The organism is Aliisedimentitalea sp. MJ-SS2, from assembly GCF_032586155.1.
Lineage (GTDB): Bacteria > Pseudomonadota > Alphaproteobacteria > Rhodobacterales > Rhodobacteraceae > JAWHTC01.
Genome location: NZ_JAWHTC010000003.1, coordinates 1 through 114,860 on the forward strand (window position 1 = coordinate 1; position 114,860 = coordinate 114,860).

The 114,860-nt window shown below is 56.3% G+C and carries 107 protein-coding genes, 2 tRNA genes and 1 pseudogene (1 of these 110 running past the window's edge); 45 read left to right on the forward strand and 65 right to left on the reverse strand.

Annotation, left to right across the window (positions count from 1 at the left end; genetic code table 11):
• Positions 1-186 precede the first annotated feature (186 nt).
• Entirely contained in the window at positions 187-384 is a 198-nt protein-coding gene (locus tag RXV86_RS12545) for a hypothetical protein (protein WP_316300303.1), read from the reverse strand.
• 2 nt (positions 385-386) lie between these two features.
• Entirely contained in the window at positions 387-617 is a 231-nt protein-coding gene (locus tag RXV86_RS12550) for a hypothetical protein (protein ID WP_316300305.1), read from the reverse strand.
• 712 nt (positions 618-1,329) lie between these two features.
• On the opposite strand from RXV86_RS12550, the gene RXV86_RS12555 reads away from it, so the two are divergent.
• The 6 genes from RXV86_RS12555 to RXV86_RS12580 all read left to right on the forward strand — a co-directional run bounded on the left by RXV86_RS12555 (position 1,330) and on the right by RXV86_RS12580 (position 7,147).
• Entirely contained in the window at positions 1,330-1,944 is a 615-nt protein-coding gene (locus RXV86_RS12555; protein ID WP_316300307.1) for a hypothetical protein, read from the forward strand.
• Positions 1,945-2,216: 272 nt separating this feature from the next.
• The gene (locus RXV86_RS12560) at positions 2,217-2,693 is read left to right on the forward strand and encodes a hypothetical protein (protein WP_316300310.1); all 477 of its coding nucleotides are present in this window, start codon (positions 2,217-2,219) and stop codon (positions 2,691-2,693) included.
• A 668-nt stretch (positions 2,694-3,361) separates the two neighbouring features.
• On the forward strand, positions 3,362-3,568 hold the full coding sequence (locus tag RXV86_RS12565) for a hypothetical protein (protein ID WP_316300312.1): 207 nt from the start codon (positions 3,362-3,364) through the stop codon (positions 3,566-3,568).
• Positions 3,569-4,010: 442 nt separating this feature from the next.
• Positions 4,011-4,340 (forward strand): helix-turn-helix transcriptional regulator, encoded by a 330-nt coding sequence (locus RXV86_RS12570; RefSeq protein ID WP_316300314.1) that lies wholly within the window; start codon positions 4,011-4,013, stop codon positions 4,338-4,340.
• The gene (locus RXV86_RS12575) at positions 4,315-5,388 is read left to right on the forward strand and encodes a reverse transcriptase family protein (RefSeq protein WP_316300316.1); all 1,074 of its coding nucleotides are present in this window, start codon (positions 4,315-4,317) and stop codon (positions 5,386-5,388) included. The genes RXV86_RS12570 and RXV86_RS12575 overlap by 26 nt, the downstream gene beginning before the upstream one ends.
• A 115-nt stretch (positions 5,389-5,503) precedes the next feature.
• Positions 5,504-7,147, forward strand: a complete 1,644-nt coding sequence (locus RXV86_RS12580) for an RNA-directed DNA polymerase (protein WP_316300318.1) — start codon at positions 5,504-5,506, stop codon at positions 7,145-7,147.
• A gap of 148 nt (positions 7,148-7,295) precedes the next feature.
• On the opposite strand, the gene RXV86_RS12585 is transcribed toward RXV86_RS12580, so the two are convergent.
• From RXV86_RS12585 to RXV86_RS12600, 4 genes are all read right to left on the reverse strand, one after another.
• Positions 7,296-8,693, reverse strand: coding sequence for a hypothetical protein (locus tag RXV86_RS12585; protein WP_316300320.1), 1,398 nt, complete (start codon positions 8,691-8,693; stop codon positions 7,296-7,298).
• 340 nt (positions 8,694-9,033) lie between these two features.
• A tRNA-Gln gene (locus RXV86_RS12590) sits at positions 9,034-9,109 on the reverse strand.
• 59 nt (positions 9,110-9,168) lie between these two features.
• Positions 9,169-10,527, reverse strand: coding sequence for a mechanosensitive ion channel family protein (locus RXV86_RS12595; RefSeq protein ID WP_316300322.1), 1,359 nt, complete (start codon positions 10,525-10,527; stop codon positions 9,169-9,171).
• Between the two features lie 266 nt (positions 10,528-10,793).
• Positions 10,794-11,282 carry an SH3 domain-containing protein gene (locus RXV86_RS12600; RefSeq protein ID WP_316300324.1) on the reverse strand — a complete coding sequence of 163 codons (489 nt, stop codon included), beginning with the start codon at positions 11,280-11,282 and terminating at the stop codon, positions 10,794-10,796.
• A gap of 112 nt (positions 11,283-11,394) precedes the next feature.
• Here RXV86_RS12600 and RXV86_RS12605 point away from each other — a divergent pair, with 112 nt between their 5' ends.
• From RXV86_RS12605 to RXV86_RS12615, 3 genes are all read left to right on the forward strand, one after another.
• Positions 11,395-12,381, forward strand: a complete 987-nt coding sequence (locus tag RXV86_RS12605; protein ID WP_316300327.1) for a D-glycerate dehydrogenase — start codon at positions 11,395-11,397, stop codon at positions 12,379-12,381.
• 129 nt (positions 12,382-12,510) lie between these two features.
• Complete coding sequence (gene ggt / locus RXV86_RS12610; RefSeq protein WP_316300330.1) at positions 12,511-14,292, forward strand: gamma-glutamyltransferase; 1,782 nt, start codon at positions 12,511-12,513, stop codon at positions 14,290-14,292.
• A gap of 139 nt (positions 14,293-14,431) precedes the next feature.
• On the forward strand, positions 14,432-16,936 hold the full coding sequence (locus tag RXV86_RS12615) for an FAD-dependent oxidoreductase (protein WP_316301084.1): 2,505 nt from the start codon (positions 14,432-14,434) through the stop codon (positions 16,934-16,936).
• A 56-nt stretch (positions 16,937-16,992) separates the two neighbouring features.
• Here RXV86_RS12615 and RXV86_RS12620 read toward each other — a convergent pair whose 3' ends face one another.
• Complete coding sequence (locus tag RXV86_RS12620) at positions 16,993-17,883, reverse strand: SH3 domain-containing protein (protein WP_316300332.1); 891 nt, start codon at positions 17,881-17,883, stop codon at positions 16,993-16,995.
• Between the two features lie 275 nt (positions 17,884-18,158).
• On the opposite strand from RXV86_RS12620, the gene RXV86_RS12625 reads away from it, so the two are divergent.
• Positions 18,159-18,461: a hypothetical protein gene (locus tag RXV86_RS12625; RefSeq protein WP_316300334.1), complete on the forward strand. Its 303-nt coding sequence runs from the start codon at positions 18,159-18,161 to the stop codon at positions 18,459-18,461.
• Positions 18,462-18,491: 30 nt separating this feature from the next.
• Here the strand turns inward: RXV86_RS12625 and RXV86_RS12630 are convergent, their stop codons facing one another.
• The 11 genes from RXV86_RS12630 to RXV86_RS12680 all read right to left on the reverse strand — a co-directional run bounded on the left by RXV86_RS12630 (position 18,492) and on the right by RXV86_RS12680 (position 28,330).
• On the reverse strand, positions 18,492-19,352 hold the full coding sequence (locus tag RXV86_RS12630) for a GH25 family lysozyme (protein ID WP_316300337.1): 861 nt from the start codon (positions 19,350-19,352) through the stop codon (positions 18,492-18,494).
• Between the two features lie 84 nt (positions 19,353-19,436).
• On the reverse strand, positions 19,437-19,892 hold the full coding sequence (locus RXV86_RS12635; RefSeq protein WP_316300340.1) for an EF-hand domain-containing protein: 456 nt from the start codon (positions 19,890-19,892) through the stop codon (positions 19,437-19,439).
• A gap of 91 nt (positions 19,893-19,983) precedes the next feature.
• A complete protein-coding gene (locus tag RXV86_RS12640) occupies positions 19,984-20,322 on the reverse strand; it encodes a carboxymuconolactone decarboxylase family protein (protein WP_316300342.1) in 339 nt (112 codons plus the stop codon).
• 87 nt (positions 20,323-20,409) lie between these two features.
• Complete coding sequence (locus RXV86_RS12645) at positions 20,410-21,069, reverse strand: DUF938 domain-containing protein (protein WP_316300344.1); 660 nt, start codon at positions 21,067-21,069, stop codon at positions 20,410-20,412.
• Positions 21,070-21,123: 54 nt separating this feature from the next.
• A complete protein-coding gene (locus tag RXV86_RS12650) occupies positions 21,124-22,197 on the reverse strand; it encodes an FAD-binding oxidoreductase (RefSeq protein ID WP_316300346.1) in 1,074 nt (357 codons plus the stop codon).
• Positions 22,194-23,126, reverse strand: coding sequence for an aldo/keto reductase (locus RXV86_RS12655; protein ID WP_316300348.1), 933 nt, complete (start codon positions 23,124-23,126; stop codon positions 22,194-22,196). Before RXV86_RS12655 ends, RXV86_RS12650 begins: the two co-directional genes overlap by 4 nt.
• A 166-nt stretch (positions 23,127-23,292) precedes the next feature.
• Positions 23,293-24,366 (reverse strand): BMP family ABC transporter substrate-binding protein, encoded by a 1,074-nt coding sequence (locus RXV86_RS12660; RefSeq protein ID WP_316300350.1) that lies wholly within the window; start codon positions 24,364-24,366, stop codon positions 23,293-23,295.
• Positions 24,367-24,459: 93 nt separating this feature from the next.
• The gene (locus RXV86_RS12665) at positions 24,460-25,380 is read right to left on the reverse strand and encodes an ABC transporter permease (protein ID WP_316300352.1); all 921 of its coding nucleotides are present in this window, start codon (positions 25,378-25,380) and stop codon (positions 24,460-24,462) included.
• Positions 25,380-25,679 (reverse strand): hypothetical protein, encoded by a 300-nt coding sequence (locus RXV86_RS12670; protein ID WP_316300355.1) that lies wholly within the window; start codon positions 25,677-25,679, stop codon positions 25,380-25,382. Before RXV86_RS12670 ends, RXV86_RS12665 begins: the two co-directional genes overlap by 1 nt.
• On the reverse strand, positions 25,679-26,761 hold the full coding sequence (locus tag RXV86_RS12675; protein WP_316300357.1) for an ABC transporter permease: 1,083 nt from the start codon (positions 26,759-26,761) through the stop codon (positions 25,679-25,681). Before RXV86_RS12675 ends, RXV86_RS12670 begins: the two co-directional genes overlap by 1 nt.
• A 51-nt stretch (positions 26,762-26,812) precedes the next feature.
• Entirely contained in the window at positions 26,813-28,330 is a 1,518-nt protein-coding gene (locus RXV86_RS12680) for an ABC transporter ATP-binding protein (RefSeq protein WP_316300359.1), read from the reverse strand.
• Positions 28,331-28,526: 196 nt separating this feature from the next.
• On the opposite strand from RXV86_RS12680, the gene RXV86_RS12685 reads away from it, so the two are divergent.
• Together RXV86_RS12685 and dnaE are read left to right on the forward strand one after the other, a co-directional pair.
• Positions 28,527-29,342: a DUF6544 family protein gene (locus tag RXV86_RS12685; RefSeq protein ID WP_316300361.1), complete on the forward strand. Its 816-nt coding sequence runs from the start codon at positions 28,527-28,529 to the stop codon at positions 29,340-29,342.
• 59 nt (positions 29,343-29,401) lie between these two features.
• The gene (gene dnaE, locus RXV86_RS12690) at positions 29,402-32,917 is read left to right on the forward strand and encodes a DNA polymerase III subunit alpha (RefSeq protein ID WP_316300363.1); all 3,516 of its coding nucleotides are present in this window, start codon (positions 29,402-29,404) and stop codon (positions 32,915-32,917) included.
• A gap of 248 nt (positions 32,918-33,165) precedes the next feature.
• Here dnaE and RXV86_RS12695 read toward each other — a convergent pair whose 3' ends face one another.
• Complete coding sequence (locus RXV86_RS12695) at positions 33,166-33,972, reverse strand: protein-disulfide reductase DsbD domain-containing protein (RefSeq protein WP_316300365.1); 807 nt, start codon at positions 33,970-33,972, stop codon at positions 33,166-33,168.
• A gap of 116 nt (positions 33,973-34,088) precedes the next feature.
• On the opposite strand from RXV86_RS12695, the gene RXV86_RS12700 reads away from it, so the two are divergent.
• Positions 34,089-34,670, forward strand: coding sequence for a YqgE/AlgH family protein (locus tag RXV86_RS12700; RefSeq protein WP_316300367.1), 582 nt, complete (start codon positions 34,089-34,091; stop codon positions 34,668-34,670).
• Positions 34,671-34,816: 146 nt separating this feature from the next.
• Here the strand turns inward: RXV86_RS12700 and RXV86_RS12705 are convergent, their stop codons facing one another.
• A complete protein-coding gene (locus tag RXV86_RS12705; protein ID WP_316300369.1) occupies positions 34,817-35,767 on the reverse strand; it encodes an L-threonylcarbamoyladenylate synthase in 951 nt (316 codons plus the stop codon).
• Positions 35,768-35,897: 130 nt separating this feature from the next.
• Here RXV86_RS12705 and RXV86_RS12710 point away from each other — a divergent pair, with 130 nt between their 5' ends.
• Genes RXV86_RS12710 through RXV86_RS12720 form a run of 3 tightly spaced genes read left to right on the forward strand, consistent with a single transcriptional unit; the run spans position 35,898 to position 39,182 of the window.
• Complete coding sequence (locus tag RXV86_RS12710; RefSeq protein ID WP_316300371.1) at positions 35,898-37,616, forward strand: acyl-CoA dehydrogenase; 1,719 nt, start codon at positions 35,898-35,900, stop codon at positions 37,614-37,616.
• Entirely contained in the window at positions 37,616-38,653 is a 1,038-nt protein-coding gene (locus RXV86_RS12715) for an MBL fold metallo-hydrolase (protein ID WP_316300373.1), read from the forward strand. The genes RXV86_RS12710 and RXV86_RS12715 overlap by 1 nt, the downstream gene beginning before the upstream one ends.
• A gap of 55 nt (positions 38,654-38,708) precedes the next feature.
• The gene (locus tag RXV86_RS12720; protein ID WP_316300375.1) at positions 38,709-39,182 is read left to right on the forward strand and encodes a DUF6173 family protein; all 474 of its coding nucleotides are present in this window, start codon (positions 38,709-38,711) and stop codon (positions 39,180-39,182) included.
• Between the two features lie 84 nt (positions 39,183-39,266).
• Here RXV86_RS12720 and RXV86_RS12725 read toward each other — a convergent pair whose 3' ends face one another.
• The 6 genes from RXV86_RS12725 to rpmH form a co-directional block, all read right to left on the reverse strand.
• Complete coding sequence (locus RXV86_RS12725; RefSeq protein WP_316300379.1) at positions 39,267-39,605, reverse strand: TusE/DsrC/DsvC family sulfur relay protein; 339 nt, start codon at positions 39,603-39,605, stop codon at positions 39,267-39,269.
• A gap of 104 nt (positions 39,606-39,709) precedes the next feature.
• Positions 39,710-39,919: a hypothetical protein gene (locus RXV86_RS12730; protein WP_316300381.1), complete on the reverse strand. Its 210-nt coding sequence runs from the start codon at positions 39,917-39,919 to the stop codon at positions 39,710-39,712.
• Positions 39,916-41,064, reverse strand: coding sequence for an aromatic ring-hydroxylating dioxygenase subunit alpha (locus tag RXV86_RS12735; protein ID WP_316300383.1), 1,149 nt, complete (start codon positions 41,062-41,064; stop codon positions 39,916-39,918). The genes RXV86_RS12730 and RXV86_RS12735 overlap by 4 nt, the downstream gene beginning before the upstream one ends.
• 419 nt (positions 41,065-41,483) lie before the next feature.
• Entirely contained in the window at positions 41,484-41,735 is a 252-nt protein-coding gene (gene yidD / locus RXV86_RS12740) for a membrane protein insertion efficiency factor YidD (RefSeq protein WP_316300385.1), read from the reverse strand.
• Positions 41,732-42,076: a ribonuclease P protein component gene (gene rnpA, locus RXV86_RS12745; RefSeq protein WP_316300386.1), complete on the reverse strand. Its 345-nt coding sequence runs from the start codon at positions 42,074-42,076 to the stop codon at positions 41,732-41,734. Before rnpA ends, yidD begins: the two co-directional genes overlap by 4 nt.
• 111 nt (positions 42,077-42,187) lie before the next feature.
• The gene (gene rpmH, locus RXV86_RS12750) at positions 42,188-42,322 is read right to left on the reverse strand and encodes a 50S ribosomal protein L34 (RefSeq protein WP_043752316.1); all 135 of its coding nucleotides are present in this window, start codon (positions 42,320-42,322) and stop codon (positions 42,188-42,190) included.
• A gap of 293 nt (positions 42,323-42,615) precedes the next feature.
• On the opposite strand from rpmH, the gene RXV86_RS12755 reads away from it, so the two are divergent.
• From RXV86_RS12755 to xerC, 9 genes are all read left to right on the forward strand, one after another.
• Positions 42,616-43,359, forward strand: a complete 744-nt coding sequence (locus RXV86_RS12755; protein WP_316300392.1) for a VTT domain-containing protein — start codon at positions 42,616-42,618, stop codon at positions 43,357-43,359.
• Positions 43,359-44,726 carry an FAD-dependent oxidoreductase gene (locus tag RXV86_RS12760; protein ID WP_316300395.1) on the forward strand — a complete coding sequence of 456 codons (1,368 nt, stop codon included), beginning with the start codon at positions 43,359-43,361 and terminating at the stop codon, positions 44,724-44,726. Before RXV86_RS12755 ends, RXV86_RS12760 begins: the two co-directional genes overlap by 1 nt.
• Before the next feature lie 66 nt (positions 44,727-44,792).
• Positions 44,793-46,208 (forward strand): HAMP domain-containing sensor histidine kinase, encoded by a 1,416-nt coding sequence (locus RXV86_RS12765; RefSeq protein WP_316300398.1) that lies wholly within the window; start codon positions 44,793-44,795, stop codon positions 46,206-46,208.
• A 66-nt stretch (positions 46,209-46,274) separates the two neighbouring features.
• Positions 46,275-46,550 (forward strand): hypothetical protein, encoded by a 276-nt coding sequence (locus RXV86_RS12770; protein WP_316300401.1) that lies wholly within the window; start codon positions 46,275-46,277, stop codon positions 46,548-46,550.
• A gap of 88 nt (positions 46,551-46,638) precedes the next feature.
• Positions 46,639-46,715: transfer RNA gene (locus RXV86_RS12775), tRNA-Arg, on the forward strand.
• Between the two features lie 162 nt (positions 46,716-46,877).
• Positions 46,878-48,080 carry a tyrosine-type recombinase/integrase gene (locus tag RXV86_RS12780; RefSeq protein WP_316300404.1) on the forward strand — a complete coding sequence of 401 codons (1,203 nt, stop codon included), beginning with the start codon at positions 46,878-46,880 and terminating at the stop codon, positions 48,078-48,080.
• Complete coding sequence (locus RXV86_RS12785) at positions 48,067-48,720, forward strand: hypothetical protein (protein WP_316300406.1); 654 nt, start codon at positions 48,067-48,069, stop codon at positions 48,718-48,720. The genes RXV86_RS12780 and RXV86_RS12785 overlap by 14 nt, the downstream gene beginning before the upstream one ends.
• Before the next feature lie 88 nt (positions 48,721-48,808).
• Positions 48,809-49,021 (forward strand): MerR family transcriptional regulator, encoded by a 213-nt coding sequence (locus RXV86_RS12790; protein ID WP_316300410.1) that lies wholly within the window; start codon positions 48,809-48,811, stop codon positions 49,019-49,021.
• A 492-nt stretch (positions 49,022-49,513) separates the two neighbouring features.
• Positions 49,514-50,539, forward strand: coding sequence for a site-specific integrase (gene xerC, locus RXV86_RS12795; RefSeq protein WP_316300412.1), 1,026 nt, complete (start codon positions 49,514-49,516; stop codon positions 50,537-50,539).
• Positions 50,540-50,895: 356 nt separating this feature from the next.
• On the opposite strand, the gene RXV86_RS12800 is transcribed toward xerC, so the two are convergent.
• The 22 genes from RXV86_RS12800 to RXV86_RS12905 all read right to left on the reverse strand — a co-directional run bounded on the left by RXV86_RS12800 (position 50,896) and on the right by RXV86_RS12905 (position 75,685).
• Positions 50,896-51,963 (reverse strand): hypothetical protein, encoded by a 1,068-nt coding sequence (locus RXV86_RS12800; RefSeq protein ID WP_316300414.1) that lies wholly within the window; start codon positions 51,961-51,963, stop codon positions 50,896-50,898.
• A 201-nt stretch (positions 51,964-52,164) separates the two neighbouring features.
• Positions 52,165-53,388, reverse strand: a complete 1,224-nt coding sequence (locus RXV86_RS12805; RefSeq protein ID WP_316300416.1) for a glycosyltransferase family 87 protein — start codon at positions 53,386-53,388, stop codon at positions 52,165-52,167.
• Positions 53,389-54,021: 633 nt separating this feature from the next.
• Positions 54,022-54,942, reverse strand: a complete 921-nt coding sequence (locus tag RXV86_RS12810; RefSeq protein WP_316300417.1) for a type II secretion system F family protein — start codon at positions 54,940-54,942, stop codon at positions 54,022-54,024.
• A 35-nt stretch (positions 54,943-54,977) separates the two neighbouring features.
• Positions 54,978-55,940, reverse strand: coding sequence for a type II secretion system F family protein (locus tag RXV86_RS12815; protein WP_316300419.1), 963 nt, complete (start codon positions 55,938-55,940; stop codon positions 54,978-54,980).
• A 3-nt stretch (positions 55,941-55,943) separates the two neighbouring features.
• Positions 55,944-57,356, reverse strand: a complete 1,413-nt coding sequence (locus RXV86_RS12820; RefSeq protein WP_316300421.1) for a CpaF family protein — start codon at positions 57,354-57,356, stop codon at positions 55,944-55,946.
• A gap of 16 nt (positions 57,357-57,372) precedes the next feature.
• The gene (locus tag RXV86_RS12825; protein WP_316300423.1) at positions 57,373-57,936 is read right to left on the reverse strand and encodes a L,D-transpeptidase; all 564 of its coding nucleotides are present in this window, start codon (positions 57,934-57,936) and stop codon (positions 57,373-57,375) included.
• Complete coding sequence (locus RXV86_RS12830) at positions 57,933-59,093, reverse strand: hypothetical protein (RefSeq protein WP_316300424.1); 1,161 nt, start codon at positions 59,091-59,093, stop codon at positions 57,933-57,935. The genes RXV86_RS12825 and RXV86_RS12830 overlap by 4 nt, the downstream gene beginning before the upstream one ends.
• Positions 59,093-59,737 carry a TadE/TadG family type IV pilus assembly protein gene (locus tag RXV86_RS12835; protein WP_316300425.1) on the reverse strand — a complete coding sequence of 215 codons (645 nt, stop codon included), beginning with the start codon at positions 59,735-59,737 and terminating at the stop codon, positions 59,093-59,095. The genes RXV86_RS12830 and RXV86_RS12835 overlap by 1 nt, the downstream gene beginning before the upstream one ends.
• Positions 59,731-60,183, reverse strand: coding sequence for a pilus assembly protein (locus tag RXV86_RS12840; protein WP_316300427.1), 453 nt, complete (start codon positions 60,181-60,183; stop codon positions 59,731-59,733). The genes RXV86_RS12835 and RXV86_RS12840 overlap by 7 nt, the downstream gene beginning before the upstream one ends.
• Positions 60,184-60,303: 120 nt before the next feature.
• Entirely contained in the window at positions 60,304-60,510 is a 207-nt protein-coding gene (locus RXV86_RS12845) for a hypothetical protein (protein WP_316300429.1), read from the reverse strand.
• A complete protein-coding gene (locus RXV86_RS12850) occupies positions 60,488-61,927 on the reverse strand; it encodes a type II and III secretion system protein family protein (RefSeq protein ID WP_316300431.1) in 1,440 nt (479 codons plus the stop codon). Before RXV86_RS12850 ends, RXV86_RS12845 begins: the two co-directional genes overlap by 23 nt.
• A 109-nt stretch (positions 61,928-62,036) precedes the next feature.
• Positions 62,037-63,155, reverse strand: a complete 1,119-nt coding sequence (cpaB, locus tag RXV86_RS12855; protein ID WP_316300433.1) for a Flp pilus assembly protein CpaB — start codon at positions 63,153-63,155, stop codon at positions 62,037-62,039.
• Positions 63,156-63,496: 341 nt separating this feature from the next.
• Positions 63,497-63,709: a hypothetical protein gene (locus RXV86_RS12860; protein WP_316300435.1), complete on the reverse strand. Its 213-nt coding sequence runs from the start codon at positions 63,707-63,709 to the stop codon at positions 63,497-63,499.
• A 341-nt stretch (positions 63,710-64,050) separates the two neighbouring features.
• The gene (locus RXV86_RS12865; protein WP_316300437.1) at positions 64,051-65,724 is read right to left on the reverse strand and encodes a TadE/TadG family type IV pilus assembly protein; all 1,674 of its coding nucleotides are present in this window, start codon (positions 65,722-65,724) and stop codon (positions 64,051-64,053) included.
• A 102-nt stretch (positions 65,725-65,826) separates the two neighbouring features.
• Positions 65,827-66,327, reverse strand: a complete 501-nt coding sequence (locus RXV86_RS12870) for a prepilin peptidase (RefSeq protein ID WP_316300439.1) — start codon at positions 66,325-66,327, stop codon at positions 65,827-65,829.
• A 10-nt stretch (positions 66,328-66,337) separates the two neighbouring features.
• Positions 66,338-66,859 (reverse strand): hypothetical protein, encoded by a 522-nt coding sequence (locus RXV86_RS12875; protein WP_316300442.1) that lies wholly within the window; start codon positions 66,857-66,859, stop codon positions 66,338-66,340.
• A gap of 163 nt (positions 66,860-67,022) precedes the next feature.
• Complete coding sequence (locus tag RXV86_RS12880; RefSeq protein WP_316300444.1) at positions 67,023-68,969, reverse strand: hypothetical protein; 1,947 nt, start codon at positions 68,967-68,969, stop codon at positions 67,023-67,025.
• Positions 68,950-70,539, reverse strand: a complete 1,590-nt coding sequence (locus RXV86_RS12885; protein WP_316300445.1) for an NAD(P)/FAD-dependent oxidoreductase — start codon at positions 70,537-70,539, stop codon at positions 68,950-68,952. The genes RXV86_RS12880 and RXV86_RS12885 overlap by 20 nt, the downstream gene beginning before the upstream one ends.
• The gene (locus tag RXV86_RS12890; RefSeq protein ID WP_316300448.1) at positions 70,536-70,985 is read right to left on the reverse strand and encodes a GtrA family protein; all 450 of its coding nucleotides are present in this window, start codon (positions 70,983-70,985) and stop codon (positions 70,536-70,538) included. The genes RXV86_RS12885 and RXV86_RS12890 overlap by 4 nt, the downstream gene beginning before the upstream one ends.
• A 146-nt stretch (positions 70,986-71,131) precedes the next feature.
• Positions 71,132-72,682 (reverse strand): ATPase, encoded by a 1,551-nt coding sequence (locus tag RXV86_RS12895; protein WP_316300450.1) that lies wholly within the window; start codon positions 72,680-72,682, stop codon positions 71,132-71,134.
• A gap of 270 nt (positions 72,683-72,952) precedes the next feature.
• On the reverse strand, positions 72,953-74,626 hold the full coding sequence (locus RXV86_RS12900) for a hypothetical protein (protein WP_316300452.1): 1,674 nt from the start codon (positions 74,624-74,626) through the stop codon (positions 72,953-72,955).
• A 45-nt stretch (positions 74,627-74,671) separates the two neighbouring features.
• Positions 74,672-75,685, reverse strand: coding sequence for a glycosyltransferase family 2 protein (locus RXV86_RS12905; protein ID WP_316300454.1), 1,014 nt, complete (start codon positions 75,683-75,685; stop codon positions 74,672-74,674).
• Between the two features lie 238 nt (positions 75,686-75,923).
• Here RXV86_RS12905 and RXV86_RS12910 point away from each other — a divergent pair, with 238 nt between their 5' ends.
• Both RXV86_RS12910 and RXV86_RS12915 read left to right on the forward strand, forming a co-directional pair.
• Positions 75,924-77,078, forward strand: coding sequence for a glycosyltransferase (locus tag RXV86_RS12910; RefSeq protein ID WP_316300456.1), 1,155 nt, complete (start codon positions 75,924-75,926; stop codon positions 77,076-77,078).
• Positions 77,075-77,917: a rhamnan synthesis F family protein gene (locus tag RXV86_RS12915; protein ID WP_316300458.1), complete on the forward strand. Its 843-nt coding sequence runs from the start codon at positions 77,075-77,077 to the stop codon at positions 77,915-77,917. Before RXV86_RS12910 ends, RXV86_RS12915 begins: the two co-directional genes overlap by 4 nt.
• On the opposite strand, the gene RXV86_RS12920 is transcribed toward RXV86_RS12915, so the two are convergent.
• Together RXV86_RS12920 and RXV86_RS12925 are read right to left on the reverse strand one after the other, a co-directional pair.
• The gene (locus RXV86_RS12920; RefSeq protein WP_316300460.1) at positions 77,914-78,933 is read right to left on the reverse strand and encodes a glycosyltransferase family 2 protein; all 1,020 of its coding nucleotides are present in this window, start codon (positions 78,931-78,933) and stop codon (positions 77,914-77,916) included. The genes RXV86_RS12915 and RXV86_RS12920 overlap by 4 nt on opposite strands.
• Before the next feature lie 21 nt (positions 78,934-78,954).
• Positions 78,955-79,776: a sulfotransferase family 2 domain-containing protein gene (locus RXV86_RS12925; RefSeq protein WP_316300462.1), complete on the reverse strand. Its 822-nt coding sequence runs from the start codon at positions 79,774-79,776 to the stop codon at positions 78,955-78,957.
• A gap of 154 nt (positions 79,777-79,930) precedes the next feature.
• On the opposite strand from RXV86_RS12925, the gene RXV86_RS12930 reads away from it, so the two are divergent.
• Complete coding sequence (locus RXV86_RS12930; protein WP_316300464.1) at positions 79,931-81,187, forward strand: hypothetical protein; 1,257 nt, start codon at positions 79,931-79,933, stop codon at positions 81,185-81,187.
• 241 nt (positions 81,188-81,428) lie between these two features.
• Here RXV86_RS12930 and RXV86_RS12935 read toward each other — a convergent pair whose 3' ends face one another.
• Entirely contained in the window at positions 81,429-83,225 is a 1,797-nt protein-coding gene (locus RXV86_RS12935) for a hypothetical protein (RefSeq protein WP_316300466.1), read from the reverse strand.
• Between the two features lie 482 nt (positions 83,226-83,707).
• Between RXV86_RS12935 and RXV86_RS12940 the strand changes: the two genes are divergently transcribed.
• On the forward strand, positions 83,708-84,478 hold the full coding sequence (locus RXV86_RS12940; RefSeq protein ID WP_316300468.1) for a pilus assembly protein N-terminal domain-containing protein: 771 nt from the start codon (positions 83,708-83,710) through the stop codon (positions 84,476-84,478).
• Positions 84,479-85,221: 743 nt separating this feature from the next.
• Here RXV86_RS12940 and RXV86_RS12945 read toward each other — a convergent pair.
• From RXV86_RS12945 to RXV86_RS12965, 5 genes are all read right to left on the reverse strand, one after another.
• Positions 85,222-85,740 carry a redoxin domain-containing protein gene (locus RXV86_RS12945; protein ID WP_316300470.1) on the reverse strand — a complete coding sequence of 173 codons (519 nt, stop codon included), beginning with the start codon at positions 85,738-85,740 and terminating at the stop codon, positions 85,222-85,224.
• Between the two features lie 31 nt (positions 85,741-85,771).
• The gene (locus tag RXV86_RS12950) at positions 85,772-87,055 is read right to left on the reverse strand and encodes a TRAP transporter large permease (RefSeq protein WP_316300473.1); all 1,284 of its coding nucleotides are present in this window, start codon (positions 87,053-87,055) and stop codon (positions 85,772-85,774) included.
• A 9-nt stretch (positions 87,056-87,064) separates the two neighbouring features.
• Complete coding sequence (locus tag RXV86_RS12955; RefSeq protein WP_316300475.1) at positions 87,065-87,592, reverse strand: TRAP transporter small permease; 528 nt, start codon at positions 87,590-87,592, stop codon at positions 87,065-87,067.
• Between the two features lie 71 nt (positions 87,593-87,663).
• On the reverse strand, positions 87,664-88,644 hold the full coding sequence (locus RXV86_RS12960; RefSeq protein ID WP_316300477.1) for a TRAP transporter substrate-binding protein: 981 nt from the start codon (positions 88,642-88,644) through the stop codon (positions 87,664-87,666).
• 53 nt (positions 88,645-88,697) lie between these two features.
• Positions 88,698-89,465, reverse strand: coding sequence for a glucose 1-dehydrogenase (locus RXV86_RS12965; protein WP_316300479.1), 768 nt, complete (start codon positions 89,463-89,465; stop codon positions 88,698-88,700).
• 298 nt (positions 89,466-89,763) lie between these two features.
• Between RXV86_RS12965 and RXV86_RS12970 the strand changes: the two genes are divergently transcribed.
• Positions 89,764-90,444, forward strand: a complete 681-nt coding sequence (locus tag RXV86_RS12970; RefSeq protein ID WP_316300481.1) for a GntR family transcriptional regulator — start codon at positions 89,764-89,766, stop codon at positions 90,442-90,444.
• A 1,369-nt stretch (positions 90,445-91,813) separates the two neighbouring features.
• Positions 91,814-92,365: a hypothetical protein gene (locus RXV86_RS12975; RefSeq protein ID WP_316300483.1), complete on the forward strand. Its 552-nt coding sequence runs from the start codon at positions 91,814-91,816 to the stop codon at positions 92,363-92,365.
• A 59-nt stretch (positions 92,366-92,424) separates the two neighbouring features.
• On the opposite strand, the gene RXV86_RS12980 is transcribed toward RXV86_RS12975, so the two are convergent.
• The 3 genes from RXV86_RS12980 to RXV86_RS12990 are packed head-to-tail and all read right to left on the reverse strand — an operon-like array spanning position 92,425 to position 95,246.
• Positions 92,425-92,934 carry a hypothetical protein gene (locus RXV86_RS12980; protein ID WP_316300485.1) on the reverse strand — a complete coding sequence of 170 codons (510 nt, stop codon included), beginning with the start codon at positions 92,932-92,934 and terminating at the stop codon, positions 92,425-92,427.
• Positions 92,927-94,573, reverse strand: coding sequence for a GIY-YIG nuclease family protein (locus RXV86_RS12985; protein ID WP_316300487.1), 1,647 nt, complete (start codon positions 94,571-94,573; stop codon positions 92,927-92,929). The genes RXV86_RS12980 and RXV86_RS12985 overlap by 8 nt, the downstream gene beginning before the upstream one ends.
• Positions 94,574-94,613: 40 nt before the next feature.
• Entirely contained in the window at positions 94,614-95,246 is a 633-nt protein-coding gene (locus RXV86_RS12990) for a recombinase family protein (RefSeq protein WP_316300489.1), read from the reverse strand.
• Between the two features lie 127 nt (positions 95,247-95,373).
• Here RXV86_RS12990 and RXV86_RS12995 point away from each other — a divergent pair, with 127 nt between their 5' ends.
• A complete protein-coding gene (locus tag RXV86_RS12995) occupies positions 95,374-95,667 on the forward strand; it encodes a hypothetical protein (RefSeq protein WP_316300491.1) in 294 nt (97 codons plus the stop codon).
• Positions 95,668-95,852: 185 nt separating this feature from the next.
• Here RXV86_RS12995 and RXV86_RS13000 read toward each other — a convergent pair whose 3' ends face one another.
• Positions 95,853-97,406, reverse strand: a complete 1,554-nt coding sequence (locus tag RXV86_RS13000; RefSeq protein ID WP_316300494.1) for a hypothetical protein — start codon at positions 97,404-97,406, stop codon at positions 95,853-95,855.
• 250 nt (positions 97,407-97,656) lie between these two features.
• Here RXV86_RS13000 and RXV86_RS13005 point away from each other — a divergent pair, with 250 nt between their 5' ends.
• A complete protein-coding gene (locus tag RXV86_RS13005; protein ID WP_316300496.1) occupies positions 97,657-97,824 on the forward strand; it encodes a hypothetical protein in 168 nt (55 codons plus the stop codon).
• A 365-nt stretch (positions 97,825-98,189) separates the two neighbouring features.
• Here the strand turns inward: RXV86_RS13005 and RXV86_RS13010 are convergent, their stop codons facing one another.
• Both RXV86_RS13010 and RXV86_RS13015 read right to left on the reverse strand, forming a co-directional pair.
• A complete protein-coding gene (locus RXV86_RS13010; protein WP_316300498.1) occupies positions 98,190-98,498 on the reverse strand; it encodes a hypothetical protein in 309 nt (102 codons plus the stop codon).
• 49 nt (positions 98,499-98,547) lie between these two features.
• Positions 98,548-98,766: a helix-turn-helix transcriptional regulator gene (locus RXV86_RS13015; RefSeq protein WP_316300501.1), complete on the reverse strand. Its 219-nt coding sequence runs from the start codon at positions 98,764-98,766 to the stop codon at positions 98,548-98,550.
• Between the two features lie 50 nt (positions 98,767-98,816).
• On the opposite strand from RXV86_RS13015, the gene RXV86_RS13020 reads away from it, so the two are divergent.
• From RXV86_RS13020 to RXV86_RS13070, 11 genes and pseudogenes are all read left to right on the forward strand, one after another.
• Positions 98,817-99,317 (forward strand): helix-turn-helix transcriptional regulator, encoded by a 501-nt coding sequence (locus RXV86_RS13020; protein ID WP_316300503.1) that lies wholly within the window; start codon positions 98,817-98,819, stop codon positions 99,315-99,317.
• Between the two features lie 66 nt (positions 99,318-99,383).
• Positions 99,384-101,438: a class I SAM-dependent DNA methyltransferase gene (locus RXV86_RS13025; RefSeq protein ID WP_316300506.1), complete on the forward strand. Its 2,055-nt coding sequence runs from the start codon at positions 99,384-99,386 to the stop codon at positions 101,436-101,438.
• 18 nt (positions 101,439-101,456) lie between these two features.
• Complete coding sequence (locus RXV86_RS13030; RefSeq protein ID WP_316300508.1) at positions 101,457-103,304, forward strand: DUF262 domain-containing HNH endonuclease family protein; 1,848 nt, start codon at positions 101,457-101,459, stop codon at positions 103,302-103,304.
• 9 nt (positions 103,305-103,313) lie between these two features.
• Positions 103,314-105,182, forward strand: a complete 1,869-nt coding sequence (locus RXV86_RS13035) for an AAA family ATPase (RefSeq protein WP_316300510.1) — start codon at positions 103,314-103,316, stop codon at positions 105,180-105,182.
• Between the two features lie 49 nt (positions 105,183-105,231).
• Complete coding sequence (locus RXV86_RS13040; protein WP_316300512.1) at positions 105,232-106,533, forward strand: restriction endonuclease subunit S; 1,302 nt, start codon at positions 105,232-105,234, stop codon at positions 106,531-106,533.
• Positions 106,530-109,526, forward strand: a complete 2,997-nt coding sequence (locus RXV86_RS13045) for a type I restriction endonuclease (protein ID WP_316300514.1) — start codon at positions 106,530-106,532, stop codon at positions 109,524-109,526. Before RXV86_RS13040 ends, RXV86_RS13045 begins: the two co-directional genes overlap by 4 nt.
• A 332-nt stretch (positions 109,527-109,858) precedes the next feature.
• Positions 109,859-110,290, forward strand: coding sequence for a transposase (locus tag RXV86_RS13050; protein WP_316300517.1), 432 nt, complete (start codon positions 109,859-109,861; stop codon positions 110,288-110,290).
• Complete coding sequence (gene tnpB / locus RXV86_RS13055; protein WP_316300519.1) at positions 110,287-110,640, forward strand: IS66 family insertion sequence element accessory protein TnpB; 354 nt, start codon at positions 110,287-110,289, stop codon at positions 110,638-110,640. Before RXV86_RS13050 ends, tnpB begins: the two co-directional genes overlap by 4 nt.
• Before the next feature lie 54 nt (positions 110,641-110,694).
• The gene (locus RXV86_RS13060) at positions 110,695-112,251 is read left to right on the forward strand and encodes an IS66 family transposase (RefSeq protein WP_316300521.1); all 1,557 of its coding nucleotides are present in this window, start codon (positions 110,695-110,697) and stop codon (positions 112,249-112,251) included.
• A gap of 28 nt (positions 112,252-112,279) precedes the next feature.
• Positions 112,280-112,488 (forward strand): annotated as a pseudogene (locus tag RXV86_RS13065) (transposase); the annotation flags it as partial.
• A 414-nt stretch (positions 112,489-112,902) separates the two neighbouring features.
• Positions 112,903-113,424 carry a hypothetical protein gene (locus RXV86_RS13070; protein WP_316300524.1) on the forward strand — a complete coding sequence of 174 codons (522 nt, stop codon included), beginning with the start codon at positions 112,903-112,905 and terminating at the stop codon, positions 113,422-113,424.
• Between the two features lie 159 nt (positions 113,425-113,583).
• Here the strand turns inward: RXV86_RS13070 and RXV86_RS13075 are convergent, their stop codons facing one another.
• The 3 genes from RXV86_RS13075 to RXV86_RS13085 form a co-directional block, all read right to left on the reverse strand.
• Complete coding sequence (locus RXV86_RS13075) at positions 113,584-113,817, reverse strand: hypothetical protein (protein WP_316300526.1); 234 nt, start codon at positions 113,815-113,817, stop codon at positions 113,584-113,586.
• A gap of 169 nt (positions 113,818-113,986) precedes the next feature.
• Positions 113,987-114,244, reverse strand: a complete 258-nt coding sequence (locus tag RXV86_RS13080; protein ID WP_316300528.1) for a helix-turn-helix transcriptional regulator — start codon at positions 114,242-114,244, stop codon at positions 113,987-113,989.
• A 124-nt stretch (positions 114,245-114,368) separates the two neighbouring features.
• On the reverse strand, positions 114,369-114,620 hold the full coding sequence (locus RXV86_RS13085) for a hypothetical protein (protein ID WP_316300530.1): 252 nt from the start codon (positions 114,618-114,620) through the stop codon (positions 114,369-114,371).
• A gap of 211 nt (positions 114,621-114,831) precedes the next feature.
• On the opposite strand from RXV86_RS13085, the gene RXV86_RS13090 reads away from it, so the two are divergent.
• On the forward strand, positions 114,832-114,860 hold the 5' portion of the coding sequence (locus RXV86_RS13090) for a hypothetical protein (protein WP_316300532.1). It continues 325 nt past the right edge of the window; the window shows 29 of its 354 coding nt (coding positions 1-29); its start codon is at positions 114,832-114,834; its stop codon lies off the right edge, out of view.

Genomic DNA, 114,860 nt, shown 5'->3' on the forward strand with positions numbered 1-114,860 from the left:
TCGGTCGCTTGTTCGCCATTCTCGGTCCTCCGTTTCCTAAACATAGCGGTGGACCAGTTCAGATGGGGAGGCTCACCTCCTTGGGGTAATTGCGCCTATAGAGCCAAGTCTGGCCCTTGAGATAGGCATAGCGAATGCGTGCAGACGACATGGTCTGTTCCTTTCGTATCGAATTGTGGGATTGGTTCAGTCAGCCGCCCGAGAATGGACGCGCAGGATGAGATCGAAGTCGGGCTCGCCGTACTCATCTTTGAGGGGACCGGTGAGCGAGTAGCCAGTTACGAGGTCCTCGTAGACCTCATCGACGAGGAAGAGGTGTTCCGGCCAGTCTTCTCCGGCGCGAATGACGACGACGTCGCCTTCTTTCAGGTCCAGATAGCTCATGCCTAACCCCTCCGCGTGAAGAGGTCGGGCAGTAAGGCACCCAGGGTAAAGCCGAGGGACAAGGGGAAGGGGATCGGCTTTAACCAGTCCGGTATGGCCGACAGGACCAGCAGGACCGTCGCAAGCCCCTGTGGGATGGAAAGCTGAAGTCCGAAACGGTGTTTCAGTGCCCAGCTCAGGGCCAGCCGAAAGCCGCCCCCGACTGCGACAAGCAGTGTGAAGGTTGTAAGCATCTATGTATCTCCATGATGATTGCTCCATCATAGATGCTTGAGGTTGCTCGGTTTTTCGGGTGCTTGACTTGGCTCAACGACAATTGCTCCAGCCTTCAGATAAACTTAGAACTAGCGGCCATGGAGGAAGCAGATATGTCAGGAGTTCGGTGGAAGAATACTCCAATCTGCAATTTTTGTCTCGCTCCGGTGATATTCAGAATACTGACTGTGGTAGTTCTTTCGTTCTGCTTTGCCGTGATTTCAGCCCAAGAATCCCAAGCACAGAGAATTAAGAACACAGGGCCAACGCCAGCAGAAGCAGTGGCGATTTACACGCAAGTATGCGTCGACAATCGAAAGTTTGAAGACAGAGTCGCAAGGGCTCTCAAAATTGGGTTCGTCCCGGCTGGTAAAGTCTTAGGTGACGAAGGCTATGCGTCAACAAAGTCGAACATCAGAGTGTTTGTGTCGCCAAGTCGCTGCGGTATGATTTGGCTGAAAGTCGCGCCGAAAAAGCAATATAGGCAAGCATTCGGTTCAATGGGGTTGGGTGGAGTTGCCACTTACATGGTTCACAATGAGCCGCGAACGTATCTTTTCACCCAGATGCGATGACACCTAAAGTCGACCAATATTGCGAAGTGGGTTTGAACTTAGGAAAGAGGCCAGCGACACGAAGCCATTTACCACCGCCCACAGAATTTGAAGGGAGGATAAATTGAGATTTCTCATGTGTATCGTGCTTTTCGTTTCACTCGGGGGGTGTTTCCTTTCTGATTCCCCCGCGATTTCCGATGCTACCGCTGAAAATGTAGGCGCTCGCCTCCAGTATACGGAGTACAATCCCTATGCGCAGCCGCAAGACGAACGCACATTTATTCGGTTTAAGCGCTGGAAAGGCAAACAATACCGACTGACGTTAGCCAATGAAGTTGGCTCGCAGGAAACGGACGCATACAAAGGTTGGTTGATACGGCGCTTTGGAACTCGTAACGGTGAGCCGATATTCTTGATCCAATACCAAGAACCGAACGAAAGACGTCGAGATGCACCGCTGCACGGCTATGATGCGACCGTTCTCATTTATCCAGTTGTCGTCACTCCTGGAGGTGTTGGCATTGTTGGCGCAGTCGACTGCAAGGACAAGCGCGTCAAGCGTGTAGCTCGCTCGCATGGAATCAAGATTTCTTGCACTGACGCTGGCGACGAGCCATTCAAGTTTCCGCGCATTGTGAACAAGGCCAGCGAAAAGCAGATCTGGTCATTCTTGGTCGAATTGCTATCGAGAAATCTGTTCAAGTGGGAAGATACGCATCGGTTCTCGGCCTTTGGCTGGCAATTCTAGCCCTCGGTGGAATTCGGCGCAGCTACCCTCGGAGCTCTTACTGCTCGCCTAAGTTCTAAAGAGGACGAAAACGAAATGAGTATTGAGTGGGACAAAAGGACCCTATTTGACGACCGAAGGCTGGCGCGACTGAAAGCACGGGTTTTGTCTCGACACGTTTCCGGGAACCAGATCAAAGCGCTCTTCGTCACTTCCCGGTATTTTTCACTGAAATTGGAGAAACGAAACTTTGGAGGTGATCGATGAGAAGGTTCTTTCTGGCGGTTTTGTTTTTGGCGGTATCGATTTCGCAAGCGGAAGCGGATAATGAGATTTTCCGCAACCCGGATTTGGGAATAGCCTTTTATGCACCCGAGGAATGGGACATTGAGTTGGTCGATGCCTCCGATACCTACGTACGCGCAGATGTAGGTCCGGCAGACAAGCGGGGTTTCTGTGGCATTCACAGCTTCACCACCGACGTAAAATCGGTTGCGGAAATCGCGGACCGGATGACCGAGGCATTGGCCGCGGAGCTAGAGAAGGACGGGATACTGCAAACCGAAATTGAGCGAAACAACATTACTACCGCCTCAGGGGTCGCGGGTGTGAGGGTGTCGGTACTTATGAATGACGACGGGTGGTCGAAGCGGGCCTACTTCCTTCACAAAGGTGTGGCGCACATGGTTGATTGTGAAACCACCCTCCGGGACCGGGACGAATTCAAACCCGCCTTCGACACAGTGCATTCGACCTTCGACATCGATTAGACTGGGTGACCTAAGGCTTGTTTGTCCGCATTTGGGACATTCTCAGCCGCTAGTCCTCCCTTCAATCTCTTCCCAGACCAGCCCCATACGTCGTCCCTGAGGCGCTTTCTGCATCCCCATACACAAGCTGTTTCCTAGTGTTCCCTCCTCATATATGGGCCCCGTATCCAGGCTCTCTTTACCCATTTCGCCCCCAGGAATGCCCCAAACTCGCGGCTTCACAGGCTAAGCCGATGAAGGGAAAGCCAAGGCAGGGTTTCCTACCACCCCAGCCGTCACCTGATTGCTCGTATCTGGCTATATCGGAAGTGCCCCAGGAACTGCCCCAGTTCGGCGTAGGGCTTGGCTAAGGCGATGAAGCTGATCACCACGCATCGAGTCCTGCCTTCCCAGCCATCATCCTATTAGACAATGTAGCATGGTTTCCGGGTCCTCGGATTAGCCGGAAATGCCCCCGTTTATGCCCCTGTTTCAGGGTGGCCCATGGCGGTGCTTATCCAGGGGGGTCTGACCCCATCCCTATGTATGATTCCTAGGGGGATATACCTACTACATAATAGGTATAAGTAATGGATAAGAAGAAAGAGAAGGAACCCAATAAGACCCCTTGGTAAGGTCCCTAAGAGGACTATGTAGAGGGGTAAGAAGGGCAGGCAGGACAGCATCACATGGCAAGGATAGACAACCCAAGGCACTCCAGGCCGATCGACGTGCATCGGTGGTCTGAGCATCCCGAGGTGAAGGCCTTGGTGGATACGATCTGGGAGAAGTACCTGCCCGAGGATATTACCAAGGCGGGACCGGGGCCGAAGCCAAGGACGGCGTTCAGGAAGCAGCTGTCTCACGACATCAAAGCTATACGCAAAAAGGAATGAATTATCACTATCAGTAATTTTTTACTTGCGCATGTAGGGCCCATCAACTAATTTGATGATGTGATGATTTTCGCATTAGCAGAACCCGACAAAGGCTGGGGCCAGAGGCCCTGTGAAGGCTTTGCGCCTTCGACTCTCACCTGCGTCTCGGACGGGACCGTGGCCGCGCGCCGCACCCATCCGGGGTTGGGTGCGGCATGGAAGGGGTCAAACGTCGCTGATCGCAATCCTCGTTCCTACGGGGGCCAGTACTTTCACTGGTCGGAACTGAGGAGCAAATACGATGCGAAAACGAAAAGATCATCGCCAGCGACGGCGTCGGAAACGTCCATCTTGGCGGCGGCATCTCTGGATGCTTGTCGTCGGCATCATGAGGGCTTTGGACCTGTTGATGTCTTGGTGGGAGTGATCGATGCCCCCTTTACAGCCCTTGGTGTTACCCATGGCTGAACCGAAACGTCAAATGATGAATGAAGCCTTGTCGCTTGCCCGTATGTATTGGGGCTATTCGCAAGCGGAAATGGCCGATGCTCTCGGTATGTCGCAGGCGATGGTTTCTGAAATCGAACGCGGGGCGAAGTCGGTGACACTTGAAACACTGGACCGATATAGCACTGCATTAGGGGTGAAGAAGTCGCAGCTCATGTTCTTCGCGGAGGAAATTGAAGGGCAAGCGCCGGTGCGCAAAGGGCGGCTGATCATTGCTGAGAAAGCTTTGACAATTCTTCGCAAACTCAAGCCGATAGATGCAGAAGATGCAACGGCGCAGTAGGAAAAAGACAGGCGAACGCTATGAGCTCGAACGCTCGCCGCTTGCTCAAAGCCCAACACAAAAGGACATTGCGGCGCTGGTGCGCGAAACTAAGAGCGATTTGAAAACTCTAGCAACTGGGCGTTTCAAGGAGCAGTTTCTCGTTCGCAGAACGATTACTACCAACGGCAAGACCCGTGAACTTGTTTATCCCGAAGGGAGACTTCGGGCTGTGCACGAACGCCTTAAGTTCCATCTTTCGAAGATTGTTCAGCCAAGTTATCTAATGAGCCCGCGGAAAGGCCGCGCGCAGAGGGATAATGCGGCAGCTCACTTGGATGCGGCACAGTTTCTCACACTTGACCTGCGACAGTTCTACCCCTCAACAACGCGCCAGATGATACGGAATTCACTTGCCGCTCAATTTGGCATGCAAACCGACGTTGCTGGGCTGATTGGTCATTTGGCAACTGCTGACGACTGCGCCTGTTTCGGGTCACCACTAACGCCTGTTCTTGCCGCGCTGGTTCACCGTCCAATGTTTGATCGCATTGCGGATCGCTGCAGGTCGGATGATCTCAGTTATACCGTATGGGTCGATGACTTGACGATTTCCGGCGAACGATTGACCGGTGACCTTCGCACAGCCATCAGAGCGATCATCTCCGAGCATGGTTTGCGTTCACACAAGTTAAAAACCTATACAGGCAATCGCGCAGTGTTCATAACCGGCGTGGGTGTTGTGGGTTCGAACCTCGTGGTCCCGCGCCGATTGGAACTCCGCTCTAAGGAACTGTGGGCGGAACTGAAAGCATGCGAAACTTTCGAGGAGAAAGACACATCGTCTACTCGCCTCTTGTCTCATCTCGGTGGCATCCGCGCCGTAGTCGGGCCATCGAGCCAGCGTGGCCAAAAAATTGCGAGCGAGATGAATTCTATCCGCCAAAAACGTGAAAAAGCGCGTCGGTCTCATCAGCAGGAATTCCTGGCGCGAACATCGGGCGCTCTTCAATTAAGCGACTCTGAGAAGATAGCACGCAAAGCCGAAATTGACGCTCTGCCGTTTTAGAGCGATTTACGGGCCGGACGCTGACCGTGCATTGAATAACTGATGGTTAAAGACTTCACTAGGCTCAAGTGTTAAGTCACTTTTGGGCGAAATCTCGGAAGAGGGCACTAAATCTGTGACGAGCAAGAAAGTGATTTTTCAGCGGCTCCTTGAGCGGGGATTTTACCCACGTGAGTTACCGCCAACTTTTCGAACCGATAAATTTGGAGCATTGCTTGCCTCGAAACCAGAATATTTGAAACCGCAGGATGATTTCTCGGGTGAGACTATTTTCTTGGACGGAGCTACATTTCAAGGAAACCACAGAACTTTCGGCATAATTAATCCCATTAACTATGCGATGCTCTCAGAGTTTTTGGCCGGTAACTGGAAAAAAATCGAAAAGGTTATGGCCGTAAGCCAATTCTCTGCATTTAAAATTTCTTTCCCAGACAACCTAATTGTGGGTGGACGGGCATTTCAAAAGTCGTCGTTCTCAGGGAAGCTGAAGAAACAGGCTTATCTCTCGAGCGCTTACCCTTCCGTGGTCCACTTGGACATCAACAGGTTTTATGGTTCGATCTATTCCCACTCGATCCCTTGGGCTGTTTTGGGGAAATCGAAGGCGTTGAAACGTCATAAGAAAAAAACTTTGGAGAAGCATTGGAGTGCGCAACTTGATCGTCTTGTTAGAGCCTGTAACCGCAATCAAACGATTGGCATACCCATTGGTCCTGATACCTCTCGAGTGGTATCCGAAATCTTGCTGTCCCGGATCGACTGCGAGTTAAAGAAGAATGGGCCTGGCCTGCAAAAAAGACAAGTGTTCCACAACATTGATGATTACGAGATTGGCGTCGAGAATACGACAGAAGCTGAGAGAGTGATCGCTAGGTTCGAAAAGGAAATCAGGAAATTCGAGCTTAGAAGCCACGATGGGAAGACACAGATTGCTTCTGGTGAATTACCAGAAAACCTTCGCTGGGAGCCCAAGTTCAGCTTGCTAAAGGACCTGGAGGACGCGGAGTTCTTGAATGGCTTCTTTGCACTTTTGGCTAGTGAGCGAGAAGCATATCCTGGGTCCAATGTCGTGGGTTACGGACTAAGCCGGTTTGCGAAAAAGATCGCTTCATGTGCGGATAAAGAACTTGCTCTGCGCCACCTTCAGACCTTGCTGTACTCATCGCCACGTTTTGTAAGTTGGGTGGCACCTTTGATCGTCGGCCTTAAGGGAGGCGATGACCTCGATCGCGCTCAGAAGAGAATGCTCAGGTGGGGAGTGGAAGAATGCTCTCGGAGGCACGACACCGTTTCGCTCTTGTGGTTTTTGTACCTCTACATTCATTTCGATCTTAAGCTCTCCAAAGCCCACAAGAATCTCTGTTTCGAGGTTGAGTCTGTTTTGGTGGATTTAGTATTGGCCCATGCCGATCACAATGGGCTTGTCAAAGGGGGACTTTCAGAGGTTTCGGTTCGCTACTCAAACTCGACACTGAGCTCATCAGAGTGGCTATTCCTGTACGAAACAGAAAAACGAGGATGGAAGGCCGCTGCGAAAAACAAGAAAATCGGCCAGCCGGGTGATCCAAGGAAGTTTTTTAAACTAATGAACAAAAACGACGTTCACTTCTACGATGTGAGTGCCTTTGGCATTTCCGCATTTGCATGGGCTCTCAAGGAGGACGACTTCTATCCAGCTCACGAGGACGAGGAAGTGTTTCCTGATTTTGACGAAGTTGACGCGGATGAATACGATTCTGATGACTTCTTTTTCTATTGAAGAATGCGTTTGAATTCACTGAGAGTGGCCTGTGCAAATTGCAGCGGGGAGCAACCGTGAAACGCGTGGAAGGGCTGCTTATCGAAATCTGCTCTGCGGCGACAATCGAAAGGCTGGAAGTCATGTCGGCAAGCCAACAAAAGGTGCGTCAGTCTAAATCCTCCAACCCAGCCTCGGGACCAATACTCCTGCCGGTCCGATCCTGATACGCGAACAGCCGCTCCATGTATCCCCTGCTCCGGCTGCCCGTCCTGTTGTCGATGTGCTCCTGCAGCTGAGCGTCTGTCACGTCCGAGTACTCCGGCAGCCCGGGCACCTTGATTGACGTTGCCAATTCGACCCCCACAACCTCCTCCGAAACCCGGGCCATGACCTCTCGCATCTCGTCCACTTTCATTACGTCGATGATGTAGCTGTCATGAACCGACAGCACCGGTACACCTTGCTCCGTGAAGTGCTTGTGAATCCGCTCTGTGATCTGGCTGTCCAGGTACATCAGCCGAATCCCTTGGTCGGTGAACAGGTAGTCAGCCACCTTCGGATTCAGTTCTAGGAACGCGTCGAGGAATTTATCGAGCTCGTCGTTTTTCATGCTCTTGCAGATATTTCCCGCCGGAAAACTCTCGCGGAATGCCTTGTAAGCTGCACCTTTTTCCTTTGCGTTGATCGCCATAAGCACCAGTTGCTTGATGATCTTCCGTACTGCTTTTCGTGGAAATCCTTTAAATAACTTTTGCTCCAGATCATAAGGGTCACAGAATAGCTGCACGTTGTTCTTGGCGTAGAGCATGGCAACGTGCAGGGCCTTGAAATCCACCTCGACCGTTGGCTTGTCGTCGATCAGAATTCTCGATCGCCAGTCGCTGTTGATGCGCTGCCACCACCCACCGTAGAACCGACCATTCATGTCCCATCGGTTGCGGCTGAAGATCCGATGCGTCTGGGCACTGTCAGCGTTGATCGTGACCAAGGAAGCTTCAACATCCGAATGCACCTGTATCTTCGGCTCTTCCAAGGTCGAGATGTCGATGAAGGACGACTGGATCAGCTCGTTGTAGGCCTTCAGGTCTTCGCGCATCGCATTGGTCTGGTCGGTATCGTCGTACTCGACCTGCTTCCGCTTATCGTCGCGAAGGATGATGATCTCCTCGCCCTCGACCCGGCCCACATCATCCCGGATGAACTTGGCCTCCCGGAACATCGCCTGAAGTTCCTCGGAGGCCCGGATACGGGTGGTTCGATTGCCTCTAGCCCCAGGAGCAGTATAGCTGCCCTTGGCCATATCGAGCAGCCCAGCGGCATGCAGTTCCTTGATGATTGGGATGATCTTCTTAGAGATGTGGATAGCGTTGTAACGGGAGTTGACGTGATAGGAATTGGGCGACATCGACACCCCGATACACAGCTCTGGGTCATCCAGCCATGCCACGTAGAGGTCCAGGATCAGCACCCTCAGCTGCTTCCTGAACGCCGTCCTTGGCTTCGGCCCCGGTCCCGCCTTGGTAATATCCTCGGGCAGGTACTTCTCCCAGATTGTATCCACCAAGGCCTTTACCTCGGAATGCTCTGACCACCGATGCACGTCGATCGGCCTGGAGTGCCTGGGGTTATCTATCCTTGCCAATGGTGCTGTCCTGCCTGCCCTTCTAGTATCCCCTTCTAGATAGTCCTCTTAGGGACCTTACCAAGGGGTCTTATTAGGTTCCTTCTCTTTCTTCTTATCCATTACTTATACCTATTATGTAGTAGGTATATCCCCCTAGGAATCATACATAGGGATAGGGTCAGAACCCCTGGATGAGGGTCCTTGAAACAGGGGCATAAACGGGGGCATTTCCGGCCAGTCCAAAGACCCGGAACCCTTACCACATTGTCTTAGAGAGCTGTGGCTGGGAAGGCAGGACTCGAACCTGCAACCTACGGTACCAAAAACCGGTGCTCTACCAATTGAGCTACTTCCCAACGTGACGCGCTAATTAAGCCGATGATCGCGCGTGTGCAAGACCAAGTTTCACTTTTTTCTACTCGGTCGTTGCGCCCTCGCGATTGAGCAGGTCGTCTTCCTTTGTGGCTTCGCGTTCCTCGTCGACGATCAACTCCAGTTCTTGCTCGGCCGTGGCCTCGACATTAAGTGCATCCGTGGTCTCGGCGACGGACCGGGCAGGGGTCGCGAGCGCGGGTTTGCCTGGCTTTTTCAGGCTGGGCGCGGCGGTACCAATTGCATCGGTCAGGATGCGGTAGGTTGGTTCAGGCATCTCGATGCCGGCAGCCTCGAACGCTCTGAGAGTCAGGCGGATGGCCTCGGATTTGGCGGCCAGGATCGAGGTGTTGCGTTGATTGATCCAGCCGACCACGCGCAGGGTGATGTCCGAGCCGCCCAGTTCCACGATCCAGGCGTCGACGGCAGGCTTTGCCAGCACGAAATCGAGCGGTTCCAGCGTGTCGTGGACCAATTGCAGCGCCTGGGCCAGATCGGTGCCGTAGTCCACCGAGATGTCGAATTTGAAGCGCCGTTCGGGATTGCGCGAATAGTTCAGGATTCGGGATTTGAACACGGTCGAGTTCGGGATGCGCACATGGTTGCCGTCCCAGTTCAGCAGAATCGTCGCGCGACTGGTCAGGCGGATCACCTTTCCCTCGTCGCCATTGATCTCGATCGAGTCGTTGGGTCGGAAGGGTTGGCGGATCGAAAGCATGATCGAGGCGATAAAGTTTTCGACCGTGTCGCGCACGGCAAAACCGATGGCCAGACCGATGATGCCGGCGGCGCCGAGGATGGTCGACAGAAGCGCAGTGGCCCCCAGCACATCGAGCGCCACCACCAACCCGGCAATGAGTGAGGCCAAGCGGATCAACTGGCGATAAATGTCAGCGATGAAGGCATTGGGGGCGAGCCGGTTCCACGGCTGACGAAGCCGGGCGATGAAAAAGCCGATGATCACGACAATGGCAAAGCCGAGCAGGGCGACGGCGAGAAGCGGGGTATAGGCGAGGAGTTGTTTCAGACGCTCCCAGAAGCGCTCGATTGCGGGGTTGAGCCGTTCGACCACGTCCGTGGTTTCAGTCACTTCGTTTTCGATGGCGACAACGCCTTCGACCCGGCCGGCAATTTCGTTGAGCCGCGTGGCGGTCGCGTTGTCGAGTGTGGTGCCACGCAGGGTGACGATGCCCGACGCCACGGTGACGGTGACGTCCTGGTAATCGCCCAGCTCGGCCAGGATATCGCGGATGCGCACGGCGATGGCGGCATCCTTGGTGGCGCTGTCCTCGACCGTGATTGTGCCCGAAGGCTGATCGCTGGATTGGGCGGCGGCGGGACCGGTCAAGGAAATGGCGAAAACCGCGGCGGCGAAGGCTGCGAAAAGGGCAAGTCGGAACATGGGCTCAATTCTGTGTTGGTAATAAACTTGGCCGATCCTAGCGTGGCTTGGGAAGGGGCTGCAACTGAATAGAGTTGGAGCTGGTAGCGTCATGCCCGACCTAGGGAGGGCGGCGAGGAGCAAGCAGCATCGCCATCATTCGCTCTTCATAGTCTCATTGTGCAGCTACGTTTTGGTAAATGTCCGCCCGTAGGGGAGGTCGGGCACGGTGTATATGCGCCAGGGTGCTTTTATGGCTGACGTTGCGTGCGGGTCTTGGTCACCGCTCAATCGCGGATTTCACCTGGTCTCACCCCCCAGACCGCCTGTTTCGGGGCCCAGCCGCGATAGCCGCCCGCGCTCAGACGGCACCAACCGTCATTGCATTCGCCCAACCGCGCAATCACCCCGGTTTCAACCTGGGCGTTGACCGGCGTTGTTTCATCGGGGCCAAGGTGCAGTTCCAGCATGTCATCCTCGACGATCACCGTGCGCACGCCAGACAGAAGTGAGTAATGCACCCAACCGCCCTCGCCGTCGCGGTCGCGTACCCGACGCCAATGTCCGTGCTCGGCCACAACCTCGACCGGCATGCCCTTGCGCTGGAACACCCAGTCGATTCGATGAGTCAGCGACGGTCCACGCCGAACGTTGCATTCATCGGTCTTGATTGAGACATAGCGCGGGATCGGCAGGTTGGTGACGCTGCCGCGTTCCTTGGCTGTCGCCGAATATGCGGCGAGCATTGAAAATAGGATGAATAGGAAGCGTTTCATAGCTTCTGCCCCTGGCTGCCTCAATGAAATCGCACGAGGTTCTTGTGCCTCGGCTGACTATCCGTCACTTTGCCAGTATCGAGCGCGCGAGAAAAGCCACGGGAGGAAATACATGCCCACGAAACGTCTGAGTGTTGTCGTTACGCGACGCTTGCCCGAGGTAGTAGAGACACGTTTGAAGGAGCTGTTCGACGTTCGCTTGCGCGATGATGACACGCCGATGACCCGTGAAGAGCTGGTGGCGGCGGTGAAAGAGGCCGATGTATTGGTCCCGACGATCACTGACGAGATCGACGCTGGTTTGATCGGGAATGCCGGGCCGCAGCTCAAGCTGATCGCCAACTATGGCTCGGGCGTGGATCATATCGACGTGGCCACGGCGCGCCAGCGCGGGGTGCTGGTGTCGAATACACCGGGCGTGTCGGCAGATGATACGGCGGACATGGCCATGGCACTAATGCTGGCGGTGACACGGCGCATTCCCGAGGGTCTGGCGCGGATGCAAGCTGGGGAGTGGACCGGTTGGTCGCCCACGGCTCTCTTGGGTACACGGGTCAACGGTAAACGCGTGGGTGTTCTCGGCATGGGGCGAATCGGCCAAGCGGTGGCGCGGCGCGCCGCGGCCTTCGGCATGCAGATCCATTATCACAATCGTCACCGGCTGCGCCCCGAGACCGAAGAGGCGTTCGGTGCAACTTATTGGGAGAGCCTCGACCAGATGGTGGCGCGGATGGATGTCATTTCGATTAACTGTCCGCACACGCCGTCGACCTTCCACTTGATGAATGCGCGGCGGCTGAAACTGCTGAAATCGGACGCTGTGCTGGTCAACACCTCGCGTGGCGAGGTGATCGACGAAAACGCGTTGGTACGGATGCTTGAGGCTGGAGAACTTGGCGGGGCGGGGCTCGACGTGTTCGAACACGGCGCCGAGGTGAACCCGAAACTGCGCGAGATGCCCAATGTTGTGCTTTCACCGCATATGGGCAGCGCCACCTATGAAGGCCGGGTCGAAATGGGTGAGAAAGTGATCATCAACATCAAGACCTTCGATGACGGTCACCGTCCGCCGGATCAGGTGATCCCGGGAATGGGCTAGCTTCGGGCTGACGCTGAACAGAGAATTGCCAAAACGTGTGTTTTGCGCGCATGATCGTGCCAAGGCACTGGGGTGCCGTGACCGGCAAGGACGGAGACGAGCGTGTCTTTAGATTATCGAACTGGGGCTATGCGGGGTTTGATGCTCGCGGCGCTGGCATGCGTTGGCGGTGCAGTCGCAGCGCAGGAAACGGCCGACAGCGTATTGCCCGAAGCCCCGACGGCGCTGAGTACCGAAGCGATCTCGGGTGTGGTGGCCGAGGCACAGGCAGAAAAGGCGGCGGGCAGGCCGGTCCGGGCGCAAAAATGGATGGTGTCAGCGGCTAATCCCCATGCGGTGACCGCTGGTGCAAGGGTGCTGGAACGGGGCGGCAGCGCGGCGGACGCAATGGTTGCGGTGCAGGCGGTGTTAGGGTTGGTCGAGCCGCAAAGTTCGGGCCTCGGGGGCGGGGCTTTCCTTGTTTACTACGATGCGGCCTCGGGGAAACTGACAACGCTTGATGGCCGCGAAACCGCGCCGCTCTTGGTTGGGCCGACGCTGTTTCAGGACAACATGGGCAAACCGCTCAAGTTCTTTGATGCGGTGGTCGGGGGACGTTCGGTTGGGGTGCCAGGCACACCAGCTCTGATGCAGGCGGCCCACGCACGCTGGGGCCGCTCTGAATGGGCTGGCTTGTTTGGCGATGCGATTAAACTGGCTGATGAGGGCTTTGCCGTTTCGGCGCGCCTCGCGGCGCTAGTGACGAATGACGCTCAGCGCCTGATGCGGGACCCTGAAACGCGCGGTTATTTCCTGCCCGATGGTTTTGCTCTGCGCGAAGGGCACATTCTGAAGAACCCGGCCTACGCAGAAACCTTGCGTGTTTTGGCCGGGCAGGGGGCCAAGCAATTCTACACAGGCAAGATAGCCAAGGATATTGTCGCCAAGGTTCAGGGGGTCGAAGACAACCCCGGGACCCTGAGCGAGGTCGACCTGATGCTTTATCGGGTCAAGGAACGTGAACCGGTCTGTGTGCCCTACCGGGGATACGAGATTTGCGGCATGGGGACGCCTTCATCAGGTGGCCTGACTGTGGGGCAGATACTGGGTATGCTAGTGCCTTATGACCTGACTGCACTGGGCCACGAGAATCCCGAGGCTTGGCGCCTGATCGGTGACGCCAGCCGTCTCGCCTTTGCCGACCGGGGACGCTACATCGCCGACAGCGATTACGTGCCGGTGCCGGTGAAGGGGCTGCTGGACGCGGACTACCTGTCGGAACGTGCCGCCCTGTTGCGCGGTGACGATGCCCTGCCCGAGGTGGCACCGGGCAAGCCCGAATTTGACCACGCGCTCAATTGGGCCGATGACGACGCAATCGAACTGCCGTCGACTTCGCATATCTCGATTGTCGATGCCGAGGGCAACGCCTTGTCGATGACCACCACCATCGAGAACGCCTTTGGATCTCGGCTGATGGTCCGGGGATTCCTGTTGAACAACGAACTGACCGATTTCTCGTTCCGCAGCCATCGCGGTGGTGTTCCGGTGGCCAACCGGGTGGAGCCGGGCAAGCGGCCGCGTTCCTCGATGGCGCCGACCATCGTGATGCAGGGTGGCAAGCCGATTCTGGTGATCGGCAGCCCCGGTGGCAGCCGGATCATCGGCTATGTCGCCAAAACCATCATCGCCTGGGCGGATTGGGGCATGGATATTCAACAAGCCATCGCCTTGCCGCACCTGGTTAATCGGTTCGGCACATACGACGTGGAGGGCGGCACCAACGCTGAAGCCCTGACCGCGTCACTCAAGGAACTGGGTTATGAGGTCAAGGCGCGGGGGCTCAATTCAGGCTTGCATGGTATCGACCTGCGGGACGGGCTGGCCGGTGGCGCCGACCCGCGCCGTGAGGGAATTGTACTGGGGCAATAAGGACCCCGACGTTCGCGACAAGCGCCACGCGTCGGAATCGGTCGATCAAAGGTCGGCTGGGCTGTGCGCGATTTTTCCCATGCGCTAAAAGGTTGGTAATTCCATCTGACCCGGAGGGGCATCTCCCATGACTTCTGATATCAAAACCAATGTCAAAGCTCTTGTTGTCGGCGGTGGTGCCGTTGGCACCGCGATTGCCTATCACCTGGCCAAGGCGGGCTGGGACGATGTCATGCTGATTGAACGTGACGAGCTGACTTCCGGCTCGACCTGGCACGCTGCCGGTCTTCTTCCGTTGTTCAACATGTCCTATGCCACCACCCACATTCACCAGTATTCGGTCGATTTCTACAAGACGCTGGAAGAGGAAACCGGGCTGAATGCGGGCTTTGCCGTGGTCGGCAATCTGCGCATGGCACAGACGCAGGACCGCATGGACGAATACATGCTCTATGCCTCGACCGCAGAAACCTGCGGTGTGAAGTATGAATGGCTGACCCCGGGGCAGATCAAGGAGCGCTGGCCGCTCATTCGCACCGATGATCTGAAAGGTGCGATCTATCATACCGAGGATGGCTACATTAATCCGGCCGACGTAACTATGGCGATGGCCAAGGGCGCGCGTCAGCGTGGTGTCGCGATCGAGCGCAAATGGCAAGCCGATGCTTTCCACTGGAACGGTACCCATTGGGAAGTCACCGTGACCAAGATGGTCGAAAAGGGCGGCAACCTGGTGCCCGGCGACGAGCAGGTTGTGATCACTGCGGAGCACGTTGTGACGGCGTCGGGCAACCACGCCCAGCGCACCGCCAAGATGCTGGGTATCAAGATGCCCGCGATCCCGGTCGAACACACCTTCATCGTGATGGACCAGGATCCGGAGTTGGTGAAATACCGCGCCGAGGGCAATCCCGAACACCCGGTTGTGCGCGATGCCGACTCGCAATCCTATGCCCGCGAAGAGCGTGGCGGCTGGATCCTGGGCATCTATGAAAACGGCGCACCGGCGCGTTTCGAGCATGGTGTGCCCGACAGTTTCCGTGCCGACCTGTTCCCGCTCGATCTGGACCGGATTGCCGAACAGTACATGGCGATGACCGAGCGCGTGCCTTCCTGTGCGGACTCGGGTCTGAAGGATGATTTTAACGGTCCGATCTGCTATACGCCGGACGGCAATCCGCTGGTTGGCCCGGCGCCGGGCCTGCGCAACATGTGGTTGGCTGAAGGCTTCTCCTTCGGGATCACCGCTGCCGGTGGCACCGGCTATTATTTGGCGCAAATGATGGTCGATGGTGAGGCCGAGATCGACATGGCGTCGCTTGACCCCAAGCGGTATTCGCAAAACTGGATGACCACCGAGTTTGCCGCGCGCAAGAACGAGGAATGCTACGACCACGTCTACGTCCTGCACCATCCGGACGAAGAACGTCCCGCCTGCCGTCCACTGCGTACGGCTCCTGCGTTTGACCGGCAAAAAGCCAAGGGCGCACAATTCGGCTTCGTAAATGGCTGGGAACGTCCCAACTACTATGGCCCGCTGGATGCGTCGGAGAGCTTTGATCACGACAGCCGCAGCTTCCGCCGTGGCGGATGGTGGCAATATGCCGTGGACGAGGCCAAGGCGATCCGCGAGGGCGTCGGCCTGATCGATGCCACGGCGTTCACCAAGCATGTGGTCAAAGGGCCCGGTGCGACGGCGTTTCTTGATTGGTTCACCTGCAACAAGCTGCCGCGTGTGGGTCGGATCAACCTGACCTATGCACTGACCTCGGCTGGCACGACGCGCACCGAATACACCATCGTGCGTCGTGGTGAGGACGACTATTACCTCGTTTCGGCAGGCGCCTGGACCGAGTATGACGCCGACTTCCTGCGCAAGGCCGCCGCGGACAAGATGGGCGAGTTCGGCTATATCGAAATCCAGGATGTCACCAACCAGTGGGGCGTCTTTGCCATCGCCGGGCCGAAATCGCGCGAGGTGCTGAAAGAGGTGATCAGTGACGCCGATCCCGCCAGTGCGCTGTCCAACAAGCGCTTCCCGTGGCTGACGGCGCGCGACATCGAACTGGGCATGTGCCCGGTGCGTGCCATTCGCGTCGCCTATACCGGCGAGCTGGGCTGGGAACTGCATCACCCGATCGAGATGCAGAACTACCTGTGGGACCTGCTGAATGCGGCCGGTGAAAAACACGGCATGAAACTGGTTGGTGCCCGCGCCCAGAACTGGCTGCGTCAGGAGAAGAGCTATCGTGCTTTCGGCACCGAATTGGGCCGCGATGCGACGCCAGCCGAGGCCGACCTGCCGCGCTTCATCGACCTCAGCAAAGACTTCCAAGGCAAGGCCGAGATGGAAGCCAAGGGCATCCGCAGCAAATGCGTCACCCTGCTGATTGACGGACCAGAGGATGCCGACCCCTGGGGGCGCGAGGCGCTGTATGATGGCGACACCAAGGTTGGACGCCTGACCTCGGGTGGCTATTCGGTGGTGTTTGGCAAGTCCATCGGCATGGGTTACGTCAGCCCCGAGCTGGCTGAGGTCGGCCAGAAGCTGAAGGTTAAGATGCTGGATCGGCTCTGGGACGCCGAAATCGTCGAGGACAGCCCCTATGATCCATCGAATGCCAATATCCGGGTTGATGGATAACACGAAATCAGGCCGGAGATTTCCCCGGCCTGATTCTTTTCACACTGGCAATTAGATCATTCAACCTTCACCGACTTGGTCTTGTTGTTCCATGCCGCCGGCAGGCTCGGCTTGCTGGTCGTGATGTGGTAGGCCCCGCCAACACCGTACGTCGGGTTCTGCGACAGCCGCACCCGTGCTCCGGCATGCAGCCGAACCGAACTTGCCTTGTTGAAGGCTGCAGCGGGAAGCCTATGAACCCCAACGCGGAAGCACGCATGCTGACCCGTGAAGTTGTTGCCATCAAACAGGCAGGCTTGTTTCAGCGGCGGCAAACCACCCCGATGCACCCGGAATGACGAGATGCGGTCGTTCAGCATGCTGCCGATGCTCGGGTCGCTGCTGCTCAGGTCGCGGCAGAACGGTCCCATGTTCCTGAACTCACAGACCCGCACCTTGGCGTTGCCATGCAGACGGATCGAACTGATCTTGTTGTTGAAGCCCCCGGGCATCGCATTGTAGAGCCCTGGCTGACGGCAGAAGCTGGCGCCGGAATAGTTGTTGTTCGCGAAGAAGCAGACCCGGTTGGGGGCAGGAGTGCCGACCTCTACATCCACACCGCTGCTGCCGCCGTCACAGCTAACGACAAAGCGCGGCCCGCCCGAGCCGATCACCAGTCGCACCCGGCAGTTGGGATCGCTGGGTGCCGTCAAGGCGGTCAGGTAACTGGAACTGACCCAGCCGTCGGGACCGGAACGTTGCACATAGCACCAGCCATTGCTCCGGCATTCGGTGATATTGCCGACCTCGTTCTTGGCCATGGTGTCAACCACCGAGTACCCGGACCCGGGGCCCGAGCGGACATTGACCCACGCCGTTGCCTTGGCTTCGGTGGCCAAGGCGGAAACGGTCGAAAACAGGTAAATCACAAATGCCGCAAATGCGGCGGCTGAAATATGCGTTTTCATTATTTGTCTCCCTTTTCTGGCGGGAGGTCGGGCAGCCCGACCACCCGTTACCAACACAACCCGATTATCCGACGGGCAGGGCGTGGCGGCCATGTTCTGAGTCAACCGGGAGTGGACTGCGAAAGGGATGCGCGGGAATTGGCCGATCTGCTGTTGGCGTTTCGATACGTTTCAACCAAAGGGCGACACATGACGCTGCGGAAGGTTGACGCGGGTCAAGGTCCTCTTATGCGCCATCGCGGAAAATAGGGCGCAAATTGAAGGAATAACGGAAGATGAAAACCCTGATCTTGTCGATGATTGCCACCTTTGGGTTGTCGGGTATTGCGATGGCCTCTCCGGTCGACACGCTCGAAGGCAAGCTGCGGAATATGGTTGGTGGCTTGGAAATCGCCGGAAGTTGTCCATCTGGCATGAACTACTGTGAGGCCGGGTCGTACGGCCCCGGTGGATGCTACAAACTTGGATATGCAAATTGCACGGCCGGTCTGGTTTGCACCAGCGGCACACAGGCCTGCAAACCACCCAGCGGTGGCCAAGCCTACTGCTACAATCCAAGTTACCGCAAATGCGAATAACGTGACCGGCAAGGTTGGCCCCGCTGGCCGTTATGGGCTCGCGGACGAGCCTCGGGTTACACGTCGGGCGGCCAGCCAGGCCGCCCAGTCGGCGGGCGAGCCGTTGAAGAGATTAAGGTCGACCTCTTTGGTAAAGCCCGGCACCAGCCCGGTGCTGGAATACTGCCAAAAACGCCAACTCTGGCCGGGATAGGTCTCGGCCGGGGTTGCCGCCGTCGAGCGCAGCCAGAATTCGGCGGCGCGGATGCGGCCGATGCCGGTATCCTCGTAAAAGGCCGGGGTGGTATAGATGATCGGGCGCTGGCCGTAGTGGGCCTCGATCGCTGTCAGGAATATGCGCACTTCACGGCGTACAACAGCACCGTCGGGGCGCAGGGTGCAGGTGGGAGACAACGGGTTCCACTCCATGTCCAGGACCGGCGGCAGCATCCCGGGGCTCTTGCGAACGTTCTTGATAAACCAGCGCGCCTGCACCTCGGCCGAGGTGCAGAAATAGAAGAAATGATAAGCCCCTACCGGGACACCCGCTTGTGTCGCCGCCCGCCAGTGAGCGTGAAACATCGGGTCCAGCAAGTCGCCGCCTTCGGTTGCCTTGATAAAGGCGAAGTTGACTCCCGCCGAGCGGGCCGTGTGCCAATCACCGGCATCCTGAAACCGCGCCGCGTCGATCCCGTGTACCGCATAGCGCGCGGGCTTGCGGCCCTTGAAGTCCACCGGGTCGCTATCGCCGAAATCGGACCGGATGACCGGTGGTGCAGGCAGGGCTGTTGGCGTCTGCGTGATTTCAGGCTGTTGCGTTGCCGGTGGTGGCGTTCCCCGGCGCGGGCTACCACCACAGGCACTGAGCGCTAGGGCGGACAAGGAGAGGCAAAGCGCGCGGCGCGTGGGCATAATGAACTCCTAAATCAAAAAGCTTGGCGTTCACTCTGCCCGAGCGTGCCCACGGCGTTCAACCCTTGCGATGCAGGCGGGCGATTACTCGCCGCGTTTGTTGAAATCCGCTTGCGTCACCACGCCGTCACCGTTCCGGTCGATCTGTGCAAACCAGCCTGGTACGGCATTCATGAACTCTTCCTGCGTTACCTGACCGTCTCCATTGGCATCAGTGAACTCACGCTTCATGCCATTGGCCGGGTTCGCCGGGCCCTGGCCTTTATCCTGACGGGCGCCCTGGCTCATACCATTTTCCTTCATGTAATTGGCCCGGGCTTCGTCAAAGAGATCGTACTCTTCCGACGACAGCACGCCATTGTCGTCGCTGTCAAAGGCGGCAAACACATCGCTGCGCCGTTCGATGGTTTCGGCCAGGATAACCTGTCCGTCCTCGTTCAGGTCCCAGTTCTCTACAAAATGGCTGCCGGGATTGCCCTGCTGGGCCTGTGCGGCAAAGCCAAGGGTGAACAGGGCGGTGGAAAGCAGGAAACGGTTCATTTGCAATTGCTCCAGTCGTGAGTGATCGTTTCACAGTGATACGGTCGACTCCGGTGTTTCCGTCGCTGGGGCCCGAGATGTTTTGCAGCTGTTATCCTGCCGACAATTCGTCAAAGCATTCCAGTGCTTTTCCGGCATACATCAGCGCCGGGCCTCCACCCATCTGGATGGCCATGGCCAGCACGTCTGCGACCTCGTCGCGGCTTGCTCCAATCCGAACCAGTGCTTCGATGTGAAAGGCAATACAGGCCTCGCAATGGGTGGCCACCGCGATGCCCAGCGCCACGTATTCCTTGTGCTTGAAATCCAGTACGCCGGCTTCCTTCACTCCCTTGGTCAGGGCAGCAAATCCCTTGGTGGCCTCGGGAATTGTCTTGTTCAACTCGCGCAGTTGGTTGCGGGTGGTGTCGATATCTGCTTTCCAGCTCATCGGGCGTCTCCTTGATGTCGCGTAGCGCACCGTTGAACATGCCCGCCAGTGCCGTTCCTTGATCAGGATCAACCCTGTTGCCTTCCCTTACGCAAGCTTGCGCGCCACGAAACCCAGGTTGTTCGACGGCATCTCGACCACTTGGACCAATTCCAGGAAACTATCTTGAACCCAGTCGATTATGTCCCAATCGTCCTTGTAGCCGATCTCGGGGTCTTGGTTGATCAAGCTGGCATTGAAGATTTCGTCGTTCTCCGACGTGCATTCGCCGTCGCGCAGGAAGGGGCCGTAAAGTATGAAAACCGCGCCCCCCTCCAGTGCCTGCGCGGTTTCAGAAATCAAGGTCCTGGTTTCAAGCTCGGAAATCAGGTGCAACAGGTTCGACAGCAGGATCAGCGCCTGCCCGCTATGCGCCTTGCCCCAGCCGGGGGCCGTCGCGTTCAACTCGATGGCGGGTGCGATATTTTCCAGTGTCTCGGTGCGCGCCCAGGCATCGACCGAAGCCCGGCGCGCCGCGTCGATGTCCGAAGGCTGCCAGCTAAGTCCTGGCAAGCGCTGCGCCAGCGCCACCGTGTGCTGGCCTGTACCCGACGCAATCTCGAGCGCATTGCCCACCTTAGGTGCATGGGCCACCACCAATTCGCAGACCGCATCCACATTGCGCGTGGCCGATGGTGCCACCATCCGCCCTTCGGCATCCGGTTCGGCGTAATTTGCATAAACCGGCAGATTTAAACGGTCGGACATAGGGTCACCTCAGCTTCTCTTTCTTGGTTCAAATACTCAAATCCCTGATCCGCCTCACGCGAAGCGTTGCGGTGACAAGGCTGTAACCAGGTCCGCCTCAAGCTCCGGCGCATGACCCAATGCCAAGTCTGCCACCAACTGGCTCGCAGCTGGCGCGGTCTGAAACCCGTAGCCACCCTGACCGGCACTCCAGACAAAGCTCGAATCCTCTACTGACCGGCCCAGCACAAGCGCCCGGTCGGGTGAAAAGGTCCGCAAGCCTGCCCAGTTGGCCGTGACCCGTTCCACTGGCTCGGTCACCATCTCCTGGTAACGCTCGAAGCCCTCGGCCAGAACCATATCGTCGGCCCAGGCGTCCATCGGATCGACCGGATCCTCCTCGGCCGGGCTGACGATCAGCTGCCCGGCATCCGGCTTGGCATACCAACGCTCGCCGGTGCCGAAAAACATCGGCCAGTTGGAAATATCATGCCCCCTCGGCGCTGGAATACGCGCCATCGAGCGGCGGCAGGGCGTTAGGCCCAGCGGGTTGATCCCGGCCATAGCGGCAACCTGATCGGCCCAGGCCCCGGCGGCGTTGACGACCATTTTGGTCTCATGCATCTGCCCGCCCGCGTGGATTTGCCATTTGCCGGGCTTGTCGATCGCGGTGACCGGTGATTTCAGGTGGATCTCACCGCCGTGAGCCCGGATATCACGGGCAAAATCCTGCATCATCCGGTCGGTGTCCAGATCAAATGCATCCTCGTGGAACGCAGCAAAGGCCACCGTCTCAGGATTGAGAATCGGCACCAGGTCGATTGCTTCTTGAGGTGTGACCTCGTTCATCTTCATCGCCTTGTTCTCGGCCTCGAAAATGTTGCGCTCATGGGCACGAGCGGCAAAAAGGATGCCGCGCGCGGACAGGTACCCGCCCTTGTGATCGCGGTGAAAATCTCCACTCGCAAGATTCAGCGCAATCGTCGTGGGTAAGCCATATTGTGCCTCGTACATCGCGGCCGAACGACCCGAGGCGTGGTAACCAAGCGCCTCTTCGCTTTCCAGCACTGTCACCTTGGCATGCGGCGCCAACCGTGCGGCGGCCGACAGGCCAGCAATGCCGCCCCCGATCACGATGATATCGTTCATGTTTCTTCGATCCTGTCGGTTGCGGGCGGCGGGGTCGGACAAAGCGCGCTCAGCTGGCCATATAGGTCTTCGTCCATATCGAAACTCACTGCGGCCAGCGAAGGCGCCATTTGCTCTGCCGCGCTGGCCGATAGGATCGGCATCGGCGCGGCGGGATGGCGCGCCACCCAGGCTGCTGCCAACGTCGCGGAATGCACGCCCAACGCGAGCGCTAGGTCGGACAGCCCCTTGGCCGCCGCGTGCATATGGTCAGGCGCATAGCGCGCGGCATAGCGATCATCTTCGGTCAGTCGCCCTTGCGACCCGTCCAGATATTTACCGGTCAACAAGCCCCCGCCCAGCGGCGAATAGGGGGCACAGGCGATCCTTTCGGATTGACACATGGGCAGCAATTCGACCTCGGCCTGGCGTTTGACGAGATTGTACATCGGCTGGATGATGTCGATTGCATGCCCTGACTGCGCCAGGATCGCATGCGCCTTCATCACTTGCCAGGCGGCAAAGTTCGACACGCCGATAAAGCGGAACTGTCCCGCCTCTTTCATTGCGACCAGCGTTTCAAGCTGGGCTTCAAGCGGGGTCTGGCTGTCAAACCGGTGCAGGTAAAGAATATCGACCATCTCCATGCCCAGCCGCTTGCGTGACAGGTCGAAGTCGCGCTGCAGCTGGCTGGAGGAAGTTCCGTCACGATAGCCGACCTTGGTGGCAATCACGAGATGGTCCCGCAAGGGTGCGGCGAGTTGGCCGAGGAACTCTTCTGAGGCACCATTCGTATAAAGATGCGCGGTGTCGAAATGGTTGATGCCCGCGCCAATGGCGGCCTCGAACATCGCGCCCGAGGCCCTTGCATCGGCCTTGCCGCCGAACTGCATCGTTCCAAAGGCAAACCGGGAAATCGCGCTGCCATCGGGGGAAGTCAACATACTCATGGCCGCAACCTTGGCACGGTTTGCCGGGCGCGAAAACCCCGCAAACAGCGCGCGGTCCCATCCTCTCTCGTTATCAAGAATTTTCGAAAATCCGTGCCCCCGCCCGGTGAAATGAAAAAGGCCCCACCGCGAGGGCAGGGCCTTTGGATCACGTTGGCAGAACCGCTTATTGCGGGATCTCGCCCTCGATGCCTTCGACATAGAAGTTCATGCCAGCCAGCGTGCCATCATCAGCGGTTTCGCCGTCGGCCAGCCAGTCGCTGCCGTCCTGCTTTTTCAGCGGGCCGGTGAAGGCGTGGTAGCTGCCATCACCCAGCGCCGCTTTCATCGCCAGCGCTTCGGCTTTCACGTTCTCCGGGACAGCCGAGGAAATCTCGCCGATACCGACCATGCCTTCCTTGATGCCGTGCCAGGTGTTCACGCTTTCCCATGTGCCATCCATGACCGCCTGGGTGCGGGCCACATAGTAGGGCGCCCAATCATCGATGATCGAGCTAACGCGCGGCATCGGAGCAAATTCGCTCATGTCGGACGCTTGGCCAAAGGTGATCACGTTACCGGCAGCCTTGGCAGCGGCCTGGGGTGCGGTCGAGTCGGTGTGCTGCAGGATCACGTCGGCGCCCTGTTCAATCAGAACCTTGGCGGCGTCGGCCTCTTTCGCCGGGTCGAACCAAGTATAGGCCCAGACGATCTTGAACTGCACGTCCGGGTTGACCTTCTTGGCGTGGATATAGGCCGAATTGATGCCGCGGATCACTTCGGGGATCGGGAAGGACGCGATGTAACCGATGGTGTTGGATTTGGTCATGTGACCGGCAATCGTGCCCTGCACGGCACGACCTTCGTAGAAGCGGGCCGAGTAGACCGAGACGTTATCGGCCTGTTTGTAACCTGTGGCGTGCTCGAATTTCACCTTGGGGAATTTCTTGGCGACGTTGATTGTCGGGTCCATGTAACCAAACGAGGTGGTAAAGATCAGGTCGGCGCCTTGTAGGGCCATCTGGGTGATCACACGCTCGGCATCGGCGCCTTCTGGCACGTTCTCGACATAGGTGGTCTCGACCTTGTCACCGAAATGCTCGACCACGGCCTTGCGGCCTTGATCATGTTCATAGGTCCAGCCACCGTCACCGACCGGGCCGACATAGACGAAACCGACTTTGGTCTTGTCGTCGGCCATTGCAGTTGTGGCCAAGCCAAGCGCCATAGCGGCACCGGCAAGAAGTGTTCTACGTTTCATGGGTTTCTCCTTGTTGGGTAGTGGCAGCGTTTTTGTTTTCTCGATTTGTATTTACGTGGTTGTTTGGGCCGGGTTCAAGCGTGAAACCCTCCCCTATCCTGCGGCATGGAAACTCTTGCCCAATGATCCGGGTGCGGTGTTGCGCTGGTTCGACATGATGACCAGCACCAGGATGGTAATGATATAGGGCGACATGGCCAGGTATTGGACGGGGATCGACACGCCCGTGCCCTGCAGGTTGAGCTGTAGCATCGTGACCCCGCCAAAAAGCCACGCCCCCAGCATCACGCGTCCGGGTTTCCATGAGCCGAACACCACCAGTGCCAGCGCGATCCAACCGGCCCCGGCGGTGACATTCTCGGTATAGGTCGGCACCCGGATCATGCTGATATAGGCGCCGCCCAGCCCGGCCATCGCGCCACCGAACAGGATCGCCAATGTGCGGATGCGCACCACTTTGTAGCCAAGTGCATGGGCCGCCTCGTGGTTTTCGCCTACCGCCCGCAGGACAAGGCCTGCACGGGTGAACTTCAGCACCGCCCACACGGATGCCACAATGGCGATGGTCAGCGGCACGATCAAATCCAGCGTGGCAATTGCGGCTGGCACGTCGCCATCGGCGGCGCGCACGGTGAATTTCCAAAGAGGGAACTGCGGCGGCGTTTCACCGATATACCCCTTGCCCAGAAGCGCGGCAAAGCCCACGCCAAACAGGGTCAGCGCCAATCCCGACGCCACCTGGTTGGCCAACATCACCTGGGTCAGGAAAGCAAACAAAAGCGACAGCGCCGCGCCCCCCAGTGCGGCGATGAGAAAGCCCAACGCGGGGGAGCCGGTCAGCACGGCCCCGGCAAAGCCGGTCACGGCCCCGGTGACCATCATGCCCTCGACCCCGAGGTTAAGAACACCAGCGCGTTCGACCACCAACTCGCCGGTAGCGGCCAGAAGGATTGGGGTGGCCGAAACGAGGATCGATGCCAGAAGGACGACCGGGTTGATTGCAGACAGGTCCATCAGATTTTCCCCGCGGTTGAAAGGCCAGTCCAGGACCCGGCGACGGCACCGACCCACAGACCGGCAAGCTGCGCAGCCTCGCGCAGCCGTTGGTTCTGTTTGCTGAAGAGTAACGCAAAAAGGAAGCCGCCGAATGGGGCTCCTGCGATCAGAAGCATCAAGAGTGCCCCTTCCCAACTTGTCGTTCCCAGCACAAATAGCATCAGCAAAGCGCTGAAGCTTGGCATGAAGGCGAGCACCACCAGAACTGCGAACCCGATCCCGGCAACTTTGAAAAACGAGGCGACATAGCTGTTCATCACGCGGCCCCCCGTTTCGCAAACTTGATCCGGTAGTTTGTCAATACATCCACTGCCAACAGGAAGAACAACAGCATCCCCTGGAACAGTTGGATTGCAGCGGCCGGCAGGCCGAGATTTGATTGCGCTGCCTCGCCGCCGATGTAGGTCAGTGCCATCAATAGCCCCGCCAGCAGGATGCCGATGGGGTGCAGCCGCCCAAGGAAGGCGACGATGATCGCGGTAAAGCCATAGCCGACATTGAAGCTATCTGTGACCTGGCCAGAAGGACCGGACACTTCGAATAGCCCTGCCAGCCCTGCCAGCATCCCCGAAAGTCCCATGCACATGAGAACCAGCCGCGTCGGGTTCACCCCGGCAAAACGTGCTGCGCGCGGCGCCTCGCCGGTGAGGCGGATGGCAAAGCCCAGCTGGTGCCGGGTCAGCAGGACATAAGCAAGGATCACCGCGACAAAGGCCGCGGCAACACCCCAATGCATGCCGGTGCCTGCGATGATGTCCGTGTTGGCCGCCGACGGATAGTCGTTCAGGTTACGCGAGCCGGGCATCCCGTGCCCTTCCGGGTTGCGCATCAGGCCAAAGGCCATAGCGGCCAGGATGTTCTCGGCCACGTAGACCAGCATCAGCGACACCAGGATTTCATTGGTGCCGAATTTCACCTTTAGCACCGCCGGGATCATCGCCCAAAGCCAACCGCCGAATGCCCCGGCCACCACCATCAGCGGGAAAACATACCAGGCTTCAAGCGGATAGAAGGCCAGCCCCACGCCGGCCCCGCAGATCGCGCCCATGATGTATTGCCCCTCGGCCCCGATGTTCCAGATACCGGCGCGGAACCCCAGCGACAATCCGATGGCGATCAGGATCAGTGGTCCGCCTTTGACCAGCAGTTGAGGGCGATAGTAGAAGGCGAATTCGCCAAAGATCGGGTCCCAGAAAATGGTGCGAATGGCCTCGATCGGGTTCTTGCCCAATGCGGCAAAAAGCAACCCACCGGCGATCATCGTGGCAAACACCGCGATAAGAGGTGTGAGCCATGCAAAGACGCGAGACGGCTGCGGGCGTTTTTCAAGCTTCAGCATGCGCGCGATCCCCTGGCTTCATCTTGCCAAAAATACTCATGTCCCAATGGATTACCCATGTGCCACCTCCATGCCATGGGCCCCACCCATCATCAGGCCAATCTCCTCGACATTCAGTTCCGAAGTCTTGCGCTTGGCGGTCAAACGCCCTTCGTTGAGGGCCGCGAAATGGTCCGAGACCTCCATCAGCTCATCAAGGTCCTGGCTGATCACGATCACGCCCGCGCCCCCGGCCGCCAGGTCCAGCAGCGCCTGCCGGATCGACGCAGCCGCACTGGCATCCACGCCCCAGGTCGGCTGGTTCACGACCAGGACATACGGCTTTTGTAGCACCTCACGGCCAATGACGAATTTCTGCAGGTTTCCGCCCGACAGCGACCGGGCGGCATTTTCCGGCCCCGGTGTGCGCACGTCGAAGCCTTTAATAATCTCTTCGGCAAAGGCACGCGCCTGTCCCCAATGCAGGAATCCCCGGCTGGACAATTCGCGGCGCACCACCCCGGTCATCAGGGCGTTTTCCGTCAGGCTCATATCCGGGGCGGCCGCGTGCCCCAGCCGTTCCTCGGGGGCACAAAGAAGCCCGGCGGCCCGGCGCGCATTCGGGCCCAAGGCCCCAATCGGACGGCTGCCCAGCTTGATCGCGTCCTGGGCGACGCGAATTTCGCCGGATAGCGCAAGAAGAAGCTCGTCCTGACCATTGCCAGCCACTCCACCAATGCCCAGGATTTCGCCGCGGCGCAGCTCCAGGTGAACGTTTTTCAAGGCTGTGCCGAACTGCCCGGGGGATGGCATCGACAATCCCGATACATCCAGCGCCACGTCACCCAGCGGCGTTCCCGCCCCTTTGGGCGTCTGCAATTCGCTGCCGACCATCATTTCGGCCATCTCGCGGGCGGTGGTGTCGCGTGGCACGCAAGTGCCCACGTTCTTGCCCAGCCGCAGGATGGTGGCGTTGTCACACAGGGCCCGAATTTCTTCCAGCTTGTGCGAGATATACAGGATTGATGTGCCTTCCTCGCGCAGCTTGCGCAGGGTCTCGAACAGGATCTGCACCTCTTGCGGGGTCAAAACGCTGGTCGGTTCATCCATGATCAGCAGTTTCGGGTCCTGAAGCAGGCAGCGGATGATCTCAACCCGCTGACGCTCACCCGCCGACAGGTCACCAACGATGCGAAATGGATCAAGCGGCAGGCCGTAATCCTCGGACACGCTGCGAATACGGGCGGCGAGGTCGCGCATCGGTGGCGGATTTTCCATGCCCAAGGCGATATTTTCGGCCACTCCCAATGCGTCAAACAGCGAAAAATGCTGGAACACCATCGCCACACCAGCCGCTCGCGCTGCGCGCGGTTCGGGCGGGGCAAAGGGCACGCCGCGCATCACCAGCGTACCGCTGTCTGGTTTCACCAGCCCGTAGATCATTTTGACAAGCGTGGATTTCCCGGCCCCATTCTCGCCCAACAGCGCGTGAATTTCACCTTCGCCGATATCAAATGACACCGTATCGTTGGCGACAACACCGGGATAGGCCTTGGTCAGGCCTTGTATACTCAAGAGTGGTTGCGACACGCGTTTCCCCGCTTATCGTTGTTTTTCTGGCCGCGAGGCCCCCTGTTCGTGCCCTATCAAAGCGGGCAAAGACCGCGTCTGACAAGACAGGAATCGGCCCGAACGGGTGAAAGTCTTTCAAGAATTGCGGGATAATCAAGCGTATAGTTTTGATTTTTCGAAAGATTCCGCCGGGCGAAAGAAAAGGAGCAGGCGCATGCAACGCATATTGATCGTCGTCGCGCTGATCATTTTGGTGCTGTTGTTGGCGCATCTGATCAGCGCCTGGCAGTTTCGCCAAAATGCGATGACCCTGGTCGCAAAGATCGAAACGACCGGACCTGTCCGGATGCGACAGGACCTGCCCGAGCCGGTGAGGGCGTTCAACCAGCGTGGGCTTTTGGGCACCGATCCTGCACCCGGTGTGATCGAACTGACCCAGGTGGCGGAAATGGAATTGCAGCCGGGTCAGGGCTGGCAGGGCATTTCCGCCCGTCAGGTCATATGCACAACTTCGACCGGGTTTGTCTGGCAGGCATGGCAATCGCGCGGACCGCTGACGATGGTGCGGGTGATTGATGCCTTCACGGCCGGTAAGGGGGTGCTGGAAGTGCGCCTTCTCGGCTCGATCCGGGTCGGGCACGAGGCGGGGGTGCTGGCCGACCGGTCCGAGGCGATGCGCTACCTGGCCGAACTGCCCTGGGCCCCGGACGCCATTGCGCTAAATCGCGATGTTGAATGGCGTGTTCTGGAAAGTGGCGAGGTCGAAGCGCGGTTGCCGATGCAGCCAGACGATGCGGTGGTGCGCTTTTCGCTGGACGCGCAGAGCGATTTTGCCGTGATGCGCGCCAATTCCCGCTATGCCGGGATGCAAGACGGTGCACCGGTCTTCAAGGATTGGGAGGGCCGGTTTTCCGATTATGCAGAAATCGGCGGGCGGCGTATTCCGCGCCGTGGCGAGGTTGGCTACGTGGTCGACGGTAAATATCAACCCTATTGGCGCGGCCACGTGATCGGGTTGGCGAGAGAGTAGGGCGGGATTTCATCCCACCGTCCCTTTCCCTGCGCGCGCCACCCCGGTATCGTCGCCTCATGAGCAGCATCCCCCGATTCATCCACCTTCGCACCCATACCGAATACTCCCTTCTTGAAGGGGCCATGCGGTTGAAAAAACTGCCCGGCCTCTGCGAGAAACTGGGCATGCCCGCCGTGGCGGTGACCGATACCAACAACATGTTTGCCGGTCTCGAGTTTTCGATTGCTGCCAGCGGTGCCGGGGTGCAACCGATCATTGGCTGCCAGGTTGATCTCGAATATGTCGCCACTGCGCCGGGGGAAAAGCCACGCGCACCGGCGGCCATCGTCCTTCTGGCCCAGAACGAGGCGGGGTACGAGCATCTGATGAAGCTCAACTCCTGCCTTTACCTGCGCGGTGACGGCTCGCTGCCGCATGTGACGCTGGACGAGTTGGCGCAACATACCGGCGGGTTGATCTGTCTCACCGGCGGGCCGGATGGCCCAATCGGGCAGCTGTTGCAGGCCGGTCAACGCCCCGCCGCCGAGGCGCTGATGCAGCGGTTCCAGTCGATGTTCGGTGACCGGCTTTATGTCGAATTGCAGCGTCATCCACGCGAGGATGGCACCGCGCCAGAAGCCGAGCGGCTGTCCGAGCAGGGCCACGTGGAAATGGCCTATGGCATGGGCATTCCGCTGGTCGCCACCAACGACGCCTATTTCCCCACCGATGCCATGTTCGAGGCGCATGATGCGCTGATCTGCATCAGCGAGGGTGCCTATGTTGACCAACAGGAACCCCGCCGCCGCCTGACGCCGCAGCACTATTTCAAATCGCCGGGGGAAATGGCGGTGCTGTTTGCCGATCTGCCGGAAGCGATTGAGAATACGGTGGAAATTGCCAAGCGTTGTGCCTTCATGGCCTATCGCCGCGATCCGATCCTGCCGAAGTTCGCCGATGACGAGGTGGCCGAACTGCGCCGTCAGTCGCAAGAGGGTCTTGAGTTCCGTTTGTCGATGATCGACCACGCCGTATCGGTAGAAGAGTATCAAGAGCGGCTCGATTTCGAGCTTGGTATCATCGAAACGATGGGCTTCCCCGGTTATTTCCTGATCGTGGCCGACTTCATCAAATGGGCCAAGGATCATGACATCCCCGTCGGCCCGGGCCGGGGCTCAGGGGCTGGCAGTCTCGTTGCCTACGCGCTGTTGATCACCGACCTCGACCCGCTGCGCTATTCGCTGCTGTTCGAACGCTTCCTCAACCCCGAACGGGTCAGCATGCCTGACTTCGATATCGACTTTTGCATGGACCGCCGGGAAGAGGTGATCCGCTACGTGCAAGAGAAGTATGGACGCGACAAGGTGGGCCAGATCATCACCTTCGGTGCTTTGCTGTCCAAGGCCGCCGTGCGCGATGTGGGCCGGGTGCTGCAAATGCCTTACGGGCAGGTGGATCGCCTGTCGAAAATGATTCCGGTAGAAGGCGTGAAGCCGGTCAGCATTGAACAGGCCTTGGCGCAGGAAGAACGCCTGCGCGCAGAGGCCAAATCCGAAGAAGTGGTCGACCGGCTGCTGAATTACGGGATGCAGCTGGAAGGCTTGCTCAGGAACGCCTCGACCCACGCCGCCGGTGTGGTGATTGGCGACCGGCCGCTTGATGCGCTGGTGCCGCTTTATCAGGACCCGCGCTCGGACATGCCGGCGACGCAATTCAACATGAAATGGGTCGAACAGGCCGGGCTGGTGAAGTTCGACTTTCTGGGCCTGAAAACCCTTACCGTGATCCAGAACGCCGTGGACTTGATCCACGGCGAAGGGCGCGACCTGCACATCGCCGCCGACGGCACCGAACTTTACGAGCCTGCCGAGGGCGCGGTGAACCAGATCAATGCCATCCCGCTGGATGACGAGCTTAGTTACAAGCTTTACGCGGCCGCTAAAACTGTAGCGGTGTTCCAGGTGGAAAGCTCGGGCATGATGGATGCCCTCAAGCGGATGAAACCCACTTGTATCGAGGACATCGTTGCCCTTGTGGCGCTCTACCGTCCGGGCCCGATGGAAAACATCCCGACCTATTGCGAGGTCAAGAACGGGCTTAAGGAAATTGAATCCGTTCACCCGCTGATCGACCATATCCTGGCCGAAACCCAGGGCATCATCGTTTACCAGGAACAGGTGATGCAGATCGCCCAGGTAATGGCCAATTACACCCTTGGCGGTGCCGACCTGCTGCGCCGCGCCATGGGTAAGAAGATCAAGGAGGCGATGGACGCCGAACGTCCGAAATTCGAGAAAGGCGCGGCGGAAAACGGGGTCGACAAGAAGAAGGCGTCTGAGGTCTTTGACCTTCTTGAGAAATTCGCCAACTACGGCTTCAACAAATCCCACGCCGCCGCCTATGCGGTGGTCAGCTATCAAACCGCATGGCTCAAGGCCAATCACCCGGTCGAATTCATGGCCGGGGTGATGAATTGCGATATTCACCTGACCGACAAGCTGGCGGTGTATTTCGAAGAGGTGAAAAAGGGGTTGGAGCTGAAATGGCTGCCACCTTGCGTTAACCGCTCCGAGGCGATGTTCACCGTGCGCAGCCAGGTGCTGCACTATGCGCTGGGCGCTTTGAAGAATGTCGGTGTCGAGGCGATGAAGCTGGTGACCGAAGGCCGTAAAGTGGACGGCGTCGGCAAACCCTTTGCCACGCTGTTTGATTTCGCCCGTCGTGTGGACCTGAAACGTGTCGGAAAGCGTCCGTTGGAAATGCTGGCCCGCGCCGGGGCGTTTGACGAGTTGGACCAGAACCGCCGCAAGGTGTTCGACAGTCTTGAGGCGCTGATGGGCTATTCGGCGGCGGTGCACGATCAGAAGAACTCGAACCAGGTGTCGCTCTTCGGTGAGGCCGGTGACGATCTGCCCGAACCGCGCCTTGCGCCTGTGAGTGACTGGCTGCCCGCCGAGCGGCTGGGCGAAGAGTTCAAGGCGGTGGGTTTCTACTTGTCGGGCCATCCGCTCGATGACTACATGATCCCGCTGAAACGCAAGCAGGTGCTGACGCTCGATGAGGTTACCGAACAGGCCAAGGGCGGGGCGATGGTGGCGAAACTGGCCGGTGTCGTGGCGGGACGGCAAGAGCGTAAGTCGGCGCGCGGCAACCGCTTTGCCTTTGTGCAGCTTAGCGACACGAGCGGCGGTTACGAGGTCACGCTTTTCTCGGAAACCCTCGAGAAATCGCGCGATTACTTGGAGACCGGCGCTAAGGTGGTGGTCACGGTCGAGGCCACGATGGAATCCGACCAGCTCAAACTCTTGGGCCGCTCGGTGGCACCGATCGACGGCGTGGTCGCCGATGTCGGTGGCGTGGGGCTGAAGATATTTGTCGAGGAGCAATCCGCGATCCGCACAGTAGCACAAGTACTCGCCGATGCCGCCGAGACCGTGAAATCCGGTGGCAAGGGCCCGATCCGCTTCTGCCTGATGAACCCTGACCTGCCGGGCGAGGTCGAAGTAGATGCAGGCCGCGAGTTCCCAGTGACACCCCAGATCAAGGGCGCAATTAAATCGCTGCCGGGTGTGCTGGAGGTGCAGGAGGTTTGAAGCGGGGACGGGATTGTCTTCATTGAGCCCAAAGCGAACCCTCTCGGAATAGCGTATCGTTGGGCCTTGGCTCAGCGAGCCAACATTTGTTGGATAGCACTTTTTGCTTGCGAAACCAATATACCCTCAAAGCATAGCGCTATGGTCGGCCAAATCGCTGTACCGGGGGACGGCCCAGCGATGCGTGGCGGCTTCGCCTTGATTCCGTGCAACGGGAAGTCACCAATGTTCGCGCAGCAGCAATTTACTCACCCTTCACAGCCCTGCACATCCACCGCATATTGCTTGCCCAGAATGGTAAAGCGCAGCGACGAGCGGTCAATCGCGAACGGCCCGCCACTGGCGTGCATTAGGTCGAACTCGGCCACCAGACGGCCGCCCTTGCGGCTGATAGACGGCTCCGAGGCCCAGATCAGCGGGTCGCCGGTTTCTACCACTGCCATTTCACGCCCACCGGTCGACGGCAGGGTGAATTCGGCCCGCAAGGCCATCCCGTCGGACGTCGGCGCGACCGTGCATTTGCTTTTCTTTAAACCTGCCTCACTGCCGGAGAACGGTTTCTCTGCCAGAGCGGCGGCAATCGCCGGGTCAGGTTGGGTGGCCGCGCCTTGCAAAACTTCGTTCAATTCGATCCGAACCGGAACGCAGACATCGCTGCAAATTCCGATGTCGATGGTCCCGTTCAGCCGCACCGGGCGACCATCGCGCCTCGGGGAGATGTTCAGCGGCAGGATCACGCGGTCGCTATAGCCAATGCTGCGCGAGCCGCTTTGCTGGAACACCTGCGGCGCGGGCCAGTTGATGTCGACGCCCCGCAGGTTGCCGGACCCCGACCAGTCGAACAGGGGCGGAATGCCCGCGTCTCCCGGTTCGCGCCAATAGGTCTTCCAACCCGGCGCAAGGGTGATTTCCAACCCCGCCATCAAACGGCCATCGGCCATGCGCCAGCCTTGCAGAATGCGGGTTTGCACCATGTCCGAATAGGGATCGGCCTGCGCGGCGGCAGGGTGCAGGGCCAGAAGAGCAGCCAAAAAGGCAGGGATCAGGGCTTTCATGTTTCAACAGATGGCGGTTCGGGCCTGAAATGCCAATTCACAATTGGGCGAGGCTTTGCCGATGTTGCGCAAATCCCCCGCTTGAAACCCCGGCGGGCAGGGCGCATCTTGGTTTCATGACCCGCGCTTCCGACACGTCCCCGATGGACCTCACCGCCAAGCTTCTGATTGCCATGCCCGGCATGGCGGATTCACGTTTTGAACATAGCGTGGTGCTGATCTGCGCCCATTCGCCCGAGGGTGCGATGGGCCTGATTGTTAACAAGCGGTTCGACGACTTGCGCCTGTCGGAGCTGGTTGAACAGCTTGAGATAGGTGATGGGTCCTGCGTGCGTGATCGTGCCGTGCATTTCGGTGGTCCAGTCGAGCCGGGGCGCGGTTTTGTGCTCCATACCCGCGACTTCACTTCGGACCTCTCGACGCTCGAGGTTGGGGAAGAATTCGGGATGACCGCCACGCTTGATATTCTCGAAGCGCTGGCGGCGGGAGAAGGCCCCATGCGGGCTCTAATGGCGCTGGGCTATGCAGGCTGGGGGCCGGAGCAACTGGAGGGTGAGATCCTCGCCAATGGCTGGCTGACCTGCGACGCCGACCTGAGCCTGGTATTTGACACGCTGGATGACGGCAAATGGGAAGCGGCACTGAAATCGCTGGGGGTTGACGCGATCAGCCTGTCAGCGGCTGCGGGCCGCGCCTAAGTATGCCTTGCTACAGTTAGCCTATGCTTGTGGCGTTTGACATCTGGGCGAAACACGCGCCGCCCGGGCTCATCAGCACACCCAGCCATGCCGCCAAAGTTGATATCAATGCTTGCTCCAAGCGATAAAGCTACGGCTGTACCGCTTCAATCCCGCGGCGCTGCTGCTCGCCGCAACCGGTCATTGATTGCCCGGCCCAAACCCTCCTCGGGCACAGGGGATACGGCTATTGGACTTTGCCCGTCATCAATCGCATGCAGCATGGCAAAGAGGTTCGCTGCCGCCTCAGTCAGGTCGCCTGCCGGGGACAGGTTCATGTCCGCTCCCGCGACTGGACCGAACCCCAATAACCGCTCTCCCGGGTGCTTGTCTTTGGCGTCGAGCCGTACCTGAGCGCCAGGCGCATAATGTGAACTCAGCTGCCCCGGTGCGTTGATCTCACCATCATCATGGGTCAAAAGCGGAACCCCCAGCACCGCTTCCACCTCTTCGGCGGGCAGCCCACCGGGCCGCAAAAGGCACGGCGCGCGGGTCAGACCAACAATCGTGCTTTCAAGACCCACGCCACAAAATCCACCATCAACGATTCCCTCTATCCGCCCCGACAGTCCGGCCTGCACATGAGCGGCTGATGTCGGGCTGATCTTGCCGGACGGGTTGGCCGAGGGGGCCGCCACCGGCCCGTCAAAAACCGTCAGAAGTTCGCGCGCTACCGGATGGGCAGGTACGCGAATGGCAAGGCTGGGCAACCCTGCCGTAACCAACGGCGACAGTCCCGCATCCGCCCGCAAGGATAATACTAGTGTTAAGGGGCCCGGCCAGAACTCGGTCGCCAGCGCCTCGGCCGCCTCGTTCCACTCGACATAGCGCCGGGCGGTCTCAACATTGGCCACATGTACGATCAGCGGGTTGAAACGGGGCCGTCCCTTGGCTTCGAAAATCCGCGCGACTGCAAGATCATCGCGCGCATCTGCGCCCAGCCCGTAAACCGTTTCGGTTGGGAATGCGACCAGCCCGCCAGCGCGCAAGATTTGCGCCGCCCGAGACAGGCCCACCGCGTCGGGCGGCAACAGGGATGTGGAAATCATAGGGGCCATGACGCGGCGTTTTGGTGGCTTGGGGTGGATTTGATACTTTACGCTGGGCTGCAGACCTGCATACAAGCGCACCGGTTCAAAGCCAAGCCCGCACATTGCGGTTGCCTATCGACGACTAAGGAGGCCCAACATGCCCTATCGTGCCCCGGTATCAGATTTCACCTTCCTCATGGAAAACGTGGTCGGCTATGGCGACGTATCTGCGACCGAGAAGTTCTCCGAGGCCAGCGATGATCTGGCTCAGGCAATCCTGGGCGAGGCAGGTCGTATGTGTGACGACGTTCTGGCGCCCTTGAACCGCGATGGCGACCTGATCCCGGCGAAACTTGAAAACGGCGTGGTGCGCACCAGCCCCGGGTTTGACAAGGGCTACCAGGCGATTTGCGAGGGCGGCTGGATTTCCATGTCGGCCGATCCGAAATATGGCGGCATGGGCCTGCCGATGACGATTACCACCGCCGTCAACGACATGATGAGTGGCGCTTGCCTGTCGCTGCAGCTCAATCCGCTGATGACCCAAGGCCAGATCGAGGCGTTGGAGCACCACGCCAGCGACACCCTGAAGGAGCTTTACCTGCCCAAGCTGATGAGCGGCGAATGGTGCGGCACGATGAACCTGACCGAACCCGCCGCGGGTTCTGATGTAGGCGCGCTGCGCTCCAAAGCCGAACCAAATGGCGACGGCACCTTCGCGGTGTCCGGCCAGAAAATCTTCATCTCGTGGGGTGACAATGATTTTACCGAGAATGTCTGCCACCTTGTTCTGGCGCGCCTGCCCGACGGTGTTCCCGGCACCAAGGGGATCAGTCTTTTCCTCGTGCCCAAGTTCATTCCCGACGAGGATGGCAATCCGGGCAAGCGCAACAGCCTCAAGGTGGTCAGCCTTGAACACAAGATGGGCTTGCATGGCAGCCCGACGGCAGTGATGGAATTCGATGGTGCCACCGGTTGGCTGGTCGGTCCCGAACACGGTGGTATGGCGGCGATGTTCACCATGATGAACAACGCGCGTCTTGGCGTCGCCGTTCAAGGGATCGGCACGGGTGAGGGCGCTTATCAGCACGCTCTGGCCTACGCGCAGGAGCGCAAGCAGGGTCGCAGCCCGATCGAAGGTGGCACTGGCACCATCTTTGACCACGCCGATGTGCGCCGGATGCTGGCAACGATGAAATCCGAACTGTTCGCTGCACGGTCGATAGCGCTGGCATGTGCCGTGGCGATCGACTTGGGCAATGCTACCGGCGATAAAGACTGGAGCGCGCGCGCTGCCTTCCTGACACCGATTGCCAAGGCCTTTGGCACCGAGATCGGGATGCGCGTTTCGGAAATGGGTGTGCAGGTCCACGGCGGCATGGGGTTCATCGAAGAAACCGGCGCGGCACAGTATTCGCGCGACGTGCGCGTCACCGCGATCTACGAAGGCACCAACGGTATCCAGTCGATGGACCTTGTCGGTCGCAAGCTGATGGATGGGGGCGAAGCAGCCTGCGCCCTTCTGGACGAGGTTGCAGCCCAGGCTGAAGCCGCCCGCGGGCAGCATCCTGTCATGACCGAAGCCGTCTGGAACGCCACTGAGGCGCTGCGAGAAGCCACGGAATGGATGGTCAACCAGACCGACATGAACGACCGCTTTGCCGGGTCGGTGCCCTTCCTTCTGGCCTTTGGCCGGGTGCTGGGCGCGCATTACCACCTCAAGGCCGCGATGGCCGAAGAGGGTGACGGCACGCGCACCCGTTTGGCAAGGTTTTACATCACCCGGCTTCTGCCCGATCATGCTGGCCATCTGGCGCATGCCACCGCCGGAGCCGATGCGCTCTATGCGCTTGGTCTTGATGATCTGGGCGCGTGATGGACGGCGCATCCGGACATCTGCATTACCCGTGGGAAACCGCGCCCGGAGAGGCCGAGGCGATCACTGTCGCCAAGGGCGTGCTGTGGATCCGCCTACCGCTGCCGATGGCGCTGGATCACGTCAATATCTACGCCATTGACGAGGGCGAGAGCTGGACTGTGGTTGATACCGGCGTGAAGACCCGCCGCTCGGTCGAGATGTGGCAGAAGATCCTTGCAGGCCCCTTACAGGGCAAGCCGGTGTCGCGTGTGCTGCTGACCCACTACCACCCCGACCATGTCGGTATGGCCGGGTGGTTGATGGAACGTGGTGCCGAGCTTGTGACCTCACGCACCTCCTACCTGACCGCGCGGATGCTGATTCTGGATGTGGAGGAAAAGCCCACTCAGCAGGCGGTGGATTTCTGGGTTTCCGCAGGGATGGATGAAGCCCACCTTGAAAAACGCAAGTCAGAGCGCCCCTTCAACTTTGCCGATCTCTGCGCGCCTTTGCCGGTGGGCTTTACCCGGCTGCAACAGGGCGATGTATTCCATGCCGGTGGGCGAGCGTGGGACGTTCATATGGGCTATGGCCATGCATCCGAGCATGTAACGCTCTGGTCACGCGACGACCACCTTGTCATTGCCGGCGATCAGATCATCAGCTCAATCAGTCCCAATATCGGCGTCTACCCGGGCGAACCGGCCGCCGATCCGCTGTCGGAATGGCTGGAAAGCTGTGACCGGCTGGCACTACTGGCGCGCGACGAACACCTTGTCCTTTCGGGCCACAAGCTGCCCTTCTACGGGTTGCCGCACCGGATGCAGCAGCTCTCGGAGAACCACATCCATGCACTCGACCGTTTGGTCGAACATCTGGATCGTCCGCGCGTCGCCTCGGAGTGTTTCGCTCCGCTGTTCAAGCGCCGGGTGGATGAAGGGATCTACGGGCTGGCGCTGGTTGAAACCGTGGCCCATCTCAACCACCTTTTGGTCACAGGCCGGGTTACGCGCGAACGCGACCCCGATGACGCCTGGCTTTGGTCGGCCGTTTAAGACTTGCGTAGGGTGGGGTTTCCCCCCACCATTCCCACGATCAAGGAGGCGGGCCATGGTAGAAAAGATCGCGACCACAGCCGAAGCGATGGAAGCCGGCGCGAAACCTGAGCAGGTCAATCATCCGCGGCGCCACGAAGTGCATGCCGATCCGGACACCGAACCCTGCACTGAAGTGCCCGATGAGGTTACACAGACTCCGATAGAACATAAGAGCCCGGCGGAATGGGCCTATGAGCGGTTGATTCTCTATATCCAGAATTTCGAAGAACAACTCGACGCCGAGCACGAGGTCGCTATGGGCTTTGCCGGAGGCGAAGCTGGGGTGATCCGGATCGAGGGGATGGGTTTTTTCGACCCTGACATCGTGACCTTTTACGGCAGCGATGGCGACGGGGTGAAAACCCAGTTGATCCAACATGTCAGCCAATTGTCGGTGGTGTTGCGCGCCCTTCCGAAAGAGATCGAATCTGAGGCACCCAACCGGATAGGTTTTCGTCTGGCCCAGGACCTCGACAAGGACACCTGACCACCACGGCGCGTCCGCAAGAAAATGACGCCCGACAGCGGTCGCGCGTCATTCTTGAATTTGAAAAAGCGAGATCCGAAGGGATCAGTACCCTCCCTTGCGGCGGCTTTCCGGCAGACCCGCGATCCGGCCACCCTGTTTCGAGGGGTCCAGAGGGAACAGCTCGTAAAGGTCGCCCTGCTTGATCTTCTCGCCCCATTCGCTGCTCATCGCCTTGACGATGGTACGGGTGTTGGGCTGGTTCTCGCGATTTTCGAAAAACTCTTCGCGCAGAAACTTGATCACGTCCCAGTGGCGATCGGTTAGCTCAATGTCCTCGGCCGCAGCCATGGCTTTGGCCAGATCCTCGGACCAATCTTCGCGATTCTCCAGGAAACCGCCCGCATTGGTCTCGATCGTGGTGCCGTTGAATTCAAAACCCATTGTGGTTCTCCTCCCGTGACAGGTAGATTTATTCATACATTCATATTAAGTATTTTGAATGCGGGGGGCGGGTCAACCCCTTTGCGGTCGCAGGGCAGGCGCGATCACACTCTCCCCATCGCCTTCAGACGTGTTCGCAGCGCATCCTGACGCCCATCATTCAGTTCCAAAGCGAAGACATAGGCGTGGGTCAGGTAGAACCCGGCGGCTGTTTCACTCGTCGCCGTGTCCGCTGCTTCGATGTATAGGGCGATCAACGCGCCCCGGTCATCGGCCTCGTGTGCAGCCAGCAACCGTTCATCCAGATCGCTCATTCCGCCGCTAGTTTTTCGCGTCGATCATGCAGCTTTTCAGCGACCCACGCATGGAACAGGTGGGTTGGTCCGTCCATCGCCGGTGAGAAACGTCCCCCGTCAAAGCCCGGTGCGTGGCGACCCTTTTGCATGCCCTCGACGACAAAGACGTCTTCCTCGAACACTTCTTTCCACTGCGCCGTGTTGCGGGCGCGCAGGGCGTCATCGGTCTTTTCGCTCGCATAGTAGAGGTGAATATGCTCGGAAGTTTCGTCCAGCCCCCTTGGTTCAAGGATGATGGCAAAGGCATGGTCGCGCTGTGCCCCCAACAGAACATTTGGGAACACGGCGACATATTCTGCGCCTTCGTTCCACTTGTCGGACAGGCCCGGAAAATCAGGGAACACTTCGCCGGAATCGGCTTTCAGCTGGCGGTAGACATAGGTGCCCTGACCAGAGTATTGGCCGGGCTTTTCAATGTGATAGTGATCTTCCAGTCTCGAATAGCTGTTCAACCCGGGATGTACCCAGGGCAGGTGGTAGCTTTCGCAGTAGTTCTCGACCGCCAGTTTCCAGTTGGTTTTGACATCCAGCTGGAACCGGCTGTCCGCGCCGCCATGATGGTGCGGGCTGTCGAATTCATACCAGCGCTGCAACAAGTCGGCATGCACGTCTTCGAACGGGGCGGCGTTGCCGTTGAGGTTCACGAAAACCACGTCGCGCCAGATATGGCTGGGCACTTCAACCAACCCCAGGTCGGACTTGTCGATGTCCTCATGCGTGTTCATGCCGGGTCCGCCCACATGCGGTGTCGCCACCAGCCTACCCTGGGTCGAGTAACACCAGGAATGATAGGGGCAGCGGATCGCACCTTCGATCTTGCGTGGCTCGCTTACAAGGATCATGCCGCGATGGCGGCAGATGTTGTGAAACACCCGCACCTGGCCGCCCTTGTCGCGGATCAACAAAAGCGGCACGCCCAGCAACTCGACCGGCTTGGCATCGCCCGCTTCGGGCACATCCGCGGCCACGGCCAGACCGGCCCATTGATCAAAGATCACGCCCTCACGTTCCTCGGCAAATACTTCGGGGTCCGTGTAATGGGCATTGGGCAACCCGTTGGCGCTGTCGATGGGGCGAATCACGGTGCTGAGGTCGGTGGTCATGGCGCGCGTCTTCCTAAATGAAACTGCGCCGGTCGTATCAGGACGTGGGCGGGTTCACTTGTCACATGGCGACATGGATGGGTTTGGGGCGACGTAAGGTGTACTTGGGTATTGGCCATCGGTTCCCGGGCTTGGGGACTTGTTGACAAGCGGAGCCCGCACGGATGCAAGCGCGCCGCGCGATTACCAGCATTGATCCGGCAGGCGAGTTTTCTGGGAAAACTCTGCCGAGAGGGGCCGCCCGCAGGGCTGGTGATTTTGAAAGGGCACCTTAACAAAGAGAGTTAGTGCGAGAGCGTTTTGGATAAAGCGGTTCAAACTGGGGTTGGGTCACCACCCCTCGGTCTGATGAGCGCACGGCTCTACGTTACCTCTTCCTAAGGTATCTGGTGCACCGAAACGCCACGCCTTAGGCAGATTCAGTGATCGTGATCGCAATGATGCGGGTCACTTCCCGGCACAGGGTCATACCCGCTGCCACCCCACGGGTTGCAGCTCAGGATACGCTTTGCCGCTAGATAGCCGCCCTTGATCCCCCCATGCCGTTCCAGCGCCTCGAGCGTGTAGGCGCTGCATGTGGGCTGATAGCGGCAACCATGCCCAACCCAAGGGCTGAGCAACAGCCGATAGGCGCGCACCGGTAGGGCAAGGATATGGGCAAGCGGGCTCATTGGTCGTGCAGCTTCTTCAAGGCATAGATAAGATCATCTTGCAGCGCGCCAAACGGGCGGTCGGCTGTCGCGCCATGGCGCCCGATCAGAACATAATCCCAACCCGCCCGACCATGGGTCGGCAGGAACAGTCGCGCCACCTCGCGCAGGCGGCGCTTGGCGCGGTTGCGGGCCACCGCATTGCCGACCTTCTTGGAACAGGTGAAACCGACGCGGATCATGTCACTGGCATCCTCACGCGCGCGGGCCTGGACCATCATGCCCTTGGTGCCATGCTTGCGCGCCCGGGCACAGGCCAGGAAATCGGGCCGTTTGCGCAGGGTTTTGATCGCATGGGTCAAAAGGGACCTCCAATGGGTATGAAACAAGTGAAAACCGCCCGGGCGGCTGCCCCGGCGGTTTTAGTCATTTCCATCGCCATATCCTACACCCGGAGGGGTGCAGCAGAACGCTTATGCGCTCAGGCTCTTGCGGCCGCGGGCGCGACGTGCGTTCAGGATCTTGCGGCCGGCCTTGGAGGCCATGCGTGCGCGGAATCCGTGGCGGCGTTTGCGAACCAGGTTCGAGGGCTGATAGGTGCGTTTCATCGCTCCGTCTCCGATCTGTTGGGCAGGCACGACTTGGAATCGCGGATACCCGTGAATGCTCTGAAGCCCGGTCTATAGGCCCGTGCCTTGCCCCTGTCAAACCCGAACGGGCGGGAATTGCAACAATTCGGCGGGTTTCACACAGCGGATCGGGCGAATTGTTACGAAACCCATGAAATCATCGCCGAATCCTCACGAAACGGTGCGTCCAACTTCAACCACCCGTGAGCGGGCTGGATTATCTCGCCAGTCCGGGTGATTTCATGGCAAGACCATTGAAAGGCCCAAACGAGATGACCGACATGACAACTCCCGACACGGGACCCCAGAAATCCGCGCTGATGCGACTCTTGCCGCTGGCGATCATCTTCATCGTGGCCGCGATTGGTGCGTTCACCCTGCGCGATTATCTGAGTTTTGAGGCATTGCGTGACAATCGCGAGGCACTGATCGCCTTCCGCGATGCCAATTACGTTGCCACGGTGGTGGTGTTCATGGCAGCTTACGTGGCTATCGTCGCGTTTTCGCTGCCCGGCGCCACGATTGCCACGCTGACCGGTGGGTTCCTGTTTGCCACCTTCCCCGGCACGCTTTTCAATGTTGGGGCGGCCACCATCGGCGCGACGTTGATCTTCCTTGCTGCCCGCTGGGGGTTGGGTGAACGCTTGGGTGCCAAACTTGAAGCCAGCGATGGCGCAGTGAAGAAAATCAAAGACGGTATCGACGAAAACCAATGGTCGATGCTGTTCCTGATCCGGCTGGTCCCCGCGGTGCCGTTCTTCATCGCCAACCTTGTGCCTGCCTTCCTGGAAGTGCCGCTGCGCCGCTTTGTGGTCTCAACCTTCTTCGGCATCATCCCCGGCGGGCTGGTCTATACCTCGGTGGGTGCCGGTCTGGGCGAGGTCTTTGCCCGCGGCGAAACCCCGAATCTTGGTATCATCTTCGAGCCGCATATCCTGCTGCCCATTCTGGGCCTCTGCGCCCTTGCGGCACTGCCCATCGTGATCAAGGCCCTGCGTGGCGGAAAGGCCCTTTGATGGAAACGGTCAAGACAGATATCCTTGTCATCGGTGCAGGTTCGGGCGGTTTGTCGGTTGCGGCAGGCGCGGTGCAGATGGGGGCGGATGTTACCCTTCTGGAAGGTCACAAAATGGGCGGTGATTGCCTGAACTATGGCTGCGTGCCGTCCAAGGCGTTGCTTCATGCGGGCCACGCGGACATGGACTGGCAACAGGCCCATGACCACGTGCGCAGCACCATCGCCACCATTGAGCCCCATGACAGCGTGGAACGCTTCGAAGGATTGGGGGTGCGCGTAATCTCGGAATTTGGCGCCTTTATCTCGCCAACCGAGGTGCAGGCGGGGTCCACGAAAATCACCGCCCGGCGCATCGTCATTGCCACAGGTTCGTCGCCCTTCGTGCCGCCCATTCCCGGCCTCGACACCGTACCGTTTGAGACTAACGAAACCATCTTCGATCTGGTAGAGAAGCCCGATCACCTGTTGATCATCGGTGGCGGCCCCATCGGCATGGAGATGGCACAGGCACATCGCCGCCTTGGCTGTGATGTCACCGTGATCGAAGGTATGACCGCCTTGGGCCGTGACGATACCGAGGCCGCCGAGATCGTAAAAGCCGCGATGCGCGATCAAGGCATCGCCATCGAGGAAAACGCCATGGCCGCCGAAATTCGCGGCCAGGCAGGCGCGATCGAGATCGCGGCCAAGGATGGCCGCGTCTTCAAGGGGTCGCATCTTCTAATGGCGGTCGGGCGCCAGCCCAATATCGACCGCCTGAACCTGAACGTGGCGGGGATTGACCATGACCGAAGCGGAATCAAGGTTGACGCTTCTTTGAAAACTTCCAACCGCAAGGTTTATGCCATCGGTGACGTCAATGGGGGCATGCAATTCACCCATGCCGCCGGATACCAAGCCGGGGTGATCATCCGTTCGGCACTCTTCGGCCTGCCTGCCAAGGCGCGCGCCGATCACATCCCCTGGGCCACCTATACCGACCCGGAACTGGCCCAGATCGGCCTGACCGAAGCGCAGGCGCGCAAACAATATGGCGACAAGCTGGAAGTTGCCCGGTTTGACTATGCGGGAAATGACCGTGCCATCGCCACCGGCCATATCACCGGATTCGTCAAGGTGATGGTGGTCAAGGGTCGGCCCGTTGGGGCCACTATCGTTGGCCACCAAGCTGGCGAACATATCAATCTCTGGGCCTTGGTAATAGTCAACAAGCTGAAAATGAGTGCCGTGGCCGGCATGGTTTCGCCTTACCCGTCATTGGGCGAGGTTAACAAACGCGCCGCGGGTGCCTATTTCTCGCCAAGGCTCTTTGATAGTAAGGGCGTGAAACGGGTGGTTGGACTGGTGCAGCGTTGGCTGCCGTGACCTAATCCGGCGATAAGGGACAATGAAGACAGTGAACGCGCAGATTAGCAGGATTAGGGCAGGGGGATGCTGAACACGCTCTCGGGCCGTTTTCTCATCCTGACCACCATCTTCGTGATGCTGGCCGAGATCCTGATCTTCGTGCCCTCGATTGCGCGTTTCCGTGAAGATTTTCTGCTGTCGCGCCTCGAACGGGCCCAGATTGCCAGCCTTGCCCTACTTGCCGATGACATGATCGACGCCTCGCTGGAAGAGGAACTGCTGCGTAACGCGGGTGTTTTCAACGTGGTGCTGCGTCGGGATGAGGCGCGGCAGTTGATGTTGTCAGCCCCGATCCCCAAGCCCGTCGTGGACAGTTTTGACCTGCGCGATGCCTCGGCCACGACCCTGATGGCAGATGCGCTGTCGCGGCTGTTTTCGACCGAGGCGGAAGTCATCCGCGTCATGGGCAACCCGGTCCGCGAGGCGGGTTTGTTGATCGAGGTCACGATGGAAACCGCCGAGCTGCGCATGGCGATGATCGACTACGGGCTGCGCATCTTGGTGTTGTCGGCGGTCATTTCGGTCATCACCGCGATGCTTTTGTTCCTTGCTGTGCGGGCCATTCTGGTCCGCCCGATCAAATCCGTCGTCTCGGACATCCAGGCCTATGCCGCCGACCCAGAAGATGCCCGTCGCATTATCACGCCGCGCGCTGGTGTGACCGAACTGCGGGAGGCCGAAGAGGCGCTACAATCGCTGGAAACCCAACTCACCGGCGCCCTGAAACAGAAAGAGCGGCTGGCGCAACTGGGCAGCGCCGTGGCCAAGATCAGCCACGATCTGCGCAACATCCTGACCTCGGCCCAGCTGTTTACCGACCGGATCGAGATGTCCGAAGACCCGGCGGTGCAACGTATGGCGCCCAAGCTGGTGAACTCGATCAGCCGCGCGGTGAATCTGTGCGAAAACACGCTGGCCTTCGGCAAGGCCGAGGAACCGGCGCCCCGCCTGACATGGGTAAGGCTGGATGAGATTGTCGGTGACGTGCTGGCCTCGGAACGGCTGTCGATTGGTGAAGCCGATGTCAGCCTGTCCGAGGATGTGCCACTGGGGATGGAGTTGCGCGCCGACCCTGAACAGCTTTACCGCGTGATTTCGAACCTTGTACGCAATGCCCGTCAGGCCATCGTTGCAACCGGTCAACCCGGCGAAATCTCCATCGCGGCAAGCGAGGACGATGAAAACTGGCTGATCATCATCAGCGACACCGGCCCCGGCCTGCCGCAAAAGGCCCGTGACCACCTGTTCCGCCCTTTCCAGGGCGGCACCCGCAAGGAAGGTACGGGCCTTGGTCTTGCTATCGCGGCCGAGTTGATCCGTGGTCATGGCGGCAGCCTGACGCTCGAGAAAACCAACGAGACCGGCACAGTGTTCCGCATTGCCCTGCCATCGGGCGACATCGCCCAGCCGGGCAGTGAAGGCGCCGGCAAAACGCCATGATCCTGCCCTGACGCGGCCACGGGCATCGAAAACACTGACAAGGCTCGTTGCAGTGAGGTCGTTCCAATGCTTGTTGTCAAAGCGCTGACACGTGGAATGGTTGGGTTCTACCTGGCCCTGTCGCTTCTGGTCACTGCCGGGGCCCTGTCGCGCCTGGAAAATCCTCCCGATGCGCTGGCCTTCCTTGAAGAGGCCCGCTGGGTTCCCGGGGCAGCGCGGCTTGAAGTGGCCCTGCGCGATGCCATGTCGGACACACCCCATGTTGCTACTGCGCCGCCAGAGGACGCCAACCTGACCGGGTTGCAGAAACTGCGCCTACGCACCTACGGCGACAGCGATTAGACCGATGGCAAAGTCGCGAATTAAATTCCAAACTTCCCCTTTTTTGCCCTTGCAATGGAAGCGCGTCAGGTCTATCTGACGCCACCACGGACCGATAGCTCAGCTGGATAGAGTACCTGACTACGAATCAGGGGGTCGGGGGTTCGAATCCTCCTCGGTCCGCCACCTCACCCTCATTGAAATGTTTTTTGAATGGTTCTCGCTTGGTTAGAGAATTGATTCTATTGTGATTTCTCCTCAATTCTTGAGGAATGGAACTGCACTGGATTTCTTTCGCTGTGGTTTGTATTTTTACATTAAGTGGTATAGAATGTGGTATGAATCGCGATGGTATTGACCGGAAAGCTAACCAAGAAACTGGTAGAGAATCTGGGGCCTGGGCGCCACGGCGACGGCGGCGGCCTCTATCTTGTTGTCGATCCCTCCGGTGCACGGCGATGGATCGTGCGCGTTGTGGTCAAGGGACAGAAGAACAAGAACGGCGGTCCGCTGCGCACAGACTTCGGATTGGGCGGTGCGGACATCGTTACCCTGAACCAGGCAAGGGAACGGGCGTTGGAGTATCGCCGCATGGCAAAGCAGGGCTTGAACCCGCGCTACAATGCCAAGCAGGAAACCCCCACCTTCGAAGAAATCGCCCAACAGGTTCACATTGAACGGATGCCAACTTGGAAAAATGCCAAGCATGGCCAGCTATGGATCAACACGCTGCGCGACTATGCCTTTCCCAAGATTGGTCGGATGCCGGTGGATAGTATCGGTCAACCCGAGGTGCTGATGTGCCTGTCGCCGATCTGGACCGAGAAGCACGAAACCGCGCGTCGGTTGTCGCAACGGATCAAGATCGTGCTGGACGTGGCCAAGTCTAAAAGCTTTCGGTCAGGAGAGAACCCGGTCACGGCGATCAAGGATGCACAGGTGTTGCCCAAGGTGCTCAAAAAACCCAAGCATCACAAGGCCATGGCCTGGCAGGACGTGCCGGCCTTCTATGCCGATCTAAAGACTCGCAATGCGATGGCAGCAAAGGCGTTGATGTTCACCTGCCTGACCGGGGCTCGCACCGGTGAAGTGCTGGGCATGAAATGGGGTGAGCTCGATTTTGACGCCCGTTTGTGGACCTGCCCGGCGGAGAGGATGAAGACGGGCGAGGAACACCGGGTTCCATTGACCGATGAAATGCTGGCGACCGTCGAGCCGTTGAAAGCGATGCAGTCCGACTATGTGTTCAAGGGACAAAAACGCCACCGACCCCTGTCCAACATGTCGATGCTGATGCTTTTGCGTCGGATGAACGTTGAGGGGATGACCGTGCATGGTTTCCGCTCGACCTTCCGGGACTGGGCCTCGGAAGCTGCAAATGCCCCTCGCGAGGTAGCGGAAATGAGTCTGTCCCACCGAATCGGGTCACAGGTTGAGCAGGCTTATGCGCGTTCAGACCTCTTGGAAAAACGAAGGGTATTGATGGAACGCTGGAGTACCTTTGTTACGGGAACGACCGGGACGGTCGTAAACATCAATGTTCGTGGTTGAGGTCAAATCTCCCCTCGATGTCATGGTGACTCGCTATCGCGCCGCCCTCAGCGCTCCAACTAGCCGGGAGCGAAAGCGCGCCATCGAAGGCGCAGAGGCTTTGCTTGCCGCGGAATTGCTCAACGCGCAAACCGAGAGCCTGCCATGGCGCGCCGGCGTACTTTCGCCGAGCGAGCAGGCGGCCAGAACTATGGCTGAGGACCAATTGGCACAGATTCGTGCCGTGTATTCCTTTGGTCTCATTGCAGGCGCGGCGCGAGACGGCAGGCTTCAGCATTTGTTGCATGCAGAGACCATTTGTCTGCGAATTTGGGACAATATCCGAGCGGGAAAAAAGCAGGGCGTGTTCCCGCAGGAGACAGGTGTTCTCGCGGAACTGTCGGGCGAGCTAAGGGCAAAAGGAATACGAGGTGGGCGCAACCGAGATACTCTGCGAAACTACTGGATGGCTTACCGAGGTGTTGCTCATTTCGGTGCTGGGATCCGTGTTGCCGAAGCGGAAGGCCTGACACCAGCTGCAGGCATCGAGATAGGCGAGGAGATTCGATTCTCACTAGCGACGGAGAGTGCTTCCAAGAACAAAAAGCCCTTCGTTCCTGAAAGTGAACAAGTTTTCTTTCGCTTAAAATCAATAGCTTGACCTGGCAGGTTTGCAAATCGGCCAATTGCTGAACGCTGCATTTTCCAGAAGCTGGATCGCATCCGAAACAAATAGGAGGCACCCAACTATGGTCGAGATATTCGAGAAAGACAGGAACTACGTTCTGGGAGATCCGGAACTGGACATCATCGGCGACCGCGACAAGCTCGCCCAATGGCTTCACAAGGGGATGGGGCCGCCCTACATCAAGCTTGGCCGCAAGATTATTTATAGCGGCGCCGACCTGAACGCCTGGGTGGAGGCCCACCGCGTTGATCCTTCCAGGGCGGGGCGCAACTGATGGCACGCAAATACAATTGGCGGCGCGTCAAGATTCACTTCTCCTACGAGATCAAGCAAGCAGCCAAAACGCTGAACTGCTCGGTCGCGACGATCCGGAATTGGGTCAAACATGGAATGCCCGTCCTGGCGGAAAGGAAGCCATTCCTGATTGAGGGCCACGATCTTCGCGCATTTGCACGGCAAATGTCAGAGTCCCAGAAATGGGAAACGCCAGCGACGAATACGCCGTGGAACTACTTCGCCTGTTTCCGGTGCAAGTGTTACCGTAAGCCCTACCTGCTGATGGTCGACTACGTTCCCATTGGGGCGGGCAGGGGCGTTTGCAGAGCATCTGCGAAACCTGCGAGGGCAACATCGTCAAGTATTGCAAGACAGACCAACTCCCCCAGTTCAGTACCACTTTGGATGTCACATACCAGTCAGGGGCAGACACATTAAACGACCCCGACACCCCCTAGTGGCATTGATACTTCGAGCAGGAGTGCGACAAATGACAAAACGCAACTCGGAAAACACCCAGATCAAACGCAAATACTTCGCCTATCTACGCGGGGCGGAACAGCTATCCGAAGCATCGGTCGAAAAGGCGGCTGCATCCTTGACCTTCTTCGAGACAGCCATGGGCTACAAGGACTTCAAACGCCACAACCTGACCTGGCCTGAGCGGTTCAAGGAGGTGTTGGCAGAAGCTACTAACCGGTCTGGCAAGCCCCTGAGTGTCTCGACCCAATCCAACCACATGCGCCATGTCCGGACGTTCATACGTTGGCTTGCCGACAAACCGGGTTACAAATCCCGGATCGGTTGGAGTGATGCGAATTACTATCGGCTGAGCCGCAAGGAAGAACGTATCGCCAGCGAGCACCGTGATCCGGTTTATCCATTGCTGGAACATTCTTTGAAGGCATTTCGTGCAATGCCCGCCGACGCCGAGTTGCAACGTCGCGACAAGGCGATATTTGCGTTCTTCCTAATGACAGGCGCACGAGTGACGGCGACAGCCTCACTGAAACTAAAGCGGATCAACCTTGCCGAAAAGACCGTCAGTCAAGATGCCCGTGACGTGGATACGAAAGGCGCTAAAACCTTTCTGACGGCCTTCTACATCAACGCACCGGATGTGTGGCAGGCGTTCGTGGATTGGGTGGTGAATCTCTATGACGGGAAGTACTTCGGGCCGGAAGATCCGTTGTTCCCAAAAACCTTCACCAGCACTGACGTCAATGGTCACTTCGTTTCCAAGACTGTCGCACGTGCCCACTGGGACCAAACGGCATCCATGCGCACAATCATTAAAGGAGCTTTCCTGCGCGCTCACATGCCTGCCTATGGGCCGCACAGCTTCCGCCACATGCTGACCCATGTCGGTATGGACATCTGCCCCACACCGCGCGCGTTCAAAGCCTGGAGTCAGAATTTTGGTCACTCCGATGTGGCTACAACGCTCAACAATTACGGCAGGCTGACCAGCCGCGAGCAGGTCGAGGAGATTGCCAAGCTTTCGAAGCTAGCTTGAGCGATTTGGCGCCGACCGAAGTTTGGAGTGGTCAAGTTCACCGAACTGGCCGAAAAGCAAAATAATTTGTGACATAGGGCGCAACTATGTATCAGTGCTGCGGTCATTGGCAACCATTGAAGCAACAGCCCAACCTGAGCCCAACGTAGATCTGGGGGCTGCCCGCAACTGCGGGCAAAAAGCGCGGAAATTTGTAACTCTCTGCCACTGCCAAATAGGCAGGTCACAAAGTTGAAAGCCAACATTCTCTGAAAAGAACTTCGTGGTTCGGCTTTGTACAGCCGTGTGACAGTTCTGTGCGCGATGTACGCACCAGCGCTGACAATACGAGGTCATCTGCGAAACGTCCCAAAAAATCAAAGAATTTGCCGTTCTAACCGTGGCGACAAACGGATCAGATCCAGGTGGAGGGATAGTAGAAAGAACACGGTAGCACAAAAAACGTGGAATGCGATCCAGCGCTCCCAGTCTTCGGCCACGAGATAAAGTGGCAAAATTGGCAAACTTAGTGCAGCGATAATCGCAATCGCTCGGCCTCGGGTGAGAGGGGCTTGAAAGGCTTCTTTTGGTAAGCGCGCGAGTAGATAGCCGAGCGGCAGAAAGCCGAAAAACATCATTAGGAAGGACCGGGTTAGATGGCTGTAGCTGGAATACCGGTCTGCGACCAGTGGAGCACCTTTGGCTGAATTCAAAGTCAGCCAAGATATGGCGCCGTCGCAAATCTCGGGACCGAGCCCACGCTCAAGAAGCGGCGCGCAAATCGCGCTAACGCTGGGAACGCTTGAATAAACAATTGCATACAGCGTTGCAACGCCCCCGTTTGTGGCCAAGAACACCAATGCGGCCATGTCTAGACGAGCAAATCCGCGAACCTCGGCAGGTTCGCGTAAGTGACTTGCCTGCAAAACTATAGGCATCGCCAAAACCGCCGCAGCGATGGGAAGAACCATGACGTTTACAAGATGTCCCCAAGCCCCGACCGCCAGCAGAACAGTTGCACTGACCAGAAGCCAAGACCTACGTTCAACAATGTAGAGTCCAATCAGAAGTAGTGCGGCTATCGCAAAGATCTCTTTCCTTGCCGCAGCCCCGGCTACCGCAGCCCAAAGCAGGAAGTACATCGCGGGCGAAAGAGCCAGCAGTAGCGCGGACGGCGCAAAGTCTGCTCGACGTGCCAGACGCCAATAGGTGATTGGCAAAATCAGATAGAGCCCGAGCTGAACCAATATTGTGATTTCAAGCAATCCCACTCCCATTTGATCACTTAGCCAAATCAGGGTTGATCCCATGGGCCCACGTCGAACAGGTTGGTTTAAGGTGTTGATCAACCAATCTCCCTGTTTGTATTGGTGACCGCCCAGCAGGAAGTCTGCTACAAAACCGATACCCACGAACACGGAGCACGCAACCAGAATCGTTGCCAACGCGATTTGGTGCGGGGTGAGGTTTTTCGGTCTCAATCGCTTTTTGGCCAGGAATTCCTAAAGCCCAAACGTGCAGAAGTCAGAAATCTGCAAGCTCGAGCTGCCGGAAGGTGTGCTAAATGCCTGTTCAGGCTAAGAACATACAAAAAGCGTTGCAAGCATTTGGATTTGTGACCACCTCATTCTCTGAAGATTTGAAACTCAAGAAAACGGCGATTTCGCCCCAATAGAGTCAGCGGTTGCCCACGCAGAATTCAGGTTTTGTCGCGTTCGCCGAACTAGAAGGACAAGTAACGTGAGAGGTAATACCGCCCCCGGCGAAAACTGCCAATTCTGGGGAAGTATGAAGAGCGGTATTATTCCGAACATCAACACCAGAATCGTAAGCCTTTCAAAGGCTCGTTCGCCGGTTTTTTCGATTTCCTGCCAAAGGATTAAGCAGGGCAAGGTTAGTATAGCCCAATCATACGGAAAGTTGTGAGGCGCTGCAGGGAGAGCCGCTGTGACCGTGCAGGCGAAGACAAGATTGTACTTCGCCCCTTTTTTCGCCAGGAAAACGATCGAAACAGCGCAAAGTATGATGAAAGCTATTTGCAGGGCTTTTGCCGCGCTGACAGAAAAACCCAATGAAAGGGAAAAGTAATAGACCGAGGAAATCTGGGGCATGCTAAAACTTCCCACCTGGCTGTGCAAAGCGGACAGGTTTTTCAGGTTCTCGGTAAAAAATGCCCTCCAAGGTTCAAGGCCGTGAAAGTAAATTGATGCCAAAATCAGCACAGCTGTTGTGATGGTTGCATTGAAGATGACACGCCATTTCCCCATTGCCATTGCAAGCACAATGAAAAGGATTCCGAAGTGGGGTTTGTAGCTCATCAAGCCGAGCGCCATTCCTGCAAGTGCTGGATTTGAAGGCAGGAAGCGGTACAGTAACACGATCAAAGACGCCGTCAGCAACCCGTTCTGGCCGGCAAATGCGTTAAAAACCACAGGGGCAGATGCAGCGATCACCCATGCCTCCGTACGAGAGTTGAGGAGTGGCCTTAGAGCGATCGCAAACAGCAGTGCGGTCACAAGAACCCAAGATAACAGCGCCGGAAAGTACTCCAGTCCCGACAATGGGTCCAATGGAAGAAAGAAGGTTGGAGGGTAGTACCAGCCTAAGCCTCCTCCAGAAATTTGATTGGGCAAAACACTGGAATAAACTTCATGGATTTTGAAAATATCGTAGGCGTCTTTTGCACGACCAAGGGCCGCCAGTCTTCCGGCGGCATAAAAGCATACGAAGTCTGCCGTGGGATAAGCAAGATCGGAATTCTTGAAAAAAAATGGTCGCAAGTAGCCAATTAAGCCGCCCAACGCGTACGCAAACACCAGTACTTTAGAGTGTGATCTGATGCGGGCCGGGGTTAAATAAGGAATCCACATAAATGCCTCGAACCGGAAAATTTATCCACTAAGACTGGATCGTATGTGAGGTTGTGTCAACGATCTAAGATGTTGCCCTTATTCTTGAGTGACGTCGCGCAAATTCTGACCGGTTAAAGGAGCTTTTCAAACGCAGCCGCGAAGGTAATGGCTACACAAACATAGCTACACCAAGTCCAACTGAGTCTGTTGCCACAAACACTAAGGGGTCATCGCTCATTTGGCCGCGGTGAGCTTTCTTGATCATTCTTAGGAGCCAATAAAGAACGAGCGGGCAGATTAACCGCAAGAGTTCGGGACGCGTGTATAGTCCCTGTGATCCTCCGATTCCTAACTATAGGGGCGGACCACTTCATTGGGGGAGGATCAACGGCATGACCCGGCTTTGTTCCACTTTGGCACAGTTCTTGCCGTTTATGCAGTCGGTTATACGGAGGATCGCACTGCGCGCGTAACCACAACCATACACCCATCAACCCAGAGTTTGATCGGCCTGGCAGCCATGAAAAGCTCGCGGAATGGCGCCACTGGGACATGAGCCGCGTGCAAAAGCGGCCAAAGGTTTCGGAGTCTGAGAGTAAGAAGTCGAAGAAGCTGCCGGAGGATGAGATGACGACGTGAATTCGATCCCCATCAACCCGGAGACAGTTGAATGAACAATTTGATGATCGTCATCATTATCGGAACCAAAACGATGATAAGGCTGACTGGGAACATAAAAAACGCCATTGGAAACAGCATTTTGATCGGCAGAGAATTGGCTTTCTCTTCAGCGCGCACAAGCCGCATTTGTCGCATTTCGTGAGCAAAGCTGCGCAAGGTTCGGCTGACGTCGGCACCAAGTTCTTTTGATTGCCGGAAAAGGACGGCCAGCGTGCGGGCCTCGTCGACCCTAACCCTTTCAGAGAAACTGCTGAGTGCTTCGTCGAGTGAGCGTCCGGCTCGAATTTCTAGGTTGATGATCGAGAGTTGAATTCCAAAGTCCGGTACAGTTTGCAGAAATTCTCGCGTTACGCGATCAAGCGCTGAGTCGATGCTGAGCCCGGCATCGATACAGACCAGAAGCAAGTCCATCAGGTCCGGGAACAGCTTGCGGTATTCACGCATTCTCTTCAGGCCCATTCGTTCCAAGAAGATTCCGCAGAGGATGAATGTCAGTCCACCACCAATTGCGCTAAAAACGTGAACTGCCGTCGTGGGCGCGTCAGGAACGACCTGCGGAAGAACAAACTGAACAAGAAAAAAAACGGCCAAAACAGCAATTAGGCGAATCACGCTGAAAATACGGACGGCCGACTTGGAAAAGTATCCCGCTTGCACCAGACGCATGCGTATACTGTCGGGGGATTCGTTGCGAACAACGTCGAGATAGTAACGAAGATCTTCGTTGCCGCTACCTAGAAGTGCATCGATATCGTCGCTGGTTTTTCGCCGTCTCCGTGCCGAGTCGAGATTTCGCTGAACGTCCCTTCGACCAAGAATAACCGACATGACCGAGAAAACAGCCAGCAGAACTGCGGTAAAAGTGGCAACTAGGATTAGTGTTTCGTTCATGGAGTTTTCTCTATTGCCTGCTGGGCATGTCTCGCTCAGAAATCAAAGTTGACAAGTTTCCTGACGATCAGGAAACCGAAAAGCATGAACATCAAACATCCGGTGACAATGATTTCGCCATAGCCGCTCTCCCAGACTTCGTCGAAATAAGTTGGTACCAAAGTGCGGATCATCGTGAACAAGACGAAAGGGAAAAGCATCATCACCCATGCGGTGAACCGGCCTTCGGCCGAGATCGCCCGAATCTTGGCCTTGATCATCATTCGATCTCGGATCATTTGCGCCAGGTTTTCCAGGATTTCAGAAAGATTCCCGCCTGTTCCACGCTGCACGCTAACGGTGATCGCCAGCAGATTGAGTTCTGGGGCGCCAACTCGATCGATCATATTCAGCATCGCCTGATCGAGGTCTGAACCGAAAGTCATCTGATCGCTCAGAATACCGAATTCGGACCCAATGGGATCAGACATTTCCCGTGCAAGCAACGAAATGGCTGCATTGAGCGGGTGCCCGGCGTTCAAGCTACGTACGATGATGTCGATTCCGGGAGCCAATTGCGATGTGAACTTGGCTATGCGCCTTGCGCGCAGACGGTAAACGGCGAGACTCGCCAAGGTTACCATGAAGACAAAGGCGAAAGGCATGGCCAGAAACGGTACCAGTTTCAATACCGCGACGCCTACCACATATCCGACGATCCAAAGTAGAGTCAGGATTATCACACGTCGCGTCACCGGTAATTCGAGGCCTGATTGGGAATAGTAGCGCCGCAGCTTCGCTATGAAATCGGCGTCGTCGGCGCCGCGATTTATTCCGCGGCGGAGCAGTAGGTTCGTGTAGGCTGCCTCTGCCCCATGGTCGAGTTTGAGAGCCTCCAGGCGGTTTTTTACATCTGCTGCACTACGCCGAGAAGAGAATACGAGCCTCAGTAGTGATGCGACGAGCAGCAGAACCGCTGCAAAGACAAGTCCGTAGATTACTGTGGGAGAACTAAGCATTTCTCAGAGCGCCCTCGACGGGTCGAAAGTACTTTGGTCCAAATTAAGCCCCATCGTTTTAAGATCTTCGAGGAAAGTCGGCCGCATACCCGTGGCGCGAAACTCACCTTGAATCTTGCCGTTTTCATCAACCCCAAGCCGTTTGTAGTACATGAGTTCCTGCAACTGTACGACATCGCCTTCCATGCCGGTAATCTCGGAGATCGAGGTTACCCGGCGTGCGCCGTCGCGTAACCGTTCCAGCTGTACGATGACGTCGATGGCCGAGGTGATCTGAGATCTAATCGCGGTCTGCGTCATGGGCATCCCGGCCATGCCGACCATTTGTTCCAGTCGAGCAATAGCGTCGCGCGGGTTATTGGCGTGAATCGTCGACATCGAACCTTCGTGTCCAGTATTCATTGCTTGAAGCATGTCAAAGGCCTCGCCGCCACGGACCTCACCGATGATGATACGGTCCGGACGCATACGCAGTGAGTTTTTCACGAGATCGCGCTGAACGATTTCGTTGCGTCCGTCAATTGTTGGCGGTCGTGTCTCAAGGCGGACCACATGCGGTTGCTGTAGCTGCAATTCGGCGGCGTCTTCGATCGTGACAAGGCGTTCGTCGTGCGGGATGTAAGAAGACAAAGCGTTGAGCATTGTCGTTTTACCCGAGCCTGTGCCACCGGACACCACGATCGAAATCTTGCCCTCTACCGCAGCGGCAAGAAGCATGGCCATGCCCTTCGCCAACGCTTGGTTGGCGATCAGTTTGTCAAGTGAATAGGGGTGTTTGGAAAACTTCCGAATTGACACTTGCGGACCGTCAACTGCAACCGGGCGAATTGCGACATTGACCCTCGAACCATCGGCAAGCCGGGCATCAACCAGTGGTGAGCTTTCGTCGACCCGACGCCCCACAGAGGCGACGATCTTGTTGATGATCCGCAACAAGTGGTCGTCATCTTTAAACCGAACCTTAGTGGTTTTGAGCTTGCCGAAGCGTTCGATATAAACGGTTTGAGCGCCAACAATCAGTATGTCCGAGATGCTGTCGTCTTCAAGGAGTGGTTCGATTGGTCCGAGCCCAAGCATCTCATCGCCAATATCCTTGATCAAGACTTCAAGTTCGCTCGAACTCAGAGGAAAATTCTGTTCTTTGGCGTAGGAACGGACAAGCGGTCTAAGCTCATCGTGGATTTCGTCTTCTTCCATCGTATCAAGGATGGACAGGTTGATTTTGTCTATCAGATAGCGGTGCAGCGTTACGCGTTCGTTGACAAAATCTGGAGCGCTGTGGTCGCTCAGATTTGAGGCTTCCTTTTCTTCTTCCTGTACGGCTTCGACGATCGGCTCAAGGACCAATGGGGTTTCATTGTCTGCCGGTGGCGTATGCGCTGTTTCGTGCTGGTGTTTGAAGAAGCGGCCGACCATTAGTTCCTCCTAAACTTTAGCGGACAATGACTTTTGTGCCAGAGCGTACTTTTTTGTACAGGTCCAGGATGTCTGTATTGGTCAGACGAAAACACCCGGATGTTTCATATCCACCGATCGTGTCAGCGCTATTGGTACCATGGATACGGTACAGCGTGTCGCGACCACCTCGGTAGAGGTAGAGAGCCCGGGCACCGAGCGGATTGTATGGACCAGGAGGTACATATTCCGGGAGCGAGGGACTGCGCCGCCGCATATCGGAAGGCGGCCGCCATCCAGGCCATTCTTTCTTGCCACCAACATAGGTTGTACCGGTCCATATGAACCCGTCACGCCCTACAGAGATGCTGTATCGTTCAGCCTTTCCACCGCCAAGAACGCGATGCAACGTCCGTTTGGAGTTCGAGATAATGATCGTGCCCGGTGCTTCGTTACTCGTGTAGCTAACGATTTTCATGGTTCGTTTACCATGACTTCGCGGGACACGGGCGTCTTCGGCCTTGGTCCTGCCTGCAATCAACAAAAAACTTGCTGCACCAAGAGCCAATTGGCGCCTATTCAGTTGTGTGTAGGATTTCATGTCTCCACCTCGACAAGCTCCAAGGTTTTCATGAACTTGCTCACGGCGCGCATGAACTTTGACCGCGCTGAGATGTCGCTTGGGGGCACGCCGCGGTCAACGGCCTCTCCGATTTGACTGGTGGCTGACGGGATGTAAAAAAACGGGACGTCACCAAATAGTTCTTTGATCCGTTTTTTGCTAATCCGCTGCCCGAACAGGCTGGCCTCCCACTTGTTGAATACCACGCGCAACGGGAAATCGTTCCCCCGTAGGTTTTGGATGCGGTCGATCATGTCGATTGTGTGCTTTATCGCCGGGAGATTGAGCTCGGTTACAAGTGTGCAAGTATTCACGGCTGACAGAACGTCGTCTTTCCATTCCGTTTCGTAGTATGGGATATCGAGGAAAGTCTGGTCATGCTCTATGCTAACCGCGTCCAGCATTCGCAGAACCAGTTCGTAGGAATTGACCTCTGCATTCAACTCGGGATGTTTGAAGGAATACAGGAAGAAGTCGTGATCATGTTTCTGCTGGATCACCCTAATGAATTCCGCGTCGATTCTGCGCGGTGTCGCAGCTACGCTGGCAAGGTTGTAGTTGTTCTTCTGGTTCAGTGAGTAACCGCAGTTACCGAGCGAAAAATCGAGATCGAACAAGGCCACAGAATCTTTTCGAAACATCCGTGTTGCGGCGATATCGGCCATGCTTATGGCAAGCGTTGTTGCTCCGGCTCCACCAACCGAGGACACAACGGCGTGCACCTTGTTGTTGAACACCTTGCGAGAGCGGATGCCCTTGAAGACGCTGTCCAAAAAATCCTGGCGATTGATTGGTTTCGGAATCCAATCATGAATGCTGAACTTGAACAGGCGCCGTGTTTCATCTGCGTCCAGGGCCTGTGATGTCACGATAATCGGCATGTCGGGTACCATAGCACGGATATCTGACAAAAGTTGGAATTCAGCATCGGTCAAATGTTGAATGTTCACCACAAGGAGGTCGCCGGCATCCGGAGTCAATTCGTTCTTTATCGAACTCTGGCTAAGCGGCGAAAGCAAAAGGCGTGGCGAGGCTTCGATCAGTTTTTCAATTTCCGAGTCGCTTGCGCCATCGCTTGATACCAAGACGACATGCGACATGGGGTCAACAACAAGGGCGTCTGTTTTCATGTTCATTAGCATGACACTCCACTGCACAGATCTTCACTGGTCATGGACACAGGGTGGGGCGGGATAGAGATGCCGGCAGGCATGCCAAGCGGTCCGAAGTACGCCATAATCTGATCGAGAAGAAAAAAGTTAAAGTAAAGGTTTCGTGTTTCAACAGTGACAGTGACAACAGGCCCTGCGGGGCGTCCGACATATCCAAGGTCGGAGCGGGAATAGGTCACACGTATGCTGGATTTCGGGACGAACCAGGCCACATCACAAAACCCGACAACGCCATTGGGGTCAAAGTCAGTGCAGTTATTATCGCTGCCGTAATAGAGGCGATCCAATTGGGTCGAGTCGCAGGCAGTTGTCCCCGCACCGCATGAAATTGGCGCAGGAAAAGGAGGAGATATTGGGGCGCTGACTACTGCCCCGGTACCATAGTTGCTCAGTGCACTGATATCTGTCAGTGGGCTAGAGACCGCAGCTCTGCGGGCTGAAATTTGCGTGGCCTTTACGACTTGGCTCCATTGAAAAACCATTGCGCTGAATTCGACCATCGCGCCAAACACCAGCATCAGAAGAGGAATGACGATCAGGGCTTCGGTCATGGCAAGCCCTGACTGACCGGATGTGAACTTCTCCCTGCGGAACTTCAGATTCACCATCCTATCGACCTCATTTCTGCTGAAGCCGTGATCGTGATCGAGTTACTAAGTAACGCGCTAAAAGCTGGTGACCCAAGGTAGGTCACGGTTCCTGTTACCTTTACGATATCGTCTGGTTCTGGAAAACTCGAAAGACCTGATTTTGCAGGGGAAAATGTGATCTCGCTTGCTTCATTCCATCCCGGGACACGAAGATTGCCGCCACCATTTGGATTACCAAAGAAGGCAATGTTTCGAGCTGTCACTTGGTTACAGGTCGAGGCAAAATCTAGCGACACTGGTCGACAACGTGACCAATACCGTGCGGCGTCGCGTACACCGACCTGCAGTTGCTGTCGCTGCCACATGAGGTTGCCGAACTCGAGCAACCCGAAAGAAAGGATGGTCAAAACGGGAAAGGCGACGAGCGCCTCGATCAGGACTGCGCCCCGTTCGTCCTTTCTCATGCTACGCTTCACAGGTTCGGGCACAACACTCTCTCAGAATTATTCGTTCTCTGTACAAAAATAATTTAGCCGCAAACGAGCCGAAGGCTGCGACACATCAACGTCAGAAAAGAGGTCAGTTCAGCCGCCTGAACCAACCGTTGTTTTATAAGCCGCCGGCGGCCACGTTTGGATTTCTTGAATCGACGTGTTTGCAGCCGTCGCATCTCCCGATCGCGCAGAAGAAGTGTCCCAGTTGTTGGTGTGATCAGGATTATCGCAGCCAGCGAGCAGAACGACCACGCCTGAAACCGCTATTGCCAGCTTATTTTTTCTTGATAACGCCATCTTCAAACTCCAGATCGATCATATGGCCATACGGTCCGACAACCCCATGGCCCTCTCGGAACCGCCTGAGCATCTTGCGGTCAACTTCCAACATTCCCATGAGAAACAGTTCGACATCATCCGTTGAGCGTGCACCGTCAAGTGGTGACTTCAGAGGCTGATCAGGCCCAACCGGGCGTACCAATCGCGGTGTCACTAGAATGACCAAGTCAGTTTCGCGTTTTTGAAACCCTCTAGAACTGAACAATGCGCCGAGAATTGGCACTTGCCCAAGCCACGGAACCTGACGCGCGTTGCGCGAGTTATTGGCCGAAAGCAACCCCGCGATAGCGAAGCTTTGCCCATTGCGCAGCGAAACCGTCGTTTCGGCCTTGCGAGTGGTAAGCGAAAACGCGATGGAATTACCGGACGTTACGGTTTGGTCAATGTCACTGACTTCAGGCCGCACCTCAAGGCGAATTAGTTCATCATCGAGAACATACGGCAGGAAATTCAACCTGATCCCGTATTCACGATATTCTGTGGCTATGTTCCCATCGGCGTCTACAGTCTGGATCGGCACTTCGCCACCTGCGACGAAATTTGCTTGGACACCGCTTGTGGTCACCAGTTTCGGATTTGCCAATCTGCGAACGGCGTTCTTGCTTTCCAGAGCGTTGATGACAACATCGACTTGCCGCCCGGAGATGCTGAGCAGTTGTCCAACCACTGTACCAAAAGGAGCGCCATTTGTTGTCGTACCTGGTGTTCCTGTTGCAAGTCCTGATCCCGCTGAATTGGTTGCATCCAGTTCAACACCCAGCGCCCGCCCCGAATCCCGGTTGACCTCGAGAATGCGCACGTCCAGTTCAACCTGTTGTGCCGCTTTCACCTTGATGGCGTCGACCACCGGGTCAGAGCTGAATTGCTTGGCAATTTCGAGCACGCGTTGTTTGTCGACATTGTCGCGGACCAATCCCGAAATACGAATGCGGTTGTTCACATTCAGCACGTCAATTTGCGCGCTTGGAACTGCACGGCTGATCACCCGTTCAAGTTCCGAGTAATCGACGCGTACGCGCACATCGATGACCTCGAGAAGCTTTTTGTCCACCGAGTAGAGCGTCACGTTTGTCGTACCTGTCTTCTTCGTTTGGATGTACAGTGAATTGTCCGTGAGTGGGAACACGTCGATGACATCAGAGTTCCCGATCAGAATGTCGGCGAAGGTCTGATTTGTCTTCACGGTGATTGTTTGACCAGGTGCGATAGCGATTTTCGACACAACGCCATCATCGATGATGATTTCTTTCGTCTGTGCGTGTGCCTGCACGCTGGCAGTCACGAGCAGAACGCTGGCGACAAACCAGAAAGAGAACTTGTGGAACAAGTGAACCATTGGAAGACGCCTGCTCTTCGATTTTGATTGCTGTTTCATGCTTCTCAGCCTATCCGCTCTTCGTTTTTCCATAGGCAAACACGTTTGCCTTTTTGTCTTACTCCGAAACAACCACGCTGTCCGAACTCACTTGAGATCAGCCGGTGGATTAGTCTTCTGTGCTCGTACCATCCAGTTGGACAGGTTCAACACCCGCATCCAACAGATCGTTAATTTCCCCTACTTTTACCTTGTATTCATTGCGCTGGCCATTGCGGATCACACCGACGGTCACACGCTCAGGCTTTGGCGCTGGCGGGGGGGTGACGATTTTTTCGATCTCAACCACCTTTTCAACCTCAACCACGCGCGGTTCGGGTTGTTGCATCTTTTCCTCGACGCTGTTCAGCCGATTGCTGATGCCTTCGGACATATTCATCAAAAGCGTCTCGAGATGATCGAGACGTTCGTTATCGGGGGCCACCACAACGGTCGCTTCGGTCTTTTCCTTCTCGGCCTTTGCAGTCGCCTGATTCATACCTTCGGCAACTTCAGGATCACTAAGGTCTGTAAGTGTAACGCGCTCAATCGGACCAGTTTCAGTGGATGCTACATTGCGCAACGCCAGCGAAAGCGTGCCAACATTCGCACCCAGCACCAGTTTCTGGGCTTCCTGTGTGCTTACTTCGAAAGTGACCGTGCGAACAACGCTTGGCTGGTCCTTCCTATCATCAGCAATCTGGTCGATGGCAAGAACCTTGACGCCCTGAAGAAGAACATCAACGTAATTGTTGCCACGGCCACCACGGGTCAGAAGGATGTCGACTCTGTCACCCGGCAGAACGAAACCTGCGACGCCGAGCACGTCATTCACACGGATGGAAATCGCCTTCATTCCGGGGGTGAGTTGCGTCGAAAGCTTGGCCCGAACACCAGGCAACGTGACGCGGGTCGAGAGAATGGGTTCCCCGACGGTCATGTTTGCCAGCACAAAGCGGGCATTCTCTTCGCTTTCGTCGATGATCAGATCCGCGATCTTTTCGAACGAGCCGTCAGGGCGGATCGGACTGGACCATTCGATTTCACGAAGTTTGGCTCGGGTAAGCCTCTCGCCAAAGGCGAGGACTTCATTTGACACCACCAATGTCGCTTTTTCGGCGGCATCTTCCTCTTTTTGGCTTTGCCCAGCCTCATTGGTCAAGATCTGACGCTGAGACGCCAACCAATCCTGTGTGCCGTATACGGCCAGTCCCGCCAGAATAACGGCGACCAGCAGACTTATTATCATAGTTAACCGCACTTACATGCTCCAAAATGCAGTTGCCCGCTAAGCGGTTTTTTATTTACTAGCTACACAACCCCAGCACGCGAATGCTTGGCCAATCACAAATACAGTTGACCGCTAAGCGGTTTCTTATTGAACTAATTGCACAATCTCAGCACGTGAATGCTTGGTCAATCACAAAGAAGAAATCACCCTTACAAGTAGCCAACTAAATGCGGAAATGGGTTGTTTTTCCAACAGTGCCTATCTTTTGCAGGTCGAAAATGTCGACACCCCGGTAAAACAGGCCGGGGTGTCGACATAGGTTTTCAAGCCTGATGAGGCGCACGCCCTACGCTTCGACCTTAGGTCGAAGGCGAGTTGCCCAGAGCCGTGCCAATCCAGTTGGCCCAGTTGCTCCATGCGAGGCTGAGCTGCTGGCCGAAAAGCAGAACGGCTGCGATAACGCCGCCGATGAGCAGGCCGAGCACCACCAGGTATTCACTCAGTGCGATGCCTTCATCTTCGCTGTGAAAGCGGATCATGAGGTCAACAAAATACGCGGTAACTTTGTTCATAACAGTCTCCCAATACTACATACGTCCACATGCGACGCATTGATGAAAATGCTAAACCAAACAACCAATTGCCGCTGCCGGTTCGACAAATCAGACCATATTTGTGCCACAGAATTGCCGCAATGGGAACGGGGAATTAACTTTCCCATAACGTATTACGCGAGTTATGTGCTTAATAGCTCGCATACAGGGGGATTGAGCCCAATCAGTAAACATTTGACGCGCCAGGGTATTTAATTGGAACGCTGAAGTTCACGTAAGGGTTGCGAGCGGTTGTTTTTGAATTATCTTTAGTGGATTTTAAAAAAATGGGCTGATTCTCTAAATCAAAACGAATCGGTTTATCGAACAAGAACGGCTTCATCACGGACGAAGGTTTCAAGCGTTCCATTACCGCCATAGCCGGCAATGTCAATAACCTCGACATCGATGGTTCTTTCCCCACTTGGGAACCAGTTTTCCATCGGGCGGGTCAGAAACACGCTGACATAGGTGTTCACCACAACATCGCTCAAAGACCCACCGCCGGTAATGTTGCTTTGCAGCTCTCCGCAATCGACCACTGCTAGTGGAAGAACCCGTGGATCTGCCGTCGGGTCAATCGAGGTGATAGACTGAAGCCCGCCGCCCGCCGAACAGTTGGGCAAACCAACCTCACCGTCGTTGGGGGGGGTAGGGCCCGGTGACCTGGCGTTCAGCAGGCTATTGCCGGTGGCGATTTCCCAACGATAGACGTCATAGCGCGACGCGAGGCGCCCTGCGAACGACGTGATCGAGGTGGACAGCGTTGTCTCACTATATGTTCCGACACCATAGTTCACATCCAGGTATCGTTGCAGGTTCCAATCGGAATTGGTTCCGACATAGGCACCCGGTGTTCCTGTTGTCCCGGTTTTAGTCTGCGGATGCGCCATCACGTCGTTGTCCGGAAACCCATAGACGCCGTCATCATCGCCGTTTTCACCCAGTGTTGTGTCGGTCCAGTTGGATGGGTTGTCCGGATTAAATATGTGATCATCACCCCAGGCGTGGGCGCTAGTTGGCGTGCAGTCGGCATTGCCTCCGGTGGTCGGCGGCGTGTGGCCCTTGCGGACATTTTCGGCAATCTGCGGGTAATATCCGAGAGGCTGATTGCCATAGTTTTGCGGCAACACGTCAAACCTGACATTGATCCCTTGCGCCACCGATGTCATCGCCCCGGGCGCGGTATCAATGGTTGCATCGTCAAAGCAGGCCGGCACTGAGCCGCCAGCGAAAAAGTCGCGTATGTCATCTGCGCTTGGGTTGCCTGCAACCTGGAGAAACCCGAAATTACCGGGAAACGCGGTTGATCCGCCGCCAGGATGGAGCCGGATCATGCGGCCATGCAAATCCCCGGCATTGAAACGCTCCTGAATCTCGTCCGGGTCGTAAATGCCTCCGACATATTCAAATGGGTTACACATAAAGAGTGGCGGGATATCGCAGATGTTCGAATCCGACCGGGCGACGGCATAGGCACCTATTGGCAATGAACCCGGCACAGGGTTCGAGCCCGATTGAAAAAAGCTCAGTACATCGAAGATGAGGTCGAGGGCGAAGGAATTCCGGTCAAATGCACGAACGTAAATGTAGTTCGCCTCGCTTCCTGTGGAGGCTGCATTGGCGGCTTTCCAAGCGGCGGTGATCGGAGTGTCGTCGCTGGCGGGAATGTCTGTAAGGAAGACAACTTCGAAGCGGGTATCGCCGACGCTGTAGGTCACCGCCTGCGTTGTTGACCCTGAGACGGTCAGCATCGAAACTGGATTGCGCAATTCGGTCATTGCGTTGCGTGCGTTGGTCATCGCATTGCTCGAGCCGTCAAGTTCACGTGCGCCGGTCAGAGCCAACGCATCGACCACCGTCTGAAGATCCGCATGTGCATTATTGCCGCGCCCTACGTCGATCAGAATGAGGCCGAAGCCGAGAAAGACCGGCAGGATGATCAGCGACATAATGAGGACAAATCCATCTTCGAGGTCGCGCAAAAACTTCATAATAAATCTCCCGGAACAACAGTCGTGGCGCCGCGAAAGCCAGCGAAACCTGCAAATCAGCTCTTTCCGCAGTTAATATACTCGCATCGTAGGGTCATACTTTCAAGCTCCGGCGGTCCAGATGGCTCGCGACAGGATTGCCGGAACGGCAGCGACACAAAGTGGAATTGCGTAGGGCACGCGACCTTCATGCTTTAGCTGTGCAAGCTTGCCTCCCAATCCCGACTGAAGGTTGGAAAAAGCGGCAAGACGTATGGCAGCGTACAAAAAAACGGAAAAGACAAAAAGTATCGCGGCAAAAGTCGCTAATTCAGCATAACCAATGTGCAGACCTAGTGGAAACATCAGCTTGGCATCGCCGGCCCCGAGGGATCGCAGGAGCCACATAGTAAACCCGAGGGCGAATAGCAGCACACCGGCGAACAGATCACTTGTCAAAGCAGGAAAGAACAAAAGACCTTGAGCAGGCAGGTAAAGCGCCAGCAGGACAAGCACATCCTTGTTGCGTATTTTGAAGTGCTTAGCGTCATGCCTTGCGATGCCTAACAACAGCACCGCGACCACGACCTGAGTTACAACTGAGGTATAAACCAGCCATTGCACTGACAATGGCTTAAATGCCTTTCAGCTGGCCAGGTCCACGTTTGGGGTAATTTACTGAGTTGCGCAGAAGTTCGAGGTTGTTCGCCGTCACCGGATTGGACGGATCCTTCTCGTATGCTTTGAGGAAATACGTCCGGGCTTGCACCAGTTCCCCTCGTAGAAGCATCGAATAACCATAGTTGTTAAGGTATTCGATACGACCGCCGATAATTGGTTTGAGAGAGCGATAGGCAAAGTCGGAATGGTCGAACTTGCGAAGCATGTCTGCGCTGGCAGCAAACCCAAGCAATGCGGCAGGGTCCTTGGGCGTCACATCAAGAGCGCTTTTGAACATCCGGAAGGACTTGCCATAGTTCCCTTCTTTGAACTGGACCTTGGCGGACACAAGAAGATCGTCATCCGGGTAGTAGCTCAGGTTTGAAGTGTCTTTAGCAGACGCCGGAGAGTCACCGAAGCCTGTCAATTCTGCCCAGCTGACATTCTCGCAGCTCGCAAGGCTGATGAAGCAAACCAATGCAATAAAAGGTCTCATGACTATATGCCCCAACGGATCGCATGTGTTGATCGCTTCTGTGCGCGACCGACATAGAGAGGAGGTAGCACATGCTTCCAGGGCAACGCTATTTGTTTTAACGGCATGTTTATGGCCCGTTGCATCATTCCCACACCGGGATTCCTGCTATCTGGAGCAAGGATCAATGAAAAGCCGTGCGAATTGCGCCGCAATCATACAGAAAGTATGAAGTTGTGGACTCATCCCGGTGCGTTGCTATGGGCAAGGTAAACCTGAAAGGTTCCACGCGAGGGTTCTCAACGGCGGTACGCAGAACCAGCAGGCCCAGCTCCGGCAAAGCTTTGCAAACCATTGCGATCTGGCCCCAATCCTGAGGGCCCTGCGCTGTGGGGACTGATTTGTCAGGGCAGCGCGCTACTGGGTTTTCATCAAAGTCTGACGTGTTGAGAAGGCGCAAGATTTTGGCGCGGCGTTCGAATTCCATGGCTTGATCGCGGAAGAACAAGATGCCGCTTTTTTGACGACAGCCGAAATACGCCGGCACTTGCATTTTGAACCATTGAACCGGAAGGTTGCCTTCCCAATAGACCGTGCGACCGCTCATCATCGTCAGTGCTTGAAGATCTATTGGCGTGGACGAGGTTACGAATTTTTCGGATTCGCTGCGGTCATCGATGATCGCGATCGAAATGGCACCCCCTAACAATAGGCCTGCCAAGATTGCGGGCCGTTTTGCGGCTGGTCGTTCGGGCAAGAGTAGCACCATCAAAGCAAGAGCGATGAAAATCAACCGTGCAAGCGCTTCTGCCCACCCGATGCCTGAGGAGTCCGAAATCAATTGCAAGACAATGATCGATAACGCCAGTGCACCGCCCCAAACGGCAGGAAGCAGAACGAGTATTCTGTGCCAAAGTTTCAATGGCCGATCGCGCGTTACCTCAAACATAAAGGCAACCAAAGCCCCGAACGCAATGGTCGCCGCACCCAGAGTCACCAATCCATAGGCCGTTTCTACGATTGCAAATACCACGGCGACAGCAATCAGGGTACGGCTGCGAAGATGGCGACGGTCCGCTGTGAAAGTAACCACGACCATCATGTTGCCGAACAAGGAAAGGAACAACAGTACCCGCCAAATTTGCAGGGATGTGATCAACCGGTTTGCCAGAATATCCGAGCCGACAATCGAGATAGCCGTCAAAGTGGGTGCGAGAACCAGAAGGCCCATGGAAAACCGGGCAATTATCGGGGGTGCGACGAAGGCGGACATCAAAAGCGATGTTGCTGGCAGCAACACGGTCGCAAATGCCAGAGAGAAGTTCCAGCCGGTGGGGAAGACGATGCTGTCACGTAGCCGTAAGAGCCGATACCATTCCGGGTCAAACTGTTGGAACAGCCAAGTGAACGGAGCAACCCCGAGAGCAGCCAGCGCAACGACTATCACCAGGCCGAACAATGCGATTGCCAGACGCTGCCGGGTACCAAGCACAATCAAACTGCCAACCGTTAGCGCAGCCAGCCCCGTCAACGGGTGCAACACTAAAGCAAAGAAAAGCGCGGCAATGCCCATCAGGCGCTTTCCCTGCCATAGAAGCGCCATCGCCCCCATCCCAAAGGATTCTGCGAATAGGCGCGGTGTTACGAAGTTTTCACCATATGAGAGTATCGCATTGCCGTACCCGGGGCTGAGAACAAGAGCAAAGCCTGCGGCGGCGTAGGCCATCTGCCGACGCGGGAGCATGTTTTGTGCCAAGCGTGTGAGTGCGCTAATCCACAAACCCAGACCGGCAATCCACAGAAGCAGGTTGGCGCCAACCAATCCGATGGCACTGACCAATGGAGCGTGGATTTTTCCGAACAGTGTGAAGCTTCCCTGGTTCCCATAGCGAAAGAATAGGTCTTGGCCGAGCTCATGACTGTCCGACTGTTTCAGAGCCTGCGCTGCATAGAGCGTGGCGTCGTGAACGATGCCAGGATATGGGCGGGTCGCGAGCAAGAGAACCAGCAAGGCGATGATATAAACGACGTCCGACTGTGCCGAAGGCAAATTGCGTTTGGGGCCATGGGAGGCGGCAGTTGAAAAGCCCGAATCCAGTTTAGCTGAGCTGTCAGCCTCCTTTGCTTTCATGGTATTCCTCTTCAGTGTTAACTTGCCAAAGGTCCCGGCGCACGTCGCGCCCTTCGACGATCCCGTCGACGGCCATCATTGCGGTCAACATAGAGTGGTCCTGGTTGTTATAGCGGTGCATACCGTTGCGGCCCACGCAAAACAGGTTTTCAAACGACATGGTATACTCTTCGATTTCCGAAAACCGAGCGTAGGTGCCGAAATAGGCCGGATAGGCCTTATGTGTTCGCACGACCACGCCATCCAGCACGTTGCTCACAGACGCGACGCCGATTTTCTGCAATTCCTCGGCCCCCAAGCGTTTGAGTGCTTCGTCCTCCATCGACCACAAGGCATCACCCTCGTCGACGAAGTATTCTAATCCGACCCAAACTGTTGCGGGATCGGCAACCAGATAGGGGCTCCAGTTGTTGAACAATTGCAGCCGCCCGACCTTTACGTCGGATTCCTGTACGTAGATCCAGTTGTCTGGCACCCGTTCGGCCAGCGTGTGCCCGTCAGCGCCGCCGCCCAGGTCGATCCGCTTCAAAAGCAGCCCGACGGTCAGAAAATCCCGGTAGCTGAGCCCTTCACTGATTTCGAGCAGAGCGGGCGGGGCAGGGGGCCTTTGGCCGCCGATCAGGTGCTGCACCGGCATCGAGGAAAACAAGTAATCCGCGGTGATCTCTTGGGTTGAACCGTCAGGTCCCTGTACGGTTACCCCGGTAATTCGGCCTTTGTCATGCGACACGTTGGTCACGCGCGTCTCAAGGTGCAACGTGCCTCCGTGCCGTTCAATTTTCTTTGCGACTTCCTCCCAAAGCTGGCCGGGCCCAAACTTGGGATAAAGAAAACGCTCGATCAGGCTGGTCTCGGTGTCTTTTTGTGACAACGATGCCTTGCCCGGCTTTAGTTTGCGCAGCATGTTGCGGATCAGGCCGGAAATCGAAACGCCCTTGATCCGTTGCGCGCCCCAATCAGCTGGAATTTCCTCACAGGAGACACCCCAGACTTTTTCCGTGTAGTCGCGGAAGAAGGTGGCATAAAGTTCTTCTCCGAAGCGATTTACGATGAAGTCGCGCAATGTGCGTTCAGGCCGGATCGGCCGAAGCCGTGCCTTCGCGTAACTTGCAACGATCCTAAGTGTGCGTGCCAGCCCGAGATTGGCGAAGGTCCGGCGGTTGAACTTCAACGGATAGTCATAGAGTTTGCGACCGAACAGAATTCGGGACGTCCGGTCGCGCACCAGCATCACCGCGTCCACCTGCTCGGGATCGGGGCCTCCGATTGGCTCTGACAAATCACGCTGACGATTGTGATAGGTGATTATCAGGCCGTCCTCGTCGCTTGAACGCGCCTGAAGGGGTAGAATGTGCGTCCACCAATCCATCACACGGTCGGATTTGGAAAAGAACCTGTGCCCACCGATGTCGATGCGGTTGTCCTTGTAATTGACGGTTTTCGAAATGCCACCGACCTGGATGTCAGCTTCAAAGATGACAGGGCGGATATCGGTTCGCGTAGCAAGCTCGTACGCCGCGGTCAGCCCAGCTGGCCCAGCGCCAATGATAATGGCGGTTTTTTGCGTCATGTTCTGTTTCGGGCCGCGGTCGGCAAGCCCGCCGCGCTGGCACGGCGAAAGCTGAAATGCTTATGTGCAAAAAAGGAATAGAAAGCTGTTACAGCGACAGCCATGACATGAGCCGCCAATTCCAGGGATACTGGCAGAGACATTACCGTGAATTGGACGCGTAAGCCGTTCAAAAACAGATGTGCCAAAGCCGTGGTCAAGGCCAATCCGCCAAGAGAAACCAAGAAGAAATCGCGTAACTCCTCCTGCGGCGGACGGCCGGACGAATCGTAGGTGTAGGCCCGGTTCAATGTGAAGCTGACGCCCATACCCGCGATGAAAGCGATGGCGACGGAAGCGGCATAGCCAAAGGAGTCGTTAAAACCCAGATACCCGTAGAGCAAGACGCCAGTGGCAAGGTTCACTGCCGCGGCCAGACCGGAGAATATCAGAAACCTGAAAAACATGCTTTGGGCCCTAGTCAAAGGAAACGTAAGAAATTGATTTAGCTTTTACCAACACGGTAGTCGAGGCGGGCCGCTTCAAACAACCTTTTTTCGGGAAACTCAGTGTTCCCGACTGGATGAGCTTTCATTTCCGGGGCATAGCCTGATCAGCTAACATCGCGCCGATGACTCGCGGCGACGTTGCGCCAAGCAAGCTCCAGCAGGTCGAGGCTGAGTTCAGGCGTGCTTTCGAGATAGCGGCACGCTGCACGGATGTGGTTTACCAGAAAACCTGGGTGGGCCCCCGAAGTGACATAGCCCGCTTCTTCGTATTTCCGCTTGAAAAACTCCTCCATCACGTCCTGCTTCCATTCCATTTCCATGTTGTCGGTCACATCGTGAAAAATCTTGAAGTAGTCTTGCTTCGTTGGGCTTGGCACGTGAATTTTGAAATAAATTCGTCTCAGCGCGGCATCGTCACCCAACTCTTCTGGTTCCAAGTTCGAAGAAAACACGACAAGCTGGTCGAATGGAACGGAGAATTTCTTGCCTGTGTGCAAGGAAAGAATGTCGAAACCCTTTTCCAGTGGTACGATCCAACGGTTTAGATAGGCTTGTGGTTTTTCGGCTTGGCGGCCGAAATCGTCCAGCACAAAAATGCCACCGAGGGCTTTTAAGTGCATCGGCGCTTCGTAGAAGCGCGCCATCTGATCGAACCGAAGATCCAGCATGTCCAGCGTAAGTTCCCCGCCAGCGAGCACCACTGGGCGACGACAGAGCACCCAGCGTGCATCAGTCCGTCTGTGATCTTCGGGTGGTTCGACGGTTTCGTGAAGGGTTTCATCGTAGAAGCGGATAATCTGCTGCCCAACCAGAATGGCATACGGAAAGCTGACGTAATCAAGGAAAGATTCCCCCAGGGCCTCGGCAAGAGAGGTCTTCCCGTTGCCGGGTTCGCCGTAGAGCAACATGGATCGAGCAGAGTTCACTGCGGGCCCCAGTTGGGCTTTGAGTATGTCGGGGATAACGAGGTGAGCGAGAGCTTCATCCAATTCGTTTCGGTGGATTTCCTCGTTTCTGATCGATTGACTGCGGATATGCTCGGAAAAGGCCTGAAGCGTGACAGGGGCCGGGCCGATATATTGCGAAACCATCATGGCATCGCTGGCCCATTTCTTGCCCAGATCAGTCAGGACATAACGGACATCCGATTTGATGTCCGCGCTTTCAAGCCCTTGCGCTTCAATCAGGGATAGCGACGTCATCTGCTTGATCAGCTGGCGACAAATCAGTTTCGGAAGCTTGATTACGTCGGCAATCTCGGCGGGCGTCATGGTCCCGCCGGCATTCATGATCTTGCAGGTAAGGTTGATCAGAAATGCTTCGCTCAGGTCGGTCTCTTCGATTGTTTTTGGCGCCGCCGTAGCGGAAAAGACATGTCGACGCGAGGGTGAGCCAATTTCTGCCTCCTGCGGTTCTTCCACGCTATCCGGGGCGTTGTCTTCTGATTTGAGGTCTTGGTCGTGCGAGGATGCAACTTCTTCGTCGAGAACGTCGTCCTTTTCTGCGTCGGGTGGCGCCGCGTTTGGCTGATCTGAAACGCGATTGGCTTTCGCCTCCTCCTCTTTCGGCACAACTGAAGTTTCAGTTGCATCTGGTTGGGTTTCGCTTTGCTTCGTCTCGGTGTCTTTGGACTTGGATCTACCAAACAGTTTCACTTTATTCGCTTTCTTTTCGTTCTGAAATGTCGCTGCTCCGATTTGCCAACCACTTCGGTGCACCGGCAGGATAGCTGCGGTCGGGAACTAATCCCAAGCGTTTTTCCCGATTGTAGTGATTTCAACGCTTCAAGACAGAAATGAATAGGTGGACTTTTTATGCGTCAGGGGGGGAACTGCTTTTGCGGAAGCTTGACAATTGCCGCTCAACTTCGCCGATCAGGTGATCCGACGCAAAACGCTTGAGCTTCCGAAACCAGCATGCGGCGACTACGGAAAAAAGCGAAGGGGTGAGAACGGAATTGCCTTGGGTGGGCTCTCATCTGGAATTTCCATATGATCGCCCCAGCGTAAGGTCACGTCGCTAGCACGCGGAGCACCAACGGAATGCTTGCCTCGGGACAGTTCTATCACCTCGCCACGTTGATATCGCACGCCATCAATGGCCAACTCCGCGCCTTCAACCGTATACCAACCGGGGACACGGTTGTTGAACATCACCGTTTCGCTCCCGGCTGGGATGTGGCGTCCCGCGACCCAGATGCGCCCCCAATGCTCAATGTAGTTTTCGCGTAATGCAGCAGCATCTTCCGGGAGCAGAAACTGTCGATCCGGCGTGCCTTTCGCCGCATCTTTGAGAACCGAATGGTTTAAGATCAGCAAAGGTATCGTTTCGCGTTCCATGGCGTTCACGAATGCGACGTTACCCGCCCGCAGGTAGACCTTTAGACCCCAACCAGACATCATGAAAGGCAAGGCGCGTTGGTAGTCACCAAGATAGCCGGCGAAATCGAAGTATGTGACCGTTTCAGGAAACAAGTCATGCGCGACAGAGATCGTCTTTTTTTGCCCATGAAGAATCATGTAATCTGCCGGTAACGTAAGCAGCGCCAGAATACTCGATTGCACAATCATCAAGGCTGATAACTTAGCGAACGTGATGTGGCGCAAAATGAATTGCTCCATCACCGGCGCCGTCGCGGCAAGAACCGGCGGCAAAAGGAAAACGAAGAAATACTCATAGCTGTTGCGATAAACCAATACGCTCAAAAGCGGCAGCATGAGGCCGATCATGGCTACTTTCATGGCTTGGGAAACTCTCAATCTGCGCCAACCAAGAATGGTCAGAAGAACAAGAATGGTCGTTAATGGCGAAAGAATTGCCTGATACATGAGTGCTCGGGCCTGAGGCACGAAACCTCCCGAAAAGACATCATTGCCCGCTGATTTTGCTGAATTGAAACCATTTGCCACTGATGTGTTGGTGACGAACCCGGAGTGCCAGGAATACAGGGCGGCAAAGACCAGAAAGCTGGTACAAAGACATGCAAGCAAGCGCAGCATCATAGAAGCTTTTCGCGGGCTTTCACTCAAACGCAACCATGCAATGGCGGCAAATGCAGGCGCATAGAAAACAACCTTGATCGTTATCATCGGTGCAAGGCCCGCCAACATTCCAAAAAAAACGATCGCCGCTGGGCGCAAGTTGCTAGCAGACAACAGCCAAAGCGCCGACATCAACACAAAGGTCACCTGCGGATCGTAGCGGAACGAACTACCATGATTGACGACAAAACCAGCCGACAAATAGGCCAGGGCAATCATCGCCGCGGCTGATTGGGAAGCGAAGCGGCGCGCGACTCCGAACAGTGCGACCGCCGCACCGATTTCGCAGCAAAGCATGACAACCCGCGCTGCCCGAATATGATCTGTCACGTCACCCGGAAGAAACAAAAGCCATCGGAAATAGTGGACGAAGAAGCTTTGCAATGGATTGCTTAGGTAACCCGCGTCGAAGCGCCTGATCAAATCGTAGTGACTGAACTCGTCCCAGTTAATGCCCCGGTTGAGCGCCGCGATTGCCTGACCGGCAATGATGAATGCTGCGGCTGACAATACGATAATCCAAAAAACTCGGCTCGACTTGTGGGTTTTTTGGTTCATCTTGTTACCCGGCACCAGGCTTGTGAATGAAAAATGTATTTTGCCTCAATTCTTTACATCGGACTTGAGGCTTGGCTTCGGGGATTCGTTGCAAGGCTTTTGCGGGCTTTGTTCTTCCAAGCGCCGGACATGCTCAAGCGTCGTTTCAATCAGCTTGCGGTTTGCACCAATAAGATCGGCCAGGATCGCCATCAAGCACGTAATGACCCCGAGGACCAGCAGCGCACCGCCGAGAACGAGAGACTGAACATGTCCGGAACCGTCGCCATTCAACCAGAACCATAGGAAACGGATTATCGGCGCCAGTCCAATCACCAACATCAGCGCCCCCAACGCCGCAAATGTCCTTAAGGGATTATAGGTCGCATATGCGCGCAACATTGTGGCCAGAGTGCGTGAAATGAAGCCCGGAATGGACTTGAATAGTCGAGATGGCCGTTCCGTCGGGTGACTTCGGATCGGGACGCTGGTGATTGCCATGCGCTTGCGACCGGCTTGAATCAGCATGTCGGTGGTGTAACTGAAACTTGACGTGATGGTGATGCGCTGCGCAGCCTCCCGGCTCATCGCGCGAAACCCGCTCACGGCATCGTTGATGGCCACGCCGGAGAGCTGCCGAACGACCGCGCTGCCAAGGCGCTGCAGCCATCGTTTGACGGGATGAAAATGCGCGACGCTTGCAACACCCCGGTCGCCCACGACGATATCGGCTTTACCCGTCACGATGGGAGCGACGAGCTCGGCGATATCCTCTCCTTCGTATTGCCCATCGGCGTCTGTGTTCACGATGATATCTGCTCCAATAGCAAGTGCCGCTTCGAGACCGCTTTGAAAGGCCATGGCCAGCCCCCTGTTCCGACGGTGCCGTATCACGTGATTAACACCGTTGGAGCGCGCCACGTCGGTGGTTCCATCGGTGCTTCCGTCGTCAATGACCAATGTCTCGATTACGTCCACGCCGGGAATGTCGTGCGGTAATGCAGCCAAGGTGTCAGGCAATTCAGCCGCTTCGTTATAGCATGGGATCTGGATCACTAGCTTGACCATCTGCTCCTCCATCAGCGGCGTGTTACAATTCTGCTTTGCCTGCGCGATACATGTGCCAACCGACGCTACCATTCTGTCTAAGCCACCAAACCATGTCGCCGCAACGTGCGCGAAGAAGATACTGTGTTGAGGCATCATTTGTCTGGAGTGTTTCGGATGCGGCTTTTTTGCATCACTCGACCCATCCCTTGAGAATGCTTGGTACGGGCCAGAACTGAGCAGATAAGATGCAACCAGATCGCGCGAAAGCTTGAAAAGGCCGGTAGATTTGTTTCGAACTGCCCCCCAGAATTTGAATGTCCTCATTTGGGGTACGTATGATTTAGGCAAACCACGCACGCGCCTGGTTATTCAGTCTATCCGCGAAACCGGCGCGCAGGTGTCAGAAATCCATTCGGCGGTTTGGGAAGGTGCGGAGGACAAATCAGTTTTAAGGAAAGGTGCGGCCCTCAGGCGCGTTGTCAGATGGTTGCTTGCCTACCCTGGTTTGCTCTGGCGGTTTTGCCGCGCACCCCGGCCCGACGTGGTCGTGATTGGTTACCTCGGACATTTGGATGTCCTGTCGTTGCTTCCATTCGCCGCCATTCGGCGGATTCCGATAGTTTGGGATGCCTTTCTGTCGCTCCATGACACAGTGGTGAGAGACCGCAAAATGATTTCGCGGCGGAACCCCGCTGCCCTTTTCTTGTGGGCGTTGGAGTGGCTTGCTTGCCGGGCTGTAAATCGTGTGGTTCTCGATACAGAAGCGCATGCAGAATTGTTTCGATGCTCCTATGGTCTCGAACCCCGAAAGCTTGCTTCCGTTTTCGTCGGAGCTGAAGCTGAAGCGTTTCCAACGGTCTCGCCAAAGCTCCATGCGAAGCATCCGACTGTGCTGTTCTATGGCCAGTTTATTCCACTTCACGGGATTGAAACCATCGTCGAGGCGGCACGTATGGCAGGCGACCAGGAAATAAGCTGGGTAATCATCGGCAGAGGACAGCAAACACAGGCTGTTCAAGACATGACGGTTTCCGGCGTTCCCGCATCAATCGAGTGGGTCGAGTGGGTGCCTTACCCCGAACTCGTGCAGCGAATAGGGCAAGCTGACGTTTGTCTGGGTGTTTTTGGAGAGAGTGAAAAAGCCGGACGTGTGATCCCCAATAAGGTTTTTCAGATTCTTTCAGCCGGGAAACCGTTGGTGACAAGAACCGGGCCGGGCATTCTCGAACTGGTGTCAGAAGATACCCCTGGTGTAGAATTGGTGCCACCTGGCGATCCGGCTGCTCTTCTGGCGGCTGTGAAGAGGTTGCTATCCTCTGCGCCCTATCCGCCCGAACTGCACGCAGATTTGCGCAAACGCTTTTCAATCGACATCTTGGCGGCGGGTTGGGATGCTATTTTAAGAAAGGCCACTTCATCGTGACAAAACGCCTTGCGATCCTTGCACAGTTCGACCCAAGAAATGGTCTGCCCGCACACGTCAGGCTTCATCTGGAAGGGCTAAGGCCAGTGGTTTCCCGTCTTGTCCTGGTCTCCAATTCCCCTCTCGATACGGCCTCGCGCGAGATCGCCGAGCAGCTGTGTGACCGTGTCTTGGTTCGCGAAAACACAGGCTGGGACTTTGCCGCATGGCGCGATGTTCTTTTAACCGAGACACTAGGCGAATTCGATCGGATCATCCTGACAAACTCCAGTGTAGTCGGTCCACTGTATCCGCTTGCACCGATTTTCGAGGCTATGGACGCGCGCGCATCGGACATTTGGGGTATGGTCATGTCGCGCAACAAAGGATTACATCTGCAAAGCTATTTCCTAAGCGCGTCGGCAAAAGTGTTTTTGTCTGAGGCATGGAGAAAGTTCTGGGCATCCGTGAAGGACTTCGGCGACAAGAGACAGGTGATCCGCAGATACGAGGTCGGGTTCAGTCGCGCAATGATCGAAGCAGGTTTCGCACTTTCCGCTATGATCAAGCCTCTCCGGTTCCCCGAAAATCTACGCATTGTGAACATTGAACGACTGAAAGGCAGGTTGAAAGTTCCGTTCAGTGTGAACCACATTAACCGAACCGTAGAGTTTCATGAAGACTTGATCCGTCGCGGTATGCCCTATCTCAAGGCTTCGCTGATTAATGGAAAAGACACATATCGGTTTGTTGGTATGAACCGGATCAAAGCGATCGCTGGAGTCAGTTTTCCATTTGACCGCCTGCCAAGAAGTGCGGCGCCGGGCGTGTATAACAAAAGTGAGAATGGGAAAGTCTAGGACGAGCCGTGCGGCCGTCTATCCGGTTTAGAAACTGTCGGACTGACAGTTTCAAAGACCAACAGGGTGGTGAGCGCACGATGCTGTCTAGTTCTAATCGACCATAACAGCAATCGCCATCCACTCAAGCGGCTTAAGCCGCGGCCGACCTCTGAAAAATCCTGGATGAACCTGCTTTCGTCGGACGGCATTTCATGAGCGAAGCGCTCAAGAACGATGGATGCCTGTCGCGACAACATGCTTGACGCTCGCCGGGTTCGTTTGAGCGCTTGTGCTGGCTCGTTGAGCAATTTTTCCATCATCGTGCGAAACGTTCTTGTTTTCGCGCCGACGGCGTTGCTGGCGTGCTGGCGGTAGAGAACGAGCGCGTCGTCCACTTTTGTTATTGTACCACGCTGGGCCGCTGAATGGGCCGCCCACCAGTCATGCATCGAGAAATCGCGCGGCACCGGGAGCATGCATTGCCGCAGATCCGCATTGCCCAGCATAGCGCATCCAGTAACAAAATTGCGCAGTGCGAGGCTTTTGCGGACATGGTACCCGGAAGGACCCTGGCAGGCGTTGCGGTAGGCAAAATCCTGTTGGTCCCAGAATGAGTTGTGGATGACGCTGAGGTCTTCTTTCACAACTTTCAGATCGCAATGCACTAGGACAGGGACACCCGGGCCGACGCTCTTTTCGGTGCAAATAGCAGCCTTTAAAAGCCGCTCTATCTTCTCGGGTAACCAGATGTCATCTTGGTCGCAGAATGCGAAATATGGGCTCTGCGATGCGGCTAGAATACGTGAGAAATTGCCGCTTGGCCCCAGGCCCGCATCACCATCTTCAATGACATTTACGGTCCGCCCAATTCGTGCCGCCCAATCCTTTACAATGTCGAGTGTCCCATCGCTTGACCCATCATCTCGCACAATCAATTGCCAATCTTCGAATGTCTGCGCTTCCAACGAGTTCAACAACGCCGGCAGGTAGTGGGCGCCGTTGTATGTAGCTAGAAGAACGTCGACTGTTGTCATTGCTCGACGACTCTTTGTTGATTACAGCGCGGCGCGTTTGGCTTCGAGCTGCCGAAAAAAAGCGATGTCAGCAGCGTAGAATTCTTTGATGAATGCGTCAATCTCGGCTGCGTTGGGGTAGTCCGCAAGTGGATTTCCCCCTGGGCGAAGCAATCCTGTGGCGTAGAAAGCGGTTTTGATTGGTTTGTACATCGGTTTCCAAAACCGGCGCGGCAGAACCGTCTCGATAGGTCTTGTGACGATGCGCGTCAGATTCTCGACTTTAGTGGAGGAGATCCTATCCCGCCGGTTTCGGCTTTCCCTAAGCCTAATCGGCTTTCCGATGAGATCGGATATCTCGTTCAACATGCTTCTGATTTCCGCAACCGTGTGTGGTGAATCGACGATCTGTTTTCCACTGAGGAAGATGTAATCGCATTGCCGAGAAAAATGGATCAGATCAGGGTCGCTGATCGGCTCGCTCTGCGGATGCCGGGCTAGAGATGCCATGACTTTGTCTACCTCACGAGCGACATCAACGCGGTCGTGTAGGTCAAGTGGAGTGTTGCTGCGTTGAACGAAACGTTCATGAAGCGATGAGGGAAAACGGAAATGCGGGTCACGTATCAGCGCGAAAGAGCGGTATTTGATGACACGATCAAAATCCTCCGGGAAGTAGTCACGTAGTACCGCGAGTGGAATGTGGGCATAGTCCAATCGCCCGAGTAAGGGGTGGTTCGCTACAGATTTGTCGTAAAACCTCCCGTGGTGCTGGTCATAGAGCGCCAATACGTTCCGAACAGTGGTGCCAGCGCATTTGGGTATGTGTAGGAAGACAACGCGACATGTGTCGTTAACAATCATTTGACATTTAGCTAAGGATATTTCGGTTTTAGCGTCAGTACGCCGGGATGCGTCCTCCAGTCAACAACGCACAATTAATAACAAACAATGCGTTTCGCTTTCGTATGCGGCACTTGTGACTTGATTTCACCAAATTGTTTACGCAATGGAGAGTATGGCCAAGTTAAAGGCACTACGGCAACGGTTTCCCGGAATCGCGTCCATTTTGGGCAATGGCGCTTTCTTGGCTGGCACGCAATGGTCCGAAGCTGTGCTTCGTGGCATCTACGTGCTGGTCATCAGTCGTTGGCTTGGGGCCGAGTACTACGGTGTCTGGAGCTACACGACGACGACCTACGCTTTCGCCTTAGGGTTGGCTCTTTTTGGGCTGGAAAGCATTGTCCCGCTCCGGCTGGGCCGCAACCTAGCGGCCACCACTTTCCTCAGTACAGCTTTTTGGCTGCGGTTTGGGCTACTCGGTCTCGCTGCTGTAGCGCTTACAGCAGGTGCTTTTGTTTTTGAAGGCGATGTGTTTATCCAACTCGCGCTGCTTTTGGTGATACCCGCTCTCATAGGGCGCGGAATAGTATTGTTTGCGCGCTCAGCGCTGCTCGCGCTCAACAAAAGCTACCTTGCGTTCCGATTAGCTGTGTGCTGCCGCATAATGGAGGTGGTAGCGGGGCTGGTCAGCCTCTGGCTCGGGGCAGGTCTCTTTACCCTGCTCATTGTACACTCTGTATCTTGGCTGATGGAGGCCGGGTTCACACTGTTGGCGCTGTCGCGCCAAATAACTTTCCGCTTGCAGTTTGACTTTGGAGAGTTTGGCAACGTCCTACGCGAAGGTGCAGTGCATGCGCTTGTCGCAATAAGCATCGCGGTTCTGACTGCGATGCCATTGATTTACATTCGCCATAAGACCGACGATCTTGCCTTGGTCGGCCAAATGGGCTTGGCAATTCAGGTTGCATCACTTGTAGTGATGGGGGCGGCCGGGGTTCTCGGGGCGGCTCTCCCAGTCGTAGCTCGCGCATCGACGAGGGGCGACGCTCGATTGCGTCACTACCCTGCGTTCGTCGCACTTGGTTCGGCCATCGTTTTTGGTGCGGCAATCATCTTTGCCCAAGTGTTCGGGCATTCTATTGCAATAACGTTGCTCGGGTCGGGGTTCGCGTCCACGGGCACATTGCTCGCGCCGGCCTTGTTGGCGGGTGGGCTGATGGTTCTGCCCGCCGGAGCCTGGCAATTGCACATCGCGCAGGATCGGAGTTGGTGTGGCGCGCTTGCTGGCTGGGCAGGCGTGCTAACTTTGTTCGTCGCCCTGCCGCCTTTAGCCCGATCCTCTGGAGCGTCCGGTGCCCTCGTGGCGGCTTCGCTCGCTTTGGGCGTAAGGGCAATCGTTCTCTTCACTTTGGGCGTTGGCAAAAGAAGTTGAACGGGTTCGTAGGAGTTGGAGACGGCCGCTCCGTGCGTTGCAATCGGCTGGTATGAGGCTGTTTTGTTGAAGTGTTGTGCTTCACAATTGAATCACCCCGATCAAGTGATTAGGGTCGGTCGGAGGTGTAAACACACAGCGTCTCAAGCCAGTTTGCTACGACGGCTGCACAACAGTTTCCTGCATTCAGTTTGTCGCTGGCTCTCTCATGGCACAGCAGCTTGTCGAGTGATTTGAGATCCTAGCGGCGTATCTTCATGATGCGTATACCTTCGGTGGTTTCGACCGGAATCTCCAGTAGCCAGTCGAGTTGTTCGCCATTTGCCAACCTAGTTCCGATGCTATCTTCACCGCCATACTGTTGACCTCGGCAAACGATTACGTAGTCCGCATTTACGTTGGTAACGGCATCTTTCAAAACCTTATCGTCGCTGTACAAAAACGGCTTAACGCCCATTTCAAGCGCGAGAGGGCTTCGATGGTATGAAGCGCCTGTCACAGAGTGGTGGGTATAGAACAGAATTGCTGGCGCGGTTTCAATTGGGTTGAACAGCACTGCAGGTGACATCGCATTGAGCGGCTCTAGGTCTGCTTTGGTGGCGCAACGCCGGGTGTTTCCGGATGCCTCACTTACCGCATTTTGATGCGGCTCAAGGTTCCAAGGCTGCAGGATCAATAAACCAACTGAATATGGAAAGATCGCAACGAATACCAGAACCAAACGAAGTAACCACAACAAGTTCAGTTTGGAGCTGCGAATGAAGTCAGCAAACCCAACCCCAAGCGCGGCTGGTAATATCGCCCAGCCCCAGATCATCATCCGGGCCTGCAAAAATCCAACCGCAAGGCCAAAACCCAAAAGTATCAGAAGAAATGCTCTTGCATCGCGTTGCTGCCCGCGCCCTAGTGTTGGGGCTAAAAGCAAAATCGCACTGAAAAAGGGCACTGTCATCATGGTGCCTTGAACCAATTGGTTGTCGAAGAAAAACGACAATGGTTGGTTTTCTAAGACTTCTCCAATGACGATTGCCTGGATTTCCTCGGATACCATGTCGTACGGGCCACCACTGCAGACTTGCAATACCGGTGCAAGCGACAAGGCGAGAACTACTGTCAGAATCGACGCCAACGCCAACCGTCGAGCTGGTGCAGCATCGCGAGCGAAGATCGCCAACAAGATACAGTGCAAACTGATCGCCGTCGTAACGATCAGCGCCGGTGGTCCAAGAACGTCGCATTTCATCGTAAACCATTCGGCAAACGGCGTCTGCGCTACAAACAGAAGCGGGGCAGTTACTAAAAGTCCCAGCCCAAAGCAGATCAATCGGTCCGTCTCCCACCCGTTAACCGCGACATAGCGAATGACAAGGAACGCGATGGCCATTGCAAAGAAGCCGACGGCCTCGAGTCCAATTGCAAGTGACAGGGCCATCGCCACACCAGCTCCAAGACCGGATTTCCGCTTGTTCCCTGGATGAAGAATCGCCCAACTGAACGCCGCCATTAGCACCAGCTGAAGGTTGTGATGGTCGATGTATCCGGGCTCAAAATAGAACCCACGCGGCAATTGCGAGAGTGCTGCGATCAGCATGGTCAGTGTCGCGGCCTTAGTCCCGAACCTGCTGTTGATGGCGAGGGCGAGGACCAGGCAAAAAAAGCAAAGCAAAAACACGGGCCAAACTGCCATTACCACGAATTCGGCTGTTTCTGCGTCCAGAAACCAAGACAAAACTATGATGAGACCGGCAAGGACAGCATCCAGAAGTCTCGACCAATGAAGGTCCAGACCTTCCGGCGGCAGGACGCGGCGCTGAACCGTGTCGAACCAACTCTGTCCGGCCATCAAGTCGCGTACGGAAACCATACGTAGAAGAGAATCGTAATCCTGCGACAGACCGGAAGAGCGCAGCTGCGTTATGACAATTGCAATTAAAGCGCAAAGCGCAACAGTCGAAATCAAAACAGGTCGACCAAGTATCCCGATATCCTCGGAATACGAATGGTGCGTCGCATGTTTTTCATGGGCTTCAAGTGACACGGGAACGTCTCGAATCTCGCCAATACGATAATGTCGGACGAATTCGAATGCGTCTCCGTCTGGACGCTGCGCCCACCAACATTCTGCGCAGAGAAAAATCCTTTCGGCAAGAATTGAGATTTGATCTGTGCCCGGGCTTTCGAAGGTTCAAACTCGCTGCGGGAACTGGTGCATGGAAACGGTCCATGGAGCAAAACACTATACATCTTTGACACGCGGGCAGTTCTGAAGGCATGTGAAATCCTGGCCAACGACGATGGCCCGTCGATGGTGTTCTAGATGAAGGGGCCAATGTTCCGCTGCCGTAGAGATGCGTAATGTTGCCAGCCCCGGATGAAGCCCATCGACATAGGCCGCTAGGTCGTCGAGGCGCTCCAATTCGGAAGGAAATGGCAGTAATCGAGATTTTCCTTTCCGGATTCCGGCTAATCTAAGCTAAGGTACTAGTTGGGATTGCTGCAAAACTAGGGGGAGATAGGCTTATGCAGATAGGAACCGAAGCTGTTTTTCGAAACAAGCTTGTTCGAATGGTGTCGGTAACGATGCTTGGATTTATTGTTGCAGCCGGGTCGGCGAGCCAAGGTTTGAGTCAAAGCTCGAGCGTTTCGGTGAGCATGTACGACTTGAGTGATAAAGAAAAAGAACACCTGGTGCTGCAGCCCAGCACCATTTGGACGATCAAGGTTGACAAGGCCTATGAATCCATCGTGATCGGGGACCTGGGGGTGCTGGACGCATTTCCGTTGACGGACACGTCCCTCTATATTCAAACGAAGAAAACTGGGATTACAAATCTCGTCCTTTTTGATGACGACAAAGCGTTTCTTGGCGAGGTCGTTGTCCAAGTTGCGATTGATAACCCAGAACCCAAGCTACAAGCGCTGATAAATGACGCTGTGCCTGACGCGAACGTTGCTGTCAGTATGATCAACAATCGGGTCTATCTAAAGGGATTTATCAAGAAACGAGAAGACATTGACGTAATAATCAAAATTGCCGAGAGCTTTCGGGCGAGCAAAGAGCCAGTTATCTACTCGTTTGAGTATCCTACGGTCAGTGAGCCTACCAGAATCGGAGTGTTGAACCGAGGTCAACGAACTGTTTTCCTGACACCAGCCTCAGCGAACGGTCGAACAACAACGACAGTTACCAGTTATGGGACTACCGCAATCCAATCTGAGGAAACAGACGTAGCGGAAAACAGCCAACCAGTGGTGATTAACATTAACAGTGGCGAAGAGGCTAAAGAGTAAAGGTTCTGGTGAGAACAACTGCATGCGACTTTGTGACAGGGAACCTGAAAATGATCGAGCCTGGGTTTTTGGGCTGATCGATTGACCAAGTAGCCTGTGTCCCAAACGCTCCAAACGGGAACTTTTTCCGCTCAGTTTTTTTCGCTCAGTTAATGTGTGCTTCGTTTCAAATGCCGCAAAAGCCAGCAATGGTTGAACTAAGACGGTTTCACTGCCGCTCCAACAGACATTTTGACATGCCAAAACCAGACAATAGGACGCCCTTGGTATGTCAAGAGCACGATGGATGGCTGATCCGACTAGAGCCCTCGCGTGGTTCAAAACGTGGTACGTATATATGGTTGGTATTTTTTATGCTTTAAAAAACAGTATCGTAGGTTGATAGTGGGGCGGATCCTCGGTCCGCCACTTCCATTGAAATCATTGTGGTTTTCCGCCCCCAATGTTTGGGTGGGGACAAAAGCGGGGACAAGCACTAATTGGCCCCCTGTGGTTTTCTTAGAATGCGATTGAGATTGGTCTTCTCTAGCCCCTGTTCGGCAAGTGATCCTCCCCCACTGAAGTGGTCCGCCCCTATAGTTAGGAATCGGAGGATCAAATATGGGAATCAAACGACACAAGCCGGAAGAGATTCTCACTAAGTTACGGCAGGTTAAGGTGCTGTGCGGCTACAGCTCATCTGTGCGCGCAACTCGTGCGCGCCACGTGACAACAAGTCGAAACCAATCGGGCTATGAAAATCCTCAGGCGGTTCCGCGAACCGGTCGGTCGTTCTTAATGTTGAACACCATCCCGTCTAGCAACTCGTCGAGATCGGGGCGGGCGGCGGGTCCGTTGGAGATGTCCACAAGCATGAGTGTCCCATCGGGGCGAATGCCAAACGCACCGGGTTCGGCGAAACGGTGGGTTGTTTCGGTCTCGGATAGCGGATCGGAGACGTAGAGGCCCAATGCGCGCATTTGCGGCTCACTCAGGCCGTGGCACAAATCAAAGGTCCAGCCGAACTCTTCTTTGTCTGCCAGAGCTTTCTCTTGCGAGTCCGCGGAGACGACGACAACATCCATATGCTCGCTCCAGGCCGACAATGCCTTGTCCAGCTTGTTCAGAAAGCGTTTGCAGCGCGGGCAGTGGCGGCCACGATAGACAAACAGCATGCTCCAGCGCTCTTTGGCCTGGCCAACCTCTATCGATCCTTCGGCATCGGCACGGAGGAAGCTGAGCGGGCCGATCTGTGCGTCGACGTTTGGTTTGGGGTGGGTCATCTGGGGATCCTTTAATTCAGTCTTGTTGCCACTATGGCCCGATCAGACCGGGAAGGGTCAAGGAAATCGCCGGAACAAAGGTGATCAGCATCAACGCCACGAAGATCGCCAGATAGAACGGCCAGATCGTTCGTATCGCTTTTTCCATGGGTAGTTTTCCGACCGCGCACCCGACAAACAAACAGGTTCCAACCGGAGGCGTACAAAGGCCGAGGCCAAGGTTCACCAACAGGATCATGCCAAACTGCAACGGATCGATGCCAAGGGTGTTCATCACCGGCAGGAAGATCGGCGTACAGATCAGAATCAACGCCGCCATGTCCATGATCATGCCCAAGAGCAGTAAAACCGCGTTGATCATCAGCAGGACCAAAATGGGGTTTTCGGTGATGCCCAGCAGGAAACCGACCGTTTTGCTGGGCACGCGATAGAAGGTCAGCATATAGGCAAAGGCTCCCGCGCAGGCGATCAGGATCATCACCATAGACGTGGTGCGCACCGAAGAAACGACAGCGGTCTTGAAGCTTTCCCATGACAGGCTGCGATAGACCAGAAGGGTTACGACAAAGGCGTACATCGCCCCGAAGGCGCCGGATTCAGTGACAGTGAAGACGCCCGACAGGACACCACCGACGATGATCACGGCGGTCAGAAGGCCGGGGATCGCACCGGCAAAGGCGAAGGCCAGCGCGGTCCAGCCGGGGAACTGTTCGGCGCTATAGCCACGTTTCACGGCGACGATATAGGCCATGACAGCCAGGCAGACGCACATCAACACGCCTGGCACTACGCCAGCCAGGAACAGTTTCGAGATTGAGACCGCACCGCCAGTGGCCAGCGCAAAGATGATCATGTTGTGGCTGGGGGGGATGATGATCCCGGCGATGGACGAGGTCACGGTCACATTGACTGCATAATCGGCGTCGTATCCCTTGTCCTTCATAACCGGGACGAGGATCGAGCCAAGCGCCGAGATGTCGGCAATGGCCGAGCCGGAGATGCCGCCAAACAACATCGAAGAAAAGACGTTGACGATGCCAAGACCGCCGCGTACCGCGCCAACCGCAGCCTGAGCGAAGCGAACCAGTCGCATGGCGATGCCGCCATGAAACATCAGCTCTCCGGCAAAGATGAAAAACGGGATCGCCATCAGCGAAAAGACATTGATCCCCGCAACGATGCGCTGAAAGCCGACGAACAGCGGCAATCCTTCGAACCAGAAGGCCGACAACGCGGCGATGCCCAGAGCAAAGGCAACGGGCGTCCCGATGATGACGCAAAAGGCAAAAACGCCAAGAAGCAGCCCAAGTCCCATGTGCGCCCCTTACTCTATGCTGTCTTTGCGATCATCCCACCCGAGAAACAGGCGGATCAGATGGCCCGTGGAAAACAGGCAGACCAGCGCGCCGCAAACAGTCAACGGCAGCGAGCGCAGGCCTTCCGACCACTGGATCAGGGGGATGAGCGTGTTCCATTTGAAAGCTGTCAGCTCGGTGCCATACCAGAACATCATGCCGCCAAAACCAGCCATGAGCACATCGGTGACGATGACAAAGCCGGTTCGCAGCCACGAAGGTACGATACTTCGAAACAAGACCACCGAAAGATGGGTATTCTGGTTGACCCCCACGGCCGCGCCTAAGAAAGCGATGACCATGACCAAAAGAAGCGAAACCTGCTCGACCCATGTCGGGGTGTCGTTCAGCACGTAGCGACCGAAAACCAGCCAGGCAAAGATCGCCGTCATGATGACCAGCGCGGCTCCCGCCAGGATCGTACAGATCCGCGACAACAGATCAAACGCCCGGTCCATGCGCCGCACCAAGACGGGTGGTTCAGATGTCTTTCCCATTGAGTGCCCCTCCCTTGGAAATCGCCCGGCGTCGCACATGCCGTCGGGCGATCTTGTTCATTTGTGTCGGCTCACTCGGTTGATTGAGCGAGTTCCACCAGGGCTTTCATGTCCGGATTGGCGGCCAGGTATTCGTCGTAGACAGACGCCATCGCACTTTGGAACGGACCCTTGTCGGCGATTTCATTGACCATGATACCGGCGGCTTCGACATCCTCGCGGGCTTGACCGGATTGCACGGCCCAAAGCTCACGCTGGTAAAGCGCCGCTTCTTCTGCTGCACCGCGCACGGCGGCTTGCAGCTCGGGCGACAGGGCGTTGAACTTGGCGGTGTTCACGCAGATGCATTCTGGGATGATCAGGTGCTCGCTGAGCGAATAATGCGTGGTCACTTCGTAGTGGCCGACATTCTTGAACGATGGGAAGTTGTTTTCCGCACCGTCCACAACCCCGGTTTTCAGCGCCTGCTGAACTTCCGAGAAGGCCATCGGCGACGGGTTGCCCCCCATGGCCGAGATCATCGCCGTGTACAAGTCGTTGTTCATGACCCGAATTTTCAAGCCTTCGACATCAGCGGGGGTGTTGATGGCTTTTTGCGCATAAAACGACCGTGCACCCGCATCGACCCAGGCCAGAGGCAGAACCCCAGCTTCGCCCATCGCATTGGCCACAATCGTGCCCGCCTCGCCTTCGAGAACGCGGAACATGTGCGGCACGCTTTTAAAGATGAAGGGCAGCGACACAAGGTTGGCTTCTTTCACCATCGGACCGATCGGGCCGAGGTTGAAGTTGCCGACCTCGATAGCGCCGATACGCACCTGTTCAAGCGCATCCGGTTGCGAGCCAAGCACGCCACCATGGAACACATCCACCGTGATTTCGCCGTTCGTGGCCGTGTTGACCAGTTCGGCAAAGCGATCCATGGCCGCCGTATTGGGGTGGCCATCGTGGTGAATGTTCCACGCCCGCCAATTGTCCGCAGCGGCAGCACCGCCCATGACGGACAGTGCCGCGACGGCGCCGAGCAGTGATTTCGTGAGTTTCTGGTACATGTGATCCTCCCTAGAAGTTGTGACCAGTTGGTTTGAGTTCCGTGACGGAGTGTTCAGGAAAAGAGCAACCCGCCGTTGATGTCGATATTGGCCCCGGTGATGAACGCGGCCCGATCCGACGCCAGATACGCGGCTAGATTCGCGACGTCCTCGGATGTGCCTTCGCGTTTGAGCGGCGTGATACCTGCGACGTGGCTGCGCACCTCTGGCTTGGAAAAGGTGTTGTGGAAATCCGTGTCGATCATGCCGGGGCAGATCGAATTGACGCGAATATCCGGGCCCAACTCCTTGGCCATACCCCGCGTCATGGTCATCACCGCGCCTTTTGAAGCGGCATAGGCGACCGCACCTGGCCCACCGCCATCGCGCCCGGCCTGGCTGGCCAATCCGATGATCGAACCACCATTGGACATATGCGGAAGGACCGCCTGTGCCACGCGAAAGAACGAGGTGGTGTTGAGGTCCATCACCCGGTTCCAGTGGTCGATATCCATTTCGGCCAAAGTCTTGCGTGCAACCAAGCCACCAGTGACATGCACCAGCACGTCAATCGTGCCGCCAAAGGCGGTAGCGGTTTCGGCAATCAGCGCACCAACGTCTTGCGCCAAGGTCATATCGCCTTGCTTAGCGAGGGCCTGCCCACCATTGGCAGTGATCTCGGCAACGGCGCTGTCTGCGCCGGCAGACGAGCTGTGGTAATTGATCGCGACCGCTGCCCCATCGGCGGCCAGGCGCACGGCGCAGGCCCGGCCGATGTCACGTCCACCACCGGTGACGATGGCAACCTTACCGGCCAGCGGGGTTCCAGAATTGATGCTCATAGCGCGCCTCTCGTGCTGTCAGGACCGTGCAAACTGGGCGCAAACTGTCGGGCCGGTTTTGTCGTGGCCCCCTCCCAATCTGAAAACCGCAACCCTCCCCGGTCGCGTCCGGCAACTTCCTGATGTTTCAGAATTGTGGATATTAGACGACTAGTATGCTAGTATTGTCAAGAAGAGAAAAACGCACCATAATGGATCAAGACAGCAGAGCATTCGAGAAGCAGCGTCGAAAGAAGACTTGGGAACCCTTTGCACGAACCGGCAGATCGGTCTAAGTGATAGAAAAAGAGAGCTTGAAATGCAGGAAGCCACTGAAATTTTCGAACGACGTACGACAGCTGATGTTGTGTTTGATGCGCTTCGGAGTGACATCGTTTCTCTGAACCTGTTGCCGGGAACCAAGCTGTCAGAGGTCGACGTCGCCCGTCGTTTTGGCGTCTCCCGTCAGCCGGTCCGCGACGCATTTTCCCGGCTGGCCAACCTCGATCTGATTCTGATTCGACCACAAAAGGCCACCGAAGTCCGCGGGTTTTCGATGGAGCGCATTGCCCACGCGCGGTTTGTCCGCCTGTCCGTGGAACTTGAGGTGATCCGGCGTGCCTGTACGGTATGGGACCAGCCCCGTTCAGCGGTCCTGGCCCAGAACATCGAAGGCCAGCGTCAGGCAATTGACACAGGGAACGACGCGCAATTCCATGCGCTTGATTATGAGTTTCACAAGCACATCTGCTATCTGGCCGGATATCCGCTCGCATTTGAAACCATCGAAGAATGCAAACAGAAGGTCGACCGTTTGTGCGTATTGAGCCTTGGCCGGGAACGCGAAGTCGAGACACTTTGGCAAGACCATTGCGGTGTGGCTGATGCGCTGACGCGTGGTGCAGCGGAAGAAGCCACCACTGTCGCACGCAGGCACCTAGGCCGACTTGACGACACGATTGATGAGATACACCAGAAGCATTCCGAATACTTCGAGTGAAGGGCCATTGTCCCGGATAGAGCCGTGTGCCAGAGGCCGCAATCGATCCATGAAGCACTAACCTTCGCGCATTTCACTCGACGTGGCGAACGCGCGCCTGCCGCCAGTTGGCCGAGGTGTCACAATCCAACCCGTATTGGTCGCCAGGATATGGTTCCCTTTGTCGATTGCTCGGTCAATTTGGTCTTATTTCAAGCAGCCGGTTTTCCAGATCCATGGATACGTCGATCTCTGCCGCGTTCCCGCAAGATCGTTTTTGAGCGTGTGAAGCATGAAACTGACATGTTCGAATTGGGCTCTGAGCAAACTTGCGACAATGCGGTAAATTCTCCCACCTCAAAGCCGTCTGAATGTCAGCATTCGATGCCGTGACCTGGATGGCTCGCGCCCGCAGCGAACTTCCGCTTTCCGCCCTCCATCACGTCTTCGGCATAGGTCTTATTGTCCCACCAGTAATGCTCTCGGACCTTCCAAGCGCTGGGCCGCTCTTCCCCGATCTCATCGTCAATGACGTGACAAAGTGGTTTTCGACCCTGCGGCGGAAGCCGGGGCTCGACCGCCCATTCGCTCCACAATGGGCCCAAAAACAATGAAAACTGCTACTTAAGGTAGGGGGCATGCATAGGGGGCGGTTGCGGGGGTTGCCTAGGGGTTTAGATTTGGAAAGATTGCACGCATCTGAGCAGAAACCGCGCGTGCCGGGTGGTTGGCCGCTGTCGGTCAATATGGGTTCAGTTCGTATCTTCAGTGGGTTTTCCTTACGAGCATTCGGTAGGCGCAATTCAGCCCCTTTTTTATCTCACATTCAATAGCTTAACCCCTGTTCAGCTTAGGCTGCGCCTCCCTCAGGCCCACCTGTTTTAGTGGCTAACCCCTCGGACGGTGGTTGGGGTGCCACGGGCAGCCCAACGGGACTAAGCTTCCAGTGTCATCAATCTGCCAGGCGAAAAGTAACAATGGGCCAAGGAGCTGGGTGGCACGTAATCGCGTGTAAAGTCGCTGTAGCTGATGAATCGCAACGGGTTGACTTGGTGAGGCGTGTCGACTGGCTGGTCAGCTTCGCTGCTATCTGCGGTGGAAATCAGATCGGGGCGACACAGGTGAGTCTGCAGTAATCAAAACTATTTGTACAAGGTTTGTAGGGGCCGTCAAAAAATGTCGGCTGAAAGCGTTTGGGTCGTTGTTTATATTTATATACAGTGAGTTATTTGGAGGCGAGTACCGGACTCCAAGGGGAAAGCCATAAAGACTTGTAAAATAAAGAAAAATTTCTTTCCCAAGTGTCCAAGGTAGGGTCTGAGTGTGGATCAGGGACAGTTGGACTTCGACCTGTTATGTTGGGGGCAGTTCTCCCAAGAAGGTTATTCCGATGTCTGATATGAGTTGGTTGTCACTTGAAGATGCAGAAGCGAAATTCTTTGCAACACCCAAGGAAATCTTAGAATTGGTCGCGGATGGACACATTGAAACCATGACTGTCACCGGCGGCGATCACAAGTACCTTAGAGTCTTAGAAATCCATCTCGATGTGCATTTCAAACGAAGAAACCCAAACACCAGAAAAGCCGCTACGGCGAGTACAATTGCTGTCGGTGCGGCTTCGGGTGTCATGGCATCAGGGATATTCGAAGCTCTGAAGTCACTGGATAAGCGGACAAGTAATGAGGCTGATAGCCCCACCACCGAAGGTGGAAGCGGCGGCGGAGACACGGCCCCGCCTTGGAGTACTGGCCCTGGTAATGGTGGGGAGGGGAGCAGCGAATGTATTGAAATTGACGCCAAAGACAATCCTCCTGGTGGTCGCGGTGTAGGGGAGACAGGTGACCATTACGGAGGCTTTGGTGAACCTGATGCTGGTGCAGGTGACAGCGGTGGCCCTTTTGACCCGGAAGATGGAGAAATCCACAAACAGGACAAGTGATCATCGCCGACCTCCTCGACCGGCAAGCGTCGCGAGGCTGCGGTTTTTTGGGGGGGGAATCAGTCTTCGGGTTTGTCAGTCTGAAACATTTCCGGATAGGCATTCACGCACCAGGGTCTTCCAAACCGAACCAGGTCTTTGACCATGGACGCACATTGTTCTTCGGTGAAGCTGACCTCAGACCAGGGCACCCAGACAATGTTTAGGTCCCCTGATCGCCCACCGCTTCCGCTACCGCCACCATCGTCGCCTCCGAACCCGTCAAAGAATATTGGGTGCCGTAGGAGAAGGTCCGCCTCGTCTTCGCTCAAGGGGTGATCAGCGGTTGGGTTTTGCAACACACCAATTGCCCACCGACGCATTGGCTCCAGTTCGGAATTGTAATCTTCGTCAGAAGGGCTCTTCGACAAAACGCCTACTGCGATCCTGGTCATTTCGGAGGACCTTGTACGTTCACTGATTTGAGTGTTCAGAAAGTATGCAGCAACAGCCACGACCACAGGCACGGTTAGACCAACCACTATTTTTCCAACAATCTCAAACTTATCCCAATTGTCCTTTTCAGCCATGATCACCTCTGAAATCTTCGATTCCCGCCTCAAGCTCATTGATTACCTCCTCAACAGTAGTTCGAATTGTCGAATACTTGACGTTGAAGAACTCCCGGCGTGGGTTCACACGATACCGATCAAGCCTTTCATGAACGATCCCTTCCACTCTACGAGGTTGGGTAACAGACCAAGACTCTACGACCGCGAATTGATCGGGCTGACCAGAAGTGGACTCCAGTTGTCGCGCACGTTCATCGGCAGATTTCGTCGTGTAACCGACCTTATAGGTGTCCTTGGGGTGTTGGGCATTCCGCATAACATACACCTCACCAGTTTGATCGGAGTCGTTACCTGTGTGGACTTGGACGATTTGGTTGTTCTCGGGAGGTGAGAAGCCTAAGTCCTCTTCCCAACTCTCGTGTACGGTAACCCAGGTTTTCCCAAGAACATTGTCACCGTTTTTTCCAACTCCTGTCTGGTCGGGACGTAGTTGTCGCCAGTAACCATGTTGTTCGACTTTGAACTGCTTGGCTTCGATCTGAACTGTGCTGTAGGAACGGTTGGGTAGAATGATGGTTGCAACGTCCAAAAAATTCGGGGTCTCAGAGGCGTAAAGAATCTTCTTCATCTTACGAACGCTCGTCGTACTCTTCTTCAAATGAAGTTCGGTCGGCGTCCGCACAATCTTTAAATCGTCACGGTCTTCAATTCCTAACAAAACATGGGGCAACTCGTTCATTAGTGCGAACACCGAAGAATGAGCCGCTAGGGCCTCAGAGGCTCGATCGAACAATCCTGAGATTTGCTCAGTCTTGTGTTGTCCAGGGCCTGTAGCCATATCCGAGTACAACTCCCTGCTGTCCGTGATGACCTCGAATGAACGACGTCGTTCAGTGAGCATGTACCTCACCACAGTCGTTCCTCGGGATATGTCGATCTTTGAAAGCAGTATGACCGGATACAGTTCGGGGCGGTCGAAGAACTCGTCGAGGGTGAAGTCTATGTCTTCACCCACACTCTTCTTCAAGAACGGTTTCCGGGGGTCGAGGCCCGCTTCTTCGACTTTGATCTTTTCTTCTTTCCGGTCTGCGCTGCGTTTGGCCCCGAGCACAAAAACGGATATCTCGTCGCCGTATCGTATGAACGCCCAACCGAATACGGCCAAATCGGCTACTCCGGAAAACTGTAAATCGTCATACCCGCCAGGTGCCGAGACCATGTAGATTGTTCGTTCCTCAAGGCCGTAAAGGTCTTCGGCTGATCTTTCAGTGGTCGGGTCAGTCAACTGATCGAGAATAAAGTTTGGGTCCAGTGAGTAGTGCTTCTCAGGGAGTATTTTTAGGACAAGAGCACCGTCGTCCGGTTCAACAAACTCTCGGAAAACCTGAAACGAAACCGGTTGCTCGGAGCCATATCCGGTGAATACCCTGCCGTTATACTCCCGAGTGAATTCGCGGAGTTTCCGGTCTATGTAGAAACCAGGCCCGTTCATGGACTGAGCCAAGTTCAAGTACTTGGCCCGATCAACCATAGTATCCACGAACTGTTGCTCCTCAGCCGAGAGCCTCATCTCAATTGACTTTGGGTCCGCACGGGTGGCCATGGAGAACAGTTCGATCTTCTGTTCTCTGGTGAGTTTTCGCTGTGGTTGCTTCATGTCCTCGTCATTCAACTGTAACGCTTGGAACCCCTAGCACTTAAATTCCCCATCGGCAAAGAGCCGCTTCAGCCAAATTCGGGTTGTCTCTAATCCTCAATACGGCCTGCCGGGAAAGACCTGTGTGTTTCGAGATCGATGTGGCCCCGTGGCCCAGGTCGGCCATCTCGCGGACGGTTTGGAATGTGGCTCGGTCATAGCTGGGTTTCCGGCCCTTGAACCTGCCACCACGATCCTTTGCAAGTTCGATCCCGGCCTGCTGGGCGCTTCTTGTTGCCTCGGCCTGGGCCTGGGCAGTCGCGGCAAGGAACGCGATCATTGCGTCCCGCACGGCCTGTTGTACTGGGTCGGTCGTGGCACCGTCGAAGGTCATATCGTTGATCACTGTCCTGATCGTGACACCGGATCGTATGAAGTGGCGGACTGCATCAGTGACATCCCGGTAGTTTCGTCCTAGCCGGTCCACCCAGCGAAGCACCAGCATATCCCCGGCTCGAAGCTTGTCGTAAAGCCTCCGGCCTTCCGGACGGTCCCTCAGCCGATGTTTGACCCCTGAAACACCGTGGTCGGCTACGATCTCATCAATCTTGAAACCAGCCGCTTCTGCTTGGCTGATCTGGTGCTCCAGCGTCTGATCTCTGGTTGACACTCTGGCATACAATATGACGGCCAATCACGCCTCCTTCTGTCCGTTAAACCCGCGTCCGAAGGTATAGGTGTCCGTAGATGATTCGCAAGTTATGCGGACAGCAGATTTGGCCTCTGTGCCCTGTCCGCTACAGCATACCCCAACGGACAACATGATCGATCCTGGGACATCTGGGCAGTTCAGAAATGGTCTGGTTCTTGAACGCCGGATTCCGACAAAAAAACTGATGGAAATCAGGGGTGCTTTTCGGCTCCTGGCAGGGGGGTTATTTGAACATCAATCAAAAGAGGTCTTCGGTGTGATGCTGCCTCCAGTCCGTTCGGCAGTTGGCATCCCTGTGGGCACGGTGATGATGCAGATCAGCGGAGCCCATCTCCGGATCATTCAACCCAACACCACTCACCAGGTATTCGGGGTTGAGGATCGTAGCCGGAGACCGATTTAACCATGGCGGGGAGCGACAGCTTGAGTGTCAAGGAAAAGAAATCGTGCCGGTTGTGTTCTGATACATCGCCACCGCTCGGCGGCATAAGATGCGTCGGGGAGGCTCGTGGGAACGAGAAATTGGAGGTTGTCATAGGGGGGAATCAGGTTGCTTGTAACTTTACCCGAGGAAATTGGGCAGAGAAGTCATGGTGGCCGAAAAACTCGCTGACCGAGACTCAACTTGCAATTGGGGCACATCACCAGGCAAGAAAAGAAGGGGTTTTGTGCTATTCCACCCCAATCCTCTTTATTATTAGAGTCAAAAAATAGGTTGTGAGTGGTCAGAAGGCTGAATGTCGGTGGTGTTGTTGGTTGGGCCGTCGAAGATGGCCCGATGCTCCAATGCAATTCAGTGCCACTACTGCGGAGCGGTAAGAATACATCAGACGGTGGACTGGCCCTCATCATGTGACGTGGGCGGTTCTCATGGATCAATTGCTCGTCATGATTGGACCGATTGGAAGTGGTGGTCGATTTGGCTGACTTCGGCTTTGTAATTCTTCGAGTGCCGAACGAGTGCATCAGCCGCTTCCCGTGGAAAGCCCGCTTCAATTCAGCATCAGCGTGACAGGCGATGACCATCTGCTCTGGCGTCAGTGCCAGATCAGGCTCCTGATCACTGGCAGAAGAAGAGTTCGGGCCATGATTTGAAGAACCGGTTCCTGACCATTGGCTTCCATCCCGATGACTGTCTTTTGTGTACCGGCTTTCAGCCTTGGGCAAGTGCTCCTTGCACGAATACTGCCCCCATCCTACTAGTCCAGACGCTCGTTCCTGGGGATCACTGGAGTTAGCGGAATGATCGTCCGCCTTCTCCAGGTACCAATGCTCGGTCAGCGCATCGAGTTCATCATCGATGGAGACCGCCATGTCGAACGGAAGTTGGTTTTGCGACCACCCTTCGTTGGGGTCCAAATCCACATCCGAATTGTACCGGGTTTTCTGAGGCGTGCTATTTGATTGCCTGGATGGGCGGGAAAGCTCATGGCGATCATCCGTCGAAACGTCGCCATCAATGCCATTGACGATGGTGTCAGGTCGCGGGGTTGAAACAACAACCTGCCAAGGCGCATCGAACACCATGCGGAAGAACTGGCCCGCTTCCGTGTATTCATGTCCGGGAAAGTGGCTGATGCAGTGTGCGTGCAGCAGAGCAACCACCTGATCAGGGTGTATGTCACGGACATCTGCGACACCAGGAGCACGGAAAGGCAGGTTCCACTTTGCCTGCCCGGCGGTCGTCCATGACCATTCGAAGCGATAGGTTAATTTGACATCAGGATCGACCAGGCGGTGAAACCCGTCCACAACTTCACGCATCCACCGATGATAGTAATTCTTCACTGCCACATAGTCTTCACCGCCTTGTAGGTAACAGAATTTGACGGTGACAGGAGCAATTTCCCGGATTGGAAGGCCGTAGAACGGCTCGACCATACTCAGAGTGCGTTTTATATGTCGGTATGCTCCTGCACCCACCCGGAGCGGATAGTAGACCGGATTCAGGACATCATCAGAGATGAAGCGGTTTGGGTCTACACGCCATGCATTGGGATCAAGAGGTCTATTGTAGCACTTGTCACAGAACTTGAGTTGGCACGGATACGGATCACCGCATTTGCCGCACCGATTGAGAATGGGCCAGTTGATGGTGTCGTAGTTGAGAATATCCCTGGTCGCCGCGAACCGGTCACGCATTTGGCCCTGGGAGGCCATGGCTCCAAGCTCCAGTTCCCTCTGCGTGAGAACAGGGGTTTTTTGTTCAAATCGCCACACCGATGACCACCATGCGCTCTGCTCGTTTCTTGCCGAGTATTCCTGTTGAAACGACCGGCGTGACTGTATTTACAGGTTTGGCGGGTCCTACACGTCCGGCACTGCCTTCTTGGGCCCTCATGATCGGTGAGAATTTCCTAAATAACTGCATAACCTTCTTGGAGAGCCGATCATGGACAACCACAAACATTCGATCCGAAAGCTGGACAAGGACCTGATCCTTGAGGCACGGATTCACGCACTTCAAACAGGGCAAACCCTCGGTGAACTCATTAACCGGTGCATCGACGAATACCTGTCGCAGTTCGGGGATGAGGAAGTTTGGGAACAAGCTGCCTGAAGCCCGTACAGAATGACGATGACACACACCACCATTGTGAGTGCCAGGGACCCCATCGATTGAGGTGGCGGTCTTCATCGTTGATCTCGCTTCTCTGTCATGACATTGGGGACTCGGACCCCTGCGTGGTACGTGAACGACCACAATGTCTGCCTGAGTTTGAGGTAGTCGTCTTGACGGGCCAATTCAAGGAGAAGGCAGGGTGAACCCCAATCGCGTTATCAGGGTGCTGCCCTGTTACCGGCTGGCCCTAACACTAATCTGTACCTTTTCACTGGCCATACTTCGTGTTGAATTCGTTGACGTGGTTGGCAATCTTGGCTGACTGGGTAATCAACCTGCGCTGCTTGCGCTGACGTTATTGGTCAATCAGTCGAGTTTGTTGCCTTGATCCACAGGCCCACGCCTGCCCAAGGCAGGTTTTTTTCTTCAAGAAAACTCCGAGCATCTTCGTCAAGTTCGCCGTTCACAACTACGCAGGTGCCCCCATACCGGATGATCTGAATTCCGAAGATTTCAGTTCGCACCTCACCGGTTGCGTTCATTTGGTCACACATCGTTCGGGCTTCCAGCAATTGGTCCATTGTCACACCAGGGTCGGTTTCTTGCTGCTCTGCTAGGGCGATGATGGGGAGAGCGAGGAACACCCCCATTGCAAGCCAGGTATTTTTCATTGTGTGCCCTCCATGTCGTTGACGTTGATACGGTTGTAGAACTTGCTCATCAGTCGTGGTCTTCGGAGCCTGCCTCCAAGGCCACAGAAATCAGTTCGGCGATGGTCACCGCACCGTCCGTGGCATCGACGATTGCATTCAGCGTTTTACGACTTGCGATGCATGTTCCATCCCGAACACGTTTGACCGTCGCGACGCCCAGCCCTGACGCCCGAGCCAAAGCACGTAAGCTCATCTGTTGCCGGGCAAGGTATTCTTCCAATCGCATAAATGTTTCATTAAAGGGAACATAAATGATTCTCAACTAGAAACTTCACCATGATTGCGCTTCTGAAGAAAGTGTTCCATTTTGTGGAACGTCTACGTCACATCAAAGCGGGTCGCATGGAACTCAAGAAACGGCTCAGACAGGCCAGGAAAGATGCCAAGATGGGTGTTCAGGAAGTCGCTGATTTCCTCGATGTTGGCCGTGCGCAGGTTTGGCGAATGGAAGTCAAGAACGCCGACTTCATCTCCATCAGTCGCCTGCGAAAACTTGCTGATCTATATGGTCGTCCAATCGAACACTTCTTCGATGACAAACTTGAGATCGAAGGCCCTGAAATCTCGTACCAACTAATCGGCATGGCCATTGCTGCTGCTGAGGCGGTGGCCACTAAACTGCCAGAACGGCCATCGCCGGAAGCCCTTCAAGCCGCGACGCTGGCCGTCATCCGTACACAACAAAAGAGGTGGGCTGATGATCCAACTCGGCGGTTTAATCCGGAAGAGTACATCGCATTGATCGAGCAGAAATTGGATGAGGAATACAATCCATGATTGCGGTGGTGCTGCTCCAATGTGATAAAGCTGTGACTGCCAATAGGTATGTTCCCCGCATAGTGAATGATCTGTGCCGGAAATTCTATTCTTCCAATTTCATGCACGGGAAAATCTGTGGTTAATCATCAAGAGAAAACAGCGTTCATCTGGGCCATCGCGGATTTGCTCCGAGGGGACTACAAGCAGTCGGAGTACGGTCGCGTCATCCTGCCCTTCACGGTTCTTCGTCGCCTCGACTGTATACAGGCCACGACCAAGGACCAAGTTCTAGCCCGTGCAAAGGTGCTTCCGGACACAGCCGCACCTGAAATGCGGGAACAGGCCCTGAAGTCGGCATCCGGCCATGGGTTTTACAACACTTCGCCCTACGATTTTCCAAAGCTGTTGCAGGACCCGGATGATCTAACTGACAACCTCAAAGCCTACATCAATGCCTTTTCCACAGACATCAGGGAAACCGTCGGGGTTCATTTCAAGTTCTTCGACCAGGTTCAACGCCTGGACGAAGCTGATCTGTTGTTCCGGATAGTCGAACGATTCGCCAACATCGATCTCGGTCCAGCCCGCGTTACAAACCTTCAAATGGGCTACGTGTTCGAGGAACTGATCCGAAGATTCTCGGAACAGTCCAATGAGACCGCTGGGGAGCACTTTACCCCTCGTGAAGTTATCCGTTTGATGGTGGACCTTCTTTTTACCGAAGACGGCGATGCTCTGACTCAGCCAGGTGTGATCAAGACCCTTTATGATCCTGCATGTGGTACCGGCGGGATGCTGTCAGTTGCGGAGGACTACCTTCGAGACATGGCTCCGGATGCAAAGCTGATCGTGTTCGGTCAGGAGTTGAATGGGGAATCCTACGCGACCTGCAAAAGCGACATGTTGATAAAAGGACAGCGGGCCGAGAACATCGCTCAGGGCAACACGTTTACAACAGACGCCCATGCAGGCCGGACGTTCGATTACATGCTTTCAAATCCTCCGTTCGGGGTGGAGTGGAAGAAGGTGGAAAAGACCATTCGTGACGAAGCTGGCCGCGGCTTTTCGGGCCGGTTCGGGGCGGGCCTCCCACGTGTCAGCGACGGCTCTCTTCTGTTTCTCCAGCATATGATCTCGAAATTCCACGACGACGCTCCATCGAAGCTGGCTATCGTTTTCAATGGTTCACCCCTGTTCACTGGTGGAGCAGGATCGGGTGAATCCGAAATCCGACGCTGGATCATCGAGCAGGATTGGTTGGAGGCCATCGTCGCCCTGCCAGATCAACTTTTCTACAACACTGGCATCAGCACCTACATCTGGGTGCTGACCAACCGAAAGCCCATTCGCCGAAAGGGAAAGGTGCAATTGATCGATGCGTCCGCCATGTGGGTCAAGATGCGGCGATCCCTGGGAGAGAAGCGTAAAGAGATTGCGGAGGACGACATTCACCGAGTCGCCCAGGTGTTTGGTGATATGGAAACCTCGGATATCTCTAAGTTGTTCGACAACACCGATTTCGGCTTTCATCGCATTACTGTTGAACGGCCTCTGAGGTTAAACTTCACTGTGACGGCTGAGCGGATCGTAGCCGTTGAAGCAAGCAAATCATTCCAGAACCTGGCCAAGACTCGAAAGAAGGGTGCAGAAGGCCAACAGGAGGTCGCAGACGGCGAACGACTTCAGGGTGCAATTCTGTCCACACTTCGAGGGATGGAGGGGGACGCCCTCTGGAGCAACCGAGAGAGCTTCTCAGTAGCCCTGAGAGGGGCGTTCAAGTCGTCCGGGGTGTCTGTGCCCGCAGCGACCATGAAGGCCGTCCTGATGGCGCTCAGTGAGCGGGACGCCGAGGCGGACATCTGCACGGATCGGAAAGGCAATCCGGAGCCCGACGCGGAGTTGCGGGACAACGAGAATGTCCCACTGAAAGAAGACATCGACGAGTATTTCACCCGTGAGGTTCGACCCCATGTGCCCGACGCATGGATCGATCATTCAAAGACCAAGATCGGATATGAAGTCCCCTTCAATCGTCATTTCTACCGGTATGAACCGCCCCGCCCATTGGAGGAGATCGATGCTGATCTTCAGGTGCTGGGTCGGGAAATCCAGAACCTACTTTCCGAAGTCATTACCTAACAGAACGAGCGCATTGTTATGACCAAAATTCGAGGCGAAGACAGATCGGTTAAATCCCTTCTCGGGCAGAAGTTCCACATCGATTATTACCAGCGTGACTACAAATGGGAATCCAAACAGATCAGGGAACTCATCGAAGACCTGACAAGCCGCTTTCTCCTCGACTACCAGCCGGATCACGAACGAAAGGCAGTGGCCCACTACGGACAGTATTTCCTGGGCTCCGTCATCATCTCGAACAAGGACGGTGACCGCTTCATCGTTGATGGCCAGCAGCGGCTTACGTCCCTAACTCTGCTGTTGATCTACCTCGACAGTCTCCAGAAGGACCAGCCCGCAGATCAGCGGGTTGAGATCGCCAATCTTGTCTACTCGACCCAGTACGGCACCAAATCATTCAACCTTGATGTCCAGGAACGCAATGGCTGCCTCCAGGCTCTGATCAACGGCGACAGCCCTGATCCTACAGACGAACCACCCTCGGTCCAGAACCTGATCAACCGCTACCATGACATCACCGACATCTTTCCAGAAGAACTCAGGGGGGATGCGCTACCCTACTTCCTCGACTGGCTGACCGAAAACGTCATGTTGGTCGAGATCACGGCGTTCTCCGATGACGATGCCTACACAATCTTCGAAACCATGAACGACCGGGGCCTGTCTTTGACCCCGACTGATATGCTCAAGGGATACCTGCTGGCCAACGTGACAGATGATGAAGGCCGGGCTCAGGCAGGTGATGCCTGGAAAACCCAAATGGGCAAGCTTCGGGACCTGGGTAAGGACGAAGATGCCGACTGCATCAAAGCGTGGCTCCGTAGCCAATACGCCGACAAGATCAGGGAGAGGAAGGCCGGGGCCAAGCCCGAAGACTTCGACAAGCTTGGCACCGAATTCCATCGCTGGGTACGGGAAAACCGCGATCGGATTGGCCTCGCCACCAGCGCCGATTTCACTTCATTCGTCACGAATGATTTTCGTTTCTATGCCAGGGCCTATTCCCGCGCCAGACGTGCAGCCGACCTTTTTACTGAAGGGCTCACTTCGGTTTTCTTCAATGCGCAGAACAGTTTCACCCTGCAATACCCGCTGATGTTGGCACCGCTTCGCAAGGATGACGACGACGAAACAGTCACCAGGAAAATGCGACTGGTGGCAACCTATGTCGAAATCATGCTGGCTCGGCGGATGTGGAACTTCAAAGCCATCGACCACTCCACGATGCAGTACCGAGCCTTCCTGATCATGAAGGCGATCCGTGGTCTGGACCTGGAGGAACTGCGGGCCGATCTGATCCACCGTCTGTCGCCGGAGGGGGCGGATCGGGACGAATACATCGACTTCGAGACTCAAGAAGCCTTCCGGCTGCACGGAACCAACGGCCCGCAGGTGCATCGTCTTCTGGCCCGGCTGACTGAGTTTGCCGAGGTGCAGTCCGGTGGTGAAGCGCGATACCCGGAATATGCCAAACGTTCTGCCAAGAAGGGCGGGTATCAGATTGAACACATCTGGGCGGATCACCCGGAACGGTTCGAGGATGAGTTCGCCCACCCGGCCGACTTCGCTGCCTACCGCAATCGGATCGGCGGACTGGTGCTGCTGCCAGGACCGGACAATGCCAGCTACAGTGACATGACCTATGAGGACAAAGTAGACCACTATGCCAAGCAGAACTTACTGGCCCAGTCACTGCACTCCATTGCCTATGAAAACAAGCCGGGCTTCCGGAAGTTCCGGGAGGCCACGGGGTTACCCTTCGCGGCCAAGGAGGAATTCAAGAAGGCCGATTTGGACAACCGCCAGGCGCTGTACACGGCGCTGGCCAACCACTGCTGGTCACCAGAGCAGTTGCAGGAGGTGTAACCAAAGACGATGAGCCTCCATATCACCAAAATCGATATTCGAAATTTCCGCTCAGTACGGAACCTCTCCTTGTCGCCTAGCAAGCTTGCCGTGCTTGTTGGAAAGAACGACTCTGGCAAATCCAATGTCCTCCGGGCACTCAACCTGTTTTTCAACGGCAGGACGATGCCTGCCGACGATCTTGACTTCGAGATCGACCACAACATCTTCAATCAACCGAACCGCCGGGCCAAAGAAATCACCATCAAGCTGGAAATCGCAGTACCGGAGTCCTACCGGGATACAAATGGCGACTATGTGGTCTGGGAACGAAGGTGGCGCTTTGAAGGTCTGGTTCACGACGAATACTCGGGGCGAAGGAGTGTAGCCGGGCCACGTGGAGGGGCTCGTGTCGAAACGGTGGAAATCCCAAAACAGTCAAACGTTCATGCCCTGCTGCGCAACATCAATTTCGTCTATGTGCCTGCAATCAAAGACCTGGAATACTTCTCGGAGCTTCGGGCCAGCATCTATGACATCATCGCAGAGGTCGCTGACCGGGAATTCCGGAATTCCAGCCAAGACTTTGAGCAATCGATTTCCGACCAGCTTCAAGACCTCACCACTCAGATAACAGCGTCCCTCGGCTTCCGGTCCCGTCTTGCGCTGCCCAAGGACCTCAGCCACATCTTCGAGAGCCTCGATTTTCTCAGCGAAGGCCAGGACATCTCACTGGACTCACGAGGTGACGGGATCAAAGCCCGCCACATCCCGCTGATCCTCAAGTTCATGGCTGACAAGAAGCGGCGACTGCAAGGGCGTGGGTCAGCACCACACACGTTCATCTGGGGATACGAAGAGCCGGAGAATAATCTGGAACTGTCGAGTTGCGTGGAACTGGCCGACCAGTTCTGGGACTTCATTGACCATGGGATATCCCAGGTATTCCTCACGACCCATTCGCCGGTCTTCTACAACCTCCATCGCAAGGATGATGGCGGCGAGAACAGGATCACCTGTCACCACATCTTCAGAGAGGTGGATGAGGAAGGTACGAAACAGGCCAGGGCACTCGGTGACCTCGATGACCGAATGGGAACAACCGCCCTGTTCGCTCCGATGGTAACTGAGCTTGAAGATAGGGTGAGACGCCAAGAGAAGGCCCGTGCAGAGGTCGCAGAGCTTGCTCAGGCCAACCGCCGCAAGCTCTTCGTTGAGGGGCCATCGGACAAACTCATCGTAGACAAGGCATTGGCGGTCTTCGCCCCTGATAGAGTGGGGGAGATCGATGTCGAAACCCGGAACAGCGCCGGGATCAACTACGTGATCGATATGCTTCAATCATGGCGGAGCCGGGCAAAGCACCATCCTGAACTTCCCAAGGCGGCTGGATTGCTTGATCTTGACCCGGAGGCGAAAACCGCGATCAAGCAATGGAACGACGTTCCCGATAACATCAAATCGGCGAAGTGTTTCAAACTGCCCACGCCGCCTCACATTGTCCCGATCTTTCAGGCAGGGCTGCGCATGCCAGTGGTGTTGGAGTGCCTCTATGATCGCCCGGCGTGGGAATGGGCGCAGGGACAAGGGCACCTGAAAACTCGCCATCTACCTGGAGTAATCCCAGCCGACCTGAATCAACGCATTGTCGCCGGTGAAACTACCTTGGACGAAAACCTTCATGATGATTGGGCGATCTTCGTGAAGCATGAGTTCGAGCAGGCGGGTAAGAGGTCAATGGCCCAGCACTTCGCTAGCAAGGAAGACGATGACTTCCGAGCCCGTATGCCATTCATCGAACCCCTGGTTCAACAAATCACGGCCTACCTGTTTCCAGAAGAGGGTGTGCAAGCAGACGGTCCGAACGACGGCCAGCCGGAACCGGAGGAGCAACCGTGAACCTGTCTGGCATCGAATTTCCGTCTGAAACAGGCCAAGGGGAGACCAAATGACCGCGGTATCCCCCACTCTGAAGAAGCCATCGAACTTACGATGGGTCAGCGAGCTACCTGCAACCTGGCAGGAGCAAAGGCTGGGGTCTCTCCTTGATGAGATCGATGAGCGGGGCAACGACGATCTTCCCGTGCTGTCGGTTTCAATCCACCACGGTGTTTCAAACCGCCAGCTTCTTGACGAAGAGATGGATCGGGTGGTCCAGCGAAGCGAAGACAAGACGAAATACAAAGCGGTCCAGCCGGGCGATCTCGTCTACAACATGATGCGGGCCTGGCAGGGCGGATTTGGGTCGGTCACCGTCCCTGGCATGATCAGCCCGGCATACGTCGCCACCCGCCCGAAGCCTGGAGCAGAGATCGATACCCGCTTCCTGGAACTGATGTTAAGAACTCCAGCGGCTATAGAGGAACTGCGGTGCCAGTCATACGGCATCACGGACTTTCGGCTTCGCCTTTACTGGGAGAACTTTCGCAACATACGGGTCCCACTGCCGCCTATCGAGGAGCAGAAGGCCATCGTGGCCTTTCTGGATCGGGAGACGGGGCGGATTGATGCGTTGGTGGAGCGGTTGGAGCGGTTGATCGTGCTGTTGACCGAGAAACGTCAGGCCGTCATCTCCCACGCCGTCACCAAAGGTCTCAACCCCGACGCCCCCATGTTAGACAGCGGCATCGACTGGCTCGGGGAGTTCCCAGCGCATTGGCAGCGAAAGCGGCTCTACACCTTCGCACGGTTTGTTCAGGGCAAGGCACATGAGCCCTTCTTTGACGCCGACGGCGAATATGCTTGCGCAACTGCTCGTTTTGTCTCGACTGGTGGTCAAACCAACCGATTTTCAACGAGAAATATTACGCCTGCGAAGCCCGGCGATGTTTTAATGGTCATGAGCGATCTGCCCAACGGTCGTGCATTGGCAAGGGCATACCTGGTGAAATCGGATGACCGAATTGCAATCAACCAAAGGGTCTGTGGGATCACCATTCAAGACGGCGATCCCCGCTACTTTGCCTATCAGCTAAACCGACACGAAGAACTGTTGAGATACAACGACGGATGGAACCAGACCCACCTGAAGAACGAGTATTTCACCCAACTGGTTTTGAATGTCCCGCATCCATCGGAGCAATCACAGATTGCTGACTTTCTGGATGCGGAATTGAGTGAGATCGGGAGGCTGAGTGAGAATGCCGCTTCGATGATCGAAGGAGCCAAGGAACGTCGCTCCGCTCTGATCTCTGCCGCTGTCACCGGCCAAATTCCTCTCGCCGACATGACCGAGGAGGCTGCGGCATGAACATCCACACAGAACGCACCTTTCAGGAAATCATCCAGGCCAGCCTCTGTGGTGAAGGCGGCTACGAAGGAGGCGACCGCACCACCTTCGACGCCGAACGCGGCCTATTCCCGCTCTCGATCTTCCGCTTCATCCAGGCCACCCAGCCCGACACCTGGGATGCCCTTCAGAAAGCCTATGGCCCCAAGGCTGAGACCCGCATCCTGGAGCGTATCATGGAGACCAAGGCCAAGGACGGGACGCTGCACCTCCTCCGCCAGGGGTTCCGTGATGTGACTGTGGGCCAGGTGCGGCTGGCCTATTTCCGGCCCAACACCGGGCTGAACCCCGACACCCAGGCCCGCTATGCCGCAAACATCATGGAGGTGACGGACGAGGTGCACCACAGCCCCCGCAAGACCGAGGATCGGCTTGATCTGGTGTTGTCGCTGAACGGTATCCCCGTGGCCACGGCGGAGTTGAAGAATGCCTTCACCGGCCAGACCGTGGCCAACGCGGTGAAGCAATACAAGTTCGACCGCTCCCCCAAGGACCCGATCCTGTCGTTCAAGTCCGGGGCCCTGGTGCATTTTGCCGTGGATGGGTCCGAGGTCTACATGGCCACCAGGCTGGCCGGGAAGGCCACGTTCTTCCTGCCCTTCAACAGGGGCCGGGATGGCGGGGCGGGCAACCCCGACCACCCCTCGGGCCATCGCTCTGCCTATCTGTGGGAGGATGTGTGGGCCAAGGACCGGTGGCTGGATATCATCCAGAGGTTCCTGTTCATCGAACGGAAGGAAGAGAAGGACGACAAAGGCAAGGTGCAGGTCAAAGAGACGATGATCTTCCCCCGGTATCACCAACTTGATGTTGTGTCGGGTCTGATCGTTGATGCCAGGGAGAACGGGGCTGGCCAGAACTACCTGGTGCAACACTCTGCCGGGTCGGGAAAGTCGAACTCCATCGCCTGGTTGTCGCACCGGCTGGCCGGGCTGCACGATGCCGATGACAAGCGCATCTTCGACTCCGTCATCGTGATCACCGACCGTCGCGTTCTGGATGCCCAGTTGCAGGAAACCGTGTTCGGGATCGACCACAAGTCTGGCCTGGTTGAACGCATCGATCCAGCCAAGGGGGCGAAGTCGACACAACTGGCCAAGGCTTTGAATGAAGGCAAGCAGATCGTTGTCTGCACCCTCCAGAGCTTCTCAGCCGTGTACGGCAGCGAAGCCCACGATGTATTGGACCAATCCGACAAACGGTTCGCGGTGATCGTGGATGAGGCCCATGGGAGCCAACACGGCACGGCGGCTGAAGATGTGCGGAAAGTCCTGGGCTCCGAGGGCAAGGAGCCCGTCGAGATCATTGATGGGGATGTGGACCCGCTGATCCTCAACGCGATCCGACAGAAGGGGAAGCAGCCCAATTTGAGCTTCTTCGCCTTTACTGCCACGCCAAAGAAACGGACGGTTGAAACCTTCGGCCACTATCCGCCCGGAGCGGCAGAGCCGCAGCCATTTCATATTTATTCGATGCGCCAGGCCATCGAGGAAGGCTTCATCCACGATGTGTTGAAGGGATACACGACCTACAAAGCCTTCTACCGGCTGGAAAAGCGGATCGAGGATGATCCGGAACTGGAGAAGGCCAAGGCCCAGAAAGCCATTGCCCGGTTCATGTCGTTGCACCCGCACAACCTGGCCCAGAAGACCGAGGTGATGGTCGAGCATTTCCGGACTCATGTCCGCCACAGGATCGGAGGGCGGGCCAAAGCGATGGTGGTGACATCAAGCCGACTTCACGCCGTACGGTATTGGCAGGCGTTCCAGAAATACATTGATGCCAAGGGCTATGACATTGGGGTGCTGGTGGCCTTCTCAGGTACCGTTCCCGATCCTGACGTGCCGGGGGAAGAGTACACCGAGCCCGGATTGAACCAGATTAAGGAATCCGAGTTGCCCGAGGTATTTGGTCATGATGATCAGCACTTCCTGATCGTTGCCGAGAAGTACCAGACCGGATTCGACCAGCCTCTGCTTCACACGATGTATGTCGATAAACGGCTTCAGGACCTCGCAGCAGTTCAAACCCTCTCCCGTCTCAACCGGACAAATGCAGGGAAGGAGGATACCTTCGTCCTGGACTTCGTAAACGAAGCCGACGACATCAAGGAGGCGTTCAAACCCTATTTTGAGACTGCGGAGATCGATGAGCCAACTGATCCCAACATGATCTACCGGCTGCATTCCGATCTCGTCGCATTCCAGTACTTCTGGGCCCAAGAGGTCGAAGCATTTGCCGCCGCGTTCTACGACCCAAATCGCAAACGCAAGGACCAGGGTAAACTGTATGCGGCCACTGACCCGGCGATTGATCGGTTTTCGAATGAGCCTGATGAGGACCGTCAGGAGGAGTTCCGCAAGACCTTAACGCAGTTCCTGAGGCTCTATGCGGCTATTACCCAGATGGTGAGATTGCAGGACCTGGAACTGGAGAAGCTTTACACCTTTGGTCGCCTTCTCCGGGCTCGGTTGCCCAAACGGGACGGTGGCGGAGGCATCCAGATCGACGATGATGTCGGGCTGGAATACTACCGACTGAAGAAAACTTCGGAAAGCGATGCTTCACTTGCACCTGGAGAAGCTGTTCCTCTGGTCGGTCCGTCTGAAGTCGGTACTGGTATCAGTGGTGATCCAGAGACGGCTCATCTGTCCGAAATCCTGGGTCTCGTCAACGAGCGTTTTAACTTCGACTTCACCGATGCGGACAAAATCGCCGTCGATCAGTGGACCGCCGATATGATGGCCGATGCTTCCGTTGTAGCCCAGGCTAGATCGAACACCTTCGAGAATTTCTCAATGGCTAACGCCGATGTTGTAATGGAGAAGGCATTCGAGAGAAACGAACGGAACCCGGAGGTGTTGTCGAAGCTGATGAGCAACGCTGAAGCCTGGGCGATGGTCCAGGAGGCTGTGTTGAAGGCAGTTTACCATAGCGCCCAGCAGAGGCATTAAATTGGGCTGAAGAATCTGGCTATTGTCGTGTGTGTCACACGGGTCGATGGCGACCAGTATGTCCACAACACACCCACTTCCAAAAACATCTCGTGATATCAACGATCATGACTACCCTGCCGGGGTCGCAATTGCTGCGGCCCCAAGAAAGAGATGTCGATCTTATTGATGGCTTCGTACCTCTTTTCCAGACTGTGCCCTTCGCCGTAGTCCCCTGCGACATCACCGGAGCCGTGGCCGGTAAAGAGTAAGCGTTTCCTGGCCCGCACCTTCCCAATTCTCACCTGACCTGAGATTTCGCACCTGACGGAGATTAGGGCAGGAGTTTCGCGATGGCGACTACGGTGGAGTTTCTCAGGGACTACGGGGTGGACATACGGACCAATGGTCAGCGACGCTGGCCGGATGAGGTCAAGGCGCGGATCGTGGCTGAGAGCTTGAAGCCTGGGGCGACAGTGAACGGGGTTGCTGCCCGGTATGGGCTTCGGGCGAACCATTTATCGGAATGGCGCAGTCGGGCGCGCGATGGCAGGTTGGTTTTGCCCGCAGTTGAAGACGATGACTTTTGTTTTGCGTCGATTGTAGTGGCGGATGATGGCGGCGATGCTCCTGTGCCAGTAGCGTCTGCACATCTGGCCAAGTCTGACGTTGCACCATCTGGTCCTATCGAGATTTGCATCGGCCAGGTGACAATCCGGCTTGATGGCGCCACAGGGGCTGCGCGGGTTGGTGAGATTGTACGGGCGATCGGTGCGCGGCCATGATGTTCCCGTCCAATCGGGTGCGGGTTCTGGTCTCGACGCAGCCTGTGGACTTCAGGAAGGGTCATGATGGCCTGGCCGCGCTCGTGTCATCAGTGCTGCGCAAGGATCCGTTCACCGGCACAGTGTTTGTGTTCCGCTCACGCCGGGCGGATCGGCTAAAGCTTTTGTATTGGGACGGCACCGGTCTGGTAATGGCGTATAAGCGGCTGGAGGATTCGACCTTCACCTGGCCCGCGATCAAGGCTGGGATAATGGCGCTGAACCATGCCCAATTCGAGGCGCTGTTTGCAGGTCTGGACTGGCGGAAGGTAAAGGCGCTGGAGAGGCGCCCACCATCTGCGGCAGAGTGAATCAACCGCCTGGTTTTGCGTGTTTTTACTGGGGCTTTGTGGTAGCTCTGGCCTATGCAAACAGCCCCCATTCTTGATCTTTCTGCCATCCCGGTTTTGCAGCGCGCAGCGGTTCTGGCATTGATGGATGAGGTGACAGCGCTGAAGGATATCACCAAGCGGCAGGAACATCTGATCGCTGAACTGAACCACGCCCTGCATGGCAAACGGTCAGAGAAGCTGTCCGAGGATGAGCGACAACTGGCGTTCGAGGATCTGTCCATCGCGCTGGCCGAGGTCGAGGCGGAAAAAGAAAAACAGGCCGCCAAAGCGGGCGACGGGACGGCCAAACCGTCGCCCAAGCGCACCATCGGCAACCTTCCCGCTGCGCTGCCGCGCATCGAAGAGGTCATCGAACCTGACAGCCTGATCTGCCCATGCGGCTGCGGTGTCATGCACAGAATTGGCGAAGACCGCAGCGAGCGGCTGGACATCGTGCCTGCCCAGCTGCGCGTCATCGTCACCGTGCGCCCGAAGTATGCCTGCCGGACCTGCACCGACGGGGTCACCCAGGCATCAGCGCCATCGCATCTGATCATGGGCGGCCTGCCGACCGAGGCCACCATCGCTCATGTGCTGGTCAGCAAATATGCGGACCATCTTCCCTTATACCGCCAGAGCCAAATACTGGCGCGCGCAGGGCTTGATCTGCACCGCGCGGTGCTGGCCGATTGGGTCGGAAAAGCGGCGTTCCATTTGAAGCCGGTTGTCGACCGGCTGGCCGACCATCTGAAACGATCCGGCAAGCTGTTCATGGACGAGACAACGGCTCCGGTGCTGGACCCGGGGCGCGGAAAGACAAAGACCGGGTATCTTTGGGCGTTGGCTCGCGACGACCGAGCTTGGGGCGGTGAGGACCCGCCCGGCGTGGTTTACTTCTATGCCCCGGGTCGTGCGGGTGAGAATGCCGAAACCTTCCTCACCGGCTTCGATGGCATCCTGCAGATCGACGGGTATCAGGGCTATAATCGGTTGACCAAACCTTCGCGCAAGGGTGGTACGCCCATTCGGGTGGCCCATTGCTGGGCGCATGCGCGCCGCAAGCTCAAAGAAGTCTTCGACCGCGACGGATCAGAGATCGCCGCAGAAGGGCTGCACCGGATCGCCGAATTTTACGCCGTCGAGGCCGATATCCGCGGTATCTCGCCCGGCCAGAGATTATCAGCCCGTCAGGCCCGCACCGCGCCGCTGGTCGCAGCCTTCGGCGACTGGCTTCAGGCGCAACGCCGCAAAGTCTCCAGTAAATCCCGGCTCGGCGAAAAGCTGACCTACATCCATAACCATTGGAATGGGCTGCAAACCTTCCTGACCGATGGCCGCGTCGAGATCGACAACAACCGCGTCGAAAACCTCATCCGCCCCATCGCCCTCAATCGCAAAAACGCGCTCTTCGCCGGCCACGACGAAGGCGGCATCGCATGGGGCCGCATCGCCTCGCTGATAGAGACCTGCAAGATCAACGGCGTCGAACCCTTCGCCTATCTCAAGGCCACCCTCTCAGCAATCGCCAACGGCCACCCGCAAAGCCGCCTTGACGACCTTCTGCCGTGGAAATTTGCGCCGTCAAGCTAATCCGCTGGTGCCATCCAGCTAACGCTTACCGACAGACAATGCGTTCATCGAAGCGTTCAATGGCCGGTTCCGTGCCGAGTGCCTAAACGCCCACTGGTCCTGACGCTTGCAGATGCGGCCGAAAAGTTGGAGAGTTGGCGTAGATACTACAATGAGGAACGGCCACACAGCGCGATCGGCAACAAAGCCCCGATCACGCTGGCGAAATCGGGGGGCATCACCAGCCTGTCACCCTGATCGAAGCCGGAAAACTCTCGCCAAGGGCGGTAGAAGGTTCGGGGTCGGACCAAAACCCAAAGGGCTCCGGTTCCGGCTGGATGAAAGTTCAGTGGCAGGTCAGCGGTTCAAGTATCGCTCACAGTTGCGATAGTATATTATTGTATGTATGCTGGAGGTCCCCTGCCAAGGAACCCTAGCATGAGCGTACTACTTAGAATCCGACTTATATCGTTGGTCGTAGCCCTGGCTTTGACTGGGGTTTCGCTGCCTTCCAACTCAAGGGCTCAAACCTATCCTATCGACTGCGCGATCCTGCTTTGCCTATCTGGTGGCTGGCCAGCTTCCATACCATGTGCGCGAGCCCGTGCAGAGTTCATTCGCCGGATTACACCATGGCCGGTCGAGCCTCCGCTGCAAATCTGGCGCTGTCCCATGGGCGCGTCCTACGAGTTCGAACCTCAGCCAAGCGGAACAAACCGTATCTTCGACGCCTTGTTCGGAACTGATGATTTTCACCCACGCCAGTCATTCCTCATGACCCATCGCGCCCCTGAAGCAATGGCAGAAACGGCCGTTCTGAGCATTGACGAAACCTCGAAGGCGCTCGTTCCCGTGAATCTTGCCCTACGCCTCGTTCAAGATCGCGCAGACATCGACATCAGCGGACCGGAGTTCAATTTCGTGCGGTCCATCCGCGTCTTTGACGTTCGTTATGCCCACCAGCACGAATCCGGGCGAGATGGCGACTGCAACCGTAGCGCCGTAGTGGTCCTCGGTACCTACGGGACCCAGGGCGATTTCTCTTGGCAGCGATCTTCTACTGCCGCCCTCCCCTCGGCCCATGTGGGACTTGAACGCTGGGGGGAGCATTGCCCAAGCATCTACCATCGGTCGGTATTAGTGGATTGGCGCGACTATGAAGGCAAATACGGGTACGAGCAGGTAAATTACTGATCCGCCGCCGCCAGCCGCAAAGCCATTGTGCTCACGTGCAAGACCGGTCCGTACTAGCCGTTTCGGAAACGGTTCTCCAGACTTCCGCCACAAAACCAATAGGTTGCCCGCACCCGGTTTGTCGCAGGCACTTTACTCGGTCACTGCTGACCGCCAAAGCTACTCGCGACCACCACTTTTTGCTTCGATACGGGTCAAACCGACGAAATCAATTTCACGCTTCTCCGCGTCATTCAGATCGGGTTGACATCGTGCAACTCGCTGCGGGCCTCTGGCGTCCCACATCACCGCAAGTGCGCCCGTACTCCAGCGATATACCCAACCGACGACACTACGCTCATCGGCTGCAATCAAATTGGCGATCGCGACGCCTTCGACCTTATCTTCATTCACTGTCCAATGACTTCCTGCAATTGGGCTTTGTCGATCGCAGCTTCGACTTCCGAAGCGTTTGCTGCAGCGGCATGCCGGGTTTCGTTAAATTGGTTAGCTGCTCTTCCTCGCGGCAACGAAATTCACACCGAGAGAAGTCAGCTCCCGTGTTCTCGATTAATGAAATTGCTCAAATCCGGTGGTCGGGCTCCGTGGCGGCTTCAACGATCGCCAGAACCTCGATGGGGTCAAAGCCGATGGCGCGCGCCAGAACGACCAGTTCGACGACGTCGACCCGGCGCTGGCCGCTTTCAATGCGCGCCACAAGGGATTGATGGCACTTGAGCTTGACCGCCAAGTCCTCCTGACCGAGGCCCGCCTTGATGCGGGCGTCGACCAATGCTTGGCAGAGTGCCACCTGTCCTTTGCTTCTGATTGTCTTTGCCACGCGTCACATACCTTTTGTGACGTCGCTAGCGGATGAAATCTGTTATCTAAAAAGTAGATATTTGAGAGTGTTATCGGCGTCTGGTTTCCATGGGCAGCAAGTCTGATGCTCCCGAGGTTGCCCATCAATCCCCTACCAATTGCAGAAATCGGCCATAGTCTTCACTGACTTCGCGCGCTTCCTCGAAGGCACGGGCCCGTTCACCGTCGAGGCAACGGAAGTAGCTCTGGATATCCTGGATGTAATCTTCGAAATCGCCACGGATGATGTCCGCATAGTCCCGCGCTGCCTGCGAATCGCTTGGCACGAAAGGACGGGCCGGGGCGAAGCAGGATTCCGCCAAAACTGGTCCGGGAACGCAGATCAGAAGGACCATAGCTTGCAATGGGAGCAGACCTGTCAACCTTGGGTTTCTCAAACCTGTTATCTCCTTGATCGCGGACACTGGCCGTGACTAGTGTTTGCGTAACCAAACTACAGCTAAAGCACGATATTACATCTTGCGGTTGTTATTATACTATCGTAACTCTGGGCTTCAAGTAGGAATGCCCGGGCGTTGCGTCTTTGGAGAAAGCGTGAGCCGGGCCATGAACTGGGACATCGAAGCACCAAATGT

What these genes read in the sequence shown, in the direction of transcription:
- RXV86_RS12545 (WP_316300303.1), bottom strand. Translation starts at nt 384, where the DNA reads ATGAGCTATCTGGACCTGAAAGAAGGCGACGTCGTCGTCATTCGCGCC.
- RXV86_RS12550 (WP_316300305.1), bottom strand. Translation starts at nt 617, where the DNA reads ATGCTTACAACCTTCACACTGCTTGTCGCAGTCGGGGGCGGCTTTCGG.
- RXV86_RS12555 (WP_316300307.1), top strand. Translation starts at nt 1,330, where the DNA reads ATGTGTATCGTGCTTTTCGTTTCACTCGGGGGGTGTTTCCTTTCTGAT.
- RXV86_RS12565 (WP_316300312.1), top strand. Translation starts at nt 3,362, where the DNA reads ATGGCAAGGATAGACAACCCAAGGCACTCCAGGCCGATCGACGTGCAT.
- RXV86_RS12570 (WP_316300314.1), top strand. Translation starts at nt 4,011, where the DNA reads ATGGCTGAACCGAAACGTCAAATGATGAATGAAGCCTTGTCGCTTGCC.
- RXV86_RS12575 (WP_316300316.1), top strand. Translation starts at nt 4,315, where the DNA reads ATGCAGAAGATGCAACGGCGCAGTAGGAAAAAGACAGGCGAACGCTAT.
- RXV86_RS12595 (WP_316300322.1), bottom strand. Translation starts at nt 10,527, where the DNA reads ATGTTCCGACTTGCCCTTTTCGCAGCCTTCGCCGCCGCGGTTTTCGCC.
- RXV86_RS12600 (WP_316300324.1), bottom strand. Translation starts at nt 11,282, where the DNA reads ATGAAACGCTTCCTATTCATCCTATTTTCAATGCTCGCCGCATATTCG.
- RXV86_RS12605 (WP_316300327.1), top strand. Translation starts at nt 11,395, where the DNA reads ATGCCCACGAAACGTCTGAGTGTTGTCGTTACGCGACGCTTGCCCGAG.
- ggt (WP_316300330.1), top strand. Translation starts at nt 12,511, where the DNA reads ATGCGGGGTTTGATGCTCGCGGCGCTGGCATGCGTTGGCGGTGCAGTC.
- RXV86_RS12620 (WP_316300332.1), bottom strand. Translation starts at nt 17,883, where the DNA reads ATGAAAACGCATATTTCAGCCGCCGCATTTGCGGCATTTGTGATTTAC.
- RXV86_RS12625 (WP_316300334.1), top strand. Translation starts at nt 18,159, where the DNA reads ATGAAAACCCTGATCTTGTCGATGATTGCCACCTTTGGGTTGTCGGGT.
- RXV86_RS12630 (WP_316300337.1), bottom strand. Translation starts at nt 19,352, where the DNA reads ATGCCCACGCGCCGCGCGCTTTGCCTCTCCTTGTCCGCCCTAGCGCTC.
- RXV86_RS12635 (WP_316300340.1), bottom strand. Translation starts at nt 19,892, where the DNA reads ATGAACCGTTTCCTGCTTTCCACCGCCCTGTTCACCCTTGGCTTTGCC.
- RXV86_RS12640 (WP_316300342.1), bottom strand. Translation starts at nt 20,322, where the DNA reads ATGAGCTGGAAAGCAGATATCGACACCACCCGCAACCAACTGCGCGAG.
- RXV86_RS12645 (WP_316300344.1), bottom strand. Translation starts at nt 21,069, where the DNA reads ATGTCCGACCGTTTAAATCTGCCGGTTTATGCAAATTACGCCGAACCG.
- RXV86_RS12650 (WP_316300346.1), bottom strand. Translation starts at nt 22,197, where the DNA reads ATGAACGATATCATCGTGATCGGGGGCGGCATTGCTGGCCTGTCGGCC.
- RXV86_RS12655 (WP_316300348.1), bottom strand. Translation starts at nt 23,126, where the DNA reads ATGAGTATGTTGACTTCCCCCGATGGCAGCGCGATTTCCCGGTTTGCC.
- RXV86_RS12660 (WP_316300350.1), bottom strand. Translation starts at nt 24,366, where the DNA reads ATGAAACGTAGAACACTTCTTGCCGGTGCCGCTATGGCGCTTGGCTTG.
- RXV86_RS12665 (WP_316300352.1), bottom strand. Translation starts at nt 25,380, where the DNA reads ATGGACCTGTCTGCAATCAACCCGGTCGTCCTTCTGGCATCGATCCTC.
- RXV86_RS12670 (WP_316300355.1), bottom strand. Translation starts at nt 25,679, where the DNA reads ATGAACAGCTATGTCGCCTCGTTTTTCAAAGTTGCCGGGATCGGGTTC.
- RXV86_RS12675 (WP_316300357.1), bottom strand. Translation starts at nt 26,761, where the DNA reads ATGCTGAAGCTTGAAAAACGCCCGCAGCCGTCTCGCGTCTTTGCATGG.
- RXV86_RS12685 (WP_316300361.1), top strand. Translation starts at nt 28,527, where the DNA reads ATGCAACGCATATTGATCGTCGTCGCGCTGATCATTTTGGTGCTGTTG.
- dnaE (WP_316300363.1), top strand. Translation starts at nt 29,402, where the DNA reads ATGAGCAGCATCCCCCGATTCATCCACCTTCGCACCCATACCGAATAC.
- RXV86_RS12695 (WP_316300365.1), bottom strand. Translation starts at nt 33,972, where the DNA reads ATGAAAGCCCTGATCCCTGCCTTTTTGGCTGCTCTTCTGGCCCTGCAC.
- RXV86_RS12700 (WP_316300367.1), top strand. Translation starts at nt 34,089, where the DNA reads ATGACCCGCGCTTCCGACACGTCCCCGATGGACCTCACCGCCAAGCTT.
- RXV86_RS12705 (WP_316300369.1), bottom strand. Translation starts at nt 35,767, where the DNA reads ATGGCCCCTATGATTTCCACATCCCTGTTGCCGCCCGACGCGGTGGGC.
- RXV86_RS12710 (WP_316300371.1), top strand. Translation starts at nt 35,898, where the DNA reads ATGCCCTATCGTGCCCCGGTATCAGATTTCACCTTCCTCATGGAAAAC.
- RXV86_RS12715 (WP_316300373.1), top strand. Translation starts at nt 37,616, where the DNA reads ATGGACGGCGCATCCGGACATCTGCATTACCCGTGGGAAACCGCGCCC.
- RXV86_RS12720 (WP_316300375.1), top strand. Translation starts at nt 38,709, where the DNA reads ATGGTAGAAAAGATCGCGACCACAGCCGAAGCGATGGAAGCCGGCGCG.
- RXV86_RS12725 (WP_316300379.1), bottom strand. Translation starts at nt 39,605, where the DNA reads ATGGGTTTTGAATTCAACGGCACCACGATCGAGACCAATGCGGGCGGT.
- RXV86_RS12730 (WP_316300381.1), bottom strand. Translation starts at nt 39,919, where the DNA reads ATGAGCGATCTGGATGAACGGTTGCTGGCTGCACACGAGGCCGATGAC.
- RXV86_RS12735 (WP_316300383.1), bottom strand. Translation starts at nt 41,064, where the DNA reads ATGACCACCGACCTCAGCACCGTGATTCGCCCCATCGACAGCGCCAAC.
- yidD (WP_316300385.1), bottom strand. Translation starts at nt 41,735, where the DNA reads ATGAGCCCGCTTGCCCATATCCTTGCCCTACCGGTGCGCGCCTATCGG.
- rpmH (WP_043752316.1), bottom strand. Translation starts at nt 42,322, where the DNA reads ATGAAACGCACCTATCAGCCCTCGAACCTGGTTCGCAAACGCCGCCAC.
- RXV86_RS12755 (WP_316300392.1), top strand. Translation starts at nt 42,616, where the DNA reads ATGACCGACATGACAACTCCCGACACGGGACCCCAGAAATCCGCGCTG.
- RXV86_RS12760 (WP_316300395.1), top strand. Translation starts at nt 43,359, where the DNA reads ATGGAAACGGTCAAGACAGATATCCTTGTCATCGGTGCAGGTTCGGGC.
- RXV86_RS12765 (WP_316300398.1), top strand. Translation starts at nt 44,793, where the DNA reads ATGCTGAACACGCTCTCGGGCCGTTTTCTCATCCTGACCACCATCTTC.
- RXV86_RS12770 (WP_316300401.1), top strand. Translation starts at nt 46,275, where the DNA reads ATGCTTGTTGTCAAAGCGCTGACACGTGGAATGGTTGGGTTCTACCTG.
- RXV86_RS12780 (WP_316300404.1), top strand. Translation starts at nt 46,878, where the DNA reads ATGGTATTGACCGGAAAGCTAACCAAGAAACTGGTAGAGAATCTGGGG.
- RXV86_RS12785 (WP_316300406.1), top strand. Translation starts at nt 48,067, where the DNA reads ATGTTCGTGGTTGAGGTCAAATCTCCCCTCGATGTCATGGTGACTCGC.
- RXV86_RS12790 (WP_316300410.1), top strand. Translation starts at nt 48,809, where the DNA reads ATGGTCGAGATATTCGAGAAAGACAGGAACTACGTTCTGGGAGATCCG.
- xerC (WP_316300412.1), top strand. Translation starts at nt 49,514, where the DNA reads ATGACAAAACGCAACTCGGAAAACACCCAGATCAAACGCAAATACTTC.
- RXV86_RS12805 (WP_316300416.1), bottom strand. Translation starts at nt 53,388, where the DNA reads ATGTGGATTCCTTATTTAACCCCGGCCCGCATCAGATCACACTCTAAA.
- RXV86_RS12810 (WP_316300417.1), bottom strand. Translation starts at nt 54,942, where the DNA reads ATGAACGAAACACTAATCCTAGTTGCCACTTTTACCGCAGTTCTGCTG.
- RXV86_RS12815 (WP_316300419.1), bottom strand. Translation starts at nt 55,940, where the DNA reads ATGCTTAGTTCTCCCACAGTAATCTACGGACTTGTCTTTGCAGCGGTT.
- RXV86_RS12820 (WP_316300421.1), bottom strand. Translation starts at nt 57,356, where the DNA reads ATGGTCGGCCGCTTCTTCAAACACCAGCACGAAACAGCGCATACGCCA.
- RXV86_RS12825 (WP_316300423.1), bottom strand. Translation starts at nt 57,936, where the DNA reads ATGAAATCCTACACACAACTGAATAGGCGCCAATTGGCTCTTGGTGCA.
- RXV86_RS12830 (WP_316300424.1), bottom strand. Translation starts at nt 59,093, where the DNA reads ATGAACATGAAAACAGACGCCCTTGTTGTTGACCCCATGTCGCATGTC.
- RXV86_RS12835 (WP_316300425.1), bottom strand. Translation starts at nt 59,737, where the DNA reads ATGGTGAATCTGAAGTTCCGCAGGGAGAAGTTCACATCCGGTCAGTCA.
- RXV86_RS12840 (WP_316300427.1), bottom strand. Translation starts at nt 60,183, where the DNA reads ATGAGAAAGGACGAACGGGGCGCAGTCCTGATCGAGGCGCTCGTCGCC.
- RXV86_RS12845 (WP_316300429.1), bottom strand. Translation starts at nt 60,510, where the DNA reads ATGGCGTTATCAAGAAAAAATAAGCTGGCAATAGCGGTTTCAGGCGTG.
- RXV86_RS12850 (WP_316300431.1), bottom strand. Translation starts at nt 61,927, where the DNA reads ATGAAACAGCAATCAAAATCGAAGAGCAGGCGTCTTCCAATGGTTCAC.
- cpaB (WP_316300433.1), bottom strand. Translation starts at nt 63,155, where the DNA reads ATGATAATAAGTCTGCTGGTCGCCGTTATTCTGGCGGGACTGGCCGTA.
- RXV86_RS12860 (WP_316300435.1), bottom strand. Translation starts at nt 63,709, where the DNA reads ATGAACAAAGTTACCGCGTATTTTGTTGACCTCATGATCCGCTTTCAC.
- RXV86_RS12865 (WP_316300437.1), bottom strand. Translation starts at nt 65,724, where the DNA reads ATGAAGTTTTTGCGCGACCTCGAAGATGGATTTGTCCTCATTATGTCG.
- RXV86_RS12875 (WP_316300442.1), bottom strand. Translation starts at nt 66,859, where the DNA reads ATGAGACCTTTTATTGCATTGGTTTGCTTCATCAGCCTTGCGAGCTGC.
- RXV86_RS12880 (WP_316300444.1), bottom strand. Translation starts at nt 68,969, where the DNA reads ATGAAAGCAAAGGAGGCTGACAGCTCAGCTAAACTGGATTCGGGCTTT.
- RXV86_RS12885 (WP_316300445.1), bottom strand. Translation starts at nt 70,539, where the DNA reads ATGACGCAAAAAACCGCCATTATCATTGGCGCTGGGCCAGCTGGGCTG.
- RXV86_RS12890 (WP_316300448.1), bottom strand. Translation starts at nt 70,985, where the DNA reads ATGTTTTTCAGGTTTCTGATATTCTCCGGTCTGGCCGCGGCAGTGAAC.
- RXV86_RS12900 (WP_316300452.1), bottom strand. Translation starts at nt 74,626, where the DNA reads ATGAACCAAAAAACCCACAAGTCGAGCCGAGTTTTTTGGATTATCGTA.
- RXV86_RS12905 (WP_316300454.1), bottom strand. Translation starts at nt 75,685, where the DNA reads ATGGAGGAGCAGATGGTCAAGCTAGTGATCCAGATCCCATGCTATAAC.
- RXV86_RS12920 (WP_316300460.1), bottom strand. Translation starts at nt 78,933, where the DNA reads ATGACAACAGTCGACGTTCTTCTAGCTACATACAACGGCGCCCACTAC.
- RXV86_RS12925 (WP_316300462.1), bottom strand. Translation starts at nt 79,776, where the DNA reads ATGATTGTTAACGACACATGTCGCGTTGTCTTCCTACACATACCCAAA.
- RXV86_RS12930 (WP_316300464.1), top strand. Translation starts at nt 79,931, where the DNA reads ATGGCCAAGTTAAAGGCACTACGGCAACGGTTTCCCGGAATCGCGTCC.
- RXV86_RS12940 (WP_316300468.1), top strand. Translation starts at nt 83,708, where the DNA reads ATGCAGATAGGAACCGAAGCTGTTTTTCGAAACAAGCTTGTTCGAATG.
- RXV86_RS12945 (WP_316300470.1), bottom strand. Translation starts at nt 85,740, where the DNA reads ATGACCCACCCCAAACCAAACGTCGACGCACAGATCGGCCCGCTCAGC.
- RXV86_RS12950 (WP_316300473.1), bottom strand. Translation starts at nt 87,055, where the DNA reads ATGGGACTTGGGCTGCTTCTTGGCGTTTTTGCCTTTTGCGTCATCATC.
- RXV86_RS12955 (WP_316300475.1), bottom strand. Translation starts at nt 87,592, where the DNA reads ATGGGAAAGACATCTGAACCACCCGTCTTGGTGCGGCGCATGGACCGG.
- RXV86_RS12960 (WP_316300477.1), bottom strand. Translation starts at nt 88,644, where the DNA reads ATGTACCAGAAACTCACGAAATCACTGCTCGGCGCCGTCGCGGCACTG.
- RXV86_RS12965 (WP_316300479.1), bottom strand. Translation starts at nt 89,465, where the DNA reads ATGAGCATCAATTCTGGAACCCCGCTGGCCGGTAAGGTTGCCATCGTC.
- RXV86_RS12970 (WP_316300481.1), top strand. Translation starts at nt 89,764, where the DNA reads ATGCAGGAAGCCACTGAAATTTTCGAACGACGTACGACAGCTGATGTT.
- RXV86_RS12975 (WP_316300483.1), top strand. Translation starts at nt 91,814, where the DNA reads ATGTCTGATATGAGTTGGTTGTCACTTGAAGATGCAGAAGCGAAATTC.
- RXV86_RS12980 (WP_316300485.1), bottom strand. Translation starts at nt 92,934, where the DNA reads ATGGCTGAAAAGGACAATTGGGATAAGTTTGAGATTGTTGGAAAAATA.
- RXV86_RS12985 (WP_316300487.1), bottom strand. Translation starts at nt 94,573, where the DNA reads ATGAAGCAACCACAGCGAAAACTCACCAGAGAACAGAAGATCGAACTG.
- RXV86_RS12995 (WP_316300491.1), top strand. Translation starts at nt 95,374, where the DNA reads ATGATCGATCCTGGGACATCTGGGCAGTTCAGAAATGGTCTGGTTCTT.
- RXV86_RS13000 (WP_316300494.1), bottom strand. Translation starts at nt 97,406, where the DNA reads ATGCGTGACCGGTTCGCGGCGACCAGGGATATTCTCAACTACGACACC.
- RXV86_RS13005 (WP_316300496.1), top strand. Translation starts at nt 97,657, where the DNA reads ATGGACAACCACAAACATTCGATCCGAAAGCTGGACAAGGACCTGATC.
- RXV86_RS13010 (WP_316300498.1), bottom strand. Translation starts at nt 98,498, where the DNA reads ATGAAAAATACCTGGCTTGCAATGGGGGTGTTCCTCGCTCTCCCCATC.
- RXV86_RS13015 (WP_316300501.1), bottom strand. Translation starts at nt 98,766, where the DNA reads ATGCGATTGGAAGAATACCTTGCCCGGCAACAGATGAGCTTACGTGCT.
- RXV86_RS13020 (WP_316300503.1), top strand. Translation starts at nt 98,817, where the DNA reads ATGATTGCGCTTCTGAAGAAAGTGTTCCATTTTGTGGAACGTCTACGT.
- RXV86_RS13025 (WP_316300506.1), top strand. Translation starts at nt 99,384, where the DNA reads ATGATCTGTGCCGGAAATTCTATTCTTCCAATTTCATGCACGGGAAAA.
- RXV86_RS13030 (WP_316300508.1), top strand. Translation starts at nt 101,457, where the DNA reads ATGACCAAAATTCGAGGCGAAGACAGATCGGTTAAATCCCTTCTCGGG.
- RXV86_RS13035 (WP_316300510.1), top strand. Translation starts at nt 103,314, where the DNA reads ATGAGCCTCCATATCACCAAAATCGATATTCGAAATTTCCGCTCAGTA.
- RXV86_RS13040 (WP_316300512.1), top strand. Translation starts at nt 105,232, where the DNA reads ATGACCGCGGTATCCCCCACTCTGAAGAAGCCATCGAACTTACGATGG.
- RXV86_RS13045 (WP_316300514.1), top strand. Translation starts at nt 106,530, where the DNA reads ATGAACATCCACACAGAACGCACCTTTCAGGAAATCATCCAGGCCAGC.
- RXV86_RS13050 (WP_316300517.1), top strand. Translation starts at nt 109,859, where the DNA reads ATGGCGACTACGGTGGAGTTTCTCAGGGACTACGGGGTGGACATACGG.
- tnpB (WP_316300519.1), top strand. Translation starts at nt 110,287, where the DNA reads ATGATGTTCCCGTCCAATCGGGTGCGGGTTCTGGTCTCGACGCAGCCT.
- RXV86_RS13060 (WP_316300521.1), top strand. Translation starts at nt 110,695, where the DNA reads ATGCAAACAGCCCCCATTCTTGATCTTTCTGCCATCCCGGTTTTGCAG.
- RXV86_RS13070 (WP_316300524.1), top strand. Translation starts at nt 112,903, where the DNA reads ATGGGCGCGTCCTACGAGTTCGAACCTCAGCCAAGCGGAACAAACCGT.
- RXV86_RS13085 (WP_316300530.1), bottom strand. Translation starts at nt 114,620, where the DNA reads ATGGTCCTTCTGATCTGCGTTCCCGGACCAGTTTTGGCGGAATCCTGC.